The sequence below is a fragment of the Tunturiibacter empetritectus genome, assembly GCF_013410875.1.
In the GTDB taxonomy this organism is placed as follows: domain Bacteria; phylum Acidobacteriota; class Terriglobia; order Terriglobales; family Acidobacteriaceae; genus Edaphobacter; species Edaphobacter empetritectus.
In genome coordinates this window covers 976,778-1,092,120 of record NZ_JACCCU010000001.1, presented here as the reverse complement: position 1 = coordinate 1,092,120, position 115,343 = coordinate 976,778, and the positions used below count along the sequence as shown (strand labels likewise).

Sequence of the window (115,343 nt, the reverse complement as noted above, 5' to 3'; positions counted from 1 at the left end):
CGAAGGCGACCAGCTCGGCCATGCCGTAGTCGAAGAGGCGTGAGCCTGCGCCCATCTCCTGGCGCTGCTCGAAGAGCTTCTTCACCTTGGGATGGATGTGGAAGTCTTTGGGGTAAGAGGTGAGCGAGGTGACAAGCTGGTTGATGCGCTCGGCAGGGAGGCCGGTGGAGACGTTGTACTCGGGCTCGCATTCACCGCCTTTGTAGGGGTCCCAGTAGGCGGGAAGCTGGGCCAGGTGCGGCTTGTGGTCGGCCTGGGTCGCGGTCTTTTGATCGTCGAGGAGCTCTTGCTGGATCTTCTGGACTTCGGCGGTGGGGTCGACGCCGATCTGTTTTGCGTAGAGCTGATAGAGTGCGGGGCGATCCTTGATGATGGCGTAGCGGCGGGGCTGGGTGACGGTGGGATCGTCAACTTCGCTGTGCCCGTGTTTGCGATAGCCTACGAGGTCGACCACGATGTCGGAGTGGAAGCGATTGCGATACTCGGCGGCGATGGTAGCGACTCGCACGACCGCGTCCGGATCTTCGGAGTTGACGTGGAAGATTGGGATGGGAAGGCGCTTTGCGATGTCGGTGGCGAAGCGTGAGGAGTTCGACTCTTCGGGGAGGGCGGTGAAGCCGAGGAGGTTGTTGACGATGATGTGGATGGTGCCGCCTACGTTGTATCCGTGCAGGGTGGCCATGTTCAAGGTCTCAGCGAGGATGCCTTGACCTGCGAAGGCGGCGTCGCCGTGAATGATCAGCGGCAGAACCTGGTCGTTGCCGTGTTTGCCGATGCGTTCCTGCTTGGCGCGGGTGCGTCCGAGGACGACGGGATCGACTGCTTCGAGGTGGCTTGGGTTCGAGGCGAGATGGAGCGAGATGGTCTTTCCGTCGGGCGAGTGGTATTCGCCGGTTGCGCCGACGTGATACTTCACATCGCCGCCGCCCATGGTGCTGCGCGGATCGACGTCTTCGAACTTGGTGAAGATCTCGGAGGGAGAACGGCCGATGGTGTTGGTCATCACGTTGAGGCGGCCGCGATGACTCATTGCGATCATGCCCTTGGTGACACCGGTGCCGGCGCTGACGGCGAAGATGCGATCGAGGAACGGGATCAGCGCAGTGATGCCTTCAAGCGAGAAGCGTTTGGTGCCGAGGTAGCGTGATTGAATGACCTGCTCGAAGAGGTCTGCGTGGATAAGCTGCGTGAGGATGAGCGCTTGATCGGGCTTGGCTGGGATCTGTTCGATGCGCTCCTGGAGCCATTGCCGCTGCTCGTTGCTGGGGATGTGCATGAACTCTGCGGCGATGGTTCCGCAGTAGTAGCTGCGCGCTTCTTTCGCGATGTCGCCTTCGGGTGCGGGAGTTGGAAATGGCTCGGGAGGAAGATACTGGCCGAGAGGGTCGAGGGATGCCTGGAGGTAACCCCAGCGGCGGAAGATATCGAAGATTGTCTCTCGTTCGTGTTGTTCCATTGCAGGAGTTGTTGCAGTCAGTGCCTCTGCCTTCGTGGCCATTGCTTCCTCACTTCAAGTCGATTCGCGGGTGATGCGCGTCCTATTTCTATGCTAGACCTTTCGGAGGTTGGGTGCACACTCTTGAGCGGCCTGCGGGGGGCTTTGACCATAAAGTTGCACCTCTCGGTTGTGCTCGTTTTGTGTTGGAAGAGCTGCAGTAAACGCTTCTCCTTCTCGAAGGTTTTGTGGGCCTTTTTTGTAGTGGGTTTGGGGAGGATTGCCGATTATCGGACGGGTCTGGAGGAGCAGAATCGCGAAGGGCCGCTTATAGTGGGAAGTTATGGTGGTTGAGGCTCGCAGGGTTCTGGTTTTGCTCGCTGGGATGGGATTGATGGGTTTGCCGGAGTGGTCTGCTCTGCCTCTTCAGGGTCAGGCTGGCTCAGTCACTCAGCCTTCGGGCGCGGATGCGGCACTACGGCAGCCTGCACCACAGGAGCCAGTACAGAGTGTTGCGCCTTCTGCTGCGGCAACGCCTTCTGATCCAGCATCAGAGAACGTGGCTGGGGAACGTTCGCTGCCTGATGTTGCGGCTTTGATGCATGACGTTGAGACGAATCAGAGAGCCGCGGAGGCGATTGAGAAGGATTATCTGTACCGGTCGCTGGTGACAGAGCAACAGCTGGATTCGCATGGTGGACTAAAGAAGACCGAGACCAGGGAGTTTGAGGTCTTTTGGGAGAATGGGGTGCCGGTGGGCCGGCTGGTCAAGAAAGATGGGAAGGAACTGAGCGCGGAGGAACAAAAGAAAGAGAACGAACGGATTGATAAGGACTCCGAGAAGGCCAAGGAGAGACGACAGAAGGTCGATGAGGAGGGAAAGGAGTCCGATGCGCGAGGGCATGAGTTGATGACGGCCTCGCGGGCGCTGGAGTTGGGGAGCTTTACCAATCCGCGGCGAGTGCAGCTGAATGGCAGGGATACGATTGTGGCGGACTATGCGGGTGACCCGAAGGCAAAGACGCGGACAAAATTCGAAGAGGTGGTTCGGGACATGATGGGCACGGTTTGGGTGGATGAACAGGACCGTGTGCTGGTGAAGGCGGAGGGACACTTCGTCAATAACTTCAAGATTGGCGGAGGGCTGGTGGCGAATATTCAGAAAGGGACCAGCTTCGGCATGGAGCAGAGAAAGGTGAATGGCGAGGTGTGGTTGCCGGCGAGATTTGAAGGACAAGGGTCTGCACGAGCCTTGCTGTTTCTGGGTTTCAACGGCCGCGTGGAGGCGGTGGAGTCGGACTATCGGAAGTTCAAGGCAACTTCGAAGATTGTGCCGGTGGAGAGCCCGGGTACTCCGGCGTCGGTGCCGAAGTGATCTTCAGGTTTTGGCGGGGTCGGTGCGTGATTTGCCTAAAAGATGGTCGATGCCGACGAGAAGAAGTCCCAGAATCCAGAAGCCCAGCAACAGGAGAGCGGTGTTGAGGAGTGCGCGTGGATAGCCAAGGATGGTGACGTCGGCAAAATGATAGGGGTAGAAGCCGGTGAGTGCTCCGCGAAGGATGCAATAGGCAACGTAAAGGAGAGGATAGACGAGCCAGAGAAGGGGTAGGTTCCAGCGCAGGGTGCCTTTGGGAACGAAGAAGAACCAATAGAGGACATATAGGACCGGCGTCACATCGTGTAGGGCCGTGTCCAGGACTGCATTGAGACCGGTTGGACTCCAAATCGCGCGAAGCAGGAGCGTGTAAATAAGCCCCACAACGAAGATATAGAGCGCGACAGCCGACTGCGTGGAGGGACGGGTAAGGAGAGAGTCAGCGTCCCCGCGAAGAAAGCATGCGGTCGTTACCATGGCGACCAGTAGGTTTGTGAGGATCGTGAAGTAGCTGAGTGTGTTGACGACCCCGAGGATTAGGGAGCGGCCATCGGCGACCGTTCCTTTTGCCGCTGAAACGATCTGTATGAGGACGGCAAGCCACGCGATGACGGCTATGAGGATGAGGGAGGCCTGTTTGAGTGTTCCCGTCTTCGCCATCGCGCCACAACGATAGCAGAAAGGGGAAGGAGATCTTTAATTTTTCAGAAAAGCATGGGTCAAAAACGCGCAAAGGAATAGCCGAGGCCATCCCTTCCGCAAAACTTGGTTGTTGCTGTAGTCGTAGTGCTAAAGATTAGAGAGGCTGAACGTCAGACGCCTGCCAACCCTTGGGTCCCTTTACCACGTTGAACTGTACAGCCTGGCCCTCTTGAAGGCTCTTGAAACCGTTCGAATTGATCGCCGAGTAGTGTACGAATACATCCTCGCCGTTCTGACGGCTGATAAAGCCAAACCCCTTGGCATCGTTAAACCACTTCACTGTTCCCTGTTCCATATCCGTTATTTCCTTATTGCTGTTGAATTTGCCGCTAGATCCAAATCGGGGTTCGTACAGTACGAGCTTTGCAGAAAACCAATCTGTTTCAAACGATGTGTGAAGGTTAGCACAGTTGCCAAGTTTTTTTTACATATTCTCCTAAATAGTTACATTTGCACTATTTGTAGTGCAAAATATGTGAATTTTCCAGTCTAAATGAGGATATTGGGGTTCAGCGGATTCGACAAACGTTGGTCCACAATGCTAGTTATCACGCAGGGTCATGCTTTGAGGTGGGTTCGAACGATCTCTTCGGCCTGCTGGAGCACCTCAGCGAGGGTCATTGAGGTGGAGTCGAGGATGACGGCGTCGGTGGCGGGCCTGAGGGGTGATTCGGCCCGATTGCGGTCGCGGTAGTCGCGGTCTTTCAGCTCGCGAAGGACAGCCTCCTCATTAACACGCTGCTGTTCGGCGGTGACGGGATCAGGAGATTGACGGCCGTTTTGGCTGTCGGTGGGCTCGGCAGAGTTCGATGTGGGAGCGGCCTGGCGGTAGCGGCGATTGCCGCGAACTTCGGGGGCAGCGTCGAGGAAGATCTTGACTTCGGCGTCGGGAAAGACGGCGGTGCCAATGTCGCGGCCTTCCATGACAACTCCGCCAGCCTGGCCGAGCAGGCGCTGCTGGTGGACCATCCAGGCGCGAAGTTGCGGGTGGACGGAGACTTTAGAGGCGGCGTTGGTGACGTCGGTCTCGCGAATGCGGCGAGAGACATCCCGACCGTCGAGCAGGACGCGGTTGCCTTCGAGTTGCGGCTCGAGGGTGATGCGGGTGTGGGCGGCGAGGTCCATGAGGGGCGCCTCTTCATCGAAGTCGTAGTCGTTGTCGATGGCTTTAAGGGCGAGCGCGCGGTACATGGCACCCGTTTCGAGATTGAGGAACCCGAAGCGGCGGGCGAGATGGGCGGCGAGGGTGCTTTTGCCGGCGCCGGCGGGCCCGTCGATGGCGATGACGGGGCGCTGGCGCTTGTTGGTTTCAGGCGGCGTTGCGGGTGCGGAGTCCTCGTGCGGCTGCGTCATCCGGCTTATTCCCCTTCCTCACGTTTGAACTTACGGGCGGGAGGCCGATTGCCAAAGGGCTTCTTGTTGCCCTTGAACTTATCGAAGGTGCTGGCGGGTTTGCCGATTCCGGCGGCGGATTTGCTATAGGACTTCTTGCCGGCAAAGCTGCCAGACGCCGATTTCCCGGCGAAGCTGCCGCTGGATTTGGTATATGGCTTCTTGGCTCCGAAGCTGCTGCCGGTTTTGCTGTAGGGCTTTTTCTCGCCGAAGCCTCCGCTGGGTTTGCCTTCGAAGTCGCCCTTGGGACGCGGGGTGCGGGGGGCGTCGAACTTGCGGAAGGGGGGACCGTCGGGACGTGAGGCGCGGCCCTCTGTGCGGCGGGGACGGGCTTCGGAATCACGGGTGGCTGGGGTGTCACGAGAGAAGTTCTTGCGCGGGGCGAAGCCGTTGGTGCGGTCGCCGCCGTCGAAGCTGCGTTGCGGGCGGGCGGAGAAGCTGCCTGGCTTGCGTGGGCCACCGAAGCTGGGCTTGGCTCCGAAACTCGGCTTGTCGCCGTAGGTACGGCGTGGAGGACGAGCGTCACCGGAGTCTGCGTCAGGACGGGGGGCGAAGTCGCGGCGCGGGGGGCGAGTGTCGCCGTAGTCGCGACGGGGCGGGCGGGAGTCGCTGCTATCGCGACCGAAGCTTGGCTTGCCGGCGAAGCCTTCGCGCTTGCGGCCGAAGGTGCCTGGCTTAGAGAAGGTCTTGCGGGGACGGTCGCCTTCGCCTGCTGAGGCATCGTTGTAGGGGCGCGGAGTGTATTCGCGGCGGGGTGGTCGGCTGTCGGTGGAGTCTGCGCTGCGGCGGTAGGTGGGGCGGTCGCCGCTCGCGGAGGGTCGATCACTGTCATAGCGGGGCTTGCTGCCGAAGGATGGCTTGCTGCCAAAACTGGGGCGGCTGCCGAACGACGGCTTCGACCCAAAGGCTGGCTTCGATCCAAATGACGGCTTTGAGCCGAAGGATGGTTTCGAACCGAAGGAGGGTCGCTTCCCTGCCCGGTCGGAGCTGGGCTTGCGGTCGTAGGTGCGAGGAGCGCGGGGAGCTGCGACGCTATCGCCTTCATCAGAGACTTCTGAGGAGGACTTTGCTGCTGCGAGGCGGTCGGCCTTCTCTTCTTCCCAGGGCTTGGTGAAGCTGGGGCGGTCGGAACGGTTGGATTCGCGGGTGAAGGGCCGGCGCTCGCGCGGGGAAGGCGACGATTCCGAACTGCGACCAGGTTTGGTTACAAATCCGGTGCCGACCTTGCGGGGCTTGGGGATGAACTTCTTGATCCGGCCAGTCTCCTCGACGGATTCGGTGCCGTCGCCTTCAGTGGTGGCGGCGATGGAGTCGACGTCGTCCGGTGTGGGGGCGGCGATTGCGAGGAAGGCGGGAAGTTCGCCGGTGACGTGGAGGACGGTGCGGCCTTCTACTGCGATGGTCTCCAGTTGACGTGCTGAGATGAGAGCGTGGACGATGTCGCGGATGCGCGAACGGGCGGCGATGGGCGAGAGGAAGGTTTCGATGTCCTCTTCAGAGGCTACGATGGCCTGGCCGAGGTAGAGAGAGATGAGGGCCGAGAGGGCGGTGGGCTGTCCAGCGTTAGCTCCGGCTTTGATCTGCTTGGTGAAGCGGGTGGTGGTGAGCTCCCAGAGGGTGGCGGCTCCGTCTGGCTGCGGGACGGGGATGACGCGGAGGTGCTGCCAGAGCTCGGTGAGGGAGCGGAGGACGGCGGTCTCGGTGACCTCTTTGCCGAGCTGGGTGGTGAGGTCGTAGGAGCTCATGCCGGTGGCGTGATCTTTTGCACGCTCGCTAAGGAGGGTGTAGGTGTTGAGGGCAAGCGGAGAGACCTTGGTGGCTCCGCTGGTGGTGGGTGGCTGCTTCCAGGCTTTGTCTCCGCGCAGGGTGAAGATGTAGGGGAAGGCGAGCGGGGAGACGATGAAGTCGGGGGTCTCGCTGCCGGTGCCGGTGGGCGAACCGAGGAGATTGAGGGGAATGGCGCCGCCGTCAATGATGAGTCGGGAGAGGATGCTGCGGGACTGGTCCGTGTCGGCGAGGGTGGGAGCTGCGTTGGGGGTGCCGAGGATGGCTTCGACGAAGGATGGCGCGGGCGCGGGGAGCTGTGCGGCGCGAGGCGTGAAGAAGACCAGGCCTGAGGCGTTGAGCCAGTCTCGGAGCATGTTGATGGTGAGGATGGGATCGGTGTTTTGATGCCAATGCGCGAGGCGGGCGGCGGCGAGCTGGTCGGCCGTGGGAGTGCTTGGGTTCGGCTGGCTTTTCAAGGGGGTGTTGCCTTCCTGCTGGGCGGAGCGGGGCTCGCGCTACAACATATCCTTAGCCTGGGCTAAAAGGATGACACTAAAAGATTGGATTCGAGCGATGAGCGGCTAGATGCGCTGAGATGCTTTTTGTATGTCCTTCTAAGAATACCGCAAAGCGAGAGTGTTCCGTGAAAGGGTGAGGAATTGGTAGTGGGTCAAATTGAAATCCGGGTAGCCAAGTTACCTGTAAATCCTGTTTCAGGGAATCAGGTTGCTACTGCCCAGAAGCCGACTTGTCGTTACAAACTCGTCCTTTATGAGGCGTCTGCCGTCGTTGCGATTCCCTCGGGGGTGGACCGGATCTCGATCCAACTGAAGTCTGTCGTCATTTGCTCTCATCCGATTCGAGATTGTTCAGCAATCTGAAAGAGAGTTCAGGGAAAGCTCTACCGAGAAATTGAGGCAGACGCGAGAGGCCTACTACGATCTCGGTTTCATTCTTCAACAGTCGCCGATGGATAAATCTTGCCGCATGCTCCGCACTCATCTTGGAGCCCTTGTAGTGCGAAGCCATTTGAGTATCCACTGCCGGTGGCATCACTTCTACAACTCGAATGCCTGTATCCCGTAGCTGATATCGAAGTGCTTTGGTCATTACATGCGAAGCAGTTTTTGTCGCTGAGTACGGTGCGGTTCTTGCGCTGGGAACGAAGACATAGCCCGTTGTTACGTTTACGACCACCGCGCTCGGTTGAGCCTGAAGTCGGGGAAGCAAATTGCTGTGAGGGACAGCGGGCCAAAGAAGTTTGTCGCAATCTCGTTTTGCAGTTGGAGTAGATACGCCGGATCGGTCAAATCACAGACTTTCAACGTTCCGGCGTTGTTGATGAGCACATTCAGATTGGGAAGCTCTGCATCCATCGTCTCCCGCAACCGCTGTCGATCGTCTTCCTTGCTTATGTCGGCGACGATTGTTCGGAGTTGTGGAACTGAGTGGTTTGCTGCTTCCAACCGATCACGATCACGTCCGCAAATGGCAACCTGATTGCCGTCTGCGACGAATAGCTTTGCGAGCTCCAGGCCTATGCCTGTCGCTCCGCCTGTTATCAGAATCTGATTCCCGCCTCGGAGCATTAGCGTCCACCTCCTGTGTGGAGTAGCCCGTTGGGAGCACCTGCCGCCAGATCGTTGATCGCCTGGCGCATTCCATCGTCAATCTGCTTGCGGAACAAGAATCGATACACCCACGCGGCCGGACCATTCACTGTAATGCCGTGCGTGATGTGTGTGACGTTGTCCTGAACAGAGACGACGTGTGTCGCTTCCAATGTGGCTAACGGTAGCCGAGACGTCTCGGTGTAGGACTTGTTGACGGTAACTTGCGTCAAAGTCCAATGCATGACTGGCCCCGAATACGGAATGTTTTCCCCTTGCGTGTTAACCTCGAACGGCCCGTGCGCTATCACCTGCTTGACGAGATGATCCCATTGGGGAACGTCCGGGGTATCTATATACCAGGCCCATATCTGTTGCGGGCTTGCGCTACTCACCGTGCTCGCCGTTACCGTCCATGAGGGAACGATTAGGTATCCAACAACGCCAACTGCGGCGAGAAATCCCGCAAACAAAAGAAAACCCTTCACAACTTGTTTCCACTTCACCAGAGGCCGTCCTTTCAGAATCCTATAAAGCGAGGATACCCTCGCATTTTGTTAAAGTAGAGGAATCACTCGCATTTCGTCAACTCAAGCGAACGCGCGAGAATAAGAAATGGTGATGCAGAAGAGAGCGAACAAGCCAAACGCGACATTACGAGCTCGTCCCCAGCAGAAGCGCGGCGAGTTGAGGGTCGACCTGATTCTGGATGCTGTCGAGAAGATCTTGATCGACGAGGGCATATCCGGCTTGACACTCACTGCCGTCGCAAGCCGCTCAGGCTCTGCGGTTGGTTCAATGTATCGCTTCTTCTCCAATAGGGAGCAGATCATTGAAGCCCTTGTAGTGCGATTGCGGACTTCGCTCGAAAGAGACTGGGCCGAGCAGATGAGGACGAAACCCTACAGCGTCGATACGGAGGCATTCGTCCAGTGGTATACGACAAATTTTCGCCTGCTGGTCGAGCGGCACCCGGTGTTTCCAGCAGTTGTGCGTCACTTGAGCGAACACTGTCAGCCCCTTGAACAATTGGCGATGCAGCCTTTGGAAGAGTTTCTTTCGGTGAATGCCCCCGCTATGCCCCAAACCAAGAGAGCCGTTGCATGCAGACTGATGCTCGCGATGGCAACAGACTCGTTGCAGATGTGCGGGAAGCTGGGGGCAATACCTCAGAAGTACATATGGGAAGGCCTCCGGATTGCTCTGTCTCTGCTCCTGAGGGGTTATATCTCGCAGAATCAGTCTTCATAGTTTCCCAATCGATCTCGCGGATTCGAAGCAGCCCAATGCACCCACTAAAAGGGATTGCATCGGCTTGGAGAGTTCCTCCCCATAAACGCCATTTTGTATAGTAACGACTAATGATTCCCGCAAAGCTCCCTTTTCGGCAAACAGTCGTTTACCAAAGTGACCCACTATCAAGGAATCCAAGATTCTGTGTGGCGTAAGAAAGCAGTCTTATCCGCACCTTGCTTTCTCTGGCGGATAAGACGGCTGGGATGACTTGGTTAGGGGATTGGCTGGCCGGCTGCTGTCATCTGTTGGAGTTGTTGGCGGTCGTAGTCTTTGACGCCGTCGGGAAGTGGGGCGTAGTTGAGTGTGGCCGCGGCGGCTTGGCCGTCGGTGATGACGTACTGGACGAAGTTTCTGAGGGCCGTTCGCTTTACAACGTCGGGGCCATCCTTCGGGATGATGAGGAAGGTGAGGGTGGAGATTGGATAGGCGTCAGGTGCGGAGGCGGGGGCGTTGACGATGGGGGTGCGCGGGTCTTTCGAGAGCTGATCGGTGAAGGCTGCTATGGCGGCGGTGGTGCTGGAGGTGTCCGGCGGGATGTATTTGCCAGCGAGATTCTTGATGGAGGCTACGGGTAGCTTGTTCTGCTGGGCGAAGGTGAGTTCGACGTATCCGATGGCTCCGGGCGTTTGACGGACCTGGCCGGTAACGCCCTCGCTTCCCTTTCCGCCCATGCCGACGGGCCAGTTGACGGAGTTGCCCTGGCCGACCTTCTGCTGCCACTCCGGACTGACGGCGGAGAGGTAGGTGGTGAAGGCGTTGGTGGTGCCGCTGCCATCGGTGCGGTGGGCGACGAGGATCTTGGTGTTGGGCAGAGCGACGCCGGGGTTGTCTTTGGCCAGGATGGGATCGTGCCAGGTGGTGATCTTGCCGAGGAAGATGCCGGCGATGGCGTCGGAGGAGAGCTGGATGGGTTTGTTGAGGCCGGGGAGAGAGTAGGTGATACAGACGGGTCCGGCGGACTCCGGGATTTGAAGCATCGGCTTCATGCCATTGAGCTGATCGTCGTTGAGCGCGGCGTCGGAGGCGCCGAAGTCGACGGTGCCGTTTTTCACTTGCTGAACGCCGCCGCCGGAGCCGATGGATTGGTAGTTGATGCGGACGTTGGAGTGGGCGCCGGAGAAAGAGGACGTCCAACGGGACATGACGGGGTAGACGAAGGTGCTTCCTGCACCGTTGAGTTCGACGCTCTGGGCTTCGCTGCCGCCGGAGCTTGATTTGCAGCCCGCAAGGGAGACGAAGAGAGCGGAGGCAAAACAGACGATGTACGCTGACCGGAAATAAATGCGGGAGTTATCGATGAATTTGCGCAATGGTCTCTCCAGTGGAACGAAGATTGATACAAGTTGGTTGCAGAGTCATGGAGAGATGGTTGCCGCCGTGCGACATATTCGCGGATTCTTCACAGAGTCAGATGCGCTGGAAGGCCTTCGAAATGTCCTTGTAGGAGTACCGCAGAGCGATGGGTCTGCCGTGGGGGCAGGCTGTGGGGTGCTCGGTCTTTCCCAGCGCGTCGAGCAGCCATTCGATCTTTGAGTGTTCGAGGGGCTGATTGATCTTGATTGCGGCGTGGCAGGCGATGGAGGCTGCGATACGGCGACGGCGGGCCTCGGAGTTCTCGGTCTGGCGATTGCGGTCGGGGATGGCAAGGACTTCTTCGAGGAGGTGCTCAAGCTCGCGGCCCTCGAGACCGATGGGTGCGGCCTTGACTGTAAGAGTCCTGGGGCCGAAAGGCTCGGCTTCGAAGCCGTTGCGCTCCAGTTCTTCGGCGATCTCGGCGAAGGTGATCATCTGCGCGGGGAGGAGGTCGATGAGCAGAGGCATGAGCAGGCGCTGGCGCTGGATCTGTTCGGTGTCGCGCTCGCGGAGAACTTTTTCGAAGAGGATGCGCTCATGAGCTACATGCTGGTCGATGATCCAGAGACCCTCTTCGTTGGTGGCGAGGATGAAGGAGTCGCGGAGTTGACTGAGCGGCTTGAGGGTAGAGAGCGCAGTGAGCGTGTCGGCTTGCTGGGGTGAGGCTGCGTCGTAGATGGATTCGGTGTCGGTGGATTCGTAACCGATGGGGATCGAGTGTCCCGAAAAGGCGAAGCGGCCGGGAGAGGGTGGCACTATGGGAGCAGCAAGGTGGAAGGTGGGGGACTTTATGGTTTCAGCTGAAGTAGGACTGTCCCATTGCGCGGTCTGGGAGTAATTCGAAGACTCGGAGCCATTCGAAAAATAGAGGGCACCTTCCCCTTCGACGCTCAGCGGTATCGCGTCCCCTTCTTCGAAGGTGGATGGGGGATACGTGGGGTCGAAGACTGGCTGAGGAATAGCATCGCCGCCACCTGGAGGGCCGGGGAGCGGGCTTACGTCGATAAGGAGAGAGCTTGAGATCCCTTGCGGGCCATTCTGGAGCGCTGTGGCAAAACTGGCGGCGGGACGGGCCTGGATGAGCGTGGTTCGGATGGTGTCGCGGACGAAGTCGTGCACGAAGCTGGGCTGGCGGAAGCGGACCTCGGTCTTGGCTGGATGGACGTTGACGTCGACCTCTTGCGGCGGCATCTCGAGATAGAGCAGGACGACCGGATAGGAGGTGGGCGGAAGGATGTTGCGGTAGGCCTCGGAGAGCGCGTGGAGGATGAGCTTGTCGCGGATGAGGCGCTGGTTGACGAAGACGTAGATGGAGTTGCGGTTGAGCTTTTGCAGTTCGGGCTTGGAGACGAAGCCGGTCATGCGGAGGAAGCCGGGATCCGGTGCGACGTAGTCTTCTTCGCGCTTCCAGGGCGGGAGCTCGGGGAGGCCGGCGCGGGTGAAGTCGAGTTCGGCGGTGGTGGGGAGCATATAGTTGCTGGTGTCTTTGCCGAAGATCTGGAAGAGGCGTTCGGCAGCGTTGGCGACAGCTGGGGCGACCAGGAGAGCCTGGGTGGAGGAGTGGAGCTCGATGTGTTTTGTAGGGTGGACGAGGGCGTAGTGGGTGACGAGGGCGGCGATGTGAGAGAGCTCGGTCTGCTCGGACTTGAGGAATTTTCGGCGGGCGGGGGTGTTGAAGAAGAGGTCGCGGAGGGTGATGGTGGTGCCAACGGGAAGGCCAGCGTCTTCAACACGGAGTATATTGCCGCCTGCGATCTCGACCAGGGTGCCTGAGGACTCTTCGGCGACGCGGGTCTCGAGTTGGAGGCGGGAGACGCTGGCGATCGAGGGCAGGGCTTCTCCACGAAAGCCCAGGGTGGAGATGGAGAGGAGGTCATCGGCGCTGCGGAGCTTTGAGGTGGCGTGGCGCTCAAAGGCGAGGAGGGCGTCGTCGCGGACCATGCCGTGACCGTTGTCGGTGATGCGGATGAGCTTGCGGCCGCCGGCTTCGACCTCAATTCGGATGCGGGTAGCGTGCGCGTCGAGAGAGTTTTCCAGGAGCTCTTTGACGACGGAGGCCGGTCGTTCGACGACTTCGCCGGCGGCGATTTGATTGGCCACGAGATCGGAGAGAATGCGGATTCGGCCCATAGCTCGATTGTAAGGGGAACAGTCTTGAGATGTTGTTGAGGCGTATCGAAGGTGTCTCTTGGACGTCCGATCAGGTAAAAAATTCCGAAGCGAGTGGTGAAACCGTGACCACTTTTGAGCCTAATGAACTTCTATCAAGAGATAGAGGGTATTGTCATCTCCTTACTTGAGAATTTTATTTCCACTTTACACGGCAAAAATTTGCACATAATCGAAATGACACTCTTACCTTTGCGCTCAAAAGACCAGCTTTTACGGGCTTTTCGGTGGCCTCTGAAGTGGCTATCAGAATGCTAACTAATGGTTTGGAAGCGCCTTCCTTTCGGCCTTTATGGAGTGTTATGAGACTTAGAACTGTTGGACTTTGCATCCTTGCCCTGGCTGTTGCTTGCGCGTCAGCAGCTCACGCAGACACGTTCTCCTTCAACTTCACCGGCTCAGCTTTCAATGGATCGGGGACCATCACGGCGTCCGCAAGCGGCAGCGGCGTCTACACCATCACCAACATATCGGGAACCGTTGATAATCAGGCCATCAGCAAACTGCTCAGCGTCAACGCCTTTGATAACAACGACAACCTGCTCTACAGCCCTGGTTTCCTGTTTGGAGCCTATAACTTCGATACCCAAGGGGTCTCGTTTCAGCTTGGGAGTGGGGGAGACAGGGTCAACATTGGACAGGGTGGCTTCCTCAATTTATTTGAAGTCGCCGACCTGGATCCTTCGAAGAGCAGTTGGGATGTCACTGAATACATCAACATCGACGTAGAAAAGATCGCATCCACCTCTCCGGTTCCTGAGCCGGGTACGCTTGCCCTTCTGGGCACGGGGATCCTGGGAGTAGCTGGTCTCATGCGTCGCCGTCTTACGGCCTAAGCCTTGTACAGACGAACAAAAGCCACCGTATGGCAGGTGGCTTTTGTTCGTTAAGGGCTAAAGCACCCGTGGCCTGGGGTCACTTTCTTTTTTTCGAGGCCCTCGCTCTGGAGACCTCGGTATCGCGATCCCCAACCATATGTAACCGCATGAAGTTGGTGGCTCCGGATTTGGTCCTTGTACCGGCGACGATGCCGACGATCTGACGCTGGTGAACATGACCTTGCGTCTCCAAGATCTGTTCGGCCATGTCGACTAGCTTGTCCGTATCGCGAAAGCGAGCGCAGAGGATAGGGTACGTGCCCCAGAGAAGCATGCAGCGGTTGATGACCTTCTCGAAGGGCGAGAGCGCGAAGATGGGTGGGTCGGGGTGGTACTTCGAGAGAAGCCGTGCGGTCATACCGCTTTCGGTGAAGATGGCAATAGCGGCTACGTCGAGGTCGTCGGCCGCGTGCGACATGCACTCGCAGATGGTCTCCGCGATGGAGAGGCGAACGCTGGGGTGATGGCCGAGGGCGGGGCGAGGATCGAGGCGGATCTGGTGCTCAGTCTCGGTGATGATCTTGGCCATCATGGCAACGGCTTCTACGGGGTACTTGCCTGCGGCGCTCTCGGCGGAGAGCATCACGGAGTCGGTGCCATCGTAGATGGCGTTGGCTACATCTGAAGCTTCGGCGCGGGTGGGGCGCGGATTGTCGATCATCGACTCGAGCATCTGGGTAGCGGTGATGACGGGTTTGCGGAACTCAGCGGCACGACGAATGATGTGCTTCTGAATTGCCGGAACCTTTTCTGGTGGGACCTCTACCCCCAGATCGCCGCGGGCGACCATGATGGCATCGGTGACCTCGAGAATGCTGTCGAGGTGCTCGATGGCCTGCGGCTTTTCGAGCTTGGCGACGACCCATGCGTCGGATTTAAGTGCGGCCAGACGATTCTTCACGTGGCGCACATCGTCGGCGGTGCGAACGAAGGAGACGGCGACGGTGTCGACACCTTGCCCGATGGCGAAGATGAGGTCCTCTTCGTCCTTCTCGGTGAGGGAGGGGACGTTGACGGCGATGCCGGGCAGGTTGATGCCCTTGTTTTCGCCTAACATACCCCCGTTGATGATCTCGCAGGTGACGTCTACGCCTTTAACCGTCTCGACGCGCAGTTCGATGAGGCCGTCGGAGAGCAGGATGCGGGAGCCGGGCTCGAGATTTTCCGCGAGCGTCTTAAAGGTGGTGCCGACCAGAGCGGCGGTGCCTTCGATCTCTCGCGGAGTGATGGTGAGGCGCTTGCCGGCGATAAGCTGCACGGGCTTATGGCCTTTGAGCTTGCCGGTGCGAATCTTTGGCCCCTGCAGATCGGCGAGGATGCAGATGGGCTTGCCCTCTTCCTTCGAGATCTTGCGGACCATGCGAATGAGTTCTGTCTTTTGCTCGTGGGTGCCGTGAGAGAAGTTCAGGCGTGCGACGTCGAGTCCAGCGCGGACAAGCTGGCGAAATATCTCCGGCGTACTGGAAGCGGGGCCCAGGGTAGCGACGATCTTGGCACGGCGACCACGCTCCATTGCGGCAAAGGGGGCAACGTTGGGCATTGATTTCAAAGATTTCTTCATGGGTCGCTTGCGGAAACTTTCTCACCATCGCGAAAGCATGATGGTATGACCAGTGAGTTTTAACTGCCGTGGCAATTCTAACCGGGCAGAAGGGTCTTTGGGGGCGCGGGCTCGGAATGAGATGGATGCGGGTGGAAAAAGCGGGAGTGGAACTCGGCGTTGAACTCGGCTCCGCACAGAACACAGAGTGAGATGATGTAGAGCCAGAAGAGAAGGGCTATGCCAGCGCCGAGCGAGCCGTAGACCTGCGAGTAGTTGGCGAAGCGTGTGACATACCAGCCAAAGACAACAGTGGCAAGAAACCACATGGTCGTCGAGACGAAGGCGCCGGGGAGGGTGCGCTTCCAGGACTGCTGCATGGGAGTTCCCATGTGATAGATGAGCGCGGTGACGCCGATGCTGCCGGTAAGCGCGACGCTCCACCGGATGAGCAGAGCAAGGATATAGACCGGGGTACGGGCGGAGGGCGTGATGTGCAGAGCGAGCCAGGTCGTGATGAAATGACCGAAGACTACCAGCACGCTGGCGAGCACGAATGGGATGAGCGAGAGCGGGACCAAAATAATTGCTCGCAAGCGACGCTGCCAGAAGGTCCAGCAGTCGAATGGGAGGTCGTTTGCACGGCGCAGGCCCTCCATGATGGTGGCCAGAACGCTGGAGGCGCCGATGAGGCTGACGAAGGCTGCAACCCCCACGGCGTGGGTGGAACGGATGGTCTGCGGGGAGGTGACAAAATAACTTTGCAGCAGGGGGCTGACGTCTGGTGGGAGAATGCGGTCGAAGAAGAGCGCCAACTGGAAGCGTAGGGGAGTTGTGTCGGGAACCATGCTGATAAAAGCGGCGGCGACGATGAGGGCTGGAAAAAGGGCCACCATCGCTGAGTAGGCTGTGGACTGGGCGAGGTTGAGGCTGTCGTGCCTCATGGCCCGGAGCAGCGTTCCATGAAGGATCCTGGGGAGGCGCAGGAGTCTTCTCATAGGATCAGTCCGGGAGACGAAGGAGACGGACTACGCTTTCCACCGGTTAAGGAAAGCGGTGACGGCTTCAACGCTGGTGTGCTCGAACTCCTTCTCGTGTTCGGCGTAGAGGAGGTTGCCGTGAGCGTCGATGACAGCGAGAGAAGGAATGCCATGAGCGATGGGAACATGATACTTCCTTGCCACATCGACGTTGTGGTCTACATGGCCGGTATCGATGTGCACAACAAGGAAGTGCTTGGCGAGGATCTCCGCATTGGGACTCTGGCGGTAGTAGAAGTCCAGAACCTGGCAGTCGCCGCACCAGTTCGCGCCGAAGTCGAGGATGATGCGTTTGTGCTCGCGGCGGGCGGTGACCATTGCGGCGGCGATGTCGGCACTGGCGTTGGCGGTCTCGGAGTAGAGGTGCTTATTGACTGTAGGTGCTGCAGAAAACTGTGCAAGCACATGACCGGCTGAGCCAAGTACGAGGCCGAGAAGGCAAAGAGTGGCAATGCCGGTAGTGTGGCTTCGGGATATCGAGAACATCTGTGTGACCTTCCGGGAAGCGCATCGTGACAAGCACCGCCATAGAGATGATGCACGACGAGAGTTTATGGGCGCAACCAATGATTTGTGGCTACGTATCGTTAGCGGCAGTAAGATCATAGGGATCAAGCCGCGAATGCAGTGATTGAGTTCGACATTCCCGACGGGCCCTGGGGAGAGGATGATTACGACTTTGCCGCAGGGCTAAGGCTGCGGCGGCCTTCGATGCGGAAGGCTTTGTTTTACTGCAAATCCATTTTCAGGAAGACAAAAGATGGAATATGCCGGATGCGCACGGACCTATCATCGCCTCTTGAATCCTTATCTCGCTGTTGTTTTTGTTTTGACGATCTGGCGGCTATTTGACGTGAAGGATTCGCGCGCGCGGTGGACCGTGGGCGACTGGCTCATCAACTATGAGGGCGGATTTGTACGCAGAGGATTTGCGGGCGAGGTGTTTCTTGACACGGGGCGCGTGCTGCATGTGTCTCCCGTGTGGCTGGCACTGCTGTTGTCCCTGGCCTGCTATGCTGTCATGTTTTTCGCGGTGTGGAAGCTGCTCCAGGTTGCGAGTTGGAACCTCTGGATTGTTGCGCTGGCAGTCTCTCCGGTTACGCTGTCGTTCGGGATATTGAACATTGGAGGATGGGGCAGAAAAGAGATCCTATATCTCGCCGGGCTTGGAATATTGCTGCTGATGCTTTTACGAGCGAAGGTACAGGATTGGCTTTTGATCGCTGTGATGACGTCGATCTGTCCGTTAATGGTTCTTTGTCACGAACCCTTGATCTGCTTTTTTCCTTATTACTTCGGGGCGCTTGTTATCGCCCGCCACAGCATCAAGAGCGCGATAAAGATCGCCACGCTGCCACTGTTGTTTTCGACGGTGGCTCTGGTGCTTGTTATTCATCATCCAGGCAACGCTACGACCGCCGCTAACATCTGCGACTCTCTTGGGCCGCTCAAGCAACACGTCTGCGGCGGGGCGATCGACTACCTCGCGAGTACCAGTGCAGGCGCGCGGACGTTGGTGGCGGAGAACATCCAGGCATATCACTACTACACGCTGTATTCCAACTGGACGATTGCGGGGAGCGTTCCCATCATCATGGCGTTTGCTTTCTTATGGCGTTATGCGAAGGTCCGTTATTCGCTGATAGTTCTTTTAATTGCGACTGGCGCCTCTTGTGCAGCTTCTTTGGTGTTGTTCCTGTATGCGGTGGACTGGGGAAGATGGATTTATATCCATATCTTCAGCGTCTTCTTCCTTCTACTGTTCATTGATTATCGGCGCCAAGAGAGGGAGCCTTTGGGGAGCGAGGTTCCTCTGCCGTCAAAGTGGAGATCGCGCTGTGTGGGCTTTGCTTTGTTCCTCTACGCTACGTCGTGGAGCATGCCCAACGTGCCGGACAAGATTGAAGGCTACGGTTATCTGGGCTTTCCGATACGTATTCTCAACGCGCATTTACACGGTTCTTAACAGGGCAGTGGCATGGAACTGCTCCTTCGGCTGGAACGCATCGTTGGGAAGCCACGTTGTTGGACCAATTGCATGGCCAGATGGATCCTAGCGTCTGCTCTGGCCGTGAGCTACTTGCCGGCGTAGTAGCCGCCACGGGTCTGGACGACGAGGCCTTTCTGGTGAACGTCTACAGAAACCTGATGGTAGCCGCTGGAAGCTGCGTCCTGGGTGGGGGTGTAACCGAGGCGGTACTGCGCCCGAAGCTCTTCCGCTATCTGGTTATAGATCTGGGCGACGTCTTGATTTTTCTTGACCTCGAAGAGGCGGCCGCCGGTCTCCTGTGCCATACGTTCGAGGATCTTCTTTCCGTCGACATGACTCTGGCTGGGATAACTGCCTCCGTTACCGCCCCCGTTGCCTCCCCCTGGATAGCCGCCACGACCGCCAGGATAGCCACCGCCAGGATATCCGCCCCCTGGGTAGCCACCACCAGGGTAGCCACCGCGGCCGCGCTGCTGGTTATCGTTCTGCGGATGGCTCTCTTCGCCCTTGAAGTAGATGGCGTAGATGATGGTATCGGCCCGCTGCGCGGCTTCGATGGATCGGACGAGATTCTCCCGGCTGTTTCGGTCGACGCCATCGGAGAGGATGATCAGAGCTTTGCGGCCGGTCTGCTTGCTCATCAGCTCGTCCGAGGCGAGAAAGAGAGCGTCATAGAGGACTGTCCCTCCCCGGCTGTGGCTCCGGCTGTCGCTATCGTCGTCGACGACGCCGGGACTTGGAGTGTCGATCTCTTTGAGAGCTTTTTGAAGAAGCGGGCGCGAGGTGGTGAGATCCTGCAACAGCTCGGTTTGACGGGCAAACTGGATGATGAAGGCCTGATCCTTCGGGTTGGTCAGCATCTGGTCGAGGAAGGTGCTGCTGGCGGTGCGTTCTTCGTCCAGGACGCTGCGCTGAGATTGGCTGATGTCGACGAGAAGACCAAGGGTGAGCGGAAGGTTGGTGTCTTTGTCGAAGTAGCGGATGGTCTGAGGCTTACCGTCGACCTGTAGGGTGAAATCATCCTTGGTGAGGTTCTGGATGAATGCTCCCTTTTTGTCGCGGACGACGACGGGGAGATTGACCAGACGGGCGTCAACAGCGATGGTTCCCGCGGTGGGTGCAGGAGACTGATCGGACGGAGAGTTTTTTTGCTGCGCGGCAAGGCCGGTAACGTACAGGGCAGAGACAAGCAGAGCAACGGCCAGCAGAAAAGGCCGAAAGGAGGAGGGGGCGGTCATGTGGGTTTAGACGGTCCCGGTCTGACGGGGTTTCAAATCCAGGCGGACTGACCCGACGTTTTTGCTGACGGAGAGATCGATGACTTGCTACTATCGAGTCATCGTTTCAATCTGCTCCTGCTTTTACTATCTTCGGTTCAAGCGGAGTCTTTGAGTGAATTCTCGGCCCGTATGGGTCGTTGCAGGTCGTTGAACGCTGAAATGGTCACAGCCGCCCCGCAGCCTTTCGCGATTGTGAGCGGAGATGCTGAGTAAGCCGGGCGAATGATAGGCAGGGTTGCTTCGCGCTATAACCTGTTGACACTCCCATTGCAGTATTCTGAGTGGGTTTGGAGACGCCAGAAAATAGAGTGCAATGGACATAAGCAAGACTGTTGGCGAAGCGTCGCTGGAGGTGGAGTTGGCTCATTGTGCTGCTCCTGAAGCCACTTATGCCAGATCGCGCTCTGAGTCCATCCGGTGGGGCCACCTGACCGCGACGTTCTTCACTCTGCTCCTATTTTCGTGGCTGGGAATCGTGCTTTCGCGACAGTCGGATGGGGTTGCGACGATTTGGTTTACGAATGGCCTTTTGTTTGCGCTGGTGGTGACGCAGCCGAAGAAGACCTGGATCCCTTATTTCATTGCGGGCTTTCTGGCCGATACGCTGGCCGATGTCCTTTATGGCGATCCGCTGCGGCTGGCGGTCGGCGTGTCCGTTGCCAACTCCGTGGAGGTCATTACCTCGTCCGTATTGTTGACACGGTGGTTTGGCAGCCCTCTGCAGTTGACGAAGCGCCAGCCCTTGCTGGGCTTTCTCGGCGTCGCGGTCGTTGGGGCAACAGCTGTGACTAGTGCCTTGGGTGCTTCGTGGACGATGCTTTTTGTGAACGCAGGCCCCTGGTGGATGCTGTTTCGTACCTGGTACCTGGGCGATGTGCTGGGCATGGCGATCATCGCGCCGCTGGTCTTTATCTTGCAGCGGCCAGGTTTTTTTACGATGCTCAGCAGCCAGGAGCTGCCGAGAACGCTATTGTTGCTAATGGTTCCTGCGGCTGCGACAGCGTTGGTGTTCAGCCACAGCAAAGACCCGCTCATCTTTTTTATCTTTCCTGCGCTGTTGCTGGTGGTGTTCCGGTTGGGTTTCCCAGGCACGGTGCTCGCCGTGTTTGTGATCGCACTGATCTCGATCTGGTTTACCGTCACTGGACATGGGCCGTTGATGCTGATCACTGGCACGAATCTGCTTCACAAGATTGTGATTGAGCAGATCTTCCTTGCGGTGGCTCTGTTCACCTTCTTCCCGGTGGCGGCTCTGCTCGAGGAGCGCAAGGCGCTGGAGATTTCGTTGCAGAAGAGCGAGCTGCGATACCGCGAGCTGGCCAATGCGGATGCCCTGACTGGCCTGGCAAACCGGCGAGCGTTTGATGAGCGGCTGGAGCAGGCATGGTATCGGGCGATGCGCGAGGAGCAGTCGCTGGCTCTGCTGCTGATCGATGTGGATCTCTTCAAGGCGTATAACGACCTCAATGGACATGTTGGCGGAGATGAATGTCTACGCTGCATTGCGAAGGCGATTGCCGGTGCGCTGCAGGGCAAAGCAGAGATCGCAGCACGTTTCGGGGGCGAGGAGTTTGCTGTGATCCTCCAGAACATGAATATCGAAGTTGCCATGCAAGTCGCTGAAGACGTCCGCGAGGCCGTCGCCTCCTTGAAGGTGCCGCACGGGGGAAATCAGTTCGGAATCCAAACCATCAGCGTGGGTGTCGCGGCGGAGGTACCGAACCGCAACACCACGGTGATATCTTTGCTGACGGCCTCCGATCACGCGTTGTATCGTGCCAAGTATCTGGGACGAAACCGGGTAGAGTCGGCAGCGGCATTGATGCCAAAAAGCGAGATGTTCACTGCGGATTCGACGGTCTGAGCCGCGAATCCGCCATCTCGTGTTGTTGCAGTGGCGATGGATTGGGAAGATGAATTTTGACGGGACGATGAGACCACTTCTTTGGCTGACAGTCGGCTGTTTCTGTGCGCTGCCTGGAGCGGGTTGCGCCTCAAACTCGGCGACGGCAGCTACCTCCGCACACGCCATCGCTGACGCAACCGTGACGAAGCCTCCGATGGGATTTGCAAAGACCATCGTGCTATGGCCGAACGGAGCGCCAGGTGCGTTGGGAGGAAGCGAAGGCGACATTCCAAAGATGTATGTGTACCCAGCGCCGGGTGCCGGAGTACATTCTGCGGTGATCGTGATGCCTGGGGGCGGATATGTTCATCTGGCGATCGAAAAGGAGGGTGGGGAGGAGGCGCGCTGGCTGAATGCGCATGGCGTGACGGCGTTTGTGCTGGAGTACCGGCTGGGACCGCGATACCACTTCCCTTCTCCGATGCTGGATGGCGCACGGGCGATGCGCTATGTGCGCAGCCACGCCGCAGAGCTGGGAGTGGCGAAGGACAGGATCGGGCTGTGGGGCTTCTCCGCTGGCGGTCACCTGGCAGGTTATCTTGCTGCGGTAAACGATAACGGCGCCACGGGCGCGGAGGATCCGATCGATAGGGTGAGCGACCGGCCCGACTTCGCCATTGTTTCCTATGGGCGGTTTACCATGGACGCCACGATCCCCAGGAAGACGGACATGGAGGGACTGCTGGGCAATCATCCGACGAAGGCAATGCTGGACTCGATCTCGGTGGTGAAGCTGGTGACGAAGAATACCTCTCCATGCTTCATCTTCTCGACGACTGCTGATCAGCAGGTGAGTCCACTCAATGCAACAGCGTTTTACGACGCGCTCAAGGAAGCCGGCGTGCCTGTGGAGTTGCACATCTTCGAGCGCGGGCAGCACGGAGCGGGAATGGCGCAAGGGATGAAAGGAATGACCGAGCTAGCCATCTACCCTACTCTGCTCGCGAACTGGATGGAGATGCACGGCTGGATGTCGCAGGAATAGTGTGCCGGAGAGATTGTTGCTCTTTACCGACCCGTGGACTCAAAATAGTTGATCCCCGGCTGCGAGGAACGAATAGACTGCATTTGGTATTGCTGCGAAATAAAAATCGAAAGCAACCGTTTACGTACGCAAACAGCACCCTTTTTGACAGCGAAATAGTTGCTTCATTCGGTTACGGCGTTGACGGGGGTAGAGAAACACGATGCTGGCAATATCCTGGCTTGTATTTCGAGGTATCTCTTGAAAGCCTCTGTGCTCGAATCCCAGCGATCCTGGGTTTGGAAGACGATCCTCTCAGCAGCGCCGGTTTCGCTGGTGGTAGCAGGGCTCTGGCGAATAGAGCATGGGGCTGAGTTCGGAAGGTTGAGCACGGTCTTAATTGCGATCTCTGGCACTGCTCTTGCATTGTGGGCACTGTGGCACGAACGCGGCCGAGAGAAGCTAAAAGGGGCTCAGCAGGCGCATTCTCAATTTTTGGCAGCCGCTGAGACGAGCCTGGATGCCTTTGGGCTCTTTGAATCCTTGCGAGACGAAGAAGGCAGAATCGTGGACTTTCGAATTCTTTACGTCAATGCCAACGTCGAGAGGCTGGTAGAACGATCACGCTCCGAGTTGCTGGGACAGACTCTGTCCTCAGTAACTCCGATAAAGGCAACGGGATCGATGTTCGCCAGGTTTTGCAGAGTTGTCGAGACCGGGGAGTCACTTAACGAAGAGTTTCCTCTGAGCTACGCGAGTGTAAAGGCGACGTGGTTGCGAACCCAGGTGGTCAAGCTCGGAGACGGACTGGCCATTACCTTCAGCGATATCAGCGAAGCTAAGGTGACGCAGGAGCGATATGCTCACCTGGCGGAGTTTACTGGCTCCGTCTTTCAGAACGCTCCTTTCAGCATCGTCGCAACCGATATTGCCGGGATGATTACGGCAATGAACGGGGAGGCAGAGAGGCTGACGGGATATCGGAGCGAGGAGTTGGTGGGAAAGTCTTCGCTGACGGTGTTGCACGACGAGCGCGAACTTCTGGGCAGGGCGGTCGCAATTGATTCCTCCGCGACACTGGAAAAATATGGCTTCGAAGTTCTGACGACGAAGGCGTCCCAGGGAGAGATGGAGGAGCAGGAGTGGACTCTGATCAGACGCGACGGCGGACGAACGCCGATCAATCTGGCCATGAGAGCAGTGAAGACCGAGGCTGGAGAGGTAACCGGCTTCGTGAGCATTGCATTTGATATTACGGATCGGCGGCAGATGATGGAGTATGTGACTCATCTGGCCACACATGATCAACTGACGGGGCTGACAGGCCGCGCGCTCTTGCAGGACAAGACCGTCCAGACGGTGGAACTGGCGCGACGTTACGGGACAAAGGTCGCGGTCTTTGTGATCGATCTGGATCACTTCAAACGCATCAATGACTCCCTGGGACATTCGGCGGGCGACCAGATTCTGGTCGAGGCTGCCCATAGATTGCGTCGCTCTGTGCGCAGCACCGATGTGGTGGCGCGGATAGGCGGGGATGAGTTTGTGGTGGTAATGCCGGACATCACCACCGTGGACGACGTCGAACAATGCGCAGTCAATCTGGTAGCCACATTATCGCCGGAGATCTCGATCGAAGAACATCTGGTGCACGTGACCGCGAGTGTCGGGGTCTGCATCTTTCCCGACTTCGCAAGCGATGCCAAACATCTGCTCAAACGGGCAGATTCGGCGATGTACGCGGCAAAGGAGAACGGGCGGAATCAGTTTCAAATCTTCAGCGAAAGCATGCTGAAGGAGACGGCAGAGCGCCTGACGATGGAGCATGCGCTGCGACATGCGTTGGCGAATAAAGAGCTCAGCATGCACTACCAGCCGCAGATCTCACTGACCACCGGAGCTGTGACCGGAATGGAAGCGCTGCTTCGATGGACAAATCACAGACTAGGGAGCATCTCGCCGTCGCAGTTTATTCCGTTGGCGGAAGAGACGGGGCTGATTGTACCCATCGGGGAGTGGGCCTTTATGACCGCATGTTGCGAGGGAAAGGCGCTGCAGGACGAGCTTGGCATGGATCTGACGGTTTCAATTAATCTATCGCCGCGGCAGTTTCAGCAGAAAAATCTCGTTCCTCTGGTTGAACACTCGCTGTCGAAGAGCGGCCTGTCTCCAGAAAGACTGCAGATCGAGATTACGGAAAATATGCTGATGGTGAACTCTGAACATGTTCTGGAAAAGCTGCAGAAGATGCGGGAGTTGGGAGTGCGTATTTCTATCGACGACTTCGGCACAGGGTTTTGCAGTTTCTCGTATCTGCTGGAGTATCAGGTTGATCAGTTAAAGATCGATCAGAGCTTTGTGAAGAAGGCTGGAACCGACGCCAATGCTGCAGCAGTGGTTCGCACGATCATCGCAATGTCTCACGGACTCAACATCAAGGTCGTGGCAGAAGGTGTCGAAACCGATGAGCAGATGCGTTTCCTGTTGCGGAGAAAGTGTGACGAGGCACAGGGCAACTTTATCGCGAAACCGGTGGCTATGGCGGAGTTTGGCGATGTGGTGCGGCAGTACGCCGAGGGCCCTGCTGCTCGTGCGTCAGAGTCCGCAATCGGGTTGGTTCGGTAGAAGACTCATTAGCACAGCTATGATCACGACAGGGATATCCCGTCGGGCCGCGTCAACTGCTGTATATCCAAAACTTTCTTCTAAGTTGTTGCTCGACTGCGTCGAATAAGGTTGTAGATACCTAGCAGAATGAGGGCGCCGACAAGCGACATAAGAAAGCCGGCGGATTGATCAGGCTCATAGTGACCGATCGCGCGCCCGAGGAAGGTCCCGAGGAAGGACCCTGCTATACCGATCAGCATGGTAATGAAGATGCCGCCAGGCTCTTTCCCTGGCATGATCAGTTTGGCGAGTGCGCCGACGACAAGACCGATGAGAGCCGTCCAAAGCAAATGAAGCATCGCTGTTCCTCCATGTTTGGTTTCCGGGGCGGCCGGATACGTCTCGATTGATGGAAGAAGAATACTCCTAATTGGTGCAGATGCAAGAGGTTGATCTTGCGGGATCCGTTAGATTCCCTTCTGCGCCGGCCGCGACGCAGTGGCGAAGGATGACCTAAGCGTTGCGGACGATCAGGTCGTTCTTCCAAAGAGCTAGAACGACGTCCATCTGGCTGTTATGGGCGATGTCTTCGCCGTCGGTAACCTCGGCCCAGAGTGTGTTGACAGTCTTGTGCGTACCCGCGTTGAGTAGCACAACGGCACGAAGAGCATAGGCTTTGGCTTTGTTGGATGGAGCATATTGCCCGGCGGGAATGCCCTTAACCAGGCCGTCTTCACAGAGACTTAAAAAAGCGAACCTTGGGCCTCCCTTTCGCTGAGCCGAAGGACTGGTCGGATAGAGTTTTGCGGTCGCCTGTTCCCAGCGAGCTGCAGGTGTGATGAACTTGCCGTAAGTATCCATGCGGGCCGCGATGAGAGCGGCTTCGCCATATTTGTTAGCCATTGATGTCTCCGGTAAGAGTTTTTTGATTACAGGTGGGTGCGATCGTTGGTAGATGGCGTCGCTGCGCTCGAAGACGTTCAGATGCAATAAGGGATCGTCGAATCGTTCTTCGGTTGTTCGCTGGCTGTTCAGGACTTTGAAGATTTAGCCACTGCGCTTGTCTGTTTGGAAGAAGCGGGGGCGTCCTCCCAGAGTTTGATGCCACCGTCGATTGCGTTGGTGTTTGCGCCCAGAATCACATGATTGGGGAGCGACTTCATGAGTTTCGCGTTGCCGCCGCCGAGAAGAACGGAGTCGCAGACCATTCCGGCCTGAAGGCGGCTAATAATGTCGAGGACTGACTTCCTCCAGCGCTTGACGCCACGACGTTCCAGGCCCACGAGACCGATGTACTGTTCGTAGGTGAGCCCTTTCTTATAAGGCAAATGAGCGAGTTCGAGCGGGATGACGATACCATCGAAGATCATTGCCGAGCCCAGGCCGGTGCCGGTGCCGAGGAAGAGCATGCGGCCACCCTTGTAGCCGCCAAGAGCCTGCATCGCAGCATCGTTGATGAAGCGAAGGGGCTTTCCAAACTCTTTTTCGTAAGGAAAATCGATCCAGCCTCCGCCAAGGTTATGAGGCTCTGCGATCGGGCGATGGTGGACCACAGGACCTGGATAGCCAATGGATACGCAATCGTAAGTCCAGCCGGCGGTGGCAGCGAGGACGTCCTTTGTCATCTGTTCAGCGGTCATGTTAGGACCGGACGGGATCTTGACAGGGACGCGCATATCTGTGGAGGCGACTTTTACGTTGGTACCTCCGATGTCGATGACTAAAACTTTCATTGAATTGCATGTTAGCAGTGTTGGGGAGGCGGCTGGGTCTCGACCGCAGTTTCTTTGGCAACGGCTCGATGGAGCTTTTCACACGGTCCGCAGGCTGGAGCTTCCCGGATCTAAGACTCAATCTTCGGAGACATTTCTGAGGTCTGATGCCGGGAGTCCGAGTTCACGATAAGGCCGGAAATTTCAGATGTCTTCGCTGCGCCGGAGCGAAAAATAACGAACACGTAAATTTATTTAGCTGGTTATTTTTCTAATGCGGCAAGGGATCTCGAACGTAAAACAGCTGATGATAAATGGGTTGTTTTGTTTTTTATTATCTTGTTGACAGTAGTATTTCGAGTGGATTATCGTGGTGTTGGGCACATTTGCCCTAGAGATAAATATTATGCGTCGAATCATTGTGGCCGCCCTAGTCCTGTCCCCCATGTTGCTTCACGCTCAGGCAAATTCGCCTGCAAAAACTCAGACTGCTGCGCCCAGCCTGCGCTCTGAATTGGTTGCCCCCACGTTTACTGGCTCCGAGTCGGATCGAGGGTCCACGTCAGCTGCTCCTCTTCGGATCTCCACCGGTGTCAATGCTCCCAAGCTGATTTACACCGTCGCGGTCGAATCGGACGCCGACTTCGCTCCAACGGCCCAGTTTGATAGAACTGCAGTTGTTGCGATGACAGTCGACGCGAGCGGCAAACCTACGGATCTAAAGATCATTCAGTCGGTCAACCCGATGATGGACCGCAACGTTCTGAATGCGGTCAGTCATTATCGCTTCACTCCGGGTACGCTGGACAACCAGCCCACTGCTGTTCCGGTCAATCTGGCTGTTGTTCTACGCGGTGGCCGCTAGTTTCCTATTTGCATGATGGGCCTTCAGCGGCTTACGTCGATGTTGGCTTGGATCAAGCTGAAAAGGCAGACTCTTTCGAGTCTGCCTTTTTTTGCTTGCGTTACGAAAAATGCGTCATTGCGATGCAGCGGGAGGAGCGGTGGGGCTGGTTTGGCTCTTGCCGCTGGGATTGGGGCGCAGGATAAGGAAGAGCGCGATCACTCCGACAACGACGCAGGTGATGACGATCAGCAGGAGGGGGCTGCAGAAGGCTTGTCGTTTCTCGGGCGGCGGGGTGGGGGAGGAGGACATGTCTGTTGGATGCAGGATGCGAAGTTCGTGAATTTTTATTGCGTGGTAAATGAGTGTTTTTCAAGGTATTTTTGCGAAAACGTGTTGTCTGGACGTGGTTTTTTGATGGTGTGATCGTGGTGGAATGCGTGGCAAACGTGGTGACGAAACACCATCAAAATCGGCTCCTAAAAACACGCCACTTTCTTCTGATTTATTTTTCGTTCTGATCTGTTTTCGTTCATTGATTCTTTTCGTTCGTAGTTCCTGCGTTCTGTGGTTGAGATTCCATGGCTCAGAGGTTTTGTGATGGATTGATTCTGATAGTGGGGCGGCTGCGGCTGGTCGGCTGCAGAGTTCGCTGCTCTTTGCAGGGTCTGGGGACGTCGGTGGAAGGACCGTGGCATGCGATTTCGCTTGATTGGCGGGGGTATGAGTGGGATACTGCGGTGAAAATGCAGTGAATCGACGTGTACGCGATTCTGGGGCCAAGGACGAGCGAGTGCTTCTGGAGGAGTCATGGCGAGTGTGGCTGGAGTGAATCCCGATGAGGGCGTAATCGCGCCTGGTACTCCCGAGGAGCTGGCTGGGCCGGCCCAGGTGGAGTTGAACGCAACCCGGCCTGTGGGTCGCACGGAGCGCATCGGCAGCATGGATGTGCTGCGCGGCTTTTCGCTGATGGGCATCCTGGTGATGAACATCTGCGACTTTGCTTATGGATATCACAACTACCTCTACCCGCTGAGCACGGTGAAGCCGGTCTTCAGTGGGCCTCACTGGAAGATCAATACGACGATGTGGTTTTTGCGCTGGATCTTTGCCGAGGGCAAGATGCGGGCGCTGTTTTCTATGCTGTTCGGGGCTGGCGTAATCCTGCTGACGGAACGGGCACTTGCGCGAGGGGCGGGAATCAAGGCGGCAGATATCTTTACGCGCCGTAATATGTGGCTGGTGTTAATCGGGATGATTCACGGCTACCTGATCTGGGACGGCGACATCCTGTTCTACTACGGCGTGGCAGCGCTGCTGTTTCTGTTTCCCTTTCGCAATGTTCGGGTGAAGCGGCTGATGTGGACGGCGGGCATCATACTGTTTCTCAACTCCGTGCTGATGATGGGCGGCCAGTATGGCGCCTCCTACAGTGCGAAGCAGGCGGCGGCAAAGGCCAACGCGAAGCTGGCGCAGCACCAGACTCTGACCGAGGATGAGATCGGGGATCTCAAGAAGTGGCAGAACACGCAGGACAGATGGCGTGCACCCGACAAGAAGAAGTACGAAGACATCGCCGCGATGCAGAAGGGATATTGGAAGGCACAGGGGCATGTGGCGGGCAATGTGTTGATGGGGGAGTTGAAGGGTGCGTACTTTGGATTTGGGGACTGGGTGGGGCTGATGCTGCTGGGCATGGCTCTGTACAAGAACGGTTTTTTGCCTGGCCGCTTGAGCATGAAGACGTACGCGTGGATCGCGGTGATCGGTCTAGCGGTGGGCTGGTCGGTGACCGGGGTGGGCGCGTACAAGGCCTGGGCGGGACACTTCGATATGTTCAAGACTTTGATCTGGATGCAGGCTCCCTATGACATCGGCAGGATCGCGGGGGCGTTGGGGAATGCGGCGCTGCTCTTGATTCTGGTGAAGGCGGGAGTATTTCGATGGCTGCTGGCGCGGATCGCGGCGGTGGGGCAGATGGCCCTGTCGAATTATCTGCTGACGAGCCTTGCAATGAAGACGATCTTCGTTTGGGGCGCGTGGCACTGGTATGGCTATGTGGAGTACTACAAGATCTACTATGCCGTGGCGGGGATGTGGATCTTCAATATGGCGTTCAGCTCGATCTGGCTGCGGTACTTCGAGTTTGGGCCGATGGAGTGGGTGTGGCGCTCGCTGACTTATTGGAAGCGGCAGCCGATGCGCATTCCGGCGGTGGCTCCGGTGGTTGCCGATGTCACTGCCTAGCGGTGTTGCAGCGCGGTGAAAACGGTTCGCGCGGAGTGCGAATGCCCACTCATGGCATAAGGCGCCATGAATGGGGCACCCACACTCTTGGTACTAAGAACTTCATCTGCGGGCGCGCCGCCAATCTGATCCGCTATCTTTCGTCGATGCTGAGAGAGGCGGTTCGGCGGCGTCTGTTCCTCGTGTTTACGTGATGGCTGGAAGTACTATGGGTCCGGAAGTACTACATGGCCAGGAGCAGGCGACGTGACCACACATTCCAACGAGGTTCACGCTCAACTTGACACTCAACTCGGCGGTGCGGCCGTCCGGATGTTTGCGGCTAACGATCGCATGAACCAGATGCTGATCGAACATCTTGATGCTGCGGCGTGGAGAGCTAAACCGCTGGGAAAGACGCGCACCATTGCTGCGATCTTCACGCATATGCATAACGTCCGCTGCAAGTGGGTCCGGCTTACGGCTCCGCACCTGAAGGTTCCTGCACTGCTGAACCGTGCGCGCTGCACGCCGGAGCAAGCCCGTGGTGGTTTGGCCGAGAGTGCTGCTCGCTGCGGGGAGATGCTGGCAGAGGCGCTGCGCGAGGGTGGCGGGAGCATCGAGAGGTTTCGCCGAGACGGCTGGGCTCCGTCGTGGCCGGTTGGCGTGGAGATGCTGTGCTACATGCTGGCTCATGAGGCGCATCATCGCGGGCAAATTTGTATGCTGGCGCATCAGGTGGGATCTCCTCTACCGTATGAGGCGTCGGACGGGATCTGGAACTGGGAGAGGATCTGGAAGGAGTGCGGGGCGCGTGGTCCGGGATACGGCTCGTGATTCGTGCGTGAGTACGAATTTGATTCGCGTATGCCGATGGTTTCGAAAAGTAACCGTAGTAGGCCTAAAACTCCACTATTTTATGCATACTTTTGCACACAAGACGGGCGTCTTGCCGCGCTTTCTTTTGTATTGAACGCGTAACTTTGGCATGCTACGTGCCTTGAATGCTGGCAAGATGAGTCTCCTCCCCATCTGTTGTAGAGGACTTTATTAATGCGAATCACCTGGATGTTTGTAGCGGCTGCACTTTCGTTCCCTGTACACGGCGCGTTGGCGGATAGTATCCAACTGACCGTTCATTCGAGCGCCACCATCGATGTGTCCAGCCCCAACGATAACTTCTTCGGCCAATACGATCGTGTTCAAGGACAGCCGTCCCTGAATGACCATCCCAGCATCTCGACGAACGTCCTCATTCCATTTTCGAATGTGTCGGTTCTGTTGCCGGCGGGGAGCGTCTTCGAGGATGCTTCGGTCGGGATCGCGGGGCCGAGCACACATGTGATCGGGACGGGACACGAGTTCGCGGGAGCACCATTTGGCACGGTGATCAATCACTCGCTTCCTTCGGTTGCGCCTACGTTCAGCACAACCGGGATCTCCGATGCGACGGTCGACCTTCTCTTCCTTGGCGGGACATCGGTCAATGGGGAGAAGGTATCGACGAACATTCAGGATCTGAATTTTCTGCTCACGGGATTTATTCAGTCTGCACTTCTGAATCCGGGGTCCAACTGGGCGGGATACCTGGGAGGCAGTGGGCAGGTGGTGATTCCCTATACGGTGCAGTTGACGGTGGACTATTCGCCAGTGCCTGAACCTTCGAGCCTTGCGCTGTTTGGGATAGGGCTGCTTGGGTTAAGTGGGGTGGTTCGGCGGAAGCTTCGTTCTTAGTCATCCTCTAGTGAGTTTGCGGCTTGCCTCGGACCTTCGGGCCGTGAGCATAGGTGCGTGAGAAGACGCCTCGGTGCCGGTCATGCGACGATACAACTCTACAACGAGATAAACTCTTTTTTCGATCCGCTAATGCCCGCGGCTGCATCGAAGGGTTTGTCGACGATCTGTTGCGCGAAGGCGAGACCGGGGAGAAGCAGGCTGCCCGATATCAAACGTTTGCAACAATCGTGATTGGGCGTTCCCAGGAGGATTCATGACAACAGCTGTCGCAGCACGAACGATGAAGGTGGCGCAGGTATCGGCTGCCGGGGCAGATTTCCAGATCGTGGAGCGTGAGATTCCTGAACCCGGTGCGGGAGAGGTGCGGATCAAGGTGCTGGCGTGTGGTGTCTGCCACAGTGACGCACTGACGAAAGAGGGCGGGTGGCCCGGAATTCAATATCCGCGCGTTCCCGGGCATGAGGTGGCCGGCGTTGTCGATGCGGCGGGTGCCGGCGTTTCGGAGTGGAAGCAGGGGCAGCGGGTCGGGGTCGGCTGGCATGGCGGGCATGATGGCACCTGTCTCTCGTGCCGGCGAGGGGATTTTGGCAACTGCCAGAATATGAAGATTCCGGGCATTAGCTATGACGGTGGATACCAACAGTACATGGTGGCTCCTGTGGAGGCTCTGGTAGCGATACCAGAGAGTCTGAGCGACGTTGAAGCGGCACCTTTGCTCTGCGCCGGAATTACGACCTTCAATGCGCTGCGGCACAGCGGTGCGCTACCGAGTGACCTGGTTGCGGTGCAAGGTATCGGCGGCCTGGGTCACCTTGGAATTCAGTTTGCGAGCAAGTTCGGCTACAACGTTGCGGCGATTGGACGCGGACCGGAGAACGAGGCGCTCGCAAAGAAGCTCGGAGCAAATGTGTACATCGACAGCAAATCTACGAATGCTGCAGAGGAGTTGCAGAAGCTGGGCGGGGCAAAGGTGATTCTGGCGACTGCTCCCAACTCGAAGTCTATGTCTGAGCTCATCAATGGCCTGGGGCCGAACGGCAAGCTCATGGTGATCGGCGCCACCTCTGATCCGATTGAGGTGACACCGTTCCAGTTGATTAGTGCGAGTCGAACGATTCAAGGCTGGGCCTCGGGAATACCGACAGACTCGGAAGATACACTGCGCTTCGCCGAACTGACCGGCGTACGACCCATGATTGAAACCTATCCGCTTGAAAAAGCGGCCGAGGCTTATGCGCGAATGATGAGCGGCCACGCACAGTTCCGCGTGGTTCTCACGATGTGAAAGATGGCGTCACTGACGGTTTTGTCACCAATACTTCCACGCTAAATCCGGGACGCGAAGCCTCTCCTGCCGCTGGCGACTATGGATGTTCCGCAGCTGCTTTCAGATTGGCGAGACCTTTGTCGAAGTCGGGACCGATCATCTTGTCCATGGTGGTGAAGACGCTCATAAGTTTGCCGGGGAAGAGATTCATCGGGCCGTTCATGATCCAGTTGACGCGGGTTGCGGAGCCTTGTGGTTCGAGCTCGAAGTCGGCAATGTTGTGACCTTCGAAGGGCTTGAGGAAGTCGATTTTGACGGTGGTCTTTGCAGGTTCAACGGAGAGGATCTCCATGCGGCCCTTGCCCACTTTGCTGTTCCCTTCCCACTCGTAGATGGAGCCGACGCCGCTGGGTGGGCCGGAGTAGGTGGTCTTCATGTTGGGGTCGAGCTTAGCCCAGGGCGACCAAGCGTCCCATTGATGAAAGTCGTCGATGAGGGAGGAGATCTTTTCGGGTTGTGCGGTGATGGTGGTGGAACGCTCTACTCGGAAGGTGCTCGGCTTGGTGAACGCTAGAAGAAGAACGACAACGACAGCCAGAACAAGGATGAGACCAAGGGTTTTGAACATAGTGGCTCCTTACGTTTTCCTGGGAAGTGAGCCGCCAGTATAGAAGTGAAGAGGCGGTTCGCGCCAGCGTGAATGCCCACATCAGGAAGTCGAGATAGGAATCGAGATATGGGCACCCGGGCACGTTCGTTGTGTCTCTCATGCGCGATTCGCGCGCCAAGCACGCTAGATCATTGCTTCGAGGCGCACGTAGCTCGCTTCCATACCGTGCTCCATGCCTGACGCCAGCATAGTTGCTCGCGTTTTCTCATCAGGCAGTGTCATCCGGATCGTCATCAACGTTCCTTCCCCGTCGCGTTCGAAGGTGGTTTCAACGTGGTTGTCCGGTGTTGGCTCCGGCAGGAACATGCGTTCGACATGCACGATTCTGCTGAACGGGTTCACTTCAAGATACTCACCGGTGATGTGGAATCCTGCGCCTTTGCCGTTCGTCCACTCGTAGTGAAACTTCCCTCCGGGCTTCGCGTCATTGATGCAGACAGGCATGCTCCAGCCTTCAGGGCCGAGCAGCCACTTTTGTAACAACTTCGGATCGGTGTGGGCGCGATACACCGCTTCCGGCATGGCAGCAAAGCGCCTCGTCACGATTACATGCGTATCGCCTTCGGTCTTCAATGTCATTTTGCTCATCGCTTTTTTCCTTTCTTCTGTATGTTGGTACCGGCTAGAACGCTGTCCAACCGGTCGTAGTTTTTCTCAAGCGCAGTGTGGAGCATTCCAAGCCATTGATCCATAGCTTCGATACCCTCTTTTGCGAGACGGCGAGGGCGCTTTGTACCTTCGACCCGGCGGATGATCAGCCCAGCTTCTTCAAGCACCTTGAGGTGTTGCGAGATCGCCGGTTGCGACATCTCGAAGGGACTTGCCAGTTCATTGACGGTAGCCTCTCCCAGCGAGAGTCGCGCCAGGATCGCACGACGCGTTGGATCAGCTAAGGCGGCGAATTTGGTATCGAGGCATTCCATAGGTATTTACTTATATAAGTGTATGCTTATTGTCAAGAATAGAGTTTTTGGCGTGTGCCGCGAATGTTCCTAGGAAGTTTTATGTATGGGCCACCCGCCCTGCCACGATCAGGTCATTTCGGCTATCGACATTGATGGATATACTTCGCTTGCAACTCGTGAGTCATGTTGAACTCAACGCCCCGACATAAGGAACCTGGTGACCCTCTTTCGCTGCTTCACGCCGTTACTCGCTCTGCTTCCCCTCTTAGTTCTCGAACAGAATGCCATTGCGCAGACATCAATCTACGGATCGGTCGCGCTTGTCGATTATGGCTTCCAAAACAACAACAACTATGCGGCGAAGAGTGACACAGGTGGATTCGTCGGTGGCGTCTTCTATAACTTCCCGATACAGAGTCGCCTGACCGCTGGAGTGGATGTCCGCGGCTCCTACGGTGTTGGCTCTCGGGGAGGAGCCTTAGCGGCGGCGGCTCTACGAATCGGGTTCGTGCCGGAACGCGTCGTCCTTCGGCCTTATTTCCTGCTCGGAGGCGGAGTGGTCACCTCGACTTTCAAGATCAACGACATTACGGGCCCTGCTGCCGAAGATCTCACAACACAACCCACACGATTTACCAGTGGCGGCGTGGAGTTCGCCGGCGGCCTTGATGTTCGCCTGAGTGATTCCTTCGATCTTCGGGCCGTTGAATTAGGAGCAGTCGCGGGTGCTTCAAATCAAGGTGTTGCTTCCGCTTTCCTGGATGCAGGCCTCGTATATCATCTCCACAAACGCTCCCACAAGCTCTGAAGTTTTATCACTCGTCCATCGCGGTAACTCCAAACGGCTGCTAAAAAGCGGTTCGCGCTTGGCGCGAATACCCACTCATGCGGTGAGACTGCATGAATGGGGCACCCGATGTATCGGTAGATTTTATGTATGGGCCACCCGCCCATTTTAGATGGATTAGATTGTTGGATCGGTCATGTTGCCTATAATTTTCTCTGATTCTTGCGAACCTTTGGGCGTGATAGTCACCATCGATGCTAAGGGGTCGAATTCGACGAGCCTTGAATCATGCAGAGTCTTCAATATTTTTTTCATGTAGCTCTTATTGGTGCAATCAAGCGAACTCATCAAGTTTTGCAAAGGCAATGCTCCTTTTGCGTCCGAGCTGAGAAGTAGGATTTGTTCGCTGAACGTCAACTTATTGTTCAAAACTCTGACCGTTTTGTCGCTCTTCCAGAGAACTGGCAGGGTTCTCTCCGCCAAGGAGTCTGCGAGCTGTTGGGCTTCTTTTATCTCTAACTTGTGAAACACACGCACTAACTCTGCGAGGGTCCATTTCGCCATTGCGACAACGGCCGAAGCGTCCATGAAATTTGAATTGACGTCCCCGCCCACGTGCCCTACATCACGATTATTTCTGACTTCATAAAGAACCGGCAAAAGCCGAGGGAGAAGAATCTGAAAACTTCGAGGTACGTTCGTGTAACTCTCTAACTTCTTGCATGCTGCCACAAAGTCTCTTGGCTTCGGAGGAATCTTAGTGGGATAGCTTTTTGTGGCATATCCTTCAAGAATTGCGAACACAAGTTCGGCAAAACGACCGCCGCTTAGCTCTGAGGCCAACCAGTTTCGTTCGAGATAGTTTCCAATAATCCTTTTGTACTCCACTAGAAGTGGCTTACGCAGAACGTCTGGTACATCGTTAAGTGCAAGTTTGGAAATCATAGGTGACATTCAACGTTCGTGCTTCTATGACAACTTCTGATCCAGTTCAGTCAAAACCGCAGCCGGCAATGCATAGTTGTCGGCTGACTGCTCAAGGAGTCGTTGCTGTGTCACCAAAGTCTTTAGGTATGAGGTCATGTTGCCAGCGTAGGTCACTTTGTAATAGCTAGTAGCCAATTTCATCTCATCCATCAATTCTTTTCGGGAAGAGGTTGACTTTCCCTTCCGTGAAAGGCCGATGACTGCAGCCATAATTAAATCTGTCCCAGATTTAACTGCTAACTTTGCTGCGATAGTATTCAAGCCCATCTCTTTATGGGTAGTATGCGGTCTGTCCGCTGCCGGTGTATGCGGCACTGAAGCCATACCAGTCACATGAGGCTTTACATACTCGAGAACGATCGGTATCTGCTCCTTGAGGTATTCCTCAGAGCCCGAAACTTGAATGTCAATGCTGCCGATTTTTAGGTTGAAAGAAGCGGTAGTGCTCATCAAATTCGCCTCGATAATATGGTTTTGAGTGCGCAGTAAGTTTACAAGGTATCAACCAATAAGCAACCTAAATCGTTAGACTTACGACGCATTAAAGAACAACGGCAGAGCCGAAGCTCTGCCGTTGTTTGTTGTTTCACGCGAAGCGTCGAGAACAGTACGAAGTACTACTCGGCGGCTAGTTCTTCTTGTTCGCCTTCCATGCGCATCTGTTCTAGTTCGCGCTCTTCGGCTTCGATGGCGGATGCCACTTCCTGCTGGACCTGGGCTGCCGCTTCTTCCAGCTCTGGGGAGAGCTGGACGTTGCGGTAGTACTCCATGCCGGTTCCGGCGGGGATGAGGCGGCCTACGATGACGTTTTCCTTGAGGCCACGGAGCGTGTCGATGGAGCCGTTGATGCTGGCTTCAGTGAGTACGCGGGTGGTCTCCTGGAAGCTGGCGGCCGAGATGAAGCTGTCGGTCGAGAGCGACGCCTTGGTGATGCCGAGAAGGAGCGAACGGCCGATGGCAGGCTTGCCGCCGGACATCAACACGCGCTGGTTCTCGGCGTTGAAGCGGAAGCGGTCGGTCTGCTGATCGACGAGGAAGCTGGTGTCACCGACTTCTTCGATCTTGACCCAGCGAAGCATCTGACGAACGATGGTTTCGATGTGCTTGTCGGAGATGGTAACGCCCTGGAGCCGGTAGACTTCCTGGATTTCGTTGACGAGGTACTGCTGGAGTGCGCGCTCGCCGAGAACTTCCAGAATGTCGTGCGGGTTGCGGGGACCGTCGATCAGAGCATCACCGGCACGGAGGCGTTCGCCTTCCTGCACGTTGACGTAAGTACCGCGGGGAACGCTGTACTCCTCTTCCTGACCGTTGTCGGCGGTGACGTAGACTTTGCGCTGGCCCTTCGAGACTTCGCCGAAGCGAACGACACCATCGATCTTGCTGATGATTGCCGGGTCGCGGGGCTTGCGGGCCTCGAAGAGTTCGACGACGCGTGGGAGACCGCCGGTGATGTCCTTGGTACGCGTGGTTTCGCGTGGGATCTTGGCAAGGATGTCGCCGGGGAAGATCTCGTCGCCGTCGGCCACCATGAGGTGAGCGCGTGAAGGCATGAGGTAACGCTTGTTGCCCTGAGCGGACTTGATGATGATGGCGGGCTGACGCTTCTCATCGGAGGAGTCGGTGACGACAAGACGGCTGAGGCCGGTGACTTCGTCGACTTCTTCGTTGAGAGTGAGGCCTTCCTGGAGGTCCTTGAACTGGACGGTTCCAGCGATCTCGGTGAGGAGGGAGAAGGTGTACGGATCCCACTCGCCGAGGCGCGTGCCCTGGACGACCTGCTGGCCCTCTTCGACCTTGAGCTTGGCGCCGTAGACGACAGCGTAACGCTCCTTCTCGCGGCCCTTCTCGTCGACGATGGCGAGCGAACCGTTGCGGTTGAAGGCGACCAGGCCGCCGTCCTTGGAGCGAACGGTGACGAGGTTGATGAAGCGCACGGTGCCGATGTTCTTGGACTCGAGGTGCGAGGCGTCGGATACGCGTGATGCCGTACCGCCGATGTGGAAGGTACGCATGGTGAGCTGGGTGCCGGGCTCGCCGATGGACTGCGCCGCGATGACGCCGACGGCTTCGCCCATCTCGACCATCTTGCCGGAGCCGAGGTTACGGCCGTAGCAGAGGATGCAGACGCCGCGCTTGGACTCGCAGGTGAGAACCGAGCGGATCTTGACGCGCTCGATACCTGCGGCCTGAACGGCGCTGGCGAGATCTTCGTCGATCTCCTGGTTGACGTCGACGATGGTCTTGCCTTCGAAGTCCTTGAGCTTCTCGAGTGAGACGCGGCCGATGATGCGGTCGCGCAGGGGCTCGATGGTCTCGCCGGCTTCGATGATTGGCGTCACGTAGATGCCTTCGACGGTGCCGCAGTCGTTGTGCGAGATGATGACATCCTGCGCAACGTCGACCAGACGGCGGGTGAGGTAACCCGAGTCGGCGGTCTTGAGTGCGGTATCGGCGAGGCCCTTACGTGCGCCGTGGGTCGAGATGAAGTACTGCAGCACGGTGAGACCTTCGCGGAAGTTCGCCGTGATGGGGGTTTCGATGATCTCGCCGGAGGGCTTGGCCATCAAACCACGCATGCCGGAGAGCTGGCGGATCTGCTGTTTGGATCCACGAGCACCGGAGTCGGCCATGATGTAGATCGGGTTCATGGCTCCTTCCTTGTCGGCACGCTTCATGTTGTTGAACATCTCATCGGCAACGCGCTCGGTGACTCCCGACCACATCTGGATGACCTTGTTGGAGCGCTCACCGTTGGTGATGGCTCCGTCGAGGTACTGCTGCTGCATGGCGAGGACGGTCTTTTCGGCTTCGCCGACGAGGGTGTACTTGGAGTCGGGGATGACCATGTCGTCGAGCCCGACCGAGAGACCGGAGCGGGTGGCGTAGGTGAATCCGAGATCCTTGACGCGATCGAGGGTCTTAACCGTGACTTCGAGGCCGAGGTTCAGGTAGCAGTAGTTGATGAGCTGGCCGATGCCCTTCTTCTTGAGAAGGCCGTTGACGTAGGGCATGCCCTCGGGGAGCGCATCGTTGAGGATGGCGCGGCCGACGGTGGTCGAGATGAACTGGTTGTTGAACTCGACCGGCTCGGTGTGGGTGAGGTCCTGATCGTCGTACGCGGTGGTCATGTCGAGGACAGGGCCGGTGTAGCGCAGACGGATCGGGGTGAGGGTCTCGACCTGCTTCGCTTCGAGGGCCATGAAGACCTCCTCGATGTTGGCGAAGACGCGGCCTTCACCCTTGGCATTGACCTTCGCCTTGGTGAGGTAGTAGAGGCCGAGGACGAGGTCCTGCGTCGGCACAGTGATGGGCTGACCGCTGGCGGGCGAGAGGATGTTGTGCGAAGCAAGCATGAGAACGCTGGCTTCGATCTGGGCCTCGGGCGAGAGCGGGATGTGAACGGCCATCTGGTCGCCGTCGAAGTCCGCGTTGAAGGCGGTGCAGACGAGCGGATGGATCTTGATCGCCTTACCTTCAACGAGCACGGGCTCGAAGGCCTGGATGCCGAGACGGTGAAGCGTCGGAGCGCGGTTCAGGAGAACCGGGTGATCCTTGATGACCTCTTCGAGGATGTCCCAGACGATTGGCTCCTGCATCTCGACCATCTCTTTAGCCTGCTTGATGGTGGTGCAGTGGCCGGTCTGCTCGAGGCGATGATAGATGAAGGGCTTGAAGAGCTCGAGCGCCATCTTCTTGGGAAGACCGCACTGGTGCAGCTTCAGCTCGGGACCGACGACGATGACCGAACGGCCGGAGTAGTCGACGCGCTTGCCGAGGAGGTTCTGACGGAAGCGGCCCTGCTTGCCCTTGAGGGTGTCAGAGAGGGACTTCAGCGGACGGTTGTTCGCGCCACGGAGGACACGACCACGGCGGCCGTTGTCGAAGAGAGCGTCGACGGCTTCCTGCAACATGCGCTTCTCGTTGCGGACGATGACCTCAGGTGCATGGAGGTCCATCAGCTTCTTGAGGCGGTTGTTACGGTTGATGACGCGGCGATAGAGATCGTTCAAGTCAGACGTGGCGAAGCGTCCGCCGTCGAGCGGGACGAGGGGGCGAAGCTCGGGCGGGATCACGGGGATCACGTCGAGGATCATCCACTGCGGCAGGTTGTCGGACTTGCGGAAAGCTTCGACGATCTTGAGACGCTTGGAGTACTTAAGCTTCTTCTGCAGCGAAGTCTCGGTCTTCATGCGCTCGCGCAGCTCGATGGCGAGCTCGGTGACTTCGACGCGCTTGAGAAGTTCCTTGATAGCCTCGGCGCCCATCATGGCCTTGAAGCCGGTGGGGCGGTACTGTGCATCCAGTTCGCGGAACTTGGTCTCGTCCTTGATGACTTCGCGCTCTTTGACCGGGGCATCGCCTGGATCGACGACAACGTAGGATTCGAAGTACAGAACGGCTTCGAGCTCACGCAGGCTGATGTCGAGCAGGTGGCCGATGCGCGAGGGCAGGCCCTTGAAGAACCAGACGTGCGAGCAGGGGCTGGCGAGCTCGATGTGTCCAAGGCGTTCGCGGCGGACCTTCGAGAGGGTGACTTCGACGCCGCACTTGTCGCAGATGACGCCGCGGTGCTTCATGCGCTTGTACTTGCCGCAGAGGCACTCCCAGTCGGTGATGGGGCCAAAGATGCGGGCGCAGAAGAGGCCGTCGCGCTCGGGCTTGAACGTACGGTAGTTGATGGTTTCCGGCTTGGTGACTTCGCCATGCGACCAGCTGCGGATCTTCTCTGGGCTGGCGAGCTGGATCTTGATGGCGTCGAAGTCGGCGATGGGTCCGGTCAGTTCAAAGGGGCTGGAGCGAAACATATTTGGCGTCTCCGTATGCAGTGTCTGGCGTTTTTTGCGCCTTGCTGCTGGTTACTGCTGCTTTACTTCTGCTGGGCGGTGGGTGGTTAGGTCCGTCGCCTGCTTCTCTTTGTTGCTCTTCCCTTTTGGCCGGCCCTTCGTGAATGTTGAGCGTAAGCCTCATTCAGAAGGACCGTGCCTGGGGTGGAGCGGTATCGACTAATCTGCTGCGGCGATGGCTGGCAGCGGCTGCTTCTTCTGGTCGGCCTGTTTGATCAGTTCGACGTCGAGGCAGAGGGACTGTAGTTCGCGGATAAGAACGTTGAAGGACTCTGGAACACCCGGCTCGATGGCAGCTTCGCCCTTGACGATGGCCTCGTAGATCTTGGTACGGCCGAAGACGTCGTCAGACTTGGCGGTGAGCAGCTCCTGCAGGATGTAGGCGGCGCCGTAAGCTTCAAGGGCCCAGACCTCCATCTCACCGAAGCGCTGTCCGCCGAACTGCGCCTTACCACCCAGCGGCTGCTGAGTGATGAGCGAGTACGGTCCGATGGAACGAGCGTGGATCTTGTCGTCGACAAGGTGCGACAGCTTGAGCATGTAGATGTAGCCAACGGTGGCAGGCTGTTCGAAGGGTTCTCCGATCATGCCATCGTAGAGCTGCGACTTGCCCGAGCTGGGGAGACCAGCGGCCTTGAGGAGCGCCTTGATCTCGGTCTCGCGTGCACCGTCGAAGACTGCCGTGCCGAACCAGATACCGCGCTTCATGCCGGCGGCAATGCGCAGAGTCTGCTCGTCGTCTAGGTCAAGAAGCTGGTTGAGTGCGGCGGTACCGGCGAAGCGCGCCTTGAAGAGCTCGCGGACTTCGTTGGCCGACTCCATCGTGGCGGCAAGCTCGGCGATCTGCGCGCCAAGGGTGTGTGCAGCCCACCCAAGGTGTGTCTCAAGGATCTGACCGACGTTCATACGCGAAGGCACACCGAGCGGGTTGAGCACGATCTCCACCGGCGTTCCATCGGGGAGGTACGGCATGTCTTCCTCAGGAAGGATTCGTGCGATAACACCCTTGTTCCCGTGGCGGCCGGCCATCTTGTCACCGACAGAGAGCTTGCGCTTCATGGCGATGTAGACCTTGACCATCTTGATGACACCAGGCGAGAGTTCGTCGCCCTTCTGCATCTTGCTGATCTTCTCGTTGGTGATCTTGCGGAGAACATCGATCTGACGTGAGGTCATCTCCTCGATCTCATCGATCTGCTCGTTCACACGCGGATCCTTGTCAGCGTAGCGGATGCGCTTGAGGTTACGAGTGCTGATGAGCTCAATGGTGTCGCGGTCGAGGATGTCGCCCTTGTTGAGCAGCTTCTTGTTGGTGCGCTCATCGTGGAGATCAGCCAAAACTTCTTTGGCTCCCAGGATCGCTTCGAGACGTTTGAGACGTTCGTCGGTGAGAATACGAATCTCGTCGGCGAGGTTGCGCTCGAGCTTCTCGATCATCTCCTGCTCGATCTGCTTGGCGCGCTCGTCCTTCTCCTGACCCTTGCGGGAGAAGATGCGGACGTCGACGACAGTGCCTTCGATACCCGGAGGGCACGTCAGGGAAGCGTCGCGAACATCGCCGGCCTTTTCTCCGAAGATGGCGCGGAGAAGCTTCTCTTCCGGCGTCAGCTGAGTTTCACCCTTCGGCGTTACCTTGCCGACGAGGATGTCGTTGTGACCGATCTTCGCTCCGATGCGGATGATGCCTGAGTCATCGAGATCGCGCAGTGCGTGCTCGCTGACGTTGGGGATATCGCGCGTGATCTCTTCCGGTCCAAGCTTGGTGTCGCGGGCTTCGATCTCGAACTCCTCGATGTGGATCGAGGTGTAGTAGTCCTCGCGGACCAGCTTCTCCGAGATAAGGATCGCGTCCTCAAAGTTGTAACCACGCCATGGCATGAAGGCGACCAGAACGTTACGGCCGAGGCCGAGTTCGCCCTGCTCAGTGCAAGGACCGTCGGCGATGACCTGACCCTTGATGACGCGATCGCCCTTGCGAACGATCGGTTTTTGGTTGATGCAGGTGTTCTGGTTGGAGCGCTTGAACTTCGTGAGCTGATAGATGTCCGAGCCGACCTCACGCGAGAGCTGCGTGGGGTGGTGCTCGCCTTCTACGCGCACGATGATGCGCTCGGAGTCAACTGAGTCGATGATGCCGTTACGCTTGGCCAGGATGACGGCGCCGGAGTCGCGGGCGGTGACGCCTTCCATACCGGTACCGACGAACGGAGCCTCAGCGACGAGCAGAGGAACCGACTGCCGTTGCATGTTGGCACCCATCAGAGCGCGGTTGGCGTCGTCGTGCTCGAGGAACGGGACAAGCGATGCGGCTACTGAGACAAGCTGCTTCGGCGAGACGTCGACGTAGTCCACCTCGGACTTGTTGACGAGGACGAAGTTGCCTTGGCGACGAGCGTCGACGACATCCTGCACGATGTTCAACTTCTCATCGAGCTCGATGTTCGCCTGCGCGATGGTGTGGCGATCTTCTTCCCAGGCCGAGAGGTAGAAGCTGAAGGGGGCGAGGTCCATAGTGCGCTTGCCGGCCTTCTTCAACTCTGCGTTCTTGGCGCGGGCCTCTTCGATCTCGAGGTAGTCGCCTTGACGCAGACCGGACTCACCGGCGTTCGAGACGGAGACGTAGTCTAGCGCACGGCCTTCCTTCACGCGGCGGTAGGGAGACTCGATGAAGCCATATTCGTTGATGCGCGCAAAGCAGGAGAGCGACGAGATGAGACCGATGTTCGGGCCTTCCGGTGTCTCAATCGGGCAGATGCGGCCGTAGTGAGTGGGGTGCACGTCGCGGACTTCAAAGCCGGCGCGCTCACGGGAGAGACCACCGGGCCCAAGGGCGGAGAGGCGACGCTTGTGCGTGATCTCCGACAGGGGGTTGGTCTGGTCCATGAACTGCGAGAGCTGCGAGGAGCCGAAGAACTCACGAATCGCGGCCATGACTGGCTTGGCGTTGATGAGGTCATGCGGCATCGCGGTCGACATCTCTTGGTAGACCGACATCTTTTCCTTGATGGCGCGCTCCATACGGACGAGGCCGATGCGGAACTGGTTCTCCATCAGCTCACCGACGGCGCGAACGCGGCGGTTGCCAAGGTGGTCGATGTCGTCGACGACACCGATGTTCTTGCGCAGCTTGAGCAGATAGCGGATGGTGCCGTAGAAGTCCTCGGGGGTCAACGTGCGCTTGTCGAGGCCAGACGGATCCTGGTTCTCGTAGAGCTTGATGTTGAATTTGAGGCGGCCGACGCGCGAGAAGTCGTACTTACGCGGATCGAAGAACATACCTTCGAAGAGCGCAGTCGCGGTGTCGAGCGTCGGTGGGTCGCCGGGACGCAGCTTGCGGTAGATCTCGATGAGAGCTTCCTCAGGCTTGCGCACGGAGTCGCGACGAAGGGTGTTGGTGATGATGTTGCCCACGTCGTCGCGCTCTGGGAAGAAGACCTCGATGCTGGTGACGCCGGACTGGATGATCTTGTGCAGCTTGTCGGCGGTCAACTCCTGGTTGGCTTCGTAGAGCAACTCGCCGGTGGTGAGATCGACCACGTCAGCGGCGGTCATAGCGCCATCGAACTCGCTGGTCTCAACTTCGACCGAGTCGATCTTGTGGCTGCGCAGACCCTTCATGGTGTGAGCAGAGATCTTGCGTGTGGCAGGAGCGATCTCTTCCCCTTTGACGGTGACGGCATGCGCGGGACGGGTGCCCTGCAGGTTGCTGAGCTGACCTTCGGGAACGACCTTCCAGTGCAGCTTGCCGTCGGCTACGTTGATAGTGTCGACGGTGTAGAAGGTCTTGAGGATCTCCTCGTCGGTACGCAGGCCGAGCGCGCGCAGGAAGATGGTGCCGAGGAACTTGCGCTTGCGGTCGATGCGGACGTAGAGGGTGTTCTTCTGGTCGTACTCGAATTCGACCCAGCTGCCGCGGTACGGAATGATCTTGCCGAGGAAGTAGGTGCGGTTGTTTGCGGTCTCGAAGAAGACGCCGGGCGAACGGTGGAGCTGCGACACGATGACGCGCTCGGTGCCGTTGACGATGAAGGTGCCGTTCTGGCTCATCAGCGGGATGTCGCCGAAGAAGACTTCCTGCTCCTTCATGTCGCGTAGGCTCTTGACGCCGGTCTCGGGGTCCTTGTCATAAATCTTGAGGCGAATCGTGACCTTGAGAGGTGCAGAATAGGTCATGCCGCGCTCTTCGCACTCTGCCTGGTCGTACTTCAGCTGCAGGCCGACAGGGTCGCCGCACTTGGTGCAGAAGTCAGGGGTGTTCTTGTTGTAGGTTCCGCAGAAGTTGCAGAGGACGTCGCCCGGGTGGAAGGGGTCGGTAATGACCATGTGGCCGCAGTTGGTGCAGGCCGTGCGCAGGTGGTTGAGGCCCTTGAGGTAGCCGCACTTGCACTCCCAGTTGCCGATCGAGAAGTCGACGAACTCGAGCTCGGAGACGTTGCGGAAGTCGGTGATGGGGAAGACTGAGGTGAAGACCGACTGCAGGCCGTTGTCTTCGCGCTCCTGCGGGAGCTTGTCCATCTGCAGGAAGCGCTCATAGCTGCGGCGCTGGACTTCAATGAGGTTAGGGATCTGGATGGATGTGGGGATCTTGGAAAAATCAAGACGGCTTCGGATCGCGCGCATTTCGCTGTTGTTGGACTCGCCAGACATGCTCTCTCCTGAAAACTGACCTTCGAGGCCTCCCGAGTGCGTCTGCCGGCATCGTATTGCTGGCTTCACTCGTTAGGGGAGGGCTTCGGTCAGGCCCTCCGGGTTTGCTTCTGATCGCGCAGTGTTTATGATCTTCGGGTCTTGCTGTCCTCGATGGCAGCGAGCCCCGTGCGCAAAACGTCTTGCCGTAATGGTCCGCGGCACGGATAAATCTTGAAACTTTTACTACCTACAGGCGTTCGAAGCTGCTATAAAGAACGCGTGCAGCGTACTGTTGGCTCCTATAGCGGAGACAATGCCGATAAACACGGCAAAGCGCTCGCGGGGACAGCATGCCCCATGAGCGCAAAGGTCGACTTGTGCACTGTTTCTATATGAGTAGTGTTAATGCCTGCCGCCATTGAGGTTCGCCTACCCCAAAGTTGCGCCGCTCGCATGATTCTTATTGCACTATGCGCATCCGCCGCTCGAAGCGTATAGTGGCCGGTTCCTTAACCTATGAAGACAGGATGATCCGGGTACAACGAAGTTTTTTCTGGATACCGCTGGCCGCCAATGAGCACGTCAAGGCGGAACGAATTTTCTCTAACGTCAAGAATATCGCGTTCCGCCTTATAGTGCAAGCTGGCAGTTAACTACTTGATTTCGATGGTGGCAACGCCTTCGAATTTCTTGGCGATTGCAGCTGCATCATCCTTCGAGATGTTCTCCTTCAAGGGCTTGGGAGCGGCGTCGACCAGATCCTTGGCTTCCTTCAGCCCAAGAGCGGTAACTTCGCGTACAGCCTTGATGGTGTTGATCTTATTCGCGCCGGCATCCTTGAGGATAACGGTGAACTCGGTCTTCTCTTCGACCGGAGCCGCTGCCGCTGCGCCGCCGCCGGCTGCCGGGGCTGCAACTGCCGCTGCTGCTGAAACGCCGAGACGCTCTTCGAGCTTCTTGACCAGAGCCGAAGCCTCGAGGAGGCTGAGGCTAACGATTGAATCTTCCAACTGCTGGATGTCTGCCATGTTATTTCTCCAATTAGAACTGAACTTTGTGGTGCCTATTGCTCTTCCAAAGCCTGACTGCGCTTCGGCTGCCTATGCCTTCCAGGGTTTCCGTTGCGCCCAGACCAGCGCCCCCGGGAAGACCAGGCGAAACTTGTTTAGCCTTCGACCGGGTCGGTGGTCGCGGCTTCCCCACCCTGCGATGCGGTGGAGTTCTCAGGCTGCTCAGCGGTGGCATCGGCGCCGGGAGCTTCGACGGCGTGCGCCTCGGCTACAAGCTGACCTTCAGCGGCGGGAGCAGCAGGAACTTCAACGACTGCGGCCTCTGCGACAGGAGTCTCTTCAACCTTGGCCTCTGCTTTAGGAGCTTCGACAGCCTCTGCTTTCGTCGCTTCGACAGTTGCCGGAGCGGCTGCGCCTGCAAACTTGCCCTTTTCTACGCCCTGGTTGATGACAACCGCGAGATCGCGTCCGGTAGCGTTGATGACCGTGGCCAAACGCTGCGCAGGCGACTGAATGAGGAAGAGAAGCTTAGAGAAGAGCTCTTCCTTGCCCGGCATGGTGGCGAGATCGCCAATCTCACGAACGTCGATCACCTTGCCGTCGACGATGCCCAGCTTGAAGGTGAACTCAGCGTTGTCCTTGACCCAGGTCGAAAGCGCCTTAGCGAGAGCAACAGGATCGCTCGAGGTGTAGGCAACAGCCGATACGCCCTTGAGGCCCTGCAGCGCCGACTCGATCTTGGTGCCTTCGCTGGCGCGTGCAGCCAGCTTGTTCTTCACAACGTGGTAGTTTCCACCGGCGGCGCGAACAGTCTTACGCAGCTCGAAGTCCTTCGCGGCGGTGAGGCCCTTGAAGGTGCCGATGATAGCGGAGGTCGAGTGCTCGAGCTCGATCGCGAGCTGCTTCACCTTCTCCGTCTTTGATGCTCTGGTCAATGCCATGACTGAATCCTCTTCGCTTTCGCTTGCCCGCTCCTCGCTTCCGCGCCAGAGGGGGTTTCGTGCTAACTAAAAATTGATTAGGCCTTGCCTGCTAGTTCAGCAGCGGCGTAGTCGAGCTGAATGCCAGGGCCCATGCTCGAGCTCAGTGTGACGCCCTTGATGTACTTGCCCTTGGCGGCCGACGGCTTGGCCTTCACGACACTCGTAATCACAGTCATCGCGTTATCGACCAGCTTCTGCGGATCGAATGAGAGCTTGCCGACTGGAACGTGAACCAGCGCGGTCTTATCGGTGCGGAACTCGACCTTACCGGCCTTAATCTCCTTGACCGCAGCGGCAACGTCAGTGGTTACGGTGCCAGTCTTCGGGTTGGGCATCAGACCCTTGGGGCCGAGCACCTTGCCGAGACGTCCAACGGAACGCATCATGTCAGGGGTCGCGATCAGAGCGTCAAAGGCAGTCCAGTTTTCTTTCTGGATCTTCTCGACCAACTCCTCACCACCGACAAACTCAGCGCCGGCAGCCTCTGCTTCCTTGATGCGATCGCCTGAGGTGATGACGGCAACGATCTTGGACTTGCCAAGGCCGTGTGGGAGCACAACAGTGCCACGAACCATCTGGTCCGCGTGGCGGGGATCGACGCCAAGACGCATGGTCAGATCGACGGTCTCGTCGAACTTCGCGTACTTTGCTTTTTGCAGGAGCGGAACAGCGTCCGCCAACAGATAAGGACGGGGCTCGACGAGCGCACGCGCCTTTACTAGATTCTTAGAGAGCTTCCTTGCCATTTTTCCTCGTCTCCCACCCCTCTGGAGTTGAACTCTCCGGGCGTGGTTCTCGACTGGCCTCAACTGGACATTGAGGCACTCTTATAAGTATGCCGGAAAGGCAATATCACGTCAAGGATTACCTGGTTGCAACCCTGGTTTTCGCCGCAAAACATAGACCCCACGATAGAGAAATGGCGTCTGCTCGTAGAGTGGATCTTTGAGGGCCGCCCTCTCCCATTTCAGTGCCGGTGTATGCATCACGATATAGTCCGGCTTGTCTTCAGCCACCCAGGAGACCCAATCTCCGTGAGTTACGTGGTCGGCGTTCTTGGGCGTCGTCAGGCCCATTATATCGAAGATATATCGATGGCTGCAGTAGTAGCCGAGTCGCCCAGTCTCCACGGCTTCGATCGTTGCCTCTTGAGGAGTATTTCGATTCAACCATTCGGCCAATACCCGGTAGTCGGTTTCCGGCGTTTCGTTAAATCTCTGCACAACAAAGACGTTCGTAAGGGCGACTGCAGCTATAACGACGGCTGCGACGGAATATCCAACTCGACTCCGAGGGATGCCCTCGGCTCCGTAGACAAGGCCAAAGAAGATAAACGGGGCGAAGTACCAGCGATACCCCGGGATATTCAATAAAACATAGAACGCAAGGAGCAGAGCGCAGAAGGGTAAGACCGTTTCATTCAGGACCGTTCCGCGCAGACGTTTCACCCCGATGAAGGCAAGTGCTACCACCGCGAACACGAAATAGATCGTCGGTTTGAAGTCCTTATCCAATTGCCACGCCATTCCGAAGAAGGCCGTCGGCCAGGGTCCTAAAGCACCAGAAAGACCCTGTCCGATCTTCGCGGTGGTTGAAGAGGGAAGAATCTGACCATAGACACGATAGTTCAGAAGAAGAAAACCGGCCGCAATTGCCAAAGGCGGAAGAAACGACGATAGAGCCGGCCAGCGTCGACGACGAAAAAGATGCGCGCAAACCACCAGAAGCATCATGCCGCCTTCAAAGCGTGTAAGCACTAAAAGCGCCAAGACCGAAGGCAGCCAATTGTACTTTTCCTCCCGGCAGAGCGTGACCGTGAGTATCAACATGAAGAGGAACAACGCAGTCTCCATGCCCACCTGGACATAAAAATATCCCACGCTAGCTATCAGAAAACCGGCAACCGGGACCATGCGCTCGGCAAGAACACTTGCGAGGAACAGAAATATCGCAGAGATGAGAACTGACGCGAGAATAATGTTGCCGTGAAGCATCCATGAGACAGCGAACAAGAGATAGCAGAACAGAGGGGAGGTAAGCCCATTCACCTTCTCTCCTAGATTGAAGACAAAGCCGTTGCCCCATAAGGCGTTGTTGATGTAACGCGCGTAGATCAATGCATCGTCGATCTGAGCGTAACGAGCTCGATAAGACAAAAAGACGACGAGCGCAAACAAAAGAACGTACTTCATCTTCCGCCATGCCAACTTGTCGAGCATGTCGGAATTCTACAAACATCCGTATCTTCTGCAAGATGAATATTGGCCAGAAAAATCGCCTTATTTCGTTTGGACAAGAGGCTACTACACACCAAACTTGGTGGCCTTCGAGCTGTTGGCGAAGAAACATGCTTGACGAAGGGATAAGACGGAGCTATATTTGCCTTTAATAGGGCGAACAAATGGAGAAACAAGACAGCACGTCCCTCTTCCCAATCCTTCCCCCAAGCCCTGTGGGAATCGCCCGCATGGCAGCTGAGGCAGAGCACGCCGAGGATGGCCACCTGATTGAATTCAAGATGTTGAAGGTGCGCAGCATTCTGAATAAATCTGTGTCGAAGAGACAGCTGTCACTGGCGTACAGCATCAATCCGTACCGGGGATGCGAGTTCGGCTGCAAGTACTGCTATGCGCGCTATACGCATGAGTTCATGGCTCCGAAGGCTGCGGCAGAGATCAGCGCAGAGGTCACGACCAACACGATCGATATGCGGGATCCTTTGTCGTTCGAGCGAATGATCTTTCTGAAGCAGAATGCGGCGTGGCTGCTGGAGCAAGAGTTGAAGAAGATTGACCCGGCGGACGAGGTCGCGCTGGGCACCGCGACCGACCCCTACCAGCCGATCGAGCGACGGGCGAAGATTACGCGCAGCATTCTGGAGGTCTTCTCGCGGAAGGAGGGCTATCGGCTCGGGATCGTGACGAAGTCACGGCTGATTGAACGCGATATTGATCTACTTGTGGAGATTGGGCGTCACAACACACTCGTTGTCCATGTGACGATTACGACGCCCGATGCTAAGCTTGCGCGCTTGCTGGAGCCACGGGCGCCTCGGCCGGATCTTCGCTTTCAGGCTGTCCGGCGCATGCGGGAAGCAGGAATCATCGCAGGTGTCTTCGGCTCGCCGCTGCTCCCCGGCATTACCGACAATGAAGAGGCGCTGGACGGCATGGCTCAACGGTCCGCAGCCGTGGGAGCGAGTTTCTTCGCCGCGCACCCACTCTTCCTCAAGCCGTGCTCACGTCCTACTTACCTGAGCTTCGTTCGTGAGCACTTCCCTGCCCTTCAGGCCGACTATGCCAAACGCTTCGCCACCGCCGACTTTGCCGGAAGAGAGTATCGCGAACGCCTTGCAAAGATGGTTGATAGCGCATGCCGACGGTACGGCCTGGGAAAACGTTCGAGCGACGCCCTGCTCACTCGAAACGAGGAGGGCGGGGGCAAGAGGCCGACGCTGGGTGTGGGAACAACGGCGAGACAGCAAAGACTCTTTGCGTAGAAGGCAGAATAGAGCAGGAGTGCGAGCAGTAACTTAATGAGGAGAAAAGACGCCTGGAGATCATCGTCGACTGACATAGTCGGTGATGATTCCCTGCGTCCTCGCTTGTAGAAAGCTCATTCGGTGCAACTGCTTTGAGTTAGCCTACAACTTCAATGCCCATCGAACGTGCCGTGCCGCGAATGCTCTTCGCTGCTGCCTCGACCGTGGTCGCGTTCATGTCCGGCATCTTCTGGGTGGCGATTGCGATGATCTGCTTCTCGGTCACCTTGCCCTTCTTCTCCTTGTTCGGAGTGCCGGAGCCCTTCTCGATACCAGCAGCCTTCAACAGGAGCACCGGAGCCGGAGGGGTCTTGGTGATGAAGCTGAAGGTGCGGTCTGCGTAGACGCTGATGACGACCGGGATGGTGAGTCCGGCCATATCAGGCGCCTTGGTGCGCTCGTTGAACTGCTTGCAGAACTCCATGATGTTGACCTGGGCCTGGCCAAGCGCAGGGCCGACCGGAGGTGCAGGGGTGGCCTTGCCGGCCATAATCTGAAGCTTGACGTATCCAGTGATCTTCTTCGGTGCCATTCGGGTAAATCCTCTTTACTCTTCCAGCAGCGGCGTTGTTACCTCCGAACGCCTGCTGCTTAATTATTTCAAAACTCTCAAACTACTCGTCGACAACCTTGTCGACCTTGGAGAACTCGATCTCGACCGGAGTCGAGCGGCCAAAGATACTGACCATAACCTTGAGGGTCTGCTTGTCCTCGTTGATATCGTCGACCGCGCCGGTGAAGTTGGCGAAGGGGCCCTCGTTGATGCGGACCTGCTCGCCCTTCTCGTACTTGACCTTCATGGTCGGCTTGTTGCCTGCAGTCTCGGTGCGGAAGAGGATGGAGCTTACTTCCTGCTCGGAGAGCGCGACCGGGTTGTCGCCTGTGCCCAGAAAGCCGGTGACGCGCGGCGTGTTCTTGATGACGTGCCACAGGTCGTTGTCGAGTTCCATCTCGACCAAAACATAGCCAGGTAGGAAGACGCGCTCGATGGTGTACTTCTTGCCATTGCGCAGCTCAGTGACCGGCTCAGTCGGAATCATGATGCGGCCGATGCGGTTCTGCAAACCAAAGGCCGTGATGCGGCTCTCGAGGGACTCGCGCACCTTGCGCTCAAAGCCCGAGTAGGCATGAATGATGTACCACTTGAAGTTCTCATTGACCGGGGGAGCCAACTGCTCAGAGGGGTCTCCCTGAGGATTCTGCTCTTCCGGATTTTGCTCTTCTGCTGCCATCGTTGTGCCTTTTTCACGCATCGTGTACTTCTCTCTACCGCTTTTGCTCGGGAATCAAATCTCTTTAGTGCTGGGTAAGCCGGTGCAACAGGGCCTCGATCGCCCGGCCGATGATGTTGTCCACCAACCAGAAGTACGCCGCGAAGATGAAGACGGTGACGAGGACAACGATCGTAGTCGACTGAACCTCGGCGCGCGAAGGCGAGATCACCTTGCGCATCTCGCTGCGAACATCCTTGAGGAACTCGCCGAGACGTGCTGGTTGCGACTTCAACTGCTGCAATCCGGTGCTGGGCTGTTCGGTTACCGCTATTGTCTTGGCCATAGTACTGCCTCAATCTTCGTGGTGCGTTGTGGTGTCTGTTCCCGGACTTGAGGGACCGGGCAAACTGGCGGGGGAGCTCGGATTCGAACCGAGAAGTTCGGTTTTGGAGACCGACAGTTTAACCGTTGAGCTTACTCCCCCAGGCTGTGCGGAGTGAGACCTGCGTCTCACCCCAGAATCCGGCTGGAGACTACTTCGTTTCCTTGTGGTCCGTGTGCTTCCGGCAGGTGTTGCAGAACTTCGAGAACTCGAGGCGACCGGTGGTCGTCTTCTTGTTCTTCGTGGTGGAGTAGTTCCGGTTCTTGCAATCCGGGCACTGAAGAGTAATGATCTCGCGCATAGTAAATCTCCTTCTAACGTGGCCAGCCACCTCGGCTGGCAAGCAGCGTAGTGACACGCCGCGACACAGGGCAATGGCCCCTGCAACCAAATCCTGATTGTGAGACGGAAGAAAAGCGGTCAGGCCACGCTCGTCCTCTCAAATTATCTCTTAAAACAGTGTTTCAGGAAAGCCACGGCTCCGAACTGCCAGAACGGTGGCCGCCAAATAGAACAAGGAAGCAGTAAAACAAGAAGACGGCAGAATTGCTCCTGCCGCCTTTCGTTCGAATCTTTACTTGATGATCTCGCTGATGGTTCCTGCTCCGACGGTGCGTCCACCTTCGCGGATAGCGAAGCGCAGACCCTTCTCCATCGCGACTGGCGTGTGCAGCGTGATCTCCAGCTGGATGTTGTCGCCGGGCATGCACATCTCAGTTCCCGCAGGCAGCTTCGCCGAACCCGTCACGTCCGTGGTGCGGAAGTAGAACTGGGGACGGTAGCCGTTGAAGAACGGAGTATGACGTCCACCCTCTTCCTTCGACAACACATAAACCTCGCCCTTGAAGTCGGTGTGGGGCTTGATCGAACCAGGCTTGGCCAACACCATCCCGCGCTCCACATCTTCCTTCGCAATACCGCGCAGCAAAAGACCAGCATTATCGCCAGCCAGACCTTCGTCCAGCTGCTTCTTGAACATCTCGACACCGGTGCAGACCGTCTGACGGGTCTCGCGGAAGCCAACGATCTCGCAGGCCTCGCCAACCTTTACCTTGCCGCGCTCGATACGGCCCGTGACCACAGTGCCGCGACCCGAGATCGAGAAGATGTCTTCGATCGGCATCAGGAACGGCTGATCGACCGCGCGCTCAGGCTGCGGAATGTACTTGTCCACCGCCGCCATCAGCTCGTCGATCTTGGCCTCCCACTGGGCTTCGCCATTCAGCGCGCCCAACGCAGAGCCACGGATGATCGGAGTGTCGTCGCCAGGGTAGTCGTACTTCGACAAGAGCTCGCGAACCTCCATCTCCACCAGTTCGATCAGCTCTTCGTCCTCAACCGCATCACACTTGTTCAGGAACACGACGATGAAGGGAACGCCAACCTGACGCGCCAGGAGCACGTGCTCCTTGGTCTGGGGCATCGGGCCGTCGGTCGCTGCAACCACCAGGATCGCGCCGTCCATCTGCGCCGCTCCAGTGATCATGTTCTTGATGTAGTCCGCGTGGCCCGGGCAGTCGACGTGCGCATAGTGCCGGTTCGGCGTCTCGTACTCCACGTGCGAGGTCGCAATCGTAATACCACGCTCGCGCTCCTCAGGAGCGTTGTCAATCGTGTCGAACGAACGAAACTTGTTGTTCGGGTTGTGCTTCGACAACACCTTCGTAATCGCCGCCGTCAGCGTCGTCTTGCCATGATCGATGTGCCCGATCGTCCCGATGTTTACGTGCGGCTTTGACCGGTCAAACTTTTCCTTGCCCATGACTGCTCGTCTCCTCGTGTTGGCCGGCGCGTGCACCGGGGTTCAGGTGAATACTTCAAACGAAAAACTGAAAGCGAAAAACTAAACTTGAGAAGCGGGGGGTTGTCTCAGTAATATGCGTACAACTTGAAGAACTTCTCTCGCAGCTCCGGTGCAACCTGCTCCAGGCTGGCGAGATAGAGTTCGCGAATCTGGCCCTGGTCGGAGTTACCCAGCTTGTTGTATTCAGCCTGCGCAGTCACTCCCAGGTTTCCCTTGCTCAGAACCGTCTCGAAGTCGCGTATGCGCAGCTTCGACCGCTCCAGCGACTTCAGGAACTCCGCGACACGACCGGAAGAGAAGGAGGCTTCCACTGCTGTCTTCACCGCGTTGAAGGTCTCCGGATCGGAGACGGTAAGTATGGGTTGCTGATACAGACTGCTCAACACACTCTCCTGCGATCTACTGCCTGACCGCTTCTATCAATCTATCAATCTTTGGAGCGGGAGACGGGAATCGGACCCGCGACCAACAGCTTGGAAGGCTGTGACTCTACCACTGAGTTACTCCCGCTTGCCTGCAGGGACCGAGCCCTTTACTTCAAAGATCTGGAGCTGACGGAGAGGCTTGAACTCTCGACCTCTCCCTTACCAAGGGAGTGCTCTACCACTGAGCTACGCCAGCGTCGTACAAAACACGCCAAACAATCTGCTAAAACTTTTTACCAAACAATCTTACCGCGAACGCAACCGTCCGAGTATGACACGAAAGGCAAAAAAACCTAACAGGATCCAGGTTAGCTGCTGATACTTGCCTGGCTCCATTGTCTGCCAGACCGCTATCCCCAACAACCCCAGTACAACCAGCGCAATCCACATCCTTCCGCTGCTTGCCGGACTCAGATCCACAACACTCACCAGTTACAGCAACCTTCCACGACCGCAGTACAAAATTTATGGTGCACAGGGGAGGATTCGAACCTCCGTAACTCGAAGAGTGGCAGATTTACAGTCTGCTGCCATTAACCACTCGGCCACCTGTGCACATCCTGCTTTGAACTCCAGCGCGCAGCCCTCATCTCAATCTCTCAAGTCCGCACCTCGATTCTAAACCGCGAATCGGGCGCGTACTCACCCTTGAAGGAATGACCTTGAAGAATGAAGAGGAGGTCTGCATAGCCAGAACGGCAAGCAGTACAACCAAATCCGTCTTTCTTTTCCCGCTGCTTGAAACTGGAGCTGGCGAAGGGACTTGAACCCCCGACCCTCTGATTACAAATCAGATGCTCTACCAGCTGAGCTACGCCAGCCCAAACAGCAATTTTGCCCTCTGTAAGCTCAGCCGCCCAACGCGCAGCAGTGCCCGCGCAGAGTGCGCCGCAGACCTAACTTTAGCATAGCGGGAACACTGGAGCAATGGGTTGCAAGGGGCGGATCTCCTCCGCTTACCGACCCACCGGGGAATACGTCCAAAGCTCGCCTCCGTGCTAGGCTATGCCAGCATTTTCAGTTTCAGCCTGTTGGAAATTCCGGGACCCAGGTCGATCAAATTCATGCGCCTTTTGCTTCTACTCTCTCTTCTGTTCAGCACCCTGCCGATAGTGGCACAGAACTCAGGCGACGCCCCCCAGCTGATCGAAGGCCCACAAAGCGCGTCTCCTCCAAAAGCCGCCGCTATGAACAACGATTCGGTTATCCGCATGGCAAAAGCAGGCTTGGGCGAAGACCTCATCATCCAGACCATCAACACGCAACCCGGAAGATACAACACAGACGCTGACTCCCTCGTGACCCTCAAAACGGCAGGGCTCTCCGACCGCGTCCTCACTGCGATGATGAACAAGAGCCGCCGGCAGCTCACCAACGTGCCGGAGACTGAAAAACCCATCGTCCTCTCCGACGTCAACGAGATTGGCGTCTACTACAAAGACCGCTCAGGAAGGTGGACCGCGATCGACCCGGAGATTGTCCACATCAAGTCGGGCGGATTTATCAAGTCAACCGTAACCAACGGCATCATCAAGCAGGATCGCAACGGCCGCGTCAATGGCCGCGAATCGGCGCTCGCACTCAAGCGCCCAATCGAAGTTCTGCTCTACACGCCTGAAGGCGTCGCCGCCACGGAGTACACCTTCGTTCGCTTCCGCCTCAACTCGAGCAACCGCGAGTTCCGCATCCTTACCGGCGGCGTCTTCCACTCGAGCGGTGGAGCAGACCGCGACGAGGTTCCCTTCAAGCCGGTGCGAACCGCTCCGCGCACCTACGAGTTCACCGTCGGAGATGGCGTCGCTGGCGGCGAGTTCGGCATTCTGCCACCCGGCACCGGCAACGTCACAAACGGCGGAAAGATCTACACCTTCGCCATCGTGGAATAACCTCGCCACTCCTCTTCAACCTCGCACGACGATAAGCCACAACCGGAGGCCATACCCCAAGATGGGCTATGCTTATTGCTTGAGGCGCTGCAGTTCGTGAATCGTACTGACCATGCTGACACTTTGCCCGACCGGCCATGTCCCTGATGCGTAAGCGCACCCGTTACTCCTTCTTGCTGATGCTGGCGTTGATGTCTGCGCTGGTAGTCGCACTGGTGCTGCGAAAGGCCGCTCCGCCAGAGGTCGCGCGCCTGCTGCCCGAGTCCGACGCGATCGTCTACGCCAATCTAAAGCCGCTGCGGGCTGCTACTCACTTCGATCGATCTCCGGTCAATCGCACCCCTGAGTATCAGCAGTTCATCGACGCCACCGGCATCGTCCCCGAGCGGGATCTCGACTCCGTGGCCTTTGCCCTGCACCGCATGGACGACCCCAACGGCCCGAACGGTCCGGTCGGCTACTCCGAGGTCTTCGAAGGCCGTTTCGATGGGGAGCGTCTGGCACACTACCTTGCCTCAATCGCCACGGCGAAAGAGAGCTACGCCGATCACGATATCTTCACCATTCGCGTCGGTGACGAGAGCGTTACGCGGCCCCTGCGCATCACGCAGCTCGGTTACGACACCATCGCCGCCTCCAACATGCCGACGGCCGAGCAGATTCACTCCATCCTGGACCGGCATCGCGCCGCTGCATCGCCGTTTTCAGGCTCATCGCTCTTATCGGCACGTTATCGCGACGTGCCCGCGTTTTCAAGCGCCTGGGGCATCGGCCACATCGGTCTCCCCTTCTCTGAGCGCGGCGCAATCAGCATCTTCGGCCTGCAACTGCCCATGTCGGAGGACACCACCTTCGTCGCCAGCCTGCGTTATCTCGGAACCCTGCACCTGCGCCTCGAGCAGATTGCTCCGAACGACGCCGACGCAGCCCGGGCCACCGAGACTCTAACCTCGCTGCTCACGCTCATGAAGACCGTAGAGCAGGCACAGGCGCAGATGCAGCCTCACCCCGCCACCGATGCGGCGTTTCGCGAGCTGACCGACTCCACGAAGATCGAACAGCATAAAGATCGCGCCGTTCTAACTGCAAACATCCCGCTTGAGTTAGTTAAGCAATTCGCATCGCCAAACCCCGACCTTCAGCCATAACGACTGAGACGAGATGACCGACGCCACCATCCAACAGCCCACCCGAATCCTGCTCATTCGCCACGGCCAGAGTGTCGCGAATGCGGGCGGCATCCCGCCGGACCACATCATCAATCCTTTGACAGAGCTCGGCCGCGCCCAGGCAAAGGCCTTCGCCGACGGCTTCTCCTGTGACCCGACCCTGTTTCTGCTCTCGCCGTATCTCCGTGCTCAGCAGACTGCGGTCCCGCTTCGAGAGCGCTACCCCAAGGTGCCGATCGAGGAGTGGCCGATCCAGGAGTTCCACTATCTAAACCCTGCGCGACACAACGGTACCAGCGAAGAGCAGCAGATGCCGCACATCCTGGAGTTCTGGGAGCGAGACGATCCGTCCTACTCCGACGGCCCCGGAGCTGAGTCGTTCAGCGACTTTATCGGCCGCGCCCGCGACGCCATCCGCCGGCTCGCCCAATTGAAATCAGAGGGATGCATTGCCGTCTTCACCCACGGCCTCTTTATGCAGGCCATTCGCCTTCTCTTCCTCTTCCCCCGCGCGACCGACCGGCAACTAATGTCAAACTTTCGGCGCTTTCACTTCGTCAACTTTATAGAAAACCTCCAGGCAATTGAGCTCGAGGTCCTCAACGGTCAACTTCGCATGGTCGGGCAACAGCATCTAACCACTTTCACGCTCCAAGGAGAAACGTCTCATGCATAGCTCTACTCCCTCCGTTCTTCGAGTCCTGGCTCTGGCGTCCCTCGTCTCTGCGCTGCCGGCTTCTGTATTCGCACAGTCCGGCTCAGTCATCACCGGGCCGTCCGCCTTCACCGACTACACACAGGAGCATCCCGGCGTCCGCCGCAAGATCACGCTCGCCGACCTGCCACAGCCGAAGCCGGACGAGTCCGTCGACAACGGCCCCAGCCTCGTTCCCCGCCCTGAGGGTGCATGGCCGGTCGCGCCTGCAGGTTTCAAGGTTGAGATGTACGCGCAGGGTTTCAAAGAGCCTCGGCTGATGCGCACCGCTCCCAATGGCGATATCTTCCTCGCCGACTCCCACGGCGACAAGATCATGGTCCTCCGTGGCGTGGGCCCTGATGGTAAAGCAGCGACCGTCTCCACCTTTGCCTCCGATCTCGATCTTCCCTTCGGCATCGCCTTCTATCCCAGCGGCCCCAACCCCAAGTGGGTCTATGTCGGCAACACCAAAACCGTGGTCCGCTTTCCGTACAAATCCGGTGACCTGGTTGCAACCGGAAAGCCTGAGACCATCGTCGCCCAGCTTCCTGGCTTCGCCCAGCTCCGTGGCGGCGGACACTGGACACGCGACGTCGTCTTCTCTCCCGACGGCACCAAGATGTTGGTCTCGGTCGGATCCGCCTCGAACGCGGACGATCCTGACACTCACCCCAATGAGTTGCATCGCGCCGACGTACTCGAGTTCACGCCCGAAGGAAAGTTCGTCAAGGTCTACGCCAGCGGCATCCGCAACTGCGTCGGCGAGGCCATCAACCCAACCACGGGCCAGCTCTGGTGCTCCACCAACGAGCGTGACCGCCTCGGCGACAACCTCGTCCCCGACTACATCACCAGCGTCAAGGAGGACGGCTTCTACGGCTGGCCCTGGTACTACATGGGCGGCCATCAGGACCCGCGCCTCATGGGCACTCACCCAGAGTTGAAGGACAAGGTCCTCACGCCCGACGTCATCCTGCAGCCGCACTTCGCCTCACTCGAGCTAGCCTTCTACACCGGCAAGCAGTTTCCCTCTAGTTATGACGGCGACGGCTTCGCAGCCGAGCATGGCTCGTGGAACCGCGCCCACCGCTCCGGCTACGAAGTGATCCGCATTCCCATGCACGACGGCCACGCCACCGGAGAGTACGAGGACTTCCTGACCGGATTCGTCACCTCAGATGGCAAGGTCTGGGGCCGCCCCGTCGGCGTTACCGTAGCCAAGGATGGTTCGCTCTTCGTAACCGACGATGGCTCGAAGACCATCTGGCACGTCAGCTATACCGGAAAGTAGGGCCGTCTCAACAAAACGCCTCGAAAATAAAAGAACGGCCGAGATCTTCGGCCGTTCTTGTTTTGTAGGCATCTCTGAGCTGTTGTGTCAGAAAGCACTTTCAAAAGCTGCGTTTTTGAAGCCCCTGTTTTTGAAGGAATAGCCCAGCGTCGCGCTCGCAACCTGGGGCGCCTGGACAGAAGCGACCTCCCGCTTGCTTGAAACCACTGAGACCAGGGCCTCGAAGCAGTCTGCATCGAGCTGTACCGGAATGAGCTTCGACATGATCGACAGCGTCTCGTCAAGCTCGATACCCGCTCGGTAGGGACGATCCTCCGAGAGCGCCGCATACACATCCGCGACCGCAACGATGCGTGACTCAGTCGAAAGATCCGGCCCCTTCAGATGATCGGGGTAGCCCGAGCCGTCAAGTTTTTCATGATGCTCGCCTGCGATCACCGCCATCTCGCGGAAGGGTGCAACCCGCTCTAGAATCCGTCGCGTAATCCGCGGATGCTCGTACACTGCCTTCCACTCTTCCGAGCTCAACTGACCCTTTTTGTCGAGGATCGCATTGGCGACTCCCAGCTTGCCGATGTCATGCAGCAAAGCCGCTCTGCGAACCAGTTGCGCGCGGTCTGCCGCAAGTCCCATCGCCTGCGCAATGCCAAACGCCGCGTCCGCAACCCCTTGAGAGTGGCGATAGGTAAAGTGAGACTTCGCATCCACCACATCCGCAAACGCCTCGCAGATTCGATCGATCTGGCTCGACTCCAACTGGTGCCGCTTGCCGGAGTCAAGGTCCAGAACAGCCTGCCGTGTATCCTGCTCTACATCAGCGGGCGAGCAGTGATTCCAGAGCGCCCCCCGACGGTGCAGCGATCGTGCGATGCGGACCAGCTGCGGATCAAACCAGGTTCCGCTGCGCTCTTCGAGCGTGTCGATCGCGCTCTGCGTTCCGGCTGCGGCCGAGACAATATCCAGATGCTGCGCAATCGCGCAGATGCGGGCCAACAAGGGAATCTGCTCTCCCTTCAAGCTGTCGGGATAGCCGCTCCCGTCCCATCGTTCGTCCACGCTGCGGACCGCCTCGGCGGCGATAGACCCCATGCCGAGTTCGTTTAAAATGCTGGCTCCCCGGTCATAACGGGGCGATAGCCTCTCGAAACTCTGGTGACGCGTAATTCCGTTCTTGAAGGATCTGGCGGTCCTGACAACGCGACCTGCGTCCGGAAGAACCTGGCTCCAGAGGAGCTTCAGGGTCGACAGACTCGGTTTGTGCGGTCTGCTCCAGTCTTCGAGACTCACCGCCCTCCTGGCCGCGCGATCGTCTCCGCCTAGAATCTGACTTATGCGGCCGGCGCTGCGACTGCAACCGATATCTTTCAGCAGAAGGGCAAAGTAGAGGCTGCTGGTCTGGTCGGAAGGAAGCTTCACCTCTTCGGCGATGCGCATACCCAGCAGGCAGCTGCGAAGCGCATGTCCATGCACCGCGCCTTCAGTCAGGTCAAGCGCGTAAGAGAGTGCCGAAATGATCTCCGACAGGGAGATGGATCCATCAAAGCTCTGCATATTCCTGGGAAAAGCCGCTGAGGTCTGCATCATGCGTGTCTCGTTCTCTCGTAAAAGCCAGATTGGAATTAAGATCTTCTTCCAGGGCTGACAGACGCGATCTGTTGCAGGACTTCAGTGTTCATGGTGAATATATCGGCGGCAAACCGGGGTGGGTATTACCCAAATGGTGCACAACACGATTGCCCCCAGGAGCTTTCCCAATACGGGAATGGACCTTGGCATGCCTCTCGGTCTCACCCTGTTTCGATCAACCGGTTTCGGGGCACAAAAAACGGCAGAGCCGACAACCTGCATCAGCTCTGCCGTTTCTTTGAAATCGCTAAGAGCTACTGCCCCTTCGCTATCTCCGTACCCAGGTCCGCCAGCGTCGTCCGCAGATATTTGTGCGGATTCACCGGCGTATTCCTGATGCGAACCTCGTAGTGCAGATGCGAGCCCGTCGTGCGCCCACTGTGGCCCACATAACCGATCACCTGGCCACGAACCACCGTCTGCCCCGCGATGCAGGCGAAGCCCGACATATGCCCATAGACTGTCTCAACCCCATGCCCGTGGTCGATCACGACCTCGCGCCCGTAGCCATTGGACATCTCTGCCTGCTTCACGATGCCGTCTCCGGTCGCACGGATGGGAATTCCATTGGGAGCACTGATGTCGATGCCGGTGTGAAACTCGCCTTCGCCATTGCCCAGGATCGGATCCTCACGCTGGCCAAAGCTGCTCGTGATCGGGCCCATGATCGGCCACAGCGTCGGAACATACGACGCCAGCTCCAGACTGCCCGCTCCTAGCAGATCGGCAGAGACATATCCAGGGCCGTTCAGACTGGAGATGGCCCGGGTCGCCGTGCCGCTCATCGCCGAGCTGCGCAGTGAATAAAACGCATCGATCGACTTGTAGTAAGCCTGTTCCGAGTTATCCGAAGAGTCCGTGCCATCGGTTAATGGCGTCTTGGCGATTGCCTCCGCCACCCCCGACGACTTGCCATGAGGCTTCTCAGCCACCTTGCCCGCAGGCGACGCAAGCTTGCTCGCCGTCAGACCGTACAGAACCGAGACTTCGCTCGCCAAAGAGCCCAGCGAGGCCGCCTGAATATCTTTTTCGTGCGCCGCCTTCTCCAGGTGTGCATAGTCCTTTTGGAGTGAGTTGTGGTCCTGACGCAACTGATTGAACCGGGCGGTCTTGATCAGCATCCGGGAGTACGACCCGGCCAGCCCGGTAATGGTGAACATGCCGATAATTGCCGCGCCCACAAAGATATACGCGTAGTGCAGAGGCACCGGCACCTTACTTAGGTTGCCCTCTTCATCGCGGCTGACGAGCATGAGGTAATGACGTTTTTTCAGCTTCAATCAGAGTCCCTGGCCCAGGTTTGACCGCGAAGCAAATCGCGGCTCGAAGAAATTTCAATCAAAAAATCACACAAGGCAAATCGAATTCATCAATCGCCATTTCTGATTGCAAATCTCTCTTGAGCGTCCTCTAAGAGGGTACCAAAGCAGTTACCCGCCATGCAAACGAGCATAGACCAGATCTTTTTCCCGTAACTACCACAAAAGAGTCACATTGTGCTAAACGTTTATGCTGCCATCAGCATGAAAAAACCTTCCCCACCCTTTGGAGAACTCGATCTGATCGAGCAGATCCGCCAAGATTTTGCCACCAGCAGCAGCGCGGTCAAGCTCGGCATCGGCGACGACTGCGCGATCCTCCGCCCTCCCCCTGGATGCGAAGTACTGGTAACCACAGACCTTACGCTCGAGGGACGGCACTTCCGCTGCGACTCCCACCCTCCGGAGTCGGTAGGCCATCGCTGCCTCGCTCGTGGACTGAGCGACCTCGCCGCCATGGGCGCGACTCCCATCGCCGCCTTCCTCTCCCTCGCGCTTCCCTCCACCATGCTCACAAAATCCGCTGGCCGCGCCTGGACAAAAGGCTTCTTCCACGGCCTGCGTGCGCTCGCCGAGTTGCACAGCGTCCCCCTCGCAGGAGGAGACACCTCAGAGTCGCCCGGCGGCAGGAGCGCCTTGATCCTCGCCGACATCGTTCTGATCGGATCCGCTCCAAAGGGTAGAGCACTGCGCCGCTCTGGAGCCTCCCCGGGAGACGCACTCTACGTAACCGGCCAACTCGGTGGCGCGGCCGCAGAGTTAGCGACCATGCTGAGTAGAAGACGTCGGACCCTGAATCATCAAACCAACGAAGATCATCCCCACATGTTTCCCGAGCCACGTCTGGACGTGGGCGAGGCCCTCCAGCGACGTGGACTCGCCACGGCCTGCCTCGATATCAGCGACGGGCTCTCGACAGACCTGTCCCACCTCTGCCGCGCCTCAGGAGTCAGCGCAGAGATCGAACAGGAGGCACTGCCGATTCATCCGTTCGCGCGCAAGCTGAATGCCGCCGCTGCCCTGCAAGCAACGTTGCACGGGGGCGAAGACTACGAGCTGCTCTTCGCCGCGCCATCCTCCGTCAAGATGCCATCCACTCTCGCTGGAGTGCCGCTCACGAGAATCGGCACTCTCAAGACACGACGCACCGGACACGCACTGATGACTCTGCTAGCGCCAGATGGCAGCCGTACAGAGTTGAAGCCCGGCGGTTGGGAACACTTCTCTAAACCTGCCAGTAAATCGAAAAAAGCGTAGAAGAAGCTACCCCGCTAAGCCTGCTACCATCAATCGGTTCAAACCGAATCTGCACCTCGAAAATCTATGCGCGACTCCACCAAGATCATCCGTTCCACGCTAAGCCGAACCGTTCCCGGCGAGCCACTGCACGCAGGGCCTGTCTTCGCAGCGCCGTATCACACACCAGGCGACCCATCGGAGACCCCCTACACGTACGCACGCTCGCACAATCCAACCTGGACTGCACTCGAAAGAGCCATCGGCCAGATGGAGTCCGGCCAGCTCGCTTCAGGCGAAAACTACCAGGCAACCGCGCTTGTCTTCGCCTCTGGCATGGCAGCGTGTGCCGCGGTCTTCGGAGCGATCCTGCGACCCGGTGACGTCGTCGTTCTTCCATCGAACGCGTACTACACCGCCCGCGTCCTGCTGCAGGAGTACTTCGCTCCCATGGGAATCACGCTGCGTATGGCACCCACCGCTGGAAACGCGCAGGCTGAGCTGCTTGAGGGCGCGCGTCTTCTCTGGCTGGAGTCGCCCAGCAACCCCGGCATGGAGATATGCGACATCGCCCTGCTCAGCGAAGCAGCGCATCGTGCGGGTGCTCTGGTCGCTGTAGACAACACCACGCTCACGCCGCTGGGACAACTTCCTCTCGCACTTGGCGCCGATTTCTCCGTCGCCTCGGATACGAAGTCGATGACCGGACATAGCGACCTCCTGCTCGGCCACGTCGCAGTGCGCGACCTCGAGCTACGCGCAAAACTCGATCAATGGCGCACCCTTACCGGGGCCGCGTTAGGCCCAATGGAGGCATGGCTCGCGCTGCGTTCTATCGCAACGCTTCCCCTGCGCCTCGAGCGCTCCTGCGAAAACGCGCAACGCATCGCCGAATTTCTCGCATCAAGAAAAGACGTACAGAGCGTCCTGTATCCGGGCCTGCCTACGCATGCCGGCCACGCGATCGCGAAAAGACAGATGCGCTACTTCGGGCCGGTATTGAGCTTCGTATTGCGCGACAAAAAATCCGCCGACACGTTTCTCTCCAAATCATCGCTGCTAACCGAAGCCACCAGCTTCGGCGGTGTGACGACAACAGCGGAGCGTCGCGCGAAATGGGGCGGCGACACTGTCCCGGACGGCTTCATCCGCATGAGCGCCGGCTGCGAGGCCATCGAAGACCTCCTTGACGATATGGCGCAAGCCCTGGACGCGGCGCAATGAGGGTTTTTACCAGAGAAAAATCTGACGGTGGTGAAAGTGCGTTTTTTGCAGGGGATTTTGCGGATTCCGATGTGTTTTTGAATGGTAAATCGTGGTGAACTTGTGGTGAGATGCGTGGCTGACGTGGTGTTTTGGACGTCACCTTTTTGGACTCGAAAGATACGCCAACTTTTCAATATTTATTTTTCGGGGGCCGGGACGTGATGCAAGGTACCGATGTGTTTGCTCAGAACTGGAGCGCCGAGATCCTCAAGACAGCGCCACTCATCTCGCCCGCACGGCAGTTTGTCTATCCAAAACAGATCGCAGGCGAAGAAGACGCCTTGGCCCGAGGTGCGTTGCAGCTGATGGTTCGCCCAGCCGACGGCGGAGCATTCCTCGCCACCTGCGCCCTGGGCTTTACCAACTCCACCATGCCGACCGGCGTCTTTGCCTGTCCCAATCCGCGGGAGATGTGCGCGCTGGCCGGCGGCTACGCCTACATCGTCGATACCACACAACCGCAGCACTGCACTCACATCGAGATGAAGCCTGTGGTCGAAGCACGCCCCCTCGCCCCCCAGGAACTCCTCTTATTTGTCGGCTTTCATTCGATGATCGCCTGGGGTGCAAGCGGACAAGCGTGGGAGACGGCGCGACTCAGCTGGGAGGGAGTCCGCATCACCGGCGTGGAAGGAAACACGCTGCACGGCATGGGCTGGAACCTGTTGACCGATCGCGAGACCGCCTTCGAAGTAGACCTGCTCACTGGCCATCATCAGGGCGGAGGGTTTGCTCAGCCGCCGCAGCGGCAAAAAAACTGAGCGCGGCATCGCCCTGCTTCAACAAACGAGTGTGTTCGAGCACGCCATAGCGTGAAGCAAGCTTCGATTTGCTCCCATGTTCGGCAACCACCACTGCATCCGCACCTAGAATCGCGCGACCACGTACACTCCCGAAAAAATTGAGCGTGCCCGAGTACTCGTCTTCAGCTTCGTAGGGTGGATCAAGATAGACGATATCCACCGGCTGCGTGAGCTTGCCAAGCCGCTGCAGAATCGCTCCCACACCGCGATCCTCCAGCGTAAATCCGCGACCAATCTTCAGCGCGGCAAGATTCTGTCGCAGCGAAGCCAGCGCCGGCTCAGCATTCTCCGCAAACCAGACGTGCTCCGCGCCACGGCTTATCGCTTCAATCCCCACCGCCCCGGTTCCCGCATAAAGATCGACAAAACGACAACCCTCAAGTCGTGGCGCGAGGATGTTGAATAGCGTCTCTCGTAGACGGTCACTGGTCGGACGAGTCTCGAGACCACGTGGAGCGGCGAGCTGGCGAGAGCGGTAAGTACCTGCAATGACGCGCATCTTTCCTATAGTAAGACGCAAGCGAGCCTATGGTAAGCCGCCAACACGCGAATCCGTTAACGGCAGCGCATACAATAGAGGACATGCGTGGGTGGTCTTTTCCGATCGGCAGATTTCTCGGCGTGGATGTTCGCATTCATACCTTCTTCCTCCTTATCCTCGGGTTGTCAATCAGCTACGCGTCCATGACGGGTTCGACTGGGAGCAGAGGATTTGCTCTCTGGCTTCTTCTGCTGCTCGCCGTGGTGATTCGCGAGGTAGCCCGCGCCATCGGGGCAGCCTGGTTCGGGCTTGACCTCCGCAGCATCCTTCTGCTTCCCGTCGGCGGCTTGATGAGCTATGCCAGCACCGAAGCAACCGAAAAGGCCTCCACCCCCGAGATGCAAAAGCGCATGGCCGTCATCGGGCCAACAGCGAACATCGGATTCGGAGTGCTGCTGGCCGCGATGACGCTCACGATCGCGCCTGAAGTCAGCATCCTCGAGCGGCCCTGGATGTCGCCCATGCACCTGCTGAGGGCCGCAGTCTGGATGAACATCCTGCTCGGCGTCGTGAATCTGCTGCCAGCCTCGCCGCTCGACGGAGGACGCGTCTTTCGTGGCGAGTTCGCCAAGACCAAAGGCGTTATGAAGAGCACACGAGCCGCGGCAGGTCTGGGCCAGTTCATCTCCATCGCACTCATCGTCGCCGGCCTCCTCGTCCCAAACATGTGGCTGGTCATGATCGGCGCCTTCCTCATGATCGGCGCGCACATGGAAGATCAGGGGCTGTTGCTGCAAACCGATGTCGACGCGGTGCGTATGCGCGACGTGATGCTGACGCAGTTCAGCATGCTCTCGGCCTCGGATACCCTCGAAGACGCGCTCCAACGCTCCGTCCACACCCTGCAGGACGTCTTTCCCGTGGTGCGCGGATCGAATCTCGTTGGCGCGGTCTCACGCCAGAGCATCGTCGACGCCCTGCAAAGCGACGGCAACGGCTACGTGCAGGGCGTGATGACACGCTCCTTCCAGACCGCACAGCCCGACGATTCCCTCGTCAAAACGCTGCGCCGCATCATGGCCGGTCAAGGCGCGCAGATGGTTCCTGTCCTCGAAGGCGACCGCATCGTCGGCATCATCACGCCGCAGAATCTCGCCCTCTCCATGGGGATGTTGAATCAGCGCCGCAAGCTGCGGCAACCGGAATAATGCCCGCAACCCACGACAAGGACGACCGGCCACTGGCGCCGGGGCTCTACCTCGTCGCCACTCCCATCGGCAACCTCGAAGACATTACGCTCCGGGCGCTGCGAGTTTTGCGTCAAGCGGACCGCATCGCCTGCGAGGACACACGGCAGACGCAGAAGCTGCTTAATCACTTCGAGATCCGCACGCCCACCGTCAGCTATCACATGCACAACGAGGGCTCGCGTACCGAAGAGCTCATCACCGAGCTGAAGACCGGCGCCCGCATCGCAGTCGTCAGCGATGCCGGAACCCCCGGCATTGCCGATCCCGGCGGCCAGATCGTCACCGCAGCCCTCGCCGCAGGAGTCGATGTCTTCCCCATCCCAGGCGCGAACGCCGCAATCAGCGGCCTGATCGCAAGCGGCCTTCCCACCGAACGCTTCACCTTCCACGGCTTCCTCCCCGCCAAGGCAGGCCAGCGCAAGACCGCGCTCGAAGATCTTATGCGAGGCGAGGTAACCCACGTCTTCTACGAAGCCCCGCACCGCATCCTCGACACCCTAGCCGATATTGACGCCGTCTTCGGTCCTGAGCAACACGTCGTCATCGCGCGAGAACTGACCAAGCTGCATGAAGAGTTTTTGCGGGGAACAGTCGCTGATCTACGGACCCAACTAGCCGCGCGCGCCAGCGTCCGCGGTGAGATCGTACTGATGCTCACCCTGGCCCCAATTGAGAACACCGCTGAAAAGCGGAAGATCACTCTCGCCGCCGAGGTTTCAGCAATGATGAAGTCAGAAGGTATCAGCGAGATGGATGCCCTGAAGCGAGTCGCTCGCGAACGCGGCATCGGCAAGAGCGAAGCCTACCGCGAACTACAACGGGAGCAGAATCGGCGACGCTAAGTCTCGTCCTGCTCTCGGCTATTCCCCACGAAGACTTAATCCCGCCCTTTGACCCGATCGTATTGGTAGACGTTGCTTGTAGTGCCCAGTGCCTCGTTGTAGAGGACCGTGGCGCCGATCGCTTCCTTCAGCTCTTCGCTGAACTCATGGATCGACCGCAGATGATCCGCCGACGCGGGAATCTCCAGCTTGCTCGTCTTGAGGAATTTTTGATACCCCCTGTCGAGCAGGCGCGCGATCTCGCCATTCAGCAGCCACCCCGGCCGGGCCAGGATCTCGACCGTACCGTCCGGCGCCGCAGCGATCTCAGCCGCACAGCCGTATTTCCTTACCTGGACGGCATTTGGCGTTCGCTTTGCACCCTCCTGAGCGGGGGCAACATCGAATCTCTGGCCGCCGAGGAGACCGAGAACGTCATTGAAGCTTCGTTGTGGGATCTTTTTCGCCATAAGTGCAATACGTTAGACTCGATTAACTGTCGCACATCCGCGAAAGTCCTTCAATCGCAGCGGCACACAACGGTTCAAATGAGTCAAAAGAAAACGGAAGCCGCATGATCGCCACCCTCAAACCGTTTGGAACAAGCATTCTAGACCGCGTCGGCCACACTCCCCTGGTGAGGCTCGAGCGGCTCAATGCTCATCTGCCCGGAGTCCAGATTTTGGGCAAGGCCGAATGGGCGAACCCGGGCGGCTCGGTGAAAGATCGCGCCGCCTCCGCCATCGTCACCGATGCACAGCGCAGAGGCCTCCTCAGCGACACACGCGGCCTGCTCGATGCCACCAGCGGCAACACTGGTATCGCCTACGCCATGCTCGGCGCTGCACTGGGTTTCCGCGTCACTCTTTGCATGCCGTCAAACGTCTCGCCTGAGCGCAAACGCTATCTCGCCGCCTACGGAGCAGAGGTCCTCTGGACCGATCCCGCCAACGGCTCCGACGGCGCAATCCGCAAAGCACGAGAGCTCGCTGCAGCCGAGCCGGACAAGTACTACTACGCTGATCAATACTCCAACGACGAGAACTGGAAGGCGCACTACCGCACGACCGCAAACGAGATATGGGAGCAGACCGAAGGCCAGGTGACGCACTTTGTCGCGGGCCTGGGAACCAGCGGCACCTTCATGGGGACAACCCGCCGCCTGAAGGAGCTGAACCCGTCGATCCGTTGCGTCTCGATGCAGCCGGACTCGCCGTTCAACGGCCTCGAAGGCCTGAAGCACATGGCGACCGCGATCGTGCCGCGCATCTACGACCCATCGCTCGCCGACGCGAATATCGACATGCCCACCGAAACCGCCTACGAGATGGTGAAAGATCTGGCGCGCAATCAAGGCCTGTTGATTGGAATCTCCGCAGCTGCCGCTGTCGCAGCCTCCCTGCAGATTGGCGAGCAGGAGGCCAGCGCTGGACGCGAGGCCGTCATCGTCACCATCCTCTGCGACTCGGCAGAGAAGTACATGAGCGAACGCTTCTGGCAGGAGGGCTAACCCAGATGCTACGCATCCACTACGCTGACTACGAAGCCCTCCGCGCCCACGGCGAAGAGACCTACCCGAACGAGTGCTGCGGCGTCCTGCTCGGAAAGAACATCGCTGGCGAAGACAATGGCACTGTGGCGGTCAATAGCGCTGCGGCAGTCAACTACGTCCAGCAGATCGTCCGCGCCGGCAACACCCGCACCGACTCCGCCCACAACCGCTACCACATCGCCCCCCAGGAGCTCGTCAAGATCCAGCGCCAGGCACGCGGCCTTGGTCTGGACATCGTCGGCTTCTATCACTCGCATCCCGACCATCCCGCCCAGTGGTCCAAGACCGACTTCGCCGAAGCTCATTGGCTCGGCTGTTCGTACATCATCACCAGTGTTGAACAGGGCAAAGCTGTCCTGACAAACTCCTTTCTGCTGAGCGGAACAGGAGAGGACGACAAGAACTTCGACGACCAACCAATTCAAATCGACATCGCCCCTAACGTCGCCGAAGCAGCGGCGCAAACTCAGAAAGGTCAGGCATGAACATTCACATTCCCACCCCGCTGCGCGCCTACACCGGCGGACTCGAGACCGTCAGCGTCGCGGGAACAACCGTCAGCAGGGTGTTTCAGCAGCTCACCGTCCAATATCCTGAACTCAAGCCCCATCTCTTTACCCCGGAAGGCAAGCTTCGCTCGTTCGTCAACGTCTATCTCAACGACGATGACATCCGCTACCTCCCAAACAAGGAAGAGACCCCGGCAACCGACGCGGACGAACTCACGATCATCCCCTCCATCGCCGGCGGAACGAGCTGTCGACTCTAAAATTTTCCTATTTGTAACCGTCTATGGAAATCGGTTCGAAGACGATTTTACGAGATGAAGGTTTTTTGACGCCTCTACATGAGGCAGAGGAAAAGACAATGCCAACAGCAATAGAAGAGACCGTAGAACTCCCGAAGCTCTCCAATGATGAGATCGCCCGTTACTCCCGGCACCTGATACTTCCCGAAGTTGGGATGGAGGGCCAGCAGAAGCTGAAGGCCGCCAAGGTACTCTGCGTCGGCACCGGTGGGCTCGGCGCACCTCTCGCACTTTATCTCGCGGCCGCAGGTGTAGGCACCATCGGCCTTGTCGACTTCGACACCGTCGACGCCAGCAACCTGCAGCGCCAGATCATCCACTCGACCGCGACCGTCGGCAAGCTCAAGGTCGATTCCGCCGAGATCATGCTCAAGGGCCTCAACCCCACCGTCAAAGTCATCAAACACAACACTATGCTCACCAGCGCCAACGCGCTCGAGATTCTGAAGGACTACGACGTCATCGCCGACGGCACCGACAACTTCCAGACCCGCTACCTAGTCAACGACGCCTGCGTCCTGCTCGGTAAGCCCAACGCCTACGGCTCCATCTTCCGCTTCGAGGGACAAGCCAGCGTCTTCGGCACCAAGGAAGGCCCCTGCTACCGCTGCCTCTACCCCGAGCCGCCACCGCCGGGCCTCGTCCCCTCCTGCGCAGAAGGCGGCGTGCTCGGCATTCTCCCCGGCCTCGTCGGAATCATCCAGGCAACCGAGACCATCAAGCTGATCCTCGGCATCGGCGAGCCATTAATCGGCCGCCTGCTACTCGTAGACGCCCTCGGCATGAGCTTCCGCACTCTCAAGCTGCGCAAGAATCCCGAGTGCCCCGTCTGCGGTCCCAATCCCACCGTGACCGAACTCATCGACTACGACCAGTTCTGCGGCATCACTCCGCCCAGCGAAGTCGGTCCTCTCGAAGTCGCCCGCGATAAGGCAGTCAGCGATCTTCCAGTCGTCGATGGCATCCCGCAGATCTCTGTCCAGGAGTTGAAGCGCAAGCTCGACGCCAAGGAAGACGTCTTCGTCCTCGACGTCCGCGAGCCGCACGAATACAAGATCGTAAACCTCGGCGCACCGCTGATCCCGGTCGGCGAAATAGCTCTTCGCTCCGCCGAATTAGCCGACAAAAAACACAGCGAGATCGTCGTCCACTGCAAGTCCGGCGCCCGCAGCCAGAGAGCCGCGGTCGCCCTCAAACAAGCCGGATTCACCAACGTATCGAATTTAACCGGCGGCATCCTCGCCTGGGCAGACAAGATCGACCCGTCCCTGCCAAAGTACTAGCAGTAAGCAGTTACAAAGAGGCCGCGAGCATCCATCTCGCGGCCTCTTCTTTTTTCTCAAAATGAGTCAAACAACATCTCACGAAGGATTCTGGTAAAGCCCGAATACGTTTCCCGCGGGATCCTCGAATCTCGCGGTAATCTCCGGCGCATCGACCCCAATCGGCTGCACAATCTTACCTCCTGCGGCGACAACCGCTTCAATCGCAGCAGCCACGCTGTCGACCATGACATAAACCAAAACTCCAGGCACCGACATTGGCGGCCTGCCCGTCACATACGCCCCACTTACCTCGCCGATGCCATCATCAAAAGCAGTAGCACCATCACCTCGCTTACGAACCTCCCACCCAAAGACCTGGTTATAAAACTCAGCCGAACGCGGCACATCCGTCGCCGGTATCTCGACATAACAGATCTTGCCGTTAGCGATCGTCGGTGCCATCACACCCTCCGCAGAAAAATTTGAGAAATTGTTACTCTGCTTTGTCTTCCACTTCCAGCATCTGCAAGCACAGTGGCTTCTCCAGCATGCAATCCATGCGAGCTACTGAAGCCAAAGCCCGCTCAATCGTCGAACTCAGGCAAGGCTCCGTCGTCACCACAAACGGAAGCCGATGCTTCGGATATCCCCGCCGCTGCAGCAGCGAATCGATATTAGCCCCCACCTTCGAAAGCGCCCCCGAGATCGCCGAGACAATTCCCGGCTTGTCGTCGACGACAAATCGCAGATAGTGCGGCGCAAAAAAATCTCCGGTCACCTCGCGCCTTCGCACCGGCAGCTGCACCGTTTTGCAATCCTGCGCAACAGCCAGTAGATCCGACACCACAGCAACCGCCGTAGGTTCGCCACCAGCACCATGTCCCGAAAAAACAACATCACCGCCAAACTTCCCGCTCACCACCACCATATTTTGCGTACCGTGCGACCACGCCATCGGCGAGGCCAGCGGAACCAGCATCGGCGCAACCCGCGCATGCACTATTCTTCCATCAAGCTCAGCGCGCGACACCTGGCGAATCGTGCAGTTCAACTCCTTGGCATAAGAAAAATCGATCGCCTCAATCGCCGAGATCGTCTGCATCGCAACCGCATCCGGGTCCAGCTCAGCGTGCATCGCAATGCGCGACAGAATGCAGAGCTTCGCCCGCGCATCGTAGCCATCTACATCAGCAGACGGATCAGCCTCAGCATAGCCAAGCTGCTGCGCATCCTCCAGAACGGTCGCGTAGTCGGCCCCAGCCTCCATCCGGCTCAAAATGTAGTTGCAAGTGCCGTTCACAATGCCGCTGAGTCTCGTCACCTGGTCGCCGCACAACCCCTGCAACATCCCCGGAATCACCGGCACACCACCCGCAACAGCCGCTCCATGCAACAGGTGAACGTTATGTTGCGCCGCAATCTTCGCCAGTCCCGTACCCCGATAAGCGATGAGCTGCTTATTCGCCGTAACCACCGACTTGCCCGCAGCAAGAGCCTTGCGCAACCATCCTTCTACAGGATTAAGGCCGCCCATCAACTCAATCACAACATCAACATCCGACCGCAAAATCACATCGATATTGTCGGTCCACACCACCGAGCCCGGCACCAACTTTGCAGCCTCAGAGCTACGCTTCCGATCCACATTGCGGTTGAAGATATGCGTCAGCTGCACACCCGGAAACCTCGACGCCGCCAGCACACGCGCCACTGAACCACCGACCGTGCCAAACCCAAGCAGCGCAACCTTCACGACGGAGTCCGATTTACTTTTTTTGGCCGCAACCCTCTTCTTCTGTTTCGTCGTCATGTCTCAGTAGTCGATTCTGCCGGCGCGCTCGCGCCAGGCCTCAAAGCTGGAGATCGCCTGCTCCGGCAGAAGATTGAACGCCGGAATCTTTCGCTGATCAACCGGCAGCTTCATCTCTTCGTACAGAAAAGCATCGTCAAAGCCGGCTGCAGCAGCATCAGCGGCGCAGTTCCCATAAAAGATCGCCTCGCAACGCGCCCAGTAGATCGCAGCAAGACACATCGGACAAGGCTCACAGCTGGTATAGATATGGCATCCCGTCAGCTGAAACGTCCCAAGCATCTGGCACGCATTGCGGATTGCTACAATCTCGCCATGCGCCGTCGGGTCATTGGTCGCTGTGACCAGGTTCGCGCCTGTAGCAACGATCTCGCCGTCGCGCACAATCACCGCGCCAAACGGCCCTCCGCGACCGGAGGTGACGTTCTCCGTTGCCAGCGCGATCGCTCTCTGCATAAAGACTGGGTTGCCCTGCATTTGACTCGGTATCCTTAAGCCACACGGCGCAGCGGAAGTAAACGGAATAATCAAATTATGGCACATGCCTTTCTCTCAAAACGCATCGTCACCCCACAGGGCACGCAGCCCGGCGCGCTCCTCGTAGACGACGGAACCATATGCGCCATTTGCCGCCAGTCAGAGATCCCCGCTGACACCATCGTTGACGACTGCGGCAATGATGCTCTCCTCCCCGGTCTCGTCGATTCCCACGTCCACATCAACCAGCCGGGGCGCACCGAATGGGAGGGCTTCCGCACGGCAACCCGCGCCGCAGCCGCAGGAGGCTACACCACACTCGTCGACATGCCACTCAACTGCCTCCCAGAGACCACCACCGTTGCCGCCCTCGAAGAAAAGCGCGAGGCCGCAAGCGGCGAGTGCTTCGTAGACTGGGCACCCTGGGGAGGAGCAGTCGCAGACAATCAGCAACACATCCTCCCCCTCGCACAGGCCGGAGTCCTCGGCTTCAAATGTTTCCTCATCTATCCCGGCTGCGACGGCTTCACCATGATCGACCAGCAACAACTGGAAGCCGCGCTGCCATCCGTTGCCCAATCCGGCCTTCCGTTACTAGTGCACGCAGAGTTAGCAGCTCCGATCGATGCTGCAACTCAATCACTGCGCAACGCAGACTGGCGACAGTACCAGACCTACCTGGCGTCGCGCCCCGACGAAGCCGAACTTCAGGCCATTCGCCTGATGATCCGCCTCTGCCGCCAGTACAGCTTCCGTCTGCACATCGTTCACCTCTCCACCGCGCTCGCCCTGGCCGAGTTGAAATCCGCCCGCAAAGCAGGCCTCCCCATCACAGTCGAGACCTGCCCTCACTATCTACACTTTGCTGCAGAAGAGATCGCCGACGGCAACACGCTACTCAAGTGTGCGCCTCCCATTCGCAGCAAGGAAAATCAGCGTGGCCTCTGGCGCGGACTGCACGACGGAACCATCGACATGATTGTCACCGACCACTCCCCCTGTCCACCCGACATGAAGCGCACCGACACCGGCCGCTTCGATCAAGCCTGGGGCGGCATCGCCAGCCTCTCTCTTGCGCTCTCGATCATCCACACCGAGTGCTTCAATCGCGGCGACACGCTCGAAGACATCACACGCTGGATGAGCAGCGCACCCGCAGCCCTGGCCGGCCTCGCTCATCAGGCGGGCGCACTCCAACCTGGTCGAGACGCCAACTTCATCCGCTTCGACACCGAGGCAACCTTCGCCGTCACACCCGACAAACTGCACTACCGCCACGCCATCTCGCCCTACCTCGGCGAAACCCTGCGCGGCATAGTAAAGGCCACCTATCTCCGCGGAGAGCTGGTGTATCACGAAGGCGCCTTCGCTCCCACTCCTCAGGGTCGAGAGGTCAAGTTATAGTAGGCACACACGCATGAACAAAGTCCTCGCCCGATGGAACTCGCTCGACCACGCCACAGCAGCCCGCGAGGCCCTCCCTTGCTGCGGTTCGCATGCGTGGGCGACTGGGCTGGCCTCGGCGCGCCCCGTCGCAGACGAGTCTTCCCTCATCGAAACCTCCGCCGCCATTTGGCAGAATCTGCCGGAGCAGGCGTGGCAGGAAGCCTTCGACAGCCATCCCCGCATCGGACAAAATCACGCACAAACCCACGCAACCGACGAGTCTCTGCGCTGGTCCGCCCAGGAACAACGCGCATTACTCACCGATGACCACGCCGCCAAACTAGCTCTCGAAGCCGCAAATCGCCTCTACGAGCAGCGCTTCGGCAGAATCTTCATCATCTGCGCCATAGGCAAAACATCCGCAGAGATCCTCACCACTCTGCAAGCACGAATGCAAAACGACGCCGCAACCGAGCTGCACGAAGCAGCCGAACAACAACGCCAGATCACACAGCTTCGTCTTCACCACTGGCTGGAGTCAAAGTAACCATGGGCATCTCCATACACATTCTCGACACCGCGCTGGGACGGCCGGCCACAGGCGTTCCCATCACCCTCGCTCGCCTTACTGACGGCAAGTGGTCGTCCCTCAACGTAGCGACCACCGACGCCGACGGCCGCTGCAAACATCTCCTTCCCGCAACCGAAGCTCTGCAGCCTGGCAACTATCGCGTTCACTTCGAAACCATCGCTTACTACAACCGGCATCAGCTAAGCGGCCTGTATCCATATATAGAAGTCGTCTTTACAGTCACCGAAGGCGAGCAGCACTACCATATCCCGCTACTCCTGACTGCGAACGGCTACACCACTTACCGAGGAAGCTGACGATGATCGAGCTGGCTGAAAATCGTTACGGAAAATCCCGCATCCGTCTGATGAAGGTCACCCGCCACGCTCATGGCCAGACTTACACTCACGACCTGCGCGAATGGACGGTTCAAGTCTTACTGAAGGGGGATTTCGAAACCGCCCACCTTGAGGGCGACAACAGCAAGATCCTGCCGACTGACACGATGAAGAACACCGTCTACTCGCTCGCGCGAACTTCAAAGGCGATCGCCATGGAGGACTACGCCAAAGAGTTGGTCGACTTCCTCCTGACAAGAAATCCGCAAGTCTCCTCCGCCTCGGTTCGCGTGGAAAGCACGATGTGGAAACGCCTTACCGTAGACGGAGAACCTCATCCCAGCGCCTTCATGCGCGGCAGCGGCGAGCTTCAAACCACCAGCGTAGAACGTGCGCAGGCCGGGAGCTTTCACATCCTCTCCGGCCTCGACAACCTCGTTCTGCTTAAGACCGCAAACTCCGGCTTCGAGGGCTACATCAAAGACTCCCTCACCACCCTGCCCGAGACCAAAGACCGTCTCTTCGGAACCGCTGTCACTGCCGACTGGTGCTACACCTCACCGAACCTGGACTTTGACGCAGTGCGTACAGAGATTCGCGAGGCCATGCTGCGCACCTTCGCCAACCACAACAGCAAATCCGTACAGCAGACTCTCTACGCCATGGCAGAGAGCGCCCTCGAAGCCGTCCCGCAAATCGACGAGATCGAGATCACCATGCCCAACAAGCACTGCCTTCTCGTCGACCTCTCCCGCTTTAACCAGGACAATCCTAACGAGATCTTCGTCCCCACCGACGAGCCTCATGGATACATCGAGGCGCGCGTCCGTCGCAGATCGTGAAGCAGAATAATGTACTTATGACAGACACAAATATAGATTGCGCCACACGCATCATCGCCCGCTGCCGAGAGATCGCCACCCACACCGAGATCCCCGGCGAGATCACGCGCCGCTTCCTCACCCATCCCATGCACACCGTCCACTCATTGCTGCGCCTGTGGATGGAAGCCGCCGGAATGACAGTGCACATCGACGCCATCGGCAACCTGCGCGGGCTATGGCTCTACCCCGTCGCTAACGCCCCCCGCCTGATCATCGGCTCTCACCTCGACACCGTACCCAACGCCGGAGCCTTCGACGGCATCTTCGGAGTCATCCTTGGCATTGCCCTCATCGAAGAGCTCCACGAGCATCAACCTCCCTTCTCCATCGAAGTCATCGGCTTCTCCGAAGAGGAGGGAGTCCGCTTCAGCAAACCCTTCCTCGGCAGCCTCGCCGTTGTAGGAAAACTCGACCCGGAGACACTGCAGCGCACCGATCAGGATGGCATAAGCATCGCAGAAGCTATACGCAGCTACGGCCTCGATCCCGCAAGCCTTCCCGCAGCAGTCTTATCCCGCGACGCCTTCGCCTATCTCGAGTTTCACATCGAACAGGGCCCCATCCTCGAGAGCGAGGGAGCATCGCTCGGCGTCGTCGAAGCGCTCGTAGGACAGACCCGCATGCAACTCCTCTTCGAAGGCCAGGCAAACCACGCCGGAACCACGCCGATGCGCTTGCGACATGACGCAATGGCCGCCGCCGCAGAAGCGATCGTAGCCGTCGAAGCCTACGCCACCTCGCACGTTGGTCTGGTCGCAACCGTCGGCAAGCTTGAGGCCTCACCCGGCGCCGGAAACGTCATTGCCGGCAGAGTAACAACGTCGCTCGACATTCGCCACGCAAACAACCAGACCCGCCACGCTGCAGTCGACGCTCTAACGCAAATCGCAAAGACCGCAGCCTCCAGACGCGGCGTAACCCTCACCCTCCGCACCGAGATGGAGCAGTCCGCCGTCCCGCTCGATCCGCACCTGACAACCATGCTCCACACCGCCGCTGCACAAGCCGGTTTCCCCAGCCGCAGAATGACCAGCGGAGCCGGCCACGATGCGATGATCCTCGCCCCTGCCGTCCCCTCCACCATGCTCTTCCTCCGCAGCCCCGGAGGCCTCAGCCACCATCCCGACGAAGCCGTGCTCCCTCAGGACGTAGAAGCCGCACTCTCAACTGCAATGGAGTTCCTCGCGCTCCTTAGCGATGAGTTGAGCGATGATAAGACCAAGGACAGCCATGCATAATCTGGGACGCACCCGCAGCACCAATCAGCGCGACCACCTCCTCCACACCCCGGACACCTTCGTCCGCACCGTGCTCCCCGGCATGGAACTCGCTACCGCCATCGTCCACATCTCTCCCGCTGCAGGCGCAGCTTTCACCCAGTACACTGCAGAGCTCGAACCCGGCGGCAAACTTGGCCCCACCTCCAACCAGCGATTCCTCTACACCCTCGAAGGCACAGCCGATCTCGCAACCGACAGCACATTTCAAACACTGATCCCCGGCAGCTTCGCCTACCTCCCCGAAGACGCCGCCCACACCCTCACCGCGCAACAGCCCACGCGGATTGCCATCATCGAAAAACCCTACGAAGCGCTTGCTTCCGTTCCTCACCCAGAGGTCCTCGTAGGCCACGAAGACAAAACCCTCTCCGTCCCCCTCAACGACGACCCCGAACTCCAGGTTCGCAGTCTCCTGCCCGGCTCGCCATCGTTCGACTTCGCCGTCAACACCATGACTTACCAGCCCGGCGCCGCGCTCAGCATGGTCGAAGTCCACATCATGGAACACGGCCTGCTCATGCTCGAAGGCGGCGGCATCTATCGCCTCGGCGACAGCTGGTATCCAGTCACAGCCGGCGACTTCATCTGGATGGGCCCCTTCTGTCCACAGTGGTTCGGAGCCATCGGCAAGCGTCCCGCAAAGTACCTCATCTACAAAGACTGGAACCGGCACCCGTTGGCGTAGCATCCACATCGACCCTCGACCAAAAGGAGGCAGCAGTTTTGGCACAGCAGATTCAGATCGATCAATCACGGCTGATGAGCGAACTCGCAACCCTCGCCACCTTCACCGACGCCGAGCCCGCAGACAACGGCACCGCAGTCACCCGCGTCGTCTTCTCTCCAGACGATCTCCACGCCCGCGCGTGGCTGAAAGAACTAGCCACCGCCGAAGGCTTCGATGTCCGCGACGACGCCGTAGGCAACCTCTTCCTCCGCTGGTCAGGCACTGATCCCGACTTACCCGCCGTCGCCACCGGCTCCCACACCGACGCTATCCCTCACGCTGGAATGTACGACGGTACCGTCGGCGTCCTCGGCGGCCTAGAAGCCATGCGCGCGCTCAAACGCAGCGGTCTCCGCCCACGCCGCTCCATCGAACTCGTCATGTTCACCTCCGAAGAGCCCACCCGCTTCGGCATCGGCTGTCTCGGCAGCCGCCTCATCTCCGGGACCCTCGATCCCAAACAAGCCGACGCCCTCCGCGAGGCCAACGAGCCAGCCGACACCGCCCAGACCCTAGCACAAGTTCGCACCGCCGCAGGTTTCACCGGCGACCTGGCCTCGGTTAGGCTTCCGCCGAATCACTACCACGCCTGGCTCGAACTCCACATCGAACAAGGCCCCCTGCTCGAACGCGAAGGCATCCCCCTCGGCATCGTCACCAGCATCGCCGCGCCCGCAAGCTATCGCTTCACCATCACCGGCCTCGGCGGCCACGCCGGAGCACTCCTCATGCCCGACCGCAGAGACGCACTCTGCGCCGCGGCCGAGCTCATCCTCTCCATCGAAAGACACGCCCTCGCCACACACACCATCGACACCGTAGCTACCGTCGGCACCTGCGACGTCTATCCCGGCGCGGTCAACAGTGTCCCCAGCCGCGTCATCCTGCAACTCGACATCCGCGACACCGACCCCGCCCGCCGCGAGTCCGTCATGCAAGCCGTCCGCCGCGACATCGAAGAACTCCGCCAGCGACGCAGCGTCATCATCACCGAGCAGCTCATCAACGCCGACGCCCCTGCGCAATCCTCCCCACACATCGTCGAACTCCTCGAAGAGGTCTGCGCCGCCCACGACATCTCCTCCAAAAAGATGGTCAGCCGTGCCTATCACGACTCGCTCTTCATGGCCCGCATCGCGCCCATCGCCATGATCTTCATCCCCTGCCGCAACGGCGTAAGCCACAGACCGGACGAATACGCCACCCCGGCGGATACCACTCTCGGGGTACAGGTGCTTGCCTCGGTTCTTGCTAAACTGGCGTCAGAGTAACTCCGCACCAGCATGGCCATCGAGTCCATCAATCCCGCCACCGGCAAGCTGTTGCGCAGCTTCGACCCGCTCACCAACGAAGCCGCGCGCCAGAAGATCGCCCTGGCCGCCGACGCCTTTCGCACCTACTCTCTAGTGCCGCTCGAACACCGTGCCCTGTGGATGCGCAAGCTCGCCTCCATCCTCGAACACGAGATCGACGACCTCTCCATCCTCATCACCCAGGAGATGGGCAAGCCGCTCGACGCCGCCCGCTTCGAGATCCTCAAATGCGCCGACGCCTGCCGTTACTACGCCGAGCACGCCGCACGCATCCTCGCACCGGAGTCCATCCCCACCGAGGATCGCTACAGCTACGTCCGTTGGGACCCGCTCGGCGTCGTCCTCGCTGTCATGCCGTGGAACTTTCCTCTCTGGCAGGTCTTCCGCTTCCTCGCACCCGCGCTGATGGCCGGCAACGTCGCTCTCCTCAAACATGCCAACAACGTCCCGCAGTGCGCGATCGCCATTGAATCCCTGGTCCGTCGCGCCGGCTTTCCCCGAGGCACCTTCCAAACCCTTTTGATCGACATCCCTCAAGTGGAGACCGTCCTGGGCGACGAACGTGTAGCCGCTGTAACGCTCACCGGCAGCGAGACCGCCGGCCGAGCCGTAGGCGCGCAAGCAGGCTGGCTCATCAAAAAATCAGTCCTCGAACTCGGCGGCAGCGATCCCTTTATCGTCATGCCCTCCGCCGATCTCGATGCCGCAATCGAGACCGCAATCCGCGCTCGCTGCGTCAACAGTGGACAATCCTGCATTGCAGCCAAACGCTTCCTCGTCGCCGACGAGGTCTACGACGTCTTCGAATCCCGCTTCGTCGCTGGCATGGAAGCCATGCACGTAGGCGACCCCATGAAGGACGGCACCGACATCGGCCCGCTCGCCACCGCACGAGCCGTCGACCTGCTCGAACAACAAGTCCAGGCCGCCGCCAAGGCCGGAGCACGCATCCTCACCGGCGGCGAACGCATGCTTGGCACCGGCAACTACTTCGAACCCACCGTCCTCACCAACGTTCCACGCACCTCCGCCGTCTATCGCGAAGAACTCTTCGGCCCCGTCGCCATGCTCTTCCGCGTTCAGGACATCAACGAGGCCATCGAGATCGCCAACGACACGCCCTTCGGCCTCAGCGCCTCCGCCTGGACTCGCGACCCCGCCGAACAACAGCGCTTCATCTCCGAGCTGCAGTGCGGCGGCGTCTTCCTCAACGCCATGGTCGCCAGCGATCCGCGCCTTCCCTTCGGCGGCATCAAGCGCTCCGGCTACGGCCGCGAACTCTCCGCCGCAGGCATGCGCGAGTTTCTCAACGCAAAGACCGTTGTCATCTCCTCCGCAACCACGGCCAACGAACCCGCCACCAAGCCATACTTAGTCTCCACCGCCGACCCTGCCCAAACCACCTAGAGCTATTGCGCTGCCCTGCTCGGCGGAAGATATCTTCCTCGCGACCAACGGGAGCGCCGACCGAAGGGGTATACCCGTCACGAAGTGACCGCCCCGCGCGTAGCGGGCATTTGTCTTTTTACTGAAAATCGCCATAGCACCCCCCAACACGAGACACCAGTTTTCGGCTAAGCTTCTGTGTCGTCGAGAAGCCATCTCCGCTCGTCGTGAAGCTCTCGTCAACCAGACACATCTTTACCAAGAGGATCACCATGCCCGATCTCAAGTACTCCAGCGGCTTCGGAAATGAGTTCGCCACCGAGGCCCATCCCGGCGCCCTTCCCGTCGGCCAGAACGCCCCGCAGAAGGCCCCGCTCGGGCTCTACACCGAGCAGCTCAGCGGCAGCCCCTTCACCGCGCCGCGCCTGCTCAACCGCCGAACCTGGACCTATCGCATCCGCCCCTCCGTCATGCACAAACCCTACGAGCGCATCGCCAACGGCATGGTCCGCTCCACTCCCTTCAACGAGGTCGAAACCACGCCCAGCCAGCTCCGCTGGGACCCGTTACCACTACCCACCACTCCGGGAGGAGTGGATTTCATCGACGGCCTCACCACCCTCGCCGGCAACGGCGACCTCACCATGCATTCCGGCGTCGCCATCCACATCTACTCCGCAAACAAAAGCATGACCGACCGCTTCTTCTACACCGCCGACGGCGAACTACTCTTCGTCCCGCAGCTCGGCCGCCTCCTGCTCCACACCGAACTCGGCATCCTCGACCTCACCCCCGGCGAAGTCGCCCTCATCCCCCGCGGCATCAAGTTCCGCGTGGAATTGCTCGACCCGCAAGCCCGCGGCTACCTCTTAGAAAACTACGGAGCCAGCTTTCGCCTGCCCGAGCTCGGCGCAATCGGCGCTAACGGCCTGGCCAACAGCCGCGACTTCCTCACTCCGCACGCCGCATACGACGACCGAGACAACGGCAAATTCCAGGTAGTCGCAAAGTTCCAGGGCAATCTCTGGGCCACCGACTTCGACCACTCCCCTCTCGACGTCGTCGCCTGGCACGGTAACTACGCCCCCTGCAAGTACGACCTTGCGCGCTTCAACTGCATCAACTCCGTCAGCTTCGATCACCCCGACCCCTCCATCTACACCGTCCTCACCTCGCCTAGCGAGATCCCAGGAACCGCCAACGTAGACTTCGCCATCTTCCCTCCACGCTGGATCGTCGCCGAGCACACCTTCCGCCCACCCTGGTTCCATCGCAACTTCATGAACGAGTTCATGGGCCTCGTCACAGGCGAGTATGACGCCAAGGCCGAAGGCTTCGTCCCCGGCGGAGCCAGCCTGCACAACTGCATGAGCGGGCACGGCCCTGACGCCGAAACCTTCGACCGCGCCAGCAAAGCCGAACTCAAGCCCGTCAAACTAGATGGCACGCTGGCATTCATGTTCGAAACCCGCTTCGTCTGCCGTCCCACTAAGTTCGCGATGGACACCGCAGCCCGCCAAAACGAGTACTACACCTGCTGGCAGACCTTGAAGAAGAACTTCAAACCGTAGCACTCACACAAGCCGAAAACCGCATCCAGTCTCCGACCAACGGGAGGCCAAGCATTTTTGTGCGCCAAAACAAGGTATACAAGTCACGAAGTGACCGCCCCACGCGCAGTGGGCCCGTCCGGCAGGACACTTAGAAATTAAACGTAGCCTGCAAAGTAATCCGCCGCGAAGCCGTAGCCGAACTGAACGGCCCAGCAGCCAGCGTAGTGAACTGACCGAATCGCGGCGAACTCAAGCTACTCGTAGGCGTCCCATAAGGAATCACATTGAACAGATTGAACGCCTGCGCTCCCAGCGTAAAGGTATACCGATGACCTGAACTTGCCCCCTGAGGTCCAAACCCACCGCGAACCCCACCCGGCCCGCCAGCCCGAGGACCTCCACCTGGCCCGCCGCCCGGACCACCTACAGGTCCGCCAGGCCCACTCCCGCTCGTCGCCGAAGCCGCACTGCGAGTCTTCTCTCCAAATCCAAACGTCCGCGAAGCACGAAGGTTGAACGTAAAATTCGCTGGACCATTACAGTAGTTGATCGGAACAGGCGTCAAACTGCCAGTCTGCGTGGAGCTGAAGGCACTCGAAACCCTGCAGGCCCCACTGTCCCCACTCGCAAAGAACGGCCGCTGGTTATAGATCGAAGTACCCGCAGGATCAAGGCCCGTTGTCAGGTTATACGGCGTCCCCGACTGCGCAATAATGAACGGACTCGCAGTAAAACTATAAGGAAGCTGCCAGCTCCCTCCGACAACCCCAAAGCTCGCGTGGGCAAACGAAGCGCGCCCATAGTCCACCTTTGTATCCGTGTTGCTGGTCGGAAAGAATCCCGCCCCCGAAGTATTCGCATCCGCAAGGTTCAACGAATAAAAACCAAACAGCGTAAGCTTCTTCAACCGCGCATTGCCATTGATCAGCAGCTGGTTCTCCTTATAGACGCCGCCCGACTGAAACTGCTGATCGAACCCATTGTCGACGATGAAGTTCCTGCTCAGATACTGATGATCGCCGCGCGCGTAAAGGTAGTTCACCGACATCGTCGCTGCACGCCCAAGCTGCTGATCGACCCCAACCGCCTCCTGCATCGTGTACGAGCTGCGAATTCCATTGCCCAATCCATAGGTCGTAATCTTGTTCGCAACCGAAGCGCCACAGTTAGCAGGATTCTCCGGCGTGCACACCGCCCCAGGATTGATCACCGTCGAGGTCACCTGATTGACGCCATTCTCTTGCAACGTCGTCAGATAATTCGCGAGCGTAAAACGATCGTAAAAGATGCCGAATCCGCCTCGCACCACCGTCGTGGGCGACTTCCCGCTGCCCCGCGGAATCCCGTAAGCGAACGATGCCCGCGGCGCAAAATCATGCCCGCTGTTAATCACGTTCTGCGCCTCTAGCCGAATGCCGTACGTAATCGTCAGGTTCCCCCTCGGCTTCCAGTCATCCTCCGCATAGAACCCCACATCGGTCAGGCGCCCATCCACCTCCAGTTTATTGATCGCGGTCGCAGCATACTGCCCCGGCAGCCCGCACTGATAGGAAGAGATGCCTGCATTCAGAGCATCGCAAGGCTTCGTCGCCTGAGCATTACAGTTACTCGGCCGCTTGATGCTCGGATTCGGGTCTGTGCACGGGTCCAGCAGATACGAGTAAGTAAACGTCCCATTCAATCCTGCATTCGACGACAGCGATTCGTTCGTCGTGCGCACCCGGACGCCAAACCGAATAAAGTTCTTCGCCAGCGCAATCGAGCTATAGTTCTGCACCTCAAGATGCGTACTGGTGCTTCTCTGCGTCCCCAGGCTCGACCCACCCGACGTAAAGATTCCCTGCACCGACAACGTAGGATCCGTACTTACCGGGTCCTGCGTCGAGTAGTCGCGCTGATACTCAAACCGCGTCTCATTGATCACCCGAGGACTCAAGATCTGCGTATCGCTGATCTGAACCGTATTTTCCGTCGTCTCCGTGTTGTAGCCCGCGGTCGGAAGATTCGTATTCCCGATGCCGTTGTTCTGCTGCCCATTCACGTTGTACTGGTACCGCACCGTCAGCGTGTTCTTCTCCCCCAGCGCAAAATCAACGCGCGGACTCACATCGCTGCGCGTCTGCGGATGCGACACCGCACGCGCTGACTCCGGATACGAAGAAAAATACGAGCAGCTCAAATCCCCAGGCGAACAGGGCGTTAGCGAACTGGCAGAACTCGCGTAGAAGCCACTCGGATTGACGATATTGTTGTCCTGAATCGTCCGGTGCGAGCCCCCCACCGTAAACGAAGAGAACCGGTTGATCGGCCCGCTTACGCTGCCCAGAATGAAGGTCGTGTAATACGGTGGCTGCGTATTCGACGCACCCAAAAACGGATTCGACGTGTTAAACGCATTATCCCCACCCTGCACACTCAGGCTGCCGTGAAACTTGTCCGTGCCCGGCTTCGTAAACACCTCAACTCGCCCATAACCCAGCTTGTCGTACTGCGCTGAAAAAGGATTCTGATTGATGCGAATCTCGCGGATCGAAGACTTCGGAGGCAGCTGCCCGCCGGTAAATCCGTCCACATAAATCTGGCCACCGTTCGGCCCCGCGGCAGGCCCCGCCAAAGCAGTCAACTCCGAAGAAAGCTCATCCGGATCATCCGAAAGCGCCTCCAGATCCTTCCCCTTGATTACTGTGCTGCTGGCATTGCTGTCGGAGTCTACGCTCACCTGCGCACCCTGCGCATTGACGTTCACCTGCTGCTTCTGCTCCTCGATCGCCATCTTCGCATCCAGCGCCAGGTTCTGCCCCGCCGCAATCCTCACCCCCAGCTTCACGTACGAGGCGAACCCAGGCATCGTCACCGTCACCGAATAGGTCCCCGCAGGAACACCCTGCAGCATATAACTTCCATCGCTCTGCGACTGCGTCATTAAAGGCTTGCCCGAAGCAGGAGTCAGCGTCACGGTCGCACCCGGAATCACAGCGCTCTCAGGATCCGCCACCAGCCCATGCACCGTCGCGCCCGTTTGCTGAGCGCTTGTCACCACCGGCATCCATGCAACCAAAAAAAGTAAAACAAACCTCAACCCTGCGCGAAATGACATTACTTCTCCTAAAGGTCTTTCTTTGTTGCAGCCGCGATCGAGCTACTGCGCGCTGCTATCAGAGCCGCCAAGGCTCCACGGAGACAGCGTCAACGCCGGTCCACCGTTCGGCGTCGCTGCCAGAATCGGCTCCACTCCCGAGAGCAGAGTCACACAAGTTACATGGCCATTGGGATCAGGCTGCGACGCAACGATCATCACCGCGTCTCCCGCCTTCAGGTCCGCAACCGTCTGGCTGGGCAGCCGGCTCACCAGCTGAGAGAGATCGGCTCCAGCAGAGCGTCCCTCAGCCCGTTCTCCCTCGCCACCGCTCCCCTGCCCTCCACTCTGCGCGCCCCCGCCAGCAGCGGCCCCGCCCTTTGCGCGAGCAGCAAACCGCGCTGCAGCCTGTGGCGGCAAAGCCTTCAAACTGGAGTTGTCCGTAATCTTCACCATCACTGTCTTCTTCGTCGAAAGATCCTTCAGCGTCAGCGTTCCGCCAGCGGTGTCGACGGTCCCAATCAAACCAGCCAGATTCTTGAACGATCCGCTCACCACCTCTTCCGCCTGCATCGACGAACCATCGTCTGACTTGGCCCCGCGCACCCGCAGTTGATCGCCCACCTCGATCTGCGCCAGTGTCCCCGGCTTCGCATCTTCAAACTTTACCGAGTCGCCCGCATACCGCCGAAACTTCGTCGCACTCGACGTAGTCACTGTCAGTTTCTTCGCACCCACCGACAACACAATTGAGCCGGCCCCGGCATCCACCGCGCTCACAATGCCGCCCGTCCCACGCTTCTGCCAGTCGCCCTGCTCCGCCTCGTGCTTCTGCGCAATCTCCGACGACTTCATCAGAATCACCCGCGAAGCCGTGAGTCCCACACCACCGTCGCCTGCCTTACCGCTTACCAGCACACGGTCCCCTGCTGCAATATCAGTCAACGCAATCGTCTGCGCTGTCTTCAAGTCGGTGCTGCCTGGCGCGAGCTGCAGAATGCGCGCCCCATCGGCCACACTCACCACAACCTCCTGCCCCGCATCCGTCGTTAGCGTCAGGCTGTTCCCTGCCGTAGCCTTCACCGTGCCAATCTGCCGCGAGGCTGCAGGCGCCGCAGCCGGTGTCTGCGCCAGAACACTCAGGCTGCTCGCGAAAGGCGCGGCACTCGAAAGGAGAATGCCGGCACACAACACCGCCCCGCGAAAAATCCCAGAGTTTTTCAACATGGTTCTCTTCCTCAAATTAAATCCAGTTGCCCTCGTCGGTCGCCTGAAATTGACTCATCCAGGTCGCCATCCACTACGGAAGACGAGTTAGCAACGCAAAAGTTTCCCGGGAGAAGAGCGTTGTTGAAGAGGGCAAAACCGGAGACCCCGGTTTCAACCCGCTCTTCATGCTAAACGCTTTGCAGCTCCGTGCGTCACGCAATCCATAGCCAGACACTCTCTCGTAACGTGTCTCCGTCTGTGCCGATTACCACGTGATGAAACCCTTCACACTGCCTAAGCCAACTAAGTTCATTACGAAACAAAATTCATCTGCGGAACAAAGCAATCTTCAAAAATATCGTCAGAATCTACCGCATCGCCTCACTCGAAAGGATCGCCGCGCTATCACCAGGTAACTCCACCGAATCACCCTTCACCACAACCTCAGCCTTCGAAGCCAGCAACAACTGCGCCCGCCTCGAATGAGGAAGCTCCACCTTCTCCGCTCCAAGATTGCACATCAACATCACCGCCCCACGCTCAAACACTAGCCAGCGCCGCTCCTCATCAAACGCCGCCTTCACGTGCCCCACCGCTCCATCGTTCAACGCCACCGACCCGCGCCGCAACTCAATCAGCCTGCGATACCAATCCAGCATCTCCGCATGGCGACCCTCATGAACCTCCTCCCAATTCAACTTCGAACGCAGAAAGGTCTCGACATTCTCCGGATCGGGAATCTCCTCGGGGTTCCATCCAAACGCAGCGAACTCACTCCGCCGCCCATTCTTGACCGCCTTCGCCATCTCCGGATCCTCATGGTCCGCGAAGTAGAGAAACGGCGTCGAAGCCGCATACTCCTCCCCCTGAAAGATCATCGGAAGAAACGGCGCCGTCAACACCAGCGCCGCCGCCACCTTCGCGCGGTCGAACCCCACCGTCTGATCCACTCTGTCGCCGATCGCACGATTGCCCACCTGGTCGTGATTCTGGATGTAGCCAAGAAAATGATGCGGCGACAACTCATCCGCCGGCCGCCCATGCGATCGCCGCCGATACTGCGAATACGTCCCATCCTGCACAAAGTTCTTCGTCAAAGACTTCGCCAGCTTCGCCATCGTGCCGAAGTCTGAGTAGTACCCCTTCCCCTCTTCCTCCGCCGTAAGCACCGTAAACAGCGCATGATGAAAGTCATCGCTCCACTGCGCATCCATCCCGTACCCGCCGCTCTCTACACGCGTAACAATCCTGGGATCGTTCAAATCACTTTCTGCGATCAACACCAGCCTGCGTCTCAGCTTCTCCGACAACGCCTTCACCTCGGACGACAACTGCTCCATAAAATGAACCGCGGAGCGATCGATATACTCGTGCACCGCGTCCAAACGAAGTCCATCGATGTGATACTCCCGCATCCACATCAGCGCGTTGTCGCAGAAGAATCGCCGCACCTCATCGCTTCCCTCGCCCTCGAAGTTAATCGCGCCGCCCCACGGAGTGTGGTGTCTCTCCGTGATGTAAGGCCCATACTTGCCCGAGTAGTTCCCCACCGGTCCAAAGTGGTTGTAGACCACATCCAGCAACACCGCCAATCCACGCGCGTGGCACGCATCCACCAGCCGCTTCAACCCATCCGGGCCGCCATACTGCTCAGTCACCGCGAACAACGCAACGCCGTCATAGCCCCAACCCTGGCCGCCCGGAAATGCAGCCACCGGCATCAGCTCCACATGCGTGATGCCAAGCTCCACCAGATATCCAAGCCTCTCAATCGTCGAATCAAAGGTCCCCCCCGGCGTAAACGTCCCCACATGCAGCTCATAGATCACAGCATGCGAGAGCGCAGGCGCACTCCAGCTTCTGTCGCTCCATTGGAAGGTCTCCCGGTCATATACCCGCGACAATCCATGCACTCCATTCGGCTGCCACTCCGACCGCGGATCGGGCCACTCCTTCGGATCGTCTCCGATCACAAACCCATAGTCGGTCCCAACGCCTGCCTCTCTCACCGGAGCGCGCCACCATCCATGCTCGTCAGGCCCGTTCATTGGATAAGCCGCATCCCCAATCTTCACGCCCACCTTCGACGCCTCAGGCGCCCAAACCGTAAACTCATGCATCAGCGATCTCCCCCAACCTCTTCGCGCGCCAGCAGCGCCACTGGAAAATCCTTCAACAGCTCCCTTACCTCAACCTCGCCGCCCTCCACCACCACTCCCGTCAGGCGATTTCTCCATCGTCCCTCAGGCAAGGTCACCACAGTATCCCTCCACGCTCCGCCCAGCTTCATCATCAACCTCGGCACCACCGTCACCACATCCTCGCCTCTTAGATACGCAATCACATGATCATGCTTTGCTCCATCCACCATCAACGGAACATAGTCAGCCTCCGTGCCAAACGACGCCGGCCGCTCGCGCCGCAGGTGAAGCGCCTTATGAATCGTCCACATCTTCGGCAGTCCATCGTCGGCTCTGGCCATCACTTGCGCCGCTGCATCGCCGCCGTTCATCTGCTTCAACTCCTGTAGCAGCCGCTGCCGCAACGCATAGTCTACCGGCCGCCGGTTATCCGGATCGACCAAACTCAAGTCCCACAACTCCGTCCCCTGATAAAGATCCGGCACACCCGGCGCCGTGTACTTCAGCAGTGTTTGCGCCAGCGAGTTCACCCGCCCCGCCTCCAGAATCCTCTCCACAAACTGCTGCAGCTCCCGTTGAAACGGCGCGTAGCTATAAGTGAACTCAATAAATAACTTCAGCGCCTCTTCAAACTCCTTATTATTCGCCACCCAGGTCGTCTGCTGTTTGGCCTCACGCATCGCCTTCAACATATAGGCCTGCGCACGATCCATCGGCAGCGGCCACGCCCCAATCAAAGTCTGGTAGTAGAAGTACTCCGTATTCCTGTCCGGCAGCGGATCGACTCCGGGTTTGCGTGCGCGAAACGCATTGTTCATCCGCGACCACCGCTGGATCGCCGCGCCAAACTTCTCCGGTATCTCCGACAGCACCGCCATCCGCGCCCTCACATCATCGCTGCGCTTGGTATCGTGCGTCGACAGTGTAGTCATCGTGCAAGGATGCGTCTCCTGCATCTTCCTGCAGTACGAGTGAAACTCCTCCACGCTCAATCCATTGCGACCCGGATCGCTCCCCACCTCGTTCATTCCCGTCAACCGGTTGTAGCAATAAAACGCCGTATCCTCTACGCCCTTCGCCATCACCGGCCCGGTGAACTGCTGGAACCTCAGCAAAAATTCGCTCTCCAGTCTCCCCTTCACCTGCATCGTCAACACGTCCCGAAGAAAATCAAACAGCCCCCCGTCGATATCCTGCCGCGTCTCCTTCGCGCACTCTGCAGCCTGCGTAATGTATTCGCGATCTTCCTCGGTAATCTCCTCACGCTCCGGCACCACATACGTCCGATAGATCGAAAAGCAAGCCGCCACCTCCCGAATCGCACGCCTCACCTCCGCTCTCGTATAGTCGCGTTCATCGCGATTCGCCTCGCAGATCTCCACAAAGATCGACGTCAGCCGGTTCACATCGCTGCCCAGCGCCTCCTGCGACACGTTGATCTTCTTCTCATGCGCAATCGCGTGAAAGTCCGTAGGCTGCCCCGTAAAATCCGCATACAGCGTGGACAACTCCATCAGGCCCTCAGGCGCCACCAGCACCGCCCCCGCAACATTCAGAAAGTCGTACCCGCTCGTGCCCTCAACCGGCCAGTCCTCGCGCAGAAACTCACCCGGCTCAAGAATCTTCTCCCCAATCACCCACGCATCGGGAGCCCGCTCGCGCAGCCGCTTGAAGTACTCCTTCGGATCCCGCAGCCCATCCGGATGATCCACCCGCACCCCATCGAGCACCCCTCGCCGCAGCCAGTCCAGCACCAGCGCATGCGTCTCTTCAAACACATACTCCCGCTCCACCCGCAGACCGATCAGCGTATTCACATCAAAGAACCGCCGATAGCTCAACTGCTGATCCGCCGTCTTCCAGTACGCCAGCCGATAGTTCTGCTGGTTCAAAAAATCATCCAGCGCATCAAGGTTCTCGTTCAACTCCGCCGCCGACCGGTCCATCCCCTCTAGGATCGCCGGCTCCTCCGCGCACAGCCGGTCCAGCAGCGTAAACAGCACCACCTTGTCGCGATGCCGAGCCAGAATCGTTCGCCGGTCCACATACTCCGGCGCCGGCAACCGCCCAAACGAAGCCGCAAGAAAACTCAACGTATCCGACTTCGCATACTCCGCCGCCCGCGTCAGAATCACCGGCAGCGACTGCGGAGAAACCGGCAGCGACTGCCCCGAACACTCCACCTGAAACTTCACCGCTCGCCGCACCACCTTGATTCCACCCGTCTGCAGCACCCGCCCATACTGATCCCCAAGAATCGGCACCAGCACCTTGTCTCGCAGCCGCTCCTCCTGCGGCTGCCAGTCGATATCGAAGAACGAAGCATACCGGCTCGACGTCCCATTCTCCAGCACATCCCACCAGAAACGATTTTCCTTGCCCAGCGACATATGATTCGGCACGATGTCCAGCACCTGCCCCAGCCCCGCCTCGCCCAGCTTCTTGCAGAACCGCTCATGCGCCGCCGCGCCCCCCAGCTCTTGGTTCACCTTCTGATGATCGACCACGTCGTATCCATGCATACTCTCCGGCGCAGCCTGCAGATAAGGAGAGCTGTAGACATGTGAGATCCCGAGTTCATGCAGATAGTCGGCGATCCTCGCCGCATCGTCGAACGTAAAGTCTTTATGCAGTTGCAGTCTGTAAGTAGAACCTGGAGTTCGTAGCATCATCAACCAATCGAAAGTTAGCGTTCAGGAAACAAGGCAGTAAAACTCACACGGGTATCCCGCACAAAAAAGATCCAGGTCGTTTGTTAGAGCCTCATATGCACTCGTTGGTTGCATTCCAACAGTCGACAACACAATCCCGGAAACTTTCGAGCGGTCCTCTCAACTTCGACGAACCGTCGTCGCCCTCGGTGATGCAAATCTACTTAGCCCCGCGACGCTGCTTCGGTTTTGCCGCAGCATTCTGATCGGGCGACCACAAACCCGACATCGCAAATGCAGAATGGATCAACGCAATATGCGAGAGAGCCTGGGGAAAGTTCCCCACCATTCGTCTTCCAATAGGATCGTACTCCTCCGACAGCAACCCGGCATCGTTACGCAGCGCAAGCAGCCGTTCAAACATCGCCTTCGCATCTTCCTTCCTTCCAATCAGCCACAGATTCGTCACCATCCAGAAGCTGCAAGCCAGAAACGCGCCCTCGCCTCCGGCCAATCCATCGTCAGTCTTCTTCGTGTCATATCGTTCCACAAAACCATTCTTCATCAGCCGCCGCTCGATCGCCTCCACCGTGCCGATAATCCGCGGATCATCCATCGGCAGAAATCCCACCAGCCCAATCCGCAGGCACGACGCATCCAGCTGCTTCGATCCATACGACTGTACAAAGCTGTTCAGCTTCTTATCGAACCCCTTCCTCAAAATCTCCCGATGCAGCATCTCGCGGTTCTTCTTCCATCGCTCTACATCGCCCTTCCCATCAAACTGCTCATGATGCTTGATCGCCCGATCCAGCGCCACCCACGCCATCACCTTCGAGTGCGTAAAGTGCTCCGCGCCGCCGCGTGTCTCCCATATCCCTTCATCAGGATTCGGCCACACCGTGCACAGATGATCGATCAGCCCCGCCTGCACCGAAGTAGCGGAGACGCGTATCTCCTCGTCGGCCTGCGGAATTCTCGACAGCGCCGCCGACACCTCGCCGAACACATCCAGCTGAAACTGATCCACCGCCGCGTTCCCAATTCGCACCGGCCGCGAATTCTCGTAGCCCGGCAGCCAGTCCGCCACCCACTCCACCAGCTGCCTCTCGCCGCAGATCCCATAGATCGTCTGCACCTGGTCCGGCGCCCCGGCGATAGCTCGCAGCAACCACCTCCGCCACTCCACGGCCTCTTCCGTAAAGCCCGCCTGCATTAAAATCAGCAGCGTAAACGAAGTGTCGCGCAGCCAGCAGAAGCGATAGTCCCAGTTGCGCGATCCACCGATCCTCTCCGGCAGCGACGTCGTCACCGCCGCCACAATCCCGCCCGACGGCCGATACGTCATCGCCTTCAACGTAATCAGAGAGCGCTCGACAGCCTCGGCATACGGCCCCTTATACGCACTCCTCCGGCTCCACTTCGTCCAGAACCGCTGCGTCTCCGCCAGGGCCTTATCGACCGACAGCTCACGCGGCAACTTCTCAAGAGATGAAGAGTTGGTCAGCGTAAAACTCATCGTCTCCCCCTTCCGCACCGTGAACTCACTCCGCGTCGTCATCCCCTCCCCGCGCAGCCGCGCCTTCGTCCTGAGCGAAACCATGTCCATCCCTGCGATCGCCCGCAGTCCGTCCTTCGTGCTCGTCACCCACGGCACCGTCCTTCCATAGTCAAAACGAATCGCAAGATCCATCTGCATCTTCACCCTGCCGCGAACTCCCTGCACGATCCTCACCACATGCGAGTGCTTCTCTCGCGGCGGCATAAAGTCGATCAGGCACACCTCTCCCTCTGGCGTCTCGAACGTCGTCCGCACGATCAGCGTGTGTCCCTCATACTCCCGCCGGATCGCCTTCACCTTCCCCTTCGGAGCAATCTGCCAGAAGCCGTGATCCCGCGTCCCCAATAGCGCAGCAAAGCACGCCGGAGCCGGAAACGACGGCCAGCACAGCCAGTCAATCGACCCCTCCCGAGAGACCAGCGCCGCCGTCTCACAGTCCCCGATCATGCTGTAGTCTTCAATCCTTGCTCCGTGTAAAGCTCCATGTAACGATCCATGGAGTGCTCCATGCAGCAGGCCATCGTGCGAGCCACGCGGCGCTGTCTCGCCAACCGTCCCATGCAACGCCACATCGTCTCTCTTCTTCCGTCCTGCCACCTTCTTCCGTTCTGCCACAAAATCCTCCCAGCTGCCGTCTGCAACCTGCCAGCAACCACATCCACCACACAACGCATCTCTTTAAAGAATGAGCGTTCTACCTGAAACCTATAAAGACCTCAGATGCGCAAAACGAGGAATTGAGACCGGACATGGAAGGAAGTCTATGAAAACCGCCTTCATGCAACCTCCATCGCAAAAACTTTCCACCCCGCAGGCTCCTCCCCTCGCGCAGCCTTACAATGGGCAGTACACTCACGGCAGCAGCGCCTCTTTAGACAATAAGTAACCTCCACCTATCCGCAACCTGAGCCACCGCCAACCGAACCGAGAAAGTCCACATCGCACGATGGCCTCCGCGCAGACAAATATCGACCTCTCCTCCAACGCCAGCGCGACGTCTGCGACCACCACCACGAGCAGCACGCTCGTCAGCCTCGTTCCCCTCTCGCAGGACGCCTTCGAAACCACCCTCTCGAACCTCGCCCTCGCCTTCCCCAACGACACCGTCCTAGTCGCCACCCCCGACACCGCGCCCCAGCTCTCCTCCGGCAGCCCCCTGCGCATCATCCCCTACACCCCCACCGCCGTCTCCGCCACCCCCTGGGTTCTCACCGCGGCCGACTATCTCAACACCTACAAACTTGCGCAGGAAAACCGCGCCACCACCTGCCTCCTCCTCGGCGCCGAGTGCCAGTCCCTCCAACCCGAGACCATCCGCGCCCTCGCCAAATCCGCCCTCACCTGCGATCTCTCCGTCGCCCACTACGAGCTCGGCCCCCGTGAAGGCCTCGTCAACTCCGCTATCCTCTATCCCGTCACCCGCGCCCTCTTCGGCACGCGTCCACGCTTCCCCCTGGCGATCGACCTTGGCCTCTCCCTCCGCATGGCCAACCGTCTCGCCTCCACTGCGCAACGCTTCACCGCCACCTCCCAGGACGACTCTTTCCTCTGGCCGCTAGCCGAAGCAGCAACCGCCAACTTCACCATCGCCGAAGTAGAGGCCACCCCTCGTACCTTTCCTCAACCCGCGAATCGCGACCTCAATAGCCTCCTCGCCCTCATCGCCGGCTCCCTCTTCTCCGACGTCGACGCTAAAGCCTCTTTCTGGCAGCGCGCCCGCGGCACCCAGCCCGTCCAGCCCCTTCCGCAAACCAATCACGTCGCCGAGCCGCCAGACACCGCGTCCATGCTTGACGCCTTCCGTCTCGCCTACACCAACCTCCACGAGATCTGGTCCCTCGTCCTGCCGCCCAACTCGCTCCTCGGCCTCAAGAAGCTCTCCATGCTTCAACCCGAGAGCTTCCGCATGCCCGACAATCTCTGGGCCCGCATCGTCTATGACTTCATCCTCGCCTACCGCCTCCGCACCATCAACCGCGGTCACCTCCTCGGCGCGCTCACCCCGCTCTATCTCGCCTGGGTCGCCTCTCATCTCACGCTCATCAGCACAGGCACTCCGCCCGAAAAACACATCCAGGATCTAGCCGTAGCCTTTGAAGCCGACAAACCCTATCTCGTATCACGCTGGCGCTGGCCCGACCGCTTCAACCCATAGAGAAAGCATTCCAACAAAAGGCTCTAAGAAATAGCGGCAATCAACAAAGACCAGCACCCGTAAGGAGACCCTCTCATGTGGCAACAAGTCGAACAGGCACTCCGTCAATCCGCCCAACAGGTCCTCTATAAACTGGCGAGCTTTCTCCCAGCCCTCATCGCCCTTCTCCTCGCGCTCGTCATCATGACCGCCATCGGCATGGGCCTCGCCGCGCTCCTTCGCCGCTCGCTCACCGCCGCCAAGTTCGATGAGCGCCTCGCCCGCAACTCCTCCGCCACCATCTCCGATTGGTCCCCCGCCCACAGCCCGACCGCCCTGCTCGCCCGCGTCGTCTTCTGGGGATGCGTCGCCATCGGCTGCTTCATCGGCATCTCCGCCTTCGACGCCGCATTCCCCGGCGAATCCCAGATCTCCCTATACGTCCTGCCCTACCTCACCCACTCCATCGGAGCCGTCCTCCTCCTCGTCGCCGGCACCCTCATCGCCCGCTTCCTCGAGCGCTCCGTCCTCATCGGAGCCGTCAACGCCAAACTCCAGTACGCCCGCTTCCTCTCTCTCGGCATCAAGTGGCTCGTCCTGGTCCTCACCGCAGCCATGGTCCTCGACCATCTCCAGATCGGCGGCGCCGTCGTCGAACTCGCCTTTGGAATCCTCTTCGGCGGCATCGTCCTCACCCTCGCCCTCGCCGTCGGTCTAGGCTCCCGCGACATCGTCAGCCGCTCCCTGGAACGCAGCGCCGACCTCCGCTCCAACCTCGACCCCATCCCCAACGATCCCGACTTCAAATCCACCACCACCACCGAACCCCTCCGCCACTTCTAACCACCTTGTCGCAGCAGCAGCCGTTGTGCGCCCTTCGCCGTCATCCTGAACGGAGTGAAGGATCCCGACACCATCCACCCACCCATACCATCCGAACCTTCCAAACCAAATAGTCGACCCAGCTTCCCTCTCAACCAACACGGGCATACTATAGGTCCTCGTAAATCTCGATGACCACTCGCCATCCAATCCGACCCATCTCACAAATTCATCCCCAAATTTGGAGAATCAAAACATGGCAACCCAAAAGAAAACCCTCGCAGCGTCCCCCCGAACCACCCTACCCGGCAGCGAAAGAGAGCTCTTCCGACCCTCTACGGCTGAGCCTGCCACCGAAAAGCCCGCACCCTCCAGCGGTAAGATCACCGTCTCAGTCATCGTCCGCCGCAAGACCCCCCTCAAAGCCGCCAGCCGCCTCGGCAAGCAGCGCCTCACCCGCGCCCAATACAAGCAAAGCCACGCCGCCGACCACGCCGCCGTCAAACTCGTCCGCGCCTTCGCCAAAGAGTTCGGCCTCACCGTCGTGCCCGACCCCCTCAGCCTCGAGTGCCGCACCATCAAGCTCTCCGGCACCTCAGCCGCCATGCAAAAGGCCTTCGGCGTCACCCTCGTCCACACGACCTACGACGGCGCAACCTACCGCGTCCGCGAGGGCAGCATCACCCTTCCCTCACAACTCGTCGGCCCCGTCGAAGCTGTCCTCGGACTCGACAACCGCCCCCAGGCCCAGCCTCACTTTCGCATCGCAGGCCAGACCGGCGACCTCGCCTCAAAGCTAGCCCAGGGCGGAGGCTTCGCCCAACCCCACTCCGCCGTAGCCCACGCCGCCGCCACCAACATCTCCTACACTCCACCCCAGGTCGCCGCACTCTACCAGTTCCCCGCCAACGCCTCTGCCGCCGGCCAAACCATCGGCCTCATCGAACTCGGCGGCGGCTACAAAACCGCTGACCTCACCGCCTACTTCAAGACCCTCAACCAGAAGGCCCCCAAAGTCACCGCAATCTCCGTCGACGGCGGCAAGAACACCCCCACCAACGTCAACAGCGCCGACGGCGAAGTCATGCTCGACATCGAAGTCGCCGCCGCCGTAGCCCCCGGCGCAAACATCGTCGTCTACTTCGCCCCCAACACCGACCAGGGCTTCATCGACGCCGTCTCCACCGCCGTCCACGACACCACCAACAAGCCCAGCGTCATCTCCATCAGCTGGGGCGGCCCCGAATCCTCCTGGACCACCCAATCCCTCAACGCCCTCGACGCCGCCTGCCAGTCCGCCGCCGCCCTCGGCATCACCATCACCGTCGCCGCCGGAGACAACGGCTCCACCGACACCGTCACCGACGGCCAGAACCACGTCGACTTCCCCGCCTCCAGCCCCCACGTCCTCGCCTGCGGAGGCACCAAGCTCATCGCCACCGGCTCCACCATCACCTCCGAGGTCGTCTGGAACGAGCTCGCCAGCAACGAAGGCGCAACCGGCGGCGGCGTCAGCAACTTCTTCCCTCTGCCCACCTGGCAGGCCAACGCAGGCGTCGCCGCCCCCACCACATCAACTGGCGGCCGCGGCGTCCCCGACGTCGCCGGCAACGCCGACCCCTCCACCGGCTACACCATCCGCGTCGACGGCCAGACCCTCCCCATCGGCGGCACCAGCGCTGTCGCTCCCCTCTGGGCTGGCCTCATCGCTCTGGCCAATGCGCAAAACGGAACCTCCGCAGGATTCATTCAACCCGCCCTCTACGCTGCCAAAGGCAAAGCCGCCTTCAACGACATCACCTCCGGCACCAACTACTCCGGCACTCCCGTAGGCTTTACCGCTGGCCCCGGCTGGGACGCCTGCACCGGCCTAGGCTCCCCCATCGGCACAAAACTCATCACTGTCGTCAGCCCATCCACCAGCGCATCGAAGGCCACATCGAAGACCGGAAAGAGCAAGGCCGTAAAAAATAAGGGCAGCAAGAAAAAGCCCGTCCGCACGCGCCCCGCACAGAAGCCTCACGCCGGAGCCAACCGGCGCAAGGCCTCTGCAGGCAAACACAGATAGTTCACCTTTGCCGTTCTTGTTGTCATCCCCGAAGGGGATCTGCTATTTACAGTTCCCGTTGCGGACTACTGCTACATGTTGTAGAAGAACTCTTCGTAGACCACCTTGCCGTCCACAACCTTGTACACCGCAACCTCTTCCATCACAAATCGCCGGTTCTGCGGTTTGAACGTCACATCCAGCTTGAAGGTGCACGCAAAGTGCGACCCCGCCACCAGCGGTCCCTCCACCGTGGCCGAATGAACCTCATGGTTCGCCTCCCACCACTCGCCCTTCTCCTTCACCGCCTTCAACCCCTTGGCCTCGCGCGACCCTCCCGGCGGCGCGCCCGCCTCCATGCTCACAATCTCATCCGAGTACAAGCTCTCCGTTGCCTCCTTGAACTTGCCCTCTCGGCAAAGACCAACCAGCTTATCCGCCACTTCCTTCGTCGTCATCGTCTGTGTCTGCGTCGTCATAAATACTTCTCCTTTTTCTGAACGTACTCCAGTCCCGCCAGCATAAGCCAACTGCCGCATGGCTGTCTTCAACAGGATCCGGACGATATTCTTTCCTGACCTATATTCTTCTTCACTGAGACGAGACCGCCAGGACCTTATCGCAGCCCCAGGCGGCCTCTCCTCCTGCAACCACCCACCTCCAACTACTCATTCGGAAACAGCGTCTGGCAAGCATCCTTCAGCTCTTCCACCAGCGTATCGTCGGCATCTCCCGTCTTCACGAACGCGAGTCCATGCGGGCTCAGCATTCCGCTGACGATCGGCGTCAACTGACCGAACTCCACATCCAAGCGGCCAACGAATCCAGGAGCCGCGCTGCTCCCCGCAACGCCCGCCGAATAGGCCACACCCGGTACAAACACCTTCTTGCCAATCTTGTAGGTAATGTTTGCAGCCGTATCGCTTACCAGCAGGAACCCATCGACGTCCGGCGTGAACAGCGTGTCGTCCACCTGCGGCTGGCCATAGGGCGAGCTCAGTGGAATCTGCAGCACGCTCTGCTGCTTCCCGCCCGGCTTGCGCACCATCACCAGCTCCGAGTCGCCTTGGCTGTCCAGCACCAGCTCTCCGCTCGGCGAGGTCGTCATCGAGTCCGGATCCTGCAGATTCAAAGTCACCTGCTGCCCCGTCAGGATGTTCGTCGCCGTCGCATTGCCCTCCAGTATCGGCTTCACCACAACGTACCCGCGATCCAGCCTCGCCTCCACAATGGCAGGAGATGCATTGGGGTTATGCGCAGGGTTCGAAGCGCTCAAATAAGTCTTGCCGTTCCGGAACGTAATATCGTCGTACCCTCCGCCAGCCTGCGGCGGAGCCGCAAACTTGTACACCACCTTCTCCCGCGTCTCAGGATCGAACACCACCAGACTGGGATTCGCATCCTCGTTCTGCATCACCCACAGCTTGTGGGTATAAGGGTTTAACTTCAACCCGTCGTTATGACCCTTGACGGTAAAGCTGTAAACCTTCTGGCCAGCCCGGTTGTACTCCACAATCATGTTTGTCTTGCCGTCAGCGCCCGCCGGATCATTGCCGTCGCCATAGCCGATGTACACATGGTCCTGATAGACCGCAAGCGAGTCCGGCGCAGTGTACTTCCCCACCACACCCGTGGCGAAGACGCTAAGCGTATAGCCCTGCACGGGCGTCGGCGCGCTCGCCTGGCCAAACAACGGGGCAACGCTAAACAGCATGACGGCGGACGCAACGAGAGCGTTGCGCGAAGTCATTGGAAACAGCGCAAGTGACATGGTGAAACCTCCTGAATCGATTGAGGGAAAGAGTTGGGGACACGACTACATCCGAAGCAATACTCCTCCGATGGATGCAGCACCGCATCACCGCCAGATGAATTTCTTGTGACTCGTGTAGTCTTTCGACATTGTGCAAATTTCGCCGCTCTTTGCACGTGCTGCCTGCTTGGCCATGCCCACCCAAAATCGTCATCTCGACCGCAGCCGCACAATCCCGTCGCATGAAATCCGCTCCTCTACTGCTGTAGTCCATCCAGTCATTCGCGCGTGAGTAAACTAACCCCACCATGAAGACCACAGCCCTGGCTCTCCTGACGCTTTTTCTGGCACCCCTCGCCGAAGCGCAGCGCACATCCCTCATCGGCATCTTCGAATACACCTCCTCCGGCCGAGGCGACAACCTTGGCGCACCCGGCGTCCGCGTCCTCTTCCACCAATCCGGCCGCCTCTGGCGCTCCTACAACGCCACCTGCCAAAACGAGATGCACGACGAAAGCTGTCTCAAAACCATCGTCCACGTCTTTCCATCCGTCACCACCTGGACCCTGGTCAAACAGGGCAAGCCCGTTGCAAAGGTAGCCGCAACCACCCCCGCCGCCTACCACTTCTACTCCGAGATCGGCGTTCAGGCCATCACCAACCCAGCCGCCGTCCTCAACCTCGAACCCCGCCCCACCCCCGACCGCCCCGACCCGCCCCATACCGTCCTCGCCACCACCCTCCCCACCCTCAAAGACCCCGACAACTGGCAACCCGCCTCTCCGTTCCCACTCGACGTCACCCATGTCCGTCAGGCCTTCCACAAACTCTACCCTCACCCAAAGAACTGCACACAAACCACCAGCAACTCACCATCGAACTACCACGACTCCACCATCACCGACGATCAGATCGCCTCCGGCTCCTCCTACGTCTCGAACAAAAACTGGCGCATCCTCGAGCTCACCCTCAATGGCTACCGCTGCGACGGCCCACCCGACGACGCCTGGGTCAATCACTGGTTTGCCATCTCCCCCATGGGCGAAGTTCATCATCTGGGCCGGCTCATGCACCTCGCCGGCACCGCCGACTTCGCCAACGAGGGCCGCTCCGAAATCCTCTTCCAGGTCGAAGGAGGCAATGAAGCCGGCTACAAACTCTTCTACGACAACTTCACCCACCAAGCCCAAGCAACCGTCACCTACCACTAACCACTAACCACTAACCACTAACCCACTCACCGAAAAGCGCCGTCATTCTGAGCGCAGCGAAGAATCCCCGTATTTGTCGTTGCCGTTGCATTTGCCGTTGCATTTGTCTTTGGCCGTCGCATTTGTCTTTGGCCATTGCATTTGCCGTTGCCGTTGCATTTGCATTTGCCGTTGCATTTGTCGTTGCATTTGTCGTTGCATTTGTCGTTGTCGTTGCCTTTGCCGTTGCCGTCATCCTGAGCGGAGTGAAGGATCCCGACACCTTCCACTCACCCATACCGTTCGGACCTTCCAACCCAGACGCTCCAACAGTTGCCGCTCTTCCCCCACAAACACAACCACCTCGACCGAAGTCGTTCACAACCTCATCGTGAACAGCGCAACGGAGACAAGGGGCCACGGTCTCATCGTGGCCCACGCAATGGAGAAACCCGCTTACCCTCTGGAACTATCACACGAGGACGCGCGTCTCACACAAAGAGCACCTAACTCTTCCCCTCACCCATCACATGAGCAGCATGCGTAATCGCCGCCCCGGCGCGAAGCGCAGCAGCCACCAAAGCCGTCTCAGCCAGCTCCTCCTGAGTCGCCCCCGCAGTCACCGCTCCCGCCCGATGCAGCTCCAGGCAGTACGGACACTGCGTCGTCAATGCCACGGCCACCGCAATTAGCTCCTTGTACTTCTTGGGAATAGCCCCCTCAGCCATCGCCGCCTTATCGAACGCCCAGAAAGCCTTCGTGGCCTCCGAAGCCCCCTCTCCGAGCGCGCTCAACTTCTTCAACTTCGCCATGTCATACATCGCATCTCTCCCATCCTGTGTGAGATATCTGACGACCGCAGTCTGGCCCACTACAGTCACTCAATTCCCAGCCAGTCTCGGCCCACAACGCCGCACCGTCAACCCCGGCCTAGGCACCCGAAAGCTCTGTCAAGCCCCAAAAACGCGAAACCCCGCGCCAATCCAGCAAAATCACGTGGCGTATCAGTTCCTCTCCATCTTCTATGATGGATATAGAGCGAAAAAACGGGAGACGGCAACGGCATCCCGGCGCTCCCCCCAAAGGGTCGAGCAACGTCGCACGCAACCTGCTGAAAACAAGTATTTTGCGCACAAGCCCTTTGGTTGGAATGCTTTGCAGCCATCAACTCCCTGCAAGCCATTCCAACCAAAGGATTTACTCCCAAAATACCCCTCAGGGGGGAGGGGGTGCAGGGTCCCTAACGATTCCTCGCAATCCATAAAACTTCGTCTATCCTTATGCAACACCTTTCCATGACCAGCCAGCTCCAGATCGTTGGCAGCTCCCCCATCCGTAAGGAAGGAACAGCCAAGGTCTTGGGCCGTGCACTCTACGTCGACGACATAAGCCTCCCCGGCATGTGGTTCGGAGCCACCGTCCGCAGCACCATCCCCCGCGGCCGCATCACCTCCATCGCCTTCGACCCCGCCATCCCCTGGAACGAATACACCATCGTCTCCGCCGCCGACATCCCCGGCGAAAACTGCATCGTCCACCTCACCAAAGACCACCCCTGCCTCGCCATCTCCCACGTCAACCACGCCGAAGAGCCCATCTTCCTCCTCGCCCACCCCAACCGCTCCGCACTCCCCGCCGCCGTAGCCGCGGTCCACATCACCTACGAAGAACTCCCGGCCATCTACTCCATCGAAGACTCCGAAAAAAAAGAGCAAGTCATCTGGGGAGAAGGCGAACACGCCAACACCTTCAAGACCTACCTCATGCAGAAGGACCTGAAGCCGATCCCCGACGAGATCTGGCAGACCGCCGACTACATCGTCGAAGGCGAGTACCGCGCTGGAGCCCAGGAGCAGCTCTACATCGAAAACAATGGAGTCATCGCCGAGTACGACCCGGAAAAGGGAGTGACCGTAAGAGGCTCGATGCAGTGCCCGTACTACCTCGTCCACGCCCTGGAGCTGGTCTTCAACCTCCCCGCCGAGAAGTGCCGAGTCATCCAGACCGAGACCGGCGGTGCCTTCGGCGGCAAGGAGGACTTCCCCTCCGTCATCGGCAGCCATGCCGCTCTCCTCGCCATGAAGTCAGGCCACCCCGTCAAGCTCTGCTACGACCGCGCCGAAGACATGGCCGCCACCACCAAGCGCCACCCCAGCCGCACCCGCCACCGCACCGCCGTCAGCAAAGACGGCAAGCTCCTCGCCGGCGAGATAGACTTCGCCCTCGACGGCGGAGCCTACGCCACCCTCTCCCCCGTAGTCCTCTCCCGCGGCACCATCCACGCCCCCGGCCCCTACCACTGGCCCCACCTCACCGTCCGCGCCAAAGCAATGGCAACAAATATTCCGCCCCACGGAGCCTTCCGCGGCTTCGGCGCGCCGCAAAGCATCTTCGCCCTCGAACGCCACATGGACAAGATTGCAAAGGTGGTCGGACTCACACCGGAAGAGCTCCGCCGCCGCAACTTCCTAGGCACAGGCGGCCACACCGCAACCGGCCAGCTCCTCAAAGACCCCGTCGATATGCAGCACCTGCTCACCCGAGCACTCGAAGAGTCCAGCTACCACGCCAAACGCGGGCAGTTTGACCGCGAGAACCCGACCAGCACTATCAAGCGCGGAGTGGGCTTCGCCACCTTCTTCCACGGTGCGGGCTTCACTGGCTCCGGCGAGCGCCGCCTCAACTCCCTCGTCGAGATTGAGCTCACACCCGAAGGTCAACCTCGCCTCCTGGTCTCCTCCACCGAATTTGGCCAGGGCACCAACACCATCCTCTGCCAGATCGCCGCACAGACCCTCCACCTCCCCTACGACCAGATCCTCATCGCCCAACCCGACACCGGGCACGTCCCCAACTCCGGCCCCACCGTAGCTAGCCGCACAGCCATGGTCGTCGGCAAACTCATCGAGCGCGCCGCGCAATCCCTCCTCGCCACCCTCGCTCCTCTTTTGTCATCCCGCAGCGCAGTGGAGGGATCTGCTGCTACCTCCGATATACCTCACAGCTACTCCCCTGAAGACTTCCGCCACGCGGCGCTCTACTACCTCGCAGAACACGGCTCCCTCAAAACCGAGGCCCGCTACCAGTCCCCCGGCGACATCTTCTGGGACGATGAGAACTATCGAGGTGAGGCCTATCCCGCCTACGCCTGGGCCGTCTACGTCGCCGAAGTTGCCGTCGACACCACCACCTACTCGGCAAGCGTGACCAGCTTCTACACCCTCCAGGAAGTAGGAAAGGTCCTTCACCCAATTCTCGCTGCGGGGCAGATCGAAGGCGGAGTCGCCCAGGGCATCGGCTATGCGCTCTACGAAAAATGCATCTGGAACAACGGCCATCTCGCCAACAACCAGATGACGAACTACATCATGCCCACCAGCGCCGATATCCCGCCCATCCACGTCTCCTTCGAAGAGATCCCAAGTCCCCACGGAGCCTTCGGTGCCAAAGGCATCGGCGAGCTCCCCATGGACGGGCCCGCACCCGCCATCCTCAACGCTATCGAGCACGCCACCGGCCTCGCCTTTACCGAAATCCCGCTCCTCCCGGAAGACATCTTCGAGCGGATAACCCGCACTCCCGAAGCAGGCAGTGAATCCTTCGATCCAGCCACCGCCGGCCCCATCTTCAGCGAGGCCACCGCATGAGCGACCTGGTGACCCAAATCCACTTCACTGTCAACGGCGAATCAAAAGTTTTAAAAGCGCCGCCCATGAAACGCCTCCTCGATGTTCTCCGCGAAGACCTTCACCTCACCGGAGCAAAAGAAGGCTGCGGCGAAGGAGAGTGCGGCTCCTGTTCGATTTTGATGAATGGCGATCTGGTCAACTCCTGCCTCATCCCTATTCTGCAAGCGAATGAGGCACAAATTACCACTATCGAAGGCGTCGCCATCACCGAACAGCTTCACCCCATCCAGCAGTGCTTTCTCGAAAACGGGGGAGCACAATGCGGCATCTGCACTCCTGGCATGATCCTCGCCACGCATCACCTGCTCAAAAAATATAAGAACCCCTCTCTGTTACAAATTCAAGAAGGCCTCTCCGGCAATCTCTGCCGCTGCACTGGCTACATTCGTATCTTCAATGCTGTGCAGGCCGCGGCTCTGACCGGGGTCGCCGAATAATGCGCTCCAACATCACCCAATACGAGCTCGTCGCCCCAAAATCGCTCGACGCTATCCTTCAGATCCTCGCAGACTCGCCCGATCGATACACGCCCATCGCCGGTGGTACCGAGTTGATGGTAGCGTTAGGCGCCGGACGTCTTCAGCCCAAAAAACTTATCTCTCTCTGGAATCTCGAAGAGCTTCGCTTCATTGAAGTCGCTCCCGACGCCGTCCACATCGGCGCTGCCGCTACCTTCACAGATCTTCGCAGTCATCCTGTGATCACTAGCGAACTCTCCCTCCTGTCGCAGGCCGCCAGCTGGACCGGCTCGATTGCGAACCAGAACCGCGGCACACTCGGCGGTAACATCGTCAACGCCAGCCCTGCCGCCGACTCTCCACCTGCGCTTCTGGCCTACGATGCCGCTGTTACCGTCGTCTCCACTCGCGGCAGCCGCACAATTCCCTATCGCAACTTCCACCTTAGCTACAAAAAAACTGCTCTCGCCCCAGATGAGCTCCTCTACAGCATTACCCTTTCACGTAACTTGATCGGTTACAAGACCTACATCCGCAAAGTAGGAACTCGAAACGCTCAGGCCATCTCCAAGGTCGCCATCGCTGCAATCGCCCGCACGAGCCATGGCGTGATCGAAGGCATCCGCATCGGAGCCGCAAGCCTGCGCGAGACTCCTGCCCGCCTCATCGCTACCGAACGGTCTCTCCTCAATCAGCCCGTAACACCTGCCACAATCGCCGCCGCCCGCAGCGCTTTACTGAGCGAGACCCTTCCCATCGATGACATCCGCAGCACTGCGAAATACCGCGCTGCAGTTGCCGCCAACCTCCTCGAAGAGTTCCTGCACACCCTCTAACACTGTCCGAAGAGAACCTCTAGCCAAACAACGCACGCGCACGTTTCAGATCTTCAATTGTATCCACATCCAACTCACCGTCAGCCAACGCCACACAACGCGCCGATCGCAACAGATCCTTTGCGCCGGCATCGCCCTGCAACTTCATAAGGTCTTCAAAGGATGTCGCGGGGAAATACGCTGGCACGCCTCGCCGCCCGGCATACATCGATCCTGTGACCTCTCCCGAAACTACCAAACTCCGCAGATGCGCAGCGGTTACCGCCGGCATATCGCAAGTAGTCAACACACAGCCATCCACGTCTCGCAAAGCCCCCACACCGACTCGCACGGAAGCGCCCATCCCCTCGCTCCAGTTGTCATTTATCAATACCTCAGCGTCCCGCAACGCACACACCGCCTCAATCGATTCCGCCGAAGCCCCCAACACTACGATTACGGGCGAGAATCCAGCTTCGTGAGCGACTCTCACCGAACGTTCCAAGAGAATTTCCGCGCCCACCATTACCAGTTGCTTCGGCTCTCCCAACCGCCTCGAAGCCCCAGCCGCGAGAATTACCGCACCAATTCGCCTCACGCAACATCCAGCGCACATTGTTTTTGCAGGTATCGCGCCGCGCCGCCCTCCCTCAGGTTCCTCTCAACATCCTGCGGCGACAACCTGCGCGAAGCCCCCAGTTTCCCCATGCAGCACGCTTGCACTTCGGCAATAACCGCGAGAGCAATAGCCTCGGGTCCATCCCCACCAAGATCCAATCCCACCGGAGCGTAGATTCGGTCGCAGCACGCACCAACCGTCCACCCCAACACCGCTGCAGCCTCGCTCACGAGCAACGAACTCCGGTGCCGCGCCCCCAGCAGACCCAGGTACCTTGGGCGCAACGGCAACACCGCCGCCAGCAATTCCCTATCCTGCTCGTAACTATGAGTCATCAATACCACTGCATCGTCATGACGAATCGACCGAATCTCACTCGACCCAGCAGAAGCTACAACCACCCGCTCCGCCTCGGGGAACCGGTCCGCGCGAGCCATCTGCGCTCGTCCCTCCATCACCAAGACGCTCCATCCGAGAAGCGCTGCCATGCTCACGACCGGCTTTGCATCGTCGCCCGCCCCCAGAACAAACAACCTCTGTGGAGCCACGATTCGCTCCACAAAAACTCCCGAGTCCGAACTGTCAATGTCAGCCTTCAGTAGAACATTAGCTCTTGCCTTAACCAGTTCAAGCTCGGTCAGTCCTTCGCTGGCAAACGTAAAGTCCCCATTCGCAGCCAGCACCGCACGTTCCAATCGCCTCCCTGTCCGTGGCAGCCAGGTCAGCACCGTTACCTCGTCCCCACCAAGCGCGCCGTCCAATGCCGCAAGGACAGCTCGGCATTCAGGAGTCTCGACCGGTTCGATCAGCAGATCAACAACGCCGCCACACCCCAACCCAAACGGCATCTCGGCCGTATCGTCAAACATCGTCGAGTACCGCTCCATGACGGCACCCTCGCGAATCAGCCACGCTGCCTTGCGCACTACCTCGGCCTCCAGGCACCCTCCGCTTATTGTGCCGGCGTATTCTCCTGCTCTGCCCAGCAGCAGGCGAGCTCCAGGTCGTCGATAACTCGATCCCTCGGTCCGCACCAGCGTCACCAGAGCCGTTGCTCCACCCTGACGCCACAACCGAACGATCTGCCGACCTTCTCTCATGCCAGAAGTCCTATTTCCATCGCTCTGACTCCCATTCTCCACGCGGACAGTCTCATCTGTCTATCAAGACAAGAGGAACAAGGATCACTCCCGATGAGCGATTAAACCATGAGATATAGTTCCGCTATTGCAAAGGGATCTACGCGGAGAGATCGGAGTCTCTCGCGAAAAACCGTAGCCCTACTCGCACCCTGCCACAGCTCTGCTCCAATATCGCCAAAAACTCAACCATCCTGAGGCGTCTGCAACTGCCACTTTATAGGTAGTTCCCCCAAACCCTCTATATGCAATACTTTTGGCGCAGGAGACCGGATTTTCGATCTTCATCGGAGGGGGCTGTAGCTCCGAAGAAGCGCATTACCTGCTACTTGCGCTGTTTTGATTCATTTTGCAGCACGAACCTAGGAGCTTCACCCCATGCATCTCAGACGTTTTTCTGGTGTACAGACTCTCTCTGCACTGGTTGTTCTTGTCGCATACGCCATCACTCCGTCTCTAGCGCGCCCCCAGGCCCTGACCTTGGTGCAGAGTGGAACCCGATATGCCGGAACCATCACACCAGGTTTCAACGGAGACTTCGGACCAGCGACGACAGTCAGTCTCAACACTCCGTCGTATATCGTCTTCGATTCAAACGGCAATCAATACCTCTCGGATACTCTGAATAACTGCGTTCGAAAGATCGACACCACAGGTTCCATGAGCACCCTCGTCGGACTCGCCGTATCAGGTAAAGGCGACACCTGCTCCACCGCCTCGAACAGCACCCCGACACCCGTCCAAGGCCTCTATCAGCCCACGGGCCTGGCCATAGACAGCGCCAATAATCTCTACATCGCAGATAGCAGTCACAACTGCGTCCGGAAACTCGCTGCCGGAGCTTCAGGCGTCGCCTCGCTTACTACCATCTCTGGCACTTGCGGCTCCACTGTCTCCGCCACTCCTAACCCCAACGGTATCGTTCTAGACGCCAGCAATAACCTCTACATCGCTATCCAGGATACTGAAGTTCCTGCCACTCTCAGCAACTATCAGGTCTTGCTTCAGGCTCCCTCCTCCGGCCTCTGCGTCGTCGCTGGCGCACCCTCTGCACTCGTTCCTACAACCTGCACAGGCATTACCGGCAGCGTCGCGCTGAATGCTCCCTCTGGTCTCGCAATTAGTGGCGCAGGAGATCTCTTCATCGCAGACACAGGCAACAACTGCGTTCGCCAGGTCGTCGGTCTCGCAACGTTCCAAACAGCCGTTGGCCAGTGCTCCAATGACAACTCAGGCTCAATCGCCACGGCAATAAATAAACCATACGGTCTAGCCTTCTCGCCCACCCAATCCCTCTACATCACCGAGACCAGTCCCGACGTCGTCGTCAGTTACGTCCTGGGCTCCAATAGCGCGACCATTGTCGCTGGTCTGCCTAATGGCGCCTCCGGCTCCTACAGCCCTGTTCAGGACGGAACCTCCGCCCTCAACTTCCCTCTTAACGGTCCCCGAGGAATGGCTGTCGACAGTCTTGGCAACTTCTCTCTCGCCGACTCCGCCAACAGCATCCTGCGCAAACTCAGTGGCAATATCATCTTTCCGGCTACGCCAGTCGGCAGTCTTAGCGCCGGTCTCCCGGTGACCTTCACCGTCAACCAAAAGGTGAATCTTACTGTTACGTCAGGGCCAGACTTCAACATCACTACAAATACCTGCACAGGAGTCCTTACGCCCGCGGCGCCGGGCACCCCGCCTGTCACCTGCCAGGTCTTTGTGCGCTTCACACCTACTCTTCTCGGCCTGCGGAGCGCACCCATCAAGCTCGCTGACTCGATCTCCGGAAACAGCACCTCGCAGGGCCTCGAAGGTACGGCAACCGGCTCGCTCGGTGTCTTCACCCCTGGTATCGTCAAAACCGTTGTCAGCTCTCTCGCCGCGCCCTCTGCCGTTACAGTTGACCCCGCCGGCAACGCGTACATCCTCGAGTCAGGCGCAACTCCCGGCACCGGCAACCTACTTAAACTTCTAGTTGGCGGTGGACCACCTTCCCCCATCATTCCAGGAGGCTCCGGTCTCCTCACCTCCTCGGCCATCGCAATCGACTCCACAGGCAACTACTTCATCACCGACGCCGTCCACGGCACTGTCGCCCGCTTCGGGGTCGACGGCAGCCTGAACACCAGTTACGTCACCGGACTTATTGCCCCCACATCTATCTACGTCGACGGCTTCGACAACCTCTTCATCGCCCAGGCTGGCTCGGCCCATAACGTGATCGAGGTCTTTGCGGGCGGTGGCAGTCGTACCATCGCCGGAAGCGGCAGCAATGCCTCCGCCGACAGCGTTCTTGCGACCACGGCCAGCTTCATCTCCCCCGGCGGGTTAACCCTCGACACCAGTGGCATCCTGTACATCGCTGACACTGGCGGCCACCTCGTCTATGCAGTCGATAAATTTGGCATCATTCATCAGATCGCTGGCAACGGGACCGCAACGACCACTGTTCCCGGACAAGCCACCGGTACCGCTATCCTCGCTCCCTCTTCCCTCGCCTTCGACGCAGCCGGTGACCTGTACATCGCCGACGCCACTGCCAATCTCGTCTATACGGTCTTCGTCTCTACCACCAGCACCGGCAGTAACATCTCAACCACTCTCGGCACTGGCATCGCAGGAAATACAGGCGATGGTGGCTTTGCGAACCTCGCCCAGATCAGCAATCCTGTCAGTATCGCCGTTGAAGGCAATAGCGATCTCTTCGAGGTGGATAACGGCAACAACTCCGTTCGGGAGATTACATATCCCAACCCCACCCTAGCCTTCGGCAGCGTGGTGGTCGGCCAAACCTCGTTTGTCCTTCAGCAAAACCTGAGCAACTTTGGCTCGGCCCCTTTCACACTCAATGGTTCAATCACCACCTCCGACCCGCACTTTACCGTTGATCCCGGAACAACAACTTGCGGTACTACTATCATTGCGGGTTCTACGTGCAACCTGGGTTTCGTCTTTACCCCTACCGCTAAGGGCCAACTGACCGCTTCCGCTACCATTATTTCCAACGCCTACAACAGCCCTCTTACGATTACGCTCACAGGAACTGGAAAGGTCATCGCGCCGCTTCAGTTCACGCTGCCAACGGAGACAGAGGTCTACGGCCAGCCCCTTTCTCAGACCGTCAACGTAACCAATGGCAGTCCCGCTCCAACTGGCACCATCACCTTTAGTCTGGGTGCACGAATCCTGTGCACCGCCACCGCGACTCTGGGAGTCGGTTCTACGTGCAGCGCACTCAATACCGGCCTTGCCGTAGGCACCTACGGGATCACCTTCACCTACTCCGGAGATACCAACTACTTGCCAGCTACTGGCAACACAACCCTGACCGTTACGCCAGCCCCACTCACCATCACAGTCAACAACATCAGCCGTCTCTATGGAGCGTCGAACCCCACCTTCACCGGCTCCCTTACCGGAGTTGCCTCGGGCGACACCATCCTCGTCGCCTACTCCAGCGTCGCCACTGTCAGCTCTCCCGTCGGCCCCTACCCCATCATTGCTACTCTCACCACGGCGGGAACCACAAGCCTCTCCAACTACACCGTCACCAACACGCCCGGGACTCTGACCGTCACTGCGATTCCCATTACCGTCACAGTCCTCAGCACGAGCCGTCAATACGGCCAATCCAATCCTCCCTTCAACAGCACAACCCTCGGCGTCCTGAACGGCAATACTGTGAGTGGCGGCACCATCAACGGCGACGTACTAACCATCGCCTACTCCTCGCCAGCTACCGCCACCTCACCCGCCGCGACCTATCCCATCAACGCGACCGTCGCCGGAGCAAACGTCGGTAACTACGCCATCACCGTCACCCCCGGAACGCTTACCGTCACTCAAGCCATACTCACCATCACCGTTGGCAACGCAACCCGGGTCTACGGCGCAGCCAACCCCGCCTTTACCAGCATGGTTACTGGCGCTCTCAATGGCGATACCTTCACAAACTCTTACTCGACCACTGCCACCGTCGCGTCCCCAGTCGGCTCCTATCCTATTAACGACATCATTGGGGGCCCCGCGGCCTCCAACTACACCGTTCAGGTCACTCCCGGAACCCTCACGATCACTCAAGCCTCCGTTGCCGTGAACGTAACGGCGAACAATGCCACGCGCAGCTACGGCGCAGCCGATCCCACCTTCACCAGCACAGTCACTGGCGCGCTCAACGGCGACACCTTCACCATTACCTACACCACCAACGACACCCCGACCTCGCCGATCGGCACCTACACCATCGTCCCCACTATCTCCGGCCCCGCCGCCGCCAACTACAGCACCATCACAACGACCAACGGAACACTCACCATCAGCCCGGCCACACTTACGGTAACCGCGAACAACGCCACCCGCATCTACGACGCTGCGAACCCCGTCTTCACCGGCACGACTACAGGTCTACTCAAGGGCGACTCGGTCACCACAACCTACAGCAGTTCCGCCGTCCTCAGTTCGCCTGTGGGCACTTATCCAATCATCCCCGCCGTATCCGGCGCAGCTCTCTCCAACTACTCCGTCAACCTTGTCAATGGCTCACTCTCCATCACCCAGAATCAGACGGCCTTGGTCATCAACGTCAACAGCGCCAGCCGTCTCTACGGAGCACCAAACCCTGCCTTCTCCGGAGCAGTCACCGGTATTGCCCCCGGTGACGACGTAGTCGTCAGCTACACCACCACGGCAACTCCCGCCTCGCCCGCAGGCCAATATTCCATTGGCGCCAGCGTCTCAGGAACCTCCGCGGACAACTACATCGCGACCATCCACCCGGGCACACTCGACGTCAGCCCCATCAGCACCCTTACCACTGTCACAAGCTCCGGCTCGCCAGCACCTGCTGGCACTAACATCACCTTCACCGCGACGGTCACCAGCGCAACCAGTGCGCCCACCGGCACAGTCAACTTCACTGACGGCGCCAACCTACTCGGTACTGGGACCATAAACAGCAGCGGTGTCGCCACCTTCTCCACCAGTTCGCTGATAGCAGGCAGTCACACCATCATTGCCACCTTTCTGGCCAACACCAACTTCGTCACCAGCTCAGCGACCCTCACCCAGGTCATCAATGCTCCGGTGGGCAGCTTCACAATCTCCGCCACACCTCCCACTCAGCTCATTCGCGGCCCCGGTGCGACAACCTATCAAGTCATCGTCACTTCCGTCGGAGGCTTCACCGGCCAGATCAATCTCTCCTGCTCAGGCCTTCCTGCGGACGCCAGCTGCACCTTTGCCAGCAACCCGACGCTCACCGCAGGAGGCACAGCCACCGTTGCGCTGACCATCAACACCACCGCAGCCGATGCCCAGCTTCGCAATTCATTCATCCCCAGCCTGAGCCCGAGGGATCTGGCGCCGATCACCGTTGCCGCCGTCTTCCCGGTCGAGCTCACCGGCCTTGGCATCTTCTTCGCCGGCCTCCGACGCCGTAGAAAGCCAGGTACTCAAAAGATTCGCCTACTCGCAGTGATCCTCCTTTCTTTCGGTATCCTTGGCCTGGCGGGTTGCTGCTTCAACAACACATTTCAGACCTACACCGTCAGTGTCACCGGCACCAGCGCGAGCTCCAC

The 115,343-nt window shown here is 58.8% G+C and carries 94 protein-coding genes, 5 tRNA genes and 1 pseudogene (2 of these 100 running past the window's edge); 44 read left to right on the top strand and 56 right to left on the bottom strand.

The genetic code is table 11. The annotated features are described in order from the left end of the window. On the bottom strand, nucleotides 1-1,498 hold the 5' portion of the coding sequence (locus tag HDF08_RS04590; RefSeq protein ID WP_179637394.1) for a 2-oxoglutarate dehydrogenase E1 component. Its footprint begins 989 nt before the window's first position; 1,498 of the gene's 2,487 nt are visible here — the first part of the coding sequence; the start codon lies at nucleotides 1,496-1,498; its stop codon lies off the left edge, out of view. Between the two features lie 280 nt (nucleotides 1,499-1,778). On the opposite strand from HDF08_RS04590, the gene HDF08_RS04585 reads away from it, so the two are divergent. Further along, nucleotides 1,779-2,810 carry a hypothetical protein gene (locus tag HDF08_RS04585; protein ID WP_179637393.1) on the top strand — a complete coding sequence of 344 codons (1,032 nt, stop codon included), beginning with the start codon at nucleotides 1,779-1,781 and terminating at the stop codon, nucleotides 2,808-2,810. 3 nt (nucleotides 2,811-2,813) lie between these two features. Here the strand turns inward: HDF08_RS04585 and HDF08_RS04580 are convergent, their stop codons facing one another. The 6 genes and pseudogenes from HDF08_RS04580 to HDF08_RS04550 all read right to left on the bottom strand — a co-directional run bounded on the left by HDF08_RS04580 (nucleotide 2,814) and on the right by HDF08_RS04550 (nucleotide 8,769). Further along, nucleotides 2,814-3,470, bottom strand: a complete 657-nt coding sequence (locus HDF08_RS04580; protein ID WP_179637392.1) for a Pr6Pr family membrane protein — start codon at nucleotides 3,468-3,470, stop codon at nucleotides 2,814-2,816. A gap of 136 nt (nucleotides 3,471-3,606) precedes the next feature. Beyond that, a complete protein-coding gene (locus HDF08_RS04575) occupies nucleotides 3,607-3,807 on the bottom strand; it encodes a cold-shock protein (protein ID WP_013581125.1) in 201 nt (66 codons plus the stop codon). Between the two features lie 263 nt (nucleotides 3,808-4,070). Continuing rightward, entirely contained in the window at nucleotides 4,071-4,865 is a 795-nt protein-coding gene (gene cmk / locus HDF08_RS04570; RefSeq protein ID WP_179637391.1) for a (d)CMP kinase, read from the bottom strand. A 5-nt stretch (nucleotides 4,866-4,870) separates the two neighbouring features. Continuing rightward, nucleotides 4,871-7,147: a chromosomal replication initiator protein DnaA gene (locus tag HDF08_RS04565; RefSeq protein WP_179637390.1), complete on the bottom strand. Its 2,277-nt coding sequence runs from the start codon at nucleotides 7,145-7,147 to the stop codon at nucleotides 4,871-4,873. A gap of 525 nt (nucleotides 7,148-7,672) precedes the next feature. Further along, a pseudogene (locus tag HDF08_RS04555) lies at nucleotides 7,673-8,260 on the bottom strand (SDR family NAD(P)-dependent oxidoreductase); the annotation flags it as partial. After that, nucleotides 8,260-8,769, bottom strand: coding sequence for an SRPBCC family protein (locus HDF08_RS04550; RefSeq protein ID WP_179637387.1), 510 nt, complete (start codon nucleotides 8,767-8,769; stop codon nucleotides 8,260-8,262). The pseudogene HDF08_RS04555 and the gene HDF08_RS04550, both read right to left, overlap by 1 nt. A 133-nt stretch (nucleotides 8,770-8,902) precedes the next feature. Here HDF08_RS04550 and HDF08_RS04545 point away from each other — a divergent pair, with 133 nt between their 5' ends. After that, nucleotides 8,903-9,532 (top strand): TetR/AcrR family transcriptional regulator, encoded by a 630-nt coding sequence (locus tag HDF08_RS04545; RefSeq protein WP_179637386.1) that lies wholly within the window; start codon nucleotides 8,903-8,905, stop codon nucleotides 9,530-9,532. A 257-nt stretch (nucleotides 9,533-9,789) separates the two neighbouring features. On the opposite strand, the gene pstS is transcribed toward HDF08_RS04545, so the two are convergent. After that, on the bottom strand, nucleotides 9,790-10,887 hold the full coding sequence (pstS, locus tag HDF08_RS04540) for a phosphate ABC transporter substrate-binding protein PstS (RefSeq protein ID WP_179637385.1): 1,098 nt from the start codon (nucleotides 10,885-10,887) through the stop codon (nucleotides 9,790-9,792). Nucleotides 10,888-10,984: 97 nt separating this feature from the next. Beyond that, a complete protein-coding gene (gene mutL / locus HDF08_RS04535) occupies nucleotides 10,985-13,060 on the bottom strand; it encodes a DNA mismatch repair endonuclease MutL (RefSeq protein WP_179637384.1) in 2,076 nt (691 codons plus the stop codon). Nucleotides 13,061-13,401: 341 nt separating this feature from the next. On the opposite strand from mutL, the gene HDF08_RS04530 reads away from it, so the two are divergent. Next, nucleotides 13,402-13,935, top strand: a complete 534-nt coding sequence (locus HDF08_RS04530; protein ID WP_179637383.1) for a PEP-CTERM sorting domain-containing protein — start codon at nucleotides 13,402-13,404, stop codon at nucleotides 13,933-13,935. 79 nt (nucleotides 13,936-14,014) lie between these two features. Here HDF08_RS04530 and pyk read toward each other — a convergent pair whose 3' ends face one another. The 3 genes from pyk to HDF08_RS04515 form a co-directional block, all read right to left on the bottom strand. Next, nucleotides 14,015-15,490 (bottom strand): pyruvate kinase, encoded by a 1,476-nt coding sequence (pyk, locus tag HDF08_RS04525; RefSeq protein WP_179638780.1) that lies wholly within the window; start codon nucleotides 15,488-15,490, stop codon nucleotides 14,015-14,017. Nucleotides 15,491-15,615: 125 nt separating this feature from the next. Next, nucleotides 15,616-16,461, bottom strand: a complete 846-nt coding sequence (locus HDF08_RS04520) for a YihY/virulence factor BrkB family protein (protein WP_257030868.1) — start codon at nucleotides 16,459-16,461, stop codon at nucleotides 15,616-15,618. An 84-nt stretch (nucleotides 16,462-16,545) separates the two neighbouring features. Next, nucleotides 16,546-17,043: a thioredoxin family protein gene (locus tag HDF08_RS04515; protein ID WP_179637381.1), complete on the bottom strand. Its 498-nt coding sequence runs from the start codon at nucleotides 17,041-17,043 to the stop codon at nucleotides 16,546-16,548. 274 nt (nucleotides 17,044-17,317) lie between these two features. Here HDF08_RS04515 and HDF08_RS04510 point away from each other — a divergent pair, with 274 nt between their 5' ends. Beyond that, on the top strand, nucleotides 17,318-18,523 hold the full coding sequence (locus HDF08_RS04510; protein ID WP_179637380.1) for a hypothetical protein: 1,206 nt from the start codon (nucleotides 17,318-17,320) through the stop codon (nucleotides 18,521-18,523). Nucleotides 18,524-18,633: 110 nt separating this feature from the next. Here the strand turns inward: HDF08_RS04510 and HDF08_RS04505 are convergent, their stop codons facing one another. After that, nucleotides 18,634-19,785, bottom strand: coding sequence for a VWA domain-containing protein (locus tag HDF08_RS04505; RefSeq protein WP_179637379.1), 1,152 nt, complete (start codon nucleotides 19,783-19,785; stop codon nucleotides 18,634-18,636). Between the two features lie 355 nt (nucleotides 19,786-20,140). Here HDF08_RS04505 and HDF08_RS04500 point away from each other — a divergent pair, with 355 nt between their 5' ends. The 3 genes from HDF08_RS04500 to HDF08_RS04490 all read left to right on the top strand — a co-directional run bounded on the left by HDF08_RS04500 (nucleotide 20,141) and on the right by HDF08_RS04490 (nucleotide 25,322). Next, on the top strand, nucleotides 20,141-21,691 hold the full coding sequence (locus HDF08_RS04500) for a GGDEF domain-containing protein (protein WP_179637378.1): 1,551 nt from the start codon (nucleotides 20,141-20,143) through the stop codon (nucleotides 21,689-21,691). 67 nt (nucleotides 21,692-21,758) lie between these two features. Then, nucleotides 21,759-22,718 (top strand): alpha/beta hydrolase, encoded by a 960-nt coding sequence (locus HDF08_RS04495; RefSeq protein ID WP_179638779.1) that lies wholly within the window; start codon nucleotides 21,759-21,761, stop codon nucleotides 22,716-22,718. A 240-nt stretch (nucleotides 22,719-22,958) separates the two neighbouring features. Then, entirely contained in the window at nucleotides 22,959-25,322 is a 2,364-nt protein-coding gene (locus tag HDF08_RS04490) for a sensor domain-containing protein (RefSeq protein ID WP_179637377.1), read from the top strand. Nucleotides 25,323-25,402: 80 nt separating this feature from the next. Here the strand turns inward: HDF08_RS04490 and HDF08_RS04485 are convergent, their stop codons facing one another. The 3 genes from HDF08_RS04485 to HDF08_RS04475 all read right to left on the bottom strand — a co-directional run bounded on the left by HDF08_RS04485 (nucleotide 25,403) and on the right by HDF08_RS04475 (nucleotide 27,037). Beyond that, nucleotides 25,403-25,663: a GlsB/YeaQ/YmgE family stress response membrane protein gene (locus tag HDF08_RS04485; protein WP_179637376.1), complete on the bottom strand. Its 261-nt coding sequence runs from the start codon at nucleotides 25,661-25,663 to the stop codon at nucleotides 25,403-25,405. A 154-nt stretch (nucleotides 25,664-25,817) separates the two neighbouring features. After that, complete coding sequence (locus HDF08_RS04480) at nucleotides 25,818-26,207, bottom strand: DUF6979 family protein (protein ID WP_179637375.1); 390 nt, start codon at nucleotides 26,205-26,207, stop codon at nucleotides 25,818-25,820. Between the two features lie 128 nt (nucleotides 26,208-26,335). Further along, complete coding sequence (locus HDF08_RS04475; RefSeq protein WP_179637374.1) at nucleotides 26,336-27,037, bottom strand: ROK family protein; 702 nt, start codon at nucleotides 27,035-27,037, stop codon at nucleotides 26,336-26,338. Between the two features lie 385 nt (nucleotides 27,038-27,422). Here HDF08_RS04475 and HDF08_RS04470 point away from each other — a divergent pair, with 385 nt between their 5' ends. Next, complete coding sequence (locus HDF08_RS04470) at nucleotides 27,423-27,881, top strand: TonB family protein (protein ID WP_179637373.1); 459 nt, start codon at nucleotides 27,423-27,425, stop codon at nucleotides 27,879-27,881. 114 nt (nucleotides 27,882-27,995) lie between these two features. On the opposite strand, the gene HDF08_RS04465 is transcribed toward HDF08_RS04470, so the two are convergent. Then, nucleotides 27,996-28,172, bottom strand: coding sequence for a hypothetical protein (locus tag HDF08_RS04465; protein WP_179637372.1), 177 nt, complete (start codon nucleotides 28,170-28,172; stop codon nucleotides 27,996-27,998). A 498-nt stretch (nucleotides 28,173-28,670) separates the two neighbouring features. Here HDF08_RS04465 and HDF08_RS04460 point away from each other — a divergent pair, with 498 nt between their 5' ends. From HDF08_RS04460 to HDF08_RS04445, 4 genes are all read left to right on the top strand, one after another. After that, on the top strand, nucleotides 28,671-30,107 hold the full coding sequence (locus HDF08_RS04460; protein ID WP_179637371.1) for a DUF418 domain-containing protein: 1,437 nt from the start codon (nucleotides 28,671-28,673) through the stop codon (nucleotides 30,105-30,107). Nucleotides 30,108-30,353: 246 nt separating this feature from the next. Beyond that, nucleotides 30,354-30,923: a DinB family protein gene (locus tag HDF08_RS04455; protein WP_353068440.1), complete on the top strand. Its 570-nt coding sequence runs from the start codon at nucleotides 30,354-30,356 to the stop codon at nucleotides 30,921-30,923. 216 nt (nucleotides 30,924-31,139) lie between these two features. Continuing rightward, nucleotides 31,140-31,820, top strand: coding sequence for a PEP-CTERM sorting domain-containing protein (locus HDF08_RS04450; protein WP_179637370.1), 681 nt, complete (start codon nucleotides 31,140-31,142; stop codon nucleotides 31,818-31,820). A 256-nt stretch (nucleotides 31,821-32,076) separates the two neighbouring features. After that, nucleotides 32,077-33,108: an alcohol dehydrogenase gene (locus tag HDF08_RS04445; protein WP_179637369.1), complete on the top strand. Its 1,032-nt coding sequence runs from the start codon at nucleotides 32,077-32,079 to the stop codon at nucleotides 33,106-33,108. 79 nt (nucleotides 33,109-33,187) lie between these two features. On the opposite strand, the gene HDF08_RS04440 is transcribed toward HDF08_RS04445, so the two are convergent. The 3 genes from HDF08_RS04440 to HDF08_RS04430 all read right to left on the bottom strand — a co-directional run bounded on the left by HDF08_RS04440 (nucleotide 33,188) and on the right by HDF08_RS04430 (nucleotide 34,683). Next, nucleotides 33,188-33,718: an SRPBCC family protein gene (locus tag HDF08_RS04440; RefSeq protein ID WP_179637368.1), complete on the bottom strand. Its 531-nt coding sequence runs from the start codon at nucleotides 33,716-33,718 to the stop codon at nucleotides 33,188-33,190. Nucleotides 33,719-33,883: 165 nt separating this feature from the next. Then, complete coding sequence (locus HDF08_RS04435) at nucleotides 33,884-34,348, bottom strand: SRPBCC domain-containing protein (protein WP_179637367.1); 465 nt, start codon at nucleotides 34,346-34,348, stop codon at nucleotides 33,884-33,886. Next, nucleotides 34,345-34,683, bottom strand: coding sequence for an ArsR/SmtB family transcription factor (locus tag HDF08_RS04430; RefSeq protein ID WP_179637366.1), 339 nt, complete (start codon nucleotides 34,681-34,683; stop codon nucleotides 34,345-34,347). The genes HDF08_RS04435 and HDF08_RS04430 overlap by 4 nt, the downstream gene beginning before the upstream one ends. Nucleotides 34,684-34,882: 199 nt before the next feature. Between HDF08_RS04430 and HDF08_RS04425 the strand changes: the two genes are divergently transcribed. Continuing rightward, a complete protein-coding gene (locus HDF08_RS04425; RefSeq protein WP_179637365.1) occupies nucleotides 34,883-35,473 on the top strand; it encodes a hypothetical protein in 591 nt (196 codons plus the stop codon). Between the two features lie 156 nt (nucleotides 35,474-35,629). Here the strand turns inward: HDF08_RS04425 and HDF08_RS04420 are convergent, their stop codons facing one another. The 8 genes from HDF08_RS04420 to HDF08_RS04385 all read right to left on the bottom strand — a co-directional run bounded on the left by HDF08_RS04420 (nucleotide 35,630) and on the right by HDF08_RS04385 (nucleotide 50,127). Then, on the bottom strand, nucleotides 35,630-36,397 hold the full coding sequence (locus tag HDF08_RS04420) for a hypothetical protein (RefSeq protein ID WP_179637364.1): 768 nt from the start codon (nucleotides 36,395-36,397) through the stop codon (nucleotides 35,630-35,632). A gap of 24 nt (nucleotides 36,398-36,421) precedes the next feature. Continuing rightward, nucleotides 36,422-36,889, bottom strand: coding sequence for a hypothetical protein (locus HDF08_RS04415; protein WP_179637363.1), 468 nt, complete (start codon nucleotides 36,887-36,889; stop codon nucleotides 36,422-36,424). Nucleotides 36,890-37,056: 167 nt separating this feature from the next. Further along, complete coding sequence (gene rpoC / locus HDF08_RS04410) at nucleotides 37,057-41,247, bottom strand: DNA-directed RNA polymerase subunit beta' (RefSeq protein ID WP_179637362.1); 4,191 nt, start codon at nucleotides 41,245-41,247, stop codon at nucleotides 37,057-37,059. Between the two features lie 198 nt (nucleotides 41,248-41,445). Continuing rightward, nucleotides 41,446-45,933, bottom strand: coding sequence for a DNA-directed RNA polymerase subunit beta (rpoB, locus tag HDF08_RS04405; RefSeq protein WP_179637361.1), 4,488 nt, complete (start codon nucleotides 45,931-45,933; stop codon nucleotides 41,446-41,448). Between the two features lie 635 nt (nucleotides 45,934-46,568). Continuing rightward, nucleotides 46,569-46,943, bottom strand: coding sequence for a 50S ribosomal protein L7/L12 (gene rplL / locus HDF08_RS04400; protein ID WP_179585103.1), 375 nt, complete (start codon nucleotides 46,941-46,943; stop codon nucleotides 46,569-46,571). Nucleotides 46,944-47,080: 137 nt separating this feature from the next. Continuing rightward, nucleotides 47,081-47,866: a 50S ribosomal protein L10 gene (gene rplJ / locus HDF08_RS04395; RefSeq protein ID WP_179637360.1), complete on the bottom strand. Its 786-nt coding sequence runs from the start codon at nucleotides 47,864-47,866 to the stop codon at nucleotides 47,081-47,083. 77 nt (nucleotides 47,867-47,943) lie between these two features. Beyond that, complete coding sequence (rplA, locus tag HDF08_RS04390) at nucleotides 47,944-48,654, bottom strand: 50S ribosomal protein L1 (RefSeq protein WP_179637359.1); 711 nt, start codon at nucleotides 48,652-48,654, stop codon at nucleotides 47,944-47,946. Nucleotides 48,655-48,765: 111 nt separating this feature from the next. Continuing rightward, nucleotides 48,766-50,127, bottom strand: coding sequence for a hypothetical protein (locus HDF08_RS04385; RefSeq protein ID WP_179637358.1), 1,362 nt, complete (start codon nucleotides 50,125-50,127; stop codon nucleotides 48,766-48,768). A gap of 182 nt (nucleotides 50,128-50,309) precedes the next feature. On the opposite strand from HDF08_RS04385, the gene HDF08_RS04380 reads away from it, so the two are divergent. Continuing rightward, nucleotides 50,310-51,407: an SPL family radical SAM protein gene (locus HDF08_RS04380; protein WP_179637357.1), complete on the top strand. Its 1,098-nt coding sequence runs from the start codon at nucleotides 50,310-50,312 to the stop codon at nucleotides 51,405-51,407. Nucleotides 51,408-51,546: 139 nt separating this feature from the next. Here the strand turns inward: HDF08_RS04380 and rplK are convergent, their stop codons facing one another. From rplK to HDF08_RS04325, 11 genes are all read right to left on the bottom strand, one after another. After that, complete coding sequence (gene rplK / locus HDF08_RS04375) at nucleotides 51,547-51,981, bottom strand: 50S ribosomal protein L11 (protein ID WP_179637356.1); 435 nt, start codon at nucleotides 51,979-51,981, stop codon at nucleotides 51,547-51,549. 82 nt (nucleotides 51,982-52,063) lie between these two features. Next, complete coding sequence (gene nusG, locus HDF08_RS04370) at nucleotides 52,064-52,702, bottom strand: transcription termination/antitermination protein NusG (RefSeq protein ID WP_179637355.1); 639 nt, start codon at nucleotides 52,700-52,702, stop codon at nucleotides 52,064-52,066. A 43-nt stretch (nucleotides 52,703-52,745) separates the two neighbouring features. After that, the gene (gene secE / locus HDF08_RS04365; protein ID WP_179585117.1) at nucleotides 52,746-53,006 is read right to left on the bottom strand and encodes a preprotein translocase subunit SecE; all 261 of its coding nucleotides are present in this window, start codon (nucleotides 53,004-53,006) and stop codon (nucleotides 52,746-52,748) included. Between the two features lie 65 nt (nucleotides 53,007-53,071). Next, nucleotides 53,072-53,147 (bottom strand) — tRNA-Trp (locus HDF08_RS04360). A 49-nt stretch (nucleotides 53,148-53,196) separates the two neighbouring features. Then, a complete protein-coding gene (rpmG, locus tag HDF08_RS04355) occupies nucleotides 53,197-53,346 on the bottom strand; it encodes a 50S ribosomal protein L33 (protein WP_158943905.1) in 150 nt (49 codons plus the stop codon). 273 nt (nucleotides 53,347-53,619) lie between these two features. Then, entirely contained in the window at nucleotides 53,620-54,807 is a 1,188-nt protein-coding gene (gene tuf, locus HDF08_RS04350) for an elongation factor Tu (protein WP_179636944.1), read from the bottom strand. A 107-nt stretch (nucleotides 54,808-54,914) separates the two neighbouring features. Then, nucleotides 54,915-55,232 carry a hypothetical protein gene (locus HDF08_RS04345; RefSeq protein WP_306459665.1) on the bottom strand — a complete coding sequence of 106 codons (318 nt, stop codon included), beginning with the start codon at nucleotides 55,230-55,232 and terminating at the stop codon, nucleotides 54,915-54,917. 52 nt (nucleotides 55,233-55,284) lie between these two features. Continuing rightward, nucleotides 55,285-55,359 (bottom strand) — tRNA-Gly (locus HDF08_RS04340). Nucleotides 55,360-55,395: 36 nt separating this feature from the next. Beyond that, nucleotides 55,396-55,470, bottom strand: a tRNA-Thr gene (locus HDF08_RS04335). Nucleotides 55,471-55,742: 272 nt separating this feature from the next. Then, nucleotides 55,743-55,829 (bottom strand) — tRNA-Tyr (locus tag HDF08_RS04330). A gap of 190 nt (nucleotides 55,830-56,019) precedes the next feature. Then, a tRNA-Thr gene (locus HDF08_RS04325) sits at nucleotides 56,020-56,095 on the bottom strand. Between the two features lie 243 nt (nucleotides 56,096-56,338). Between HDF08_RS04325 and HDF08_RS04320 the strand changes: the two genes are divergently transcribed. The 4 genes from HDF08_RS04320 to HDF08_RS04305 all read left to right on the top strand — a co-directional run bounded on the left by HDF08_RS04320 (nucleotide 56,339) and on the right by HDF08_RS04305 (nucleotide 60,317). Further along, nucleotides 56,339-57,160 (top strand): hypothetical protein, encoded by an 822-nt coding sequence (locus HDF08_RS04320; protein WP_179637354.1) that lies wholly within the window; start codon nucleotides 56,339-56,341, stop codon nucleotides 57,158-57,160. 137 nt (nucleotides 57,161-57,297) lie between these two features. Continuing rightward, nucleotides 57,298-58,308: a hypothetical protein gene (locus HDF08_RS04315; RefSeq protein ID WP_179637353.1), complete on the top strand. Its 1,011-nt coding sequence runs from the start codon at nucleotides 57,298-57,300 to the stop codon at nucleotides 58,306-58,308. A 13-nt stretch (nucleotides 58,309-58,321) separates the two neighbouring features. Beyond that, nucleotides 58,322-59,005 (top strand): histidine phosphatase family protein, encoded by a 684-nt coding sequence (locus HDF08_RS04310; protein ID WP_179637352.1) that lies wholly within the window; start codon nucleotides 58,322-58,324, stop codon nucleotides 59,003-59,005. Next, nucleotides 58,998-60,317 carry a PQQ-dependent sugar dehydrogenase gene (locus HDF08_RS04305; protein ID WP_179637351.1) on the top strand — a complete coding sequence of 440 codons (1,320 nt, stop codon included), beginning with the start codon at nucleotides 58,998-59,000 and terminating at the stop codon, nucleotides 60,315-60,317. Before HDF08_RS04310 ends, HDF08_RS04305 begins: the two co-directional genes overlap by 8 nt. A gap of 87 nt (nucleotides 60,318-60,404) precedes the next feature. Here the strand turns inward: HDF08_RS04305 and HDF08_RS04300 are convergent, their stop codons facing one another. Together HDF08_RS04300 and HDF08_RS04295 are read right to left on the bottom strand one after the other, a co-directional pair. Beyond that, nucleotides 60,405-61,901 carry an HD-GYP domain-containing protein gene (locus HDF08_RS04300; RefSeq protein ID WP_179637350.1) on the bottom strand — a complete coding sequence of 499 codons (1,497 nt, stop codon included), beginning with the start codon at nucleotides 61,899-61,901 and terminating at the stop codon, nucleotides 60,405-60,407. 296 nt (nucleotides 61,902-62,197) lie between these two features. Beyond that, nucleotides 62,198-63,217, bottom strand: a complete 1,020-nt coding sequence (locus HDF08_RS04295) for a M23 family metallopeptidase (protein ID WP_257031039.1) — start codon at nucleotides 63,215-63,217, stop codon at nucleotides 62,198-62,200. A 222-nt stretch (nucleotides 63,218-63,439) separates the two neighbouring features. On the opposite strand from HDF08_RS04295, the gene thiL reads away from it, so the two are divergent. The 3 genes from thiL (at nucleotide 63,440) to HDF08_RS04280 (ending at nucleotide 66,525) form a co-directional block, all read left to right on the top strand. After that, nucleotides 63,440-64,519: a thiamine-phosphate kinase gene (gene thiL, locus HDF08_RS04290; protein WP_353068421.1), complete on the top strand. Its 1,080-nt coding sequence runs from the start codon at nucleotides 63,440-63,442 to the stop codon at nucleotides 64,517-64,519. Nucleotides 64,520-64,585: 66 nt separating this feature from the next. Beyond that, nucleotides 64,586-65,722, top strand: coding sequence for a cystathionine gamma-lyase (locus HDF08_RS04285; RefSeq protein WP_179637349.1), 1,137 nt, complete (start codon nucleotides 64,586-64,588; stop codon nucleotides 65,720-65,722). Nucleotides 65,723-65,925: 203 nt separating this feature from the next. Next, the gene (locus HDF08_RS04280; RefSeq protein WP_179638774.1) at nucleotides 65,926-66,525 is read left to right on the top strand and encodes a hypothetical protein; all 600 of its coding nucleotides are present in this window, start codon (nucleotides 65,926-65,928) and stop codon (nucleotides 66,523-66,525) included. Here the strand turns inward: HDF08_RS04280 and rsmD are convergent. Then, nucleotides 66,467-67,066 (bottom strand): 16S rRNA (guanine(966)-N(2))-methyltransferase RsmD, encoded by a 600-nt coding sequence (gene rsmD / locus HDF08_RS04275; RefSeq protein ID WP_179637348.1) that lies wholly within the window; start codon nucleotides 67,064-67,066, stop codon nucleotides 66,467-66,469. The two genes, HDF08_RS04280 and rsmD, sit on opposite strands and share 59 nt — an antisense overlap. An 83-nt stretch (nucleotides 67,067-67,149) precedes the next feature. Between rsmD and HDF08_RS04270 the strand changes: the two genes are divergently transcribed. Further along, a complete protein-coding gene (locus tag HDF08_RS04270; protein WP_179637347.1) occupies nucleotides 67,150-68,256 on the top strand; it encodes a site-2 protease family protein in 1,107 nt (368 codons plus the stop codon). Further along, nucleotides 68,256-69,140: a 16S rRNA (cytidine(1402)-2'-O)-methyltransferase gene (rsmI, locus tag HDF08_RS04265; protein ID WP_179637346.1), complete on the top strand. Its 885-nt coding sequence runs from the start codon at nucleotides 68,256-68,258 to the stop codon at nucleotides 69,138-69,140. The genes HDF08_RS04270 and rsmI overlap by 1 nt, the downstream gene beginning before the upstream one ends. A gap of 35 nt (nucleotides 69,141-69,175) precedes the next feature. On the opposite strand, the gene HDF08_RS04260 is transcribed toward rsmI, so the two are convergent. Next, nucleotides 69,176-69,589, bottom strand: coding sequence for a hypothetical protein (locus tag HDF08_RS04260; protein WP_179637345.1), 414 nt, complete (start codon nucleotides 69,587-69,589; stop codon nucleotides 69,176-69,178). A gap of 104 nt (nucleotides 69,590-69,693) precedes the next feature. Here HDF08_RS04260 and HDF08_RS04255 point away from each other — a divergent pair, with 104 nt between their 5' ends. From HDF08_RS04255 to moeB, 4 genes are all read left to right on the top strand, one after another. Continuing rightward, nucleotides 69,694-70,629, top strand: coding sequence for a PLP-dependent cysteine synthase family protein (locus tag HDF08_RS04255; protein WP_179637344.1), 936 nt, complete (start codon nucleotides 69,694-69,696; stop codon nucleotides 70,627-70,629). A gap of 5 nt (nucleotides 70,630-70,634) precedes the next feature. After that, complete coding sequence (locus HDF08_RS04250) at nucleotides 70,635-71,156, top strand: M67 family metallopeptidase (protein ID WP_179637343.1); 522 nt, start codon at nucleotides 70,635-70,637, stop codon at nucleotides 71,154-71,156. Further along, nucleotides 71,153-71,440 carry a MoaD/ThiS family protein gene (locus tag HDF08_RS04245; RefSeq protein ID WP_179637342.1) on the top strand — a complete coding sequence of 96 codons (288 nt, stop codon included), beginning with the start codon at nucleotides 71,153-71,155 and terminating at the stop codon, nucleotides 71,438-71,440. Before HDF08_RS04250 ends, HDF08_RS04245 begins: the two co-directional genes overlap by 4 nt. 98 nt (nucleotides 71,441-71,538) lie before the next feature. After that, nucleotides 71,539-72,762: a molybdopterin-synthase adenylyltransferase MoeB gene (gene moeB / locus HDF08_RS04240; protein ID WP_179637341.1), complete on the top strand. Its 1,224-nt coding sequence runs from the start codon at nucleotides 71,539-71,541 to the stop codon at nucleotides 72,760-72,762. Nucleotides 72,763-72,840: 78 nt separating this feature from the next. Here the strand turns inward: moeB and HDF08_RS04235 are convergent, their stop codons facing one another. Genes HDF08_RS04235 through HDF08_RS04225 form a run of 3 tightly spaced genes read right to left on the bottom strand, consistent with a single transcriptional unit; the run spans nucleotide 72,841 to nucleotide 75,031 of the window. Next, nucleotides 72,841-73,206 carry a VOC family protein gene (locus HDF08_RS04235; protein ID WP_179637340.1) on the bottom strand — a complete coding sequence of 122 codons (366 nt, stop codon included), beginning with the start codon at nucleotides 73,204-73,206 and terminating at the stop codon, nucleotides 72,841-72,843. A 31-nt stretch (nucleotides 73,207-73,237) separates the two neighbouring features. Further along, on the bottom strand, nucleotides 73,238-74,554 hold the full coding sequence (locus tag HDF08_RS04230) for a homoserine dehydrogenase (protein WP_179637339.1): 1,317 nt from the start codon (nucleotides 74,552-74,554) through the stop codon (nucleotides 73,238-73,240). A gap of 3 nt (nucleotides 74,555-74,557) precedes the next feature. Continuing rightward, nucleotides 74,558-75,031: a nucleoside deaminase gene (locus HDF08_RS04225; RefSeq protein ID WP_179637338.1), complete on the bottom strand. Its 474-nt coding sequence runs from the start codon at nucleotides 75,029-75,031 to the stop codon at nucleotides 74,558-74,560. 57 nt (nucleotides 75,032-75,088) lie between these two features. Between HDF08_RS04225 and allB the strand changes: the two genes are divergently transcribed. The 9 genes from allB (at nucleotide 75,089) to hmgA (ending at nucleotide 84,487) form a co-directional block, all read left to right on the top strand. Next, nucleotides 75,089-76,435, top strand: a complete 1,347-nt coding sequence (gene allB, locus HDF08_RS04220; RefSeq protein ID WP_179637337.1) for an allantoinase AllB — start codon at nucleotides 75,089-75,091, stop codon at nucleotides 76,433-76,435. 13 nt (nucleotides 76,436-76,448) lie between these two features. Beyond that, nucleotides 76,449-76,964, top strand: a complete 516-nt coding sequence (gene uraD, locus HDF08_RS04215; RefSeq protein ID WP_179637336.1) for a 2-oxo-4-hydroxy-4-carboxy-5-ureidoimidazoline decarboxylase — start codon at nucleotides 76,449-76,451, stop codon at nucleotides 76,962-76,964. Nucleotides 76,965-76,966: 2 nt separating this feature from the next. After that, nucleotides 76,967-77,305, top strand: coding sequence for a hydroxyisourate hydrolase (gene uraH / locus HDF08_RS04210; RefSeq protein WP_179637335.1), 339 nt, complete (start codon nucleotides 76,967-76,969; stop codon nucleotides 77,303-77,305). 2 nt (nucleotides 77,306-77,307) lie between these two features. Further along, the gene (gene pucL, locus HDF08_RS04205; protein WP_179637334.1) at nucleotides 77,308-78,168 is read left to right on the top strand and encodes a factor-independent urate hydroxylase; all 861 of its coding nucleotides are present in this window, start codon (nucleotides 77,308-77,310) and stop codon (nucleotides 78,166-78,168) included. A gap of 17 nt (nucleotides 78,169-78,185) precedes the next feature. Next, complete coding sequence (locus HDF08_RS04200; RefSeq protein ID WP_179637333.1) at nucleotides 78,186-79,448, top strand: allantoate amidohydrolase; 1,263 nt, start codon at nucleotides 78,186-78,188, stop codon at nucleotides 79,446-79,448. Further along, a complete protein-coding gene (gene allE / locus HDF08_RS04195; RefSeq protein ID WP_179637332.1) occupies nucleotides 79,441-80,175 on the top strand; it encodes a (S)-ureidoglycine aminohydrolase in 735 nt (244 codons plus the stop codon). Before HDF08_RS04200 ends, allE begins: the two co-directional genes overlap by 8 nt. Before the next feature lie 38 nt (nucleotides 80,176-80,213). Then, nucleotides 80,214-81,488 (top strand): M20 family metallo-hydrolase, encoded by a 1,275-nt coding sequence (locus HDF08_RS04190; protein WP_257030867.1) that lies wholly within the window; start codon nucleotides 80,214-80,216, stop codon nucleotides 81,486-81,488. A gap of 12 nt (nucleotides 81,489-81,500) precedes the next feature. After that, nucleotides 81,501-82,937 carry an NAD-dependent succinate-semialdehyde dehydrogenase gene (locus HDF08_RS04185; RefSeq protein WP_179637331.1) on the top strand — a complete coding sequence of 479 codons (1,437 nt, stop codon included), beginning with the start codon at nucleotides 81,501-81,503 and terminating at the stop codon, nucleotides 82,935-82,937. A 251-nt stretch (nucleotides 82,938-83,188) separates the two neighbouring features. Continuing rightward, nucleotides 83,189-84,487, top strand: a complete 1,299-nt coding sequence (gene hmgA, locus HDF08_RS04180) for a homogentisate 1,2-dioxygenase (RefSeq protein WP_179637330.1) — start codon at nucleotides 83,189-83,191, stop codon at nucleotides 84,485-84,487. Between the two features lie 130 nt (nucleotides 84,488-84,617). Here the strand turns inward: hmgA and HDF08_RS04175 are convergent, their stop codons facing one another. The 5 genes from HDF08_RS04175 to HDF08_RS04155 all read right to left on the bottom strand — a co-directional run bounded on the left by HDF08_RS04175 (nucleotide 84,618) and on the right by HDF08_RS04155 (nucleotide 95,722). Beyond that, entirely contained in the window at nucleotides 84,618-87,566 is a 2,949-nt protein-coding gene (locus HDF08_RS04175) for a TonB-dependent receptor (RefSeq protein WP_179637329.1), read from the bottom strand. Between the two features lie 42 nt (nucleotides 87,567-87,608). Next, the gene (locus HDF08_RS04170; protein WP_257030866.1) at nucleotides 87,609-88,772 is read right to left on the bottom strand and encodes a hypothetical protein; all 1,164 of its coding nucleotides are present in this window, start codon (nucleotides 88,770-88,772) and stop codon (nucleotides 87,609-87,611) included. Nucleotides 88,773-89,122: 350 nt separating this feature from the next. Then, the gene (treZ, locus tag HDF08_RS04165; protein WP_179637328.1) at nucleotides 89,123-90,874 is read right to left on the bottom strand and encodes a malto-oligosyltrehalose trehalohydrolase; all 1,752 of its coding nucleotides are present in this window, start codon (nucleotides 90,872-90,874) and stop codon (nucleotides 89,123-89,125) included. Beyond that, complete coding sequence (treY, locus tag HDF08_RS04160) at nucleotides 90,874-93,567, bottom strand: malto-oligosyltrehalose synthase (RefSeq protein WP_306459663.1); 2,694 nt, start codon at nucleotides 93,565-93,567, stop codon at nucleotides 90,874-90,876. Before treY ends, treZ begins: the two co-directional genes overlap by 1 nt. Nucleotides 93,568-93,766: 199 nt before the next feature. Continuing rightward, a complete protein-coding gene (locus HDF08_RS04155) occupies nucleotides 93,767-95,722 on the bottom strand; it encodes a glycoside hydrolase family 15 protein (protein WP_373563118.1) in 1,956 nt (651 codons plus the stop codon). Nucleotides 95,723-96,053: 331 nt separating this feature from the next. Here HDF08_RS04155 and HDF08_RS04150 point away from each other — a divergent pair, with 331 nt between their 5' ends. The 3 genes from HDF08_RS04150 to HDF08_RS04140 all read left to right on the top strand — a co-directional run bounded on the left by HDF08_RS04150 (nucleotide 96,054) and on the right by HDF08_RS04140 (nucleotide 100,131). Further along, a complete protein-coding gene (locus tag HDF08_RS04150; protein WP_179637327.1) occupies nucleotides 96,054-97,262 on the top strand; it encodes a hypothetical protein in 1,209 nt (402 codons plus the stop codon). Between the two features lie 75 nt (nucleotides 97,263-97,337). Continuing rightward, a complete protein-coding gene (locus HDF08_RS04145; protein ID WP_179637326.1) occupies nucleotides 97,338-98,084 on the top strand; it encodes a hypothetical protein in 747 nt (248 codons plus the stop codon). Nucleotides 98,085-98,319: 235 nt separating this feature from the next. Further along, nucleotides 98,320-100,131, top strand: a complete 1,812-nt coding sequence (locus tag HDF08_RS04140) for a S53 family peptidase (RefSeq protein ID WP_179637325.1) — start codon at nucleotides 98,320-98,322, stop codon at nucleotides 100,129-100,131. 71 nt (nucleotides 100,132-100,202) lie between these two features. Here HDF08_RS04140 and HDF08_RS04135 read toward each other — a convergent pair whose 3' ends face one another. Further along, nucleotides 100,203-100,589: a SnoaL-like domain-containing protein gene (locus tag HDF08_RS04135; RefSeq protein ID WP_218884490.1), complete on the bottom strand. Its 387-nt coding sequence runs from the start codon at nucleotides 100,587-100,589 to the stop codon at nucleotides 100,203-100,205. Between the two features lie 185 nt (nucleotides 100,590-100,774). Continuing rightward, the gene (locus HDF08_RS04130; protein WP_179637324.1) at nucleotides 100,775-101,881 is read right to left on the bottom strand and encodes a hypothetical protein; all 1,107 of its coding nucleotides are present in this window, start codon (nucleotides 101,879-101,881) and stop codon (nucleotides 100,775-100,777) included. 290 nt (nucleotides 101,882-102,171) lie between these two features. Here HDF08_RS04130 and HDF08_RS04125 point away from each other — a divergent pair, with 290 nt between their 5' ends. Then, nucleotides 102,172-103,074, top strand: a complete 903-nt coding sequence (locus HDF08_RS04125; RefSeq protein ID WP_179637323.1) for a hypothetical protein — start codon at nucleotides 102,172-102,174, stop codon at nucleotides 103,072-103,074. 485 nt (nucleotides 103,075-103,559) lie between these two features. On the opposite strand, the gene HDF08_RS04120 is transcribed toward HDF08_RS04125, so the two are convergent. Further along, entirely contained in the window at nucleotides 103,560-103,874 is a 315-nt protein-coding gene (locus HDF08_RS04120; protein WP_179637322.1) for a carboxymuconolactone decarboxylase family protein, read from the bottom strand. 474 nt (nucleotides 103,875-104,348) lie between these two features. Here HDF08_RS04120 and HDF08_RS04115 point away from each other — a divergent pair, with 474 nt between their 5' ends. From HDF08_RS04115 to HDF08_RS04105, 3 genes are read left to right on the top strand one after another with little or no spacing between them, the layout of a single operon-like run. Beyond that, nucleotides 104,349-106,700 carry a xanthine dehydrogenase family protein molybdopterin-binding subunit gene (locus HDF08_RS04115; RefSeq protein ID WP_179637321.1) on the top strand — a complete coding sequence of 784 codons (2,352 nt, stop codon included), beginning with the start codon at nucleotides 104,349-104,351 and terminating at the stop codon, nucleotides 106,698-106,700. Further along, nucleotides 106,697-107,179 (top strand): (2Fe-2S)-binding protein, encoded by a 483-nt coding sequence (locus tag HDF08_RS04110; RefSeq protein WP_218884489.1) that lies wholly within the window; start codon nucleotides 106,697-106,699, stop codon nucleotides 107,177-107,179. Before HDF08_RS04115 ends, HDF08_RS04110 begins: the two co-directional genes overlap by 4 nt. Continuing rightward, entirely contained in the window at nucleotides 107,179-108,036 is an 858-nt protein-coding gene (locus HDF08_RS04105) for an FAD binding domain-containing protein (RefSeq protein WP_179637320.1), read from the top strand. Before HDF08_RS04110 ends, HDF08_RS04105 begins: the two co-directional genes overlap by 1 nt. Before the next feature lie 19 nt (nucleotides 108,037-108,055). Here HDF08_RS04105 and HDF08_RS04100 read toward each other — a convergent pair whose 3' ends face one another. Continuing rightward, entirely contained in the window at nucleotides 108,056-108,631 is a 576-nt protein-coding gene (locus HDF08_RS04100) for a nucleotidyltransferase family protein (protein WP_257030865.1), read from the bottom strand. Further along, on the bottom strand, nucleotides 108,610-109,734 hold the full coding sequence (locus HDF08_RS04095) for an XdhC family protein (RefSeq protein WP_179637318.1): 1,125 nt from the start codon (nucleotides 109,732-109,734) through the stop codon (nucleotides 108,610-108,612). Before HDF08_RS04095 ends, HDF08_RS04100 begins: the two co-directional genes overlap by 22 nt. 417 nt (nucleotides 109,735-110,151) lie before the next feature. Here HDF08_RS04095 and HDF08_RS04090 point away from each other — a divergent pair, with 417 nt between their 5' ends. Continuing rightward, nucleotides 110,152-115,343, top strand: partial view of an MBG domain-containing protein gene (locus HDF08_RS04090; RefSeq protein ID WP_179637317.1) — the 5' portion only. Its footprint extends 46 nt past the window's final position; only the first 5,192 of its 5,238 coding nucleotides appear in the window; the start codon lies at nucleotides 110,152-110,154; its stop codon lies beyond the right edge, outside the window.

Bases quoted from the DNA above. Each gene is read 5' to 3' on its own strand.
- pyk (WP_179638780.1), bottom strand. From the start codon at position 15,490: ATGGAGCGTGGTCGCCGTGCCAAGATCGTCGCTACCCTGGGCCCCGCT.
- HDF08_RS04470 (WP_179637373.1), top strand. From the start codon at position 27,423: ATGCGTCGAATCATTGTGGCCGCCCTAGTCCTGTCCCCCATGTTGCTT.
- rpoC (WP_179637362.1), bottom strand. From the start codon at position 41,247: ATGTTTCGCTCCAGCCCCTTTGAACTGACCGGACCCATCGCCGACTTC.
- HDF08_RS04545 (WP_179637386.1), top strand. From the start codon at position 8,903: ATGCAGAAGAGAGCGAACAAGCCAAACGCGACATTACGAGCTCGTCCC.
- HDF08_RS04500 (WP_179637378.1), top strand. From the start codon at position 20,141: ATGGACATAAGCAAGACTGTTGGCGAAGCGTCGCTGGAGGTGGAGTTG.
- HDF08_RS04460 (WP_179637371.1), top strand. From the start codon at position 28,671: ATGGCGAGTGTGGCTGGAGTGAATCCCGATGAGGGCGTAATCGCGCCT.
- HDF08_RS04235 (WP_179637340.1), bottom strand. From the start codon at position 73,206: ATGGCACCGACGATCGCTAACGGCAAGATCTGTTATGTCGAGATACCG.
- rplL (WP_179585103.1), bottom strand. From the start codon at position 46,943: ATGGCAGACATCCAGCAGTTGGAAGATTCAATCGTTAGCCTCAGCCTC.
- uraH (WP_179637335.1), top strand. From the start codon at position 76,967: ATGGGCATCTCCATACACATTCTCGACACCGCGCTGGGACGGCCGGCC.
- HDF08_RS04465 (WP_179637372.1), bottom strand. From the start codon at position 28,172: ATGTCCTCCTCCCCCACCCCGCCGCCCGAGAAACGACAAGCCTTCTGC.
- HDF08_RS04230 (WP_179637339.1), bottom strand. From the start codon at position 74,554: ATGACGACGAAACAGAAGAAGAGGGTTGCGGCCAAAAAAAGTAAATCG.
- HDF08_RS04110 (WP_218884489.1), top strand. From the start codon at position 106,697: ATGAGCGACCTGGTGACCCAAATCCACTTCACTGTCAACGGCGAATCA.
- HDF08_RS04505 (WP_179637379.1), bottom strand. From the start codon at position 19,785: ATGACCGCCCCCTCCTCCTTTCGGCCTTTTCTGCTGGCCGTTGCTCTG.
- HDF08_RS04440 (WP_179637368.1), bottom strand. From the start codon at position 33,718: ATGTTCAAAACCCTTGGTCTCATCCTTGTTCTGGCTGTCGTTGTCGTT.
- HDF08_RS04415 (WP_179637363.1), bottom strand. From the start codon at position 36,889: ATGAGCACTACCGCTTCTTTCAACCTAAAAATCGGCAGCATTGACATT.
- HDF08_RS04580 (WP_179637392.1), bottom strand. From the start codon at position 3,470: ATGGCGAAGACGGGAACACTCAAACAGGCCTCCCTCATCCTCATAGCC.
- HDF08_RS04125 (WP_179637323.1), top strand. From the start codon at position 102,172: ATGAAGACCACAGCCCTGGCTCTCCTGACGCTTTTTCTGGCACCCCTC.
- rplK (WP_179637356.1), bottom strand. From the start codon at position 51,981: ATGGCACCGAAGAAGATCACTGGATACGTCAAGCTTCAGATTATGGCC.
- nusG (WP_179637355.1), bottom strand. From the start codon at position 52,702: ATGCGTGAAAAAGGCACAACGATGGCAGCAGAAGAGCAAAATCCGGAA.
- HDF08_RS04305 (WP_179637351.1), top strand. From the start codon at position 58,998: ATGCATAGCTCTACTCCCTCCGTTCTTCGAGTCCTGGCTCTGGCGTCC.
- HDF08_RS04250 (WP_179637343.1), top strand. From the start codon at position 70,635: ATGCTACGCATCCACTACGCTGACTACGAAGCCCTCCGCGCCCACGGC.
- moeB (WP_179637341.1), top strand. From the start codon at position 71,539: ATGCCAACAGCAATAGAAGAGACCGTAGAACTCCCGAAGCTCTCCAAT.
- HDF08_RS04260 (WP_179637345.1), bottom strand. From the start codon at position 69,589: ATGGCGAAAAAGATCCCACAACGAAGCTTCAATGACGTTCTCGGTCTC.
- HDF08_RS04145 (WP_179637326.1), top strand. From the start codon at position 97,338: ATGTGGCAACAAGTCGAACAGGCACTCCGTCAATCCGCCCAACAGGTC.
- HDF08_RS04120 (WP_179637322.1), bottom strand. From the start codon at position 103,874: ATGTATGACATGGCGAAGTTGAAGAAGTTGAGCGCGCTCGGAGAGGGG.
- allE (WP_179637332.1), top strand. From the start codon at position 79,441: ATGCATAATCTGGGACGCACCCGCAGCACCAATCAGCGCGACCACCTC.
- hmgA (WP_179637330.1), top strand. From the start codon at position 83,189: ATGCCCGATCTCAAGTACTCCAGCGGCTTCGGAAATGAGTTCGCCACC.
- HDF08_RS04520 (WP_257030868.1), bottom strand. From the start codon at position 16,461: ATGAGGCACGACAGCCTCAACCTCGCCCAGTCCACAGCCTACTCAGCG.
- HDF08_RS04380 (WP_179637357.1), top strand. From the start codon at position 50,310: ATGGAGAAACAAGACAGCACGTCCCTCTTCCCAATCCTTCCCCCAAGC.
- HDF08_RS04100 (WP_257030865.1), bottom strand. From the start codon at position 108,631: ATGTGCGCTGGATGTTGCGTGAGGCGAATTGGTGCGGTAATTCTCGCG.
- allB (WP_179637337.1), top strand. From the start codon at position 75,089: ATGGCACATGCCTTTCTCTCAAAACGCATCGTCACCCCACAGGGCACG.
- HDF08_RS04245 (WP_179637342.1), top strand. From the start codon at position 71,153: ATGAACATTCACATTCCCACCCCGCTGCGCGCCTACACCGGCGGACTC.
- uraD (WP_179637336.1), top strand. From the start codon at position 76,449: ATGAACAAAGTCCTCGCCCGATGGAACTCGCTCGACCACGCCACAGCA.
- HDF08_RS04515 (WP_179637381.1), bottom strand. From the start codon at position 17,043: ATGTTCTCGATATCCCGAAGCCACACTACCGGCATTGCCACTCTTTGC.
- cmk (WP_179637391.1), bottom strand. From the start codon at position 4,865: ATGACGCAGCCGCACGAGGACTCCGCACCCGCAACGCCGCCTGAAACC.
- rpoB (WP_179637361.1), bottom strand. From the start codon at position 45,933: ATGTCTGGCGAGTCCAACAACAGCGAAATGCGCGCGATCCGAAGCCGT.
- rplJ (WP_179637360.1), bottom strand. From the start codon at position 47,866: ATGGCATTGACCAGAGCATCAAAGACGGAGAAGGTGAAGCAGCTCGCG.
- HDF08_RS04480 (WP_179637375.1), bottom strand. From the start codon at position 26,207: ATGGCTAACAAATATGGCGAAGCCGCTCTCATCGCGGCCCGCATGGAT.
- HDF08_RS04310 (WP_179637352.1), top strand. From the start codon at position 58,322: ATGACCGACGCCACCATCCAACAGCCCACCCGAATCCTGCTCATTCGC.
- HDF08_RS04450 (WP_179637370.1), top strand. From the start codon at position 31,140: ATGCGAATCACCTGGATGTTTGTAGCGGCTGCACTTTCGTTCCCTGTA.
- HDF08_RS04510 (WP_179637380.1), top strand. From the start codon at position 17,318: ATGGAATATGCCGGATGCGCACGGACCTATCATCGCCTCTTGAATCCT.
- HDF08_RS04185 (WP_179637331.1), top strand. From the start codon at position 81,501: ATGGCCATCGAGTCCATCAATCCCGCCACCGGCAAGCTGTTGCGCAGC.
- HDF08_RS04285 (WP_179637349.1), top strand. From the start codon at position 64,586: ATGCGCGACTCCACCAAGATCATCCGTTCCACGCTAAGCCGAACCGTT.
- HDF08_RS04485 (WP_179637376.1), bottom strand. From the start codon at position 25,663: ATGCTTCATTTGCTTTGGACGGCTCTCATCGGTCTTGTCGTCGGCGCA.
- rplA (WP_179637359.1), bottom strand. From the start codon at position 48,654: ATGGCAAGGAAGCTCTCTAAGAATCTAGTAAAGGCGCGTGCGCTCGTC.
- pucL (WP_179637334.1), top strand. From the start codon at position 77,308: ATGATCGAGCTGGCTGAAAATCGTTACGGAAAATCCCGCATCCGTCTG.
- HDF08_RS04135 (WP_218884490.1), bottom strand. From the start codon at position 100,589: ATGACGACGCAGACACAGACGATGACGACGAAGGAAGTGGCGGATAAG.
- HDF08_RS04430 (WP_179637366.1), bottom strand. From the start codon at position 34,683: ATGGAATGCCTCGATACCAAATTCGCCGCCTTAGCTGATCCAACGCGT.
- HDF08_RS04115 (WP_179637321.1), top strand. From the start codon at position 104,349: ATGACCAGCCAGCTCCAGATCGTTGGCAGCTCCCCCATCCGTAAGGAA.
- HDF08_RS04575 (WP_013581125.1), bottom strand. From the start codon at position 3,807: ATGGAACAGGGAACAGTGAAGTGGTTTAACGATGCCAAGGGGTTTGGC.
- HDF08_RS04255 (WP_179637344.1), top strand. From the start codon at position 69,694: ATGATCGCCACCCTCAAACCGTTTGGAACAAGCATTCTAGACCGCGTC.
- HDF08_RS04150 (WP_179637327.1), top strand. From the start codon at position 96,054: ATGGCCTCCGCGCAGACAAATATCGACCTCTCCTCCAACGCCAGCGCG.
- treZ (WP_179637328.1), bottom strand. From the start codon at position 90,874: ATGCATGAGTTTACGGTTTGGGCGCCTGAGGCGTCGAAGGTGGGCGTG.
- HDF08_RS04270 (WP_179637347.1), top strand. From the start codon at position 67,150: ATGCGTGGGTGGTCTTTTCCGATCGGCAGATTTCTCGGCGTGGATGTT.
- secE (WP_179585117.1), bottom strand. From the start codon at position 53,006: ATGGCCAAGACAATAGCGGTAACCGAACAGCCCAGCACCGGATTGCAG.
- HDF08_RS04475 (WP_179637374.1), bottom strand. From the start codon at position 27,037: ATGAAAGTTTTAGTCATCGACATCGGAGGTACCAACGTAAAAGTCGCC.
- mutL (WP_179637384.1), bottom strand. From the start codon at position 13,060: ATGGGCCGAATCCGCATTCTCTCCGATCTCGTGGCCAATCAAATCGCC.
- HDF08_RS04175 (WP_179637329.1), bottom strand. From the start codon at position 87,566: ATGTCATTTCGCGCAGGGTTGAGGTTTGTTTTACTTTTTTTGGTTGCA.
- HDF08_RS04300 (WP_179637350.1), bottom strand. From the start codon at position 61,901: ATGATGCAGACCTCAGCGGCTTTTCCCAGGAATATGCAGAGCTTTGAT.
- HDF08_RS04130 (WP_179637324.1), bottom strand. From the start codon at position 101,881: ATGTCACTTGCGCTGTTTCCAATGACTTCGCGCAACGCTCTCGTTGCG.
- HDF08_RS04315 (WP_179637353.1), top strand. From the start codon at position 57,298: ATGTCCCTGATGCGTAAGCGCACCCGTTACTCCTTCTTGCTGATGCTG.
- HDF08_RS04140 (WP_179637325.1), top strand. From the start codon at position 98,320: ATGGCAACCCAAAAGAAAACCCTCGCAGCGTCCCCCCGAACCACCCTA.
- HDF08_RS04280 (WP_179638774.1), top strand. From the start codon at position 65,926: ATGCAAGGTACCGATGTGTTTGCTCAGAACTGGAGCGCCGAGATCCTC.
- HDF08_RS04320 (WP_179637354.1), top strand. From the start codon at position 56,339: ATGCGCCTTTTGCTTCTACTCTCTCTTCTGTTCAGCACCCTGCCGATA.
- rpmG (WP_158943905.1), bottom strand. From the start codon at position 53,346: ATGCGCGAGATCATTACTCTTCAGTGCCCGGATTGCAAGAACCGGAAC.
- HDF08_RS04530 (WP_179637383.1), top strand. From the start codon at position 13,402: ATGAGACTTAGAACTGTTGGACTTTGCATCCTTGCCCTGGCTGTTGCT.
- HDF08_RS04095 (WP_179637318.1), bottom strand. From the start codon at position 109,734: ATGAGAGAAGGTCGGCAGATCGTTCGGTTGTGGCGTCAGGGTGGAGCA.
- rsmI (WP_179637346.1), top strand. From the start codon at position 68,256: ATGCCCGCAACCCACGACAAGGACGACCGGCCACTGGCGCCGGGGCTC.
- HDF08_RS04585 (WP_179637393.1), top strand. From the start codon at position 1,779: ATGGTGGTTGAGGCTCGCAGGGTTCTGGTTTTGCTCGCTGGGATGGGA.
- tuf (WP_179636944.1), bottom strand. From the start codon at position 54,807: ATGGGCAAGGAAAAGTTTGACCGGTCAAAGCCGCACGTAAACATCGGG.
- HDF08_RS04225 (WP_179637338.1), bottom strand. From the start codon at position 75,031: ATGCAGGGCAACCCAGTCTTTATGCAGAGAGCGATCGCGCTGGCAACG.
- HDF08_RS04495 (WP_179638779.1), top strand. From the start codon at position 21,759: ATGAGACCACTTCTTTGGCTGACAGTCGGCTGTTTCTGTGCGCTGCCT.
- HDF08_RS04420 (WP_179637364.1), bottom strand. From the start codon at position 36,397: ATGATTTCCAAACTTGCACTTAACGATGTACCAGACGTTCTGCGTAAG.
- HDF08_RS04445 (WP_179637369.1), top strand. From the start codon at position 32,077: ATGACAACAGCTGTCGCAGCACGAACGATGAAGGTGGCGCAGGTATCG.
- HDF08_RS04200 (WP_179637333.1), top strand. From the start codon at position 78,186: ATGACAGACACAAATATAGATTGCGCCACACGCATCATCGCCCGCTGC.
- HDF08_RS04385 (WP_179637358.1), bottom strand. From the start codon at position 50,127: ATGCTCGACAAGTTGGCATGGCGGAAGATGAAGTACGTTCTTTTGTTT.
- rsmD (WP_179637348.1), bottom strand. From the start codon at position 67,066: ATGCGCGTCATTGCAGGTACTTACCGCTCTCGCCAGCTCGCCGCTCCA.
- HDF08_RS04170 (WP_257030866.1), bottom strand. From the start codon at position 88,772: ATGTTGAAAAACTCTGGGATTTTTCGCGGGGCGGTGTTGTGTGCCGGC.
- HDF08_RS04435 (WP_179637367.1), bottom strand. From the start codon at position 34,348: ATGAGCAAAATGACATTGAAGACCGAAGGCGATACGCATGTAATCGTG.
- treY (WP_306459663.1), bottom strand. From the start codon at position 93,567: ATGATGCTACGAACTCCAGGTTCTACTTACAGACTGCAACTGCATAAA.
- HDF08_RS04105 (WP_179637320.1), top strand. From the start codon at position 107,179: ATGCGCTCCAACATCACCCAATACGAGCTCGTCGCCCCAAAATCGCTC.